The organism is Paraglaciecola sp. G1-13 (assembly GCF_055809255.1).
In genome coordinates this window covers 2,190,088-2,305,430 of the sequence record NZ_CM147903.1, presented here as the reverse complement: position 1 = coordinate 2,305,430, position 115,343 = coordinate 2,190,088, and the positions used below count along the sequence as shown (strand labels likewise).

Here is a 115,343-nt window from a genome sequence, read left to right as displayed (position 1 = left end):
AGCTCAATCAATCGCCCTTGTATTAGGTCTTGCACGATATCCAATTGAGACTTCCTAGCAATACCTTTTCCAGCAATGGCCCATTTACGGGTGATGTCGCCATCTTTACACTGCCGATTACCGGTTACATCAATGCTGGTGTTTTTGTTGTCTTTATTGAATACCCAGCGAGAATGCAAAGTATCATTATGTCCGTGACATAAACAATTGTGTTGCGTGAGTTCTTGCAACGTGTTGGGCGAGCCAAATTGTTCAATATAACTGGGTGAAGCGCACAATACCGGAACATTGTTAGCAGCAACCGGAATGGCAATAAAGCCGGAGTCTTTTGGTTTGCCGTAACGCAAAGCTAAATCGACTGGTTGACTATATAAGTCCGCGGGGCTGTCTGATAGCTGCAGTCGTATTTCCAATTTTTGATGTAGCGTCATGAACTCATCAAGCCATGGCAGTAGTAAATTTCGGCCCAAATCTGAAGGGGCTGAAAGCTGAATAACCCCACTTAACTCTGTATCTTCGCTGTGCATTTGCGTGGTGGCTTCATCTAAAATACTGAGTGCATCAATGCAATGGCGTAAAAATTGTTCGCCTTTCTGGGTTAACCGCAGATTTCGAGTAGACCGAATAAATAATAGAACACCCAGGTCGGCTTCCAAACGTTTCAACGAAGCGCTAACCACAGCAGGAGACAAATCCATCTTCCTAGCGCAAGCTGATAGGCTGCCTTGCTGTGCGGTTTCACAAAATATTCTTAAATCATGCAGATTTTTCAAAGGCTACCCTAACTTTCAATAAGATTTTGAAAGTTTTCCATAACGCGACTTTATTATCAATATAACGATAAGCATTAAACATAACACGAGGTGAGAATATTGATGACGAAAAGCGCTGGATTTGGCGATGCTACGCAGGACTGCGTGAGTGTAAACAGTAAGTAGTTCACTGAGGGTTACCCCCTCAGTGAAACGTCAGGCAAATAATTAACCCTTATTAGGGTTCAATATGTACTTACCGCCAGTTGATTTAGCAAAATATTTAACAACTGTTTGCGGGTCTAAGGCTTCTTCGAAGCCAAGCTCTACGCTTGATTCTATGGCGAATGTGGTATTAATTTCATCTGCCACGCGTTGATGTAATTCAGCTACCTTAGTGGCATCTAACTTGCCTAGGAAGCGCATCAATAACCAACCGCCGACACTCCACGTCATGCCAAATGCACGATTGAGCGTGGTAGGGGAGAAATCAAGGCCACCGTATATGTACACTTGCTTGTTATCAAGCGAGCCATAAGTATTGAAGCCGGTTGCATCTTTGCTACCCACCGCTTCCATCGCGGCTAAAATGTCACTTGCCAGTTCACCGCCGCCAATTGCATCAAATGCAAGCGTTGCACCGGTGGCCTCTATTGCTTTGTACAAATCCTTTTTAAACGTCTCACTAGTAGAATTAACAACGTATTTAGCCCCTAGCTTTGTTAGTAAATCTACTTGTTCTTGTTTGCGTACAATATTTACCAGTTGTACACCTTCTTTTAGGCAAATTTTATTCAGCATTATGCCTAAGCTTGATGCAGCAGCGGTATGCACTAATGCCTTATGGCCTTCCATGCGCATCGTTTCAACCATGCCAAGTGCCGTCAATGGGTTAACGAACGACGAAGCCGCAGCCAAAGGCGTGGTATCGTCATGATGGACAATACACGCCTGAATAGGGACGCAGCAATATTGGGTATAACAAGCGCCCGTTAGCACAGCGACTGTCTTGCCTAATAAAGATTGCGCCTTTTCGCTATCGCCAGCAGCCACAACCACACCTGCTCCTTCATTGCCAATAGGCAAGGTCTGGTCTAATCGTGATTTAATGCGCGGCAACATACCTGGGTGAACAGGGGCGCTGTAAGTCGTTTTGTCATCACTTAGTGTTGCTTTTGATAGATCCGCCGGACCAAACATGGGCCACATATCAGAGGGATTAATGGGCGCTGCGTGCATTTGCACCACTATCTCATGGGGCTTTGGCTTAGGTACGTCGACCTCTTTTAGCGTGATATTGAGTTCGCCTTGTGACGAAATGTGGGTAAATAGTTGTTTGGTTTTATTCATTTTTGTTGATCCTGTCGTGGTTTCTTCGAAAACGACGCACAAAATCGTTGCTCGAAGAGATGATAAATCAATTGGGTGCAAAAAATTAACATGGGGATTGAAGACGTACGAGTCAATAGAAATGTTACATGATCATCACTGTGATAAATTATCCGCTTAGTGGGATTTTTGCGAGGTCAACACGGTTATCTTGTTTGTAGGAGCCGACTCATCAAAATATTGCGTACACAGCTCAATAAGGTCCATTGTCGGTTGGTGAACTTTTTCAATGCCCACCCAGGCGTTACGTCCGCTTTTTTTGGCTTGATATAAGCATCCGTCGGCTAGGGCGATCAAGGTTTTCCAATCCGTTTGCTGGCTGTGTTCTAAAATCGGCGGATAACACACATAACCGATAGAACAGGTGTAGTGAGACAGTGCTTTATCTGAAAGACGAAATGGACTAGCGCTGACTTCATCAAGTAAGCGCTGAGCCAACAGTGGCGCGTCACTACGATCTATAAAACGCGCGATCCCAACAAACTCTTCACCGCCCCAGCGCACTAGATAATCTGACTGCCTAAACACGCGCGCTAGGCGCTTTGTAAGTTGCCGTAACACTTCGTCACCAACATGATGACCGTGTTCATCGTTCACACGCTTGAAGTGATCCATATCAATCATGAAAACGACAATATCCCCTTGGTGAGGTGTGGGTGTTTTACCATCTCGCCAATCATCATAAATTCGTTGGCTTTTTTCTAAATCTGTTTCTATGTGATTCTCTAAAAAGCGCCGGTTGTTAATGCCAGTAAGCTTGTCGGTTAGGCTAATGGCTTCCATTTCCCGATAAGCGGCTTGTAACTCGACATTTTTCTGGCTCAATTCAAGTGTGCGAAGTGCCACTTCTTCGCTAAGTCGCTTGTTTAATCTGCGCTGGGAAATACGACCGTAAACAAGGGCAAATAAAATGGCACTGACGACAATCGACGCTAGCCAAACGTTTCTGCTCCATTGCGCTTGCTTCAATGTGACTTGAGTTAACGCCTGTTCTTTTTCCAATAATTTAATTTGTTGGGCACGGCGCACGAACTCTGTTTGAGATTGCAATGTCGCTATAGTTTTTATTCGAGTGGTGTTGAGTATTTCATCGTCTAACTTTTTTTGATAAAGCAAAGCATCTAAGGCTTGCCTGAGGGCATCTTCCTGCAGATACGCTTGTACCCGTAACGCTTCGAGCAGCGCTTCGTCATGGGATTCATTATTCTTTTTGGCTTGTGTCACACCCGCATCAATGTGCTGCAATGCCAATTCAGTATCTTCATCAAGTAGGGCTAATTGCGCAGATGTGCGATACGCATCAACCAATAAGCTCTTATACTGCTTGTCAATTGCTCGCTCGATAACACCGTCTAACATGGTACGAGAAAGGGGTAAGTTACCCAAGTTCATTTCTAAGGTAGCCATGGACAATATTGCCCAATCTGTGTCTCTTGGCGCTTGAATCTGTTGAAATAGCGTCAAAGCTTCTGTTAAGTGATATCTAGCTTGCTCATAATCGGCGAGTTGAATGAACTGGAAGCCGACTTTATTGTGGCTATAAGCAATGTACTTCTTTTCCTCAGAGGCTAAATCTATTTTGAGAGCGTCTTGAAAATAAGTCAGAGCGAGTTTGTCGTCTCCCATCAGGCGTCGAAGGTCACCAAGGTTGTACAGGGCGCTTGCGATACCATTTTTATCATCCAACTCATGATGCATTTCTAACGCACTTTGATGTGCTTGGGCTGCACCTTCTAGCAGTCCCATCTTCTCCAGCACAAGCCCTATACTGTTGTAGGTAGAAGCAACGGCAGAAGTATCATTTTGCTGCTGACTGATTTGCATAGCTGAATAGATGTATTCTAAAGCCTGAGGATAGTTAGATTGGTAGCGATAGGTTAATCCGCGCTGCCGATATGCCTTAGCGAGTCCGGCCTGATCGCCTTGTTCTTGATACATATTGATGGCTTTATTGAGCAAGTCATGTGCGGGCGCATAATGATTGCGCTCCATGGTATTCCTTGCTTGTTCAAAATACACATCAGCGAGTGCTAAGGCGTCGTTTTTGCTAACCGCTAGCTGCTGAAACTGTTCAGTGAGTGCTTCGGCTTTGTTCATTTCGCCTTGCTTACGGGCAAGCTCAATAGCACGTTTAAGCGGATTGATTTCAGTATAAGTAGGAATGTGGTCTACTTGAAACGGGTTAACGCCGACTTGAGCTATGACATTGCCATGGCACAGCAGTGCGCATAAAAAAACAGCATTTCGTCGTGCTATTGGTTTCCTCCAATCCAAAGTGAACTCCATGTATATAGTGCTAAGCAAAAACTTACGCTTTACACTTGCGCAAATGAGGTACGCAGCATAAATAGTATTCAATTATTACATGGGTAAAAAGTCATAGGTAGCATTAAACGCTCATTTTTCATTCAAATATCAAGGGAGTTCATGAGTCCAATGTTAACGCACTTTGCGCTTCGTACATTATTGGTAACAAATGAACACGATATTATTGGCGCTTAGCTGCAATATTAAGTACTTGCATAGCGATGATAACACGCAGCCGATAGCAGCATGTCTGCTCAGATAAACAATGCTCGAATAAACAAGGGCTTAAGATGATGACAAAATTAACTAAACTGTATAAAGACAACAGAGCGATGGTGTTGTTCATTGCTTTGATGTGCGTGTTTAGAAGTGCTGTGGCCGATTGGAACGAAGTGCCGACAGGCTCTATGTTACCGACCATAGTCGAGGGTGACCGGATCCTCGTGAATAAATTAGCCTATGACGTGAGTACCCCTTTCGTTCACCACTCTTTGTACAAGTTAGCTGATCCGATGCGCGGTGACATTATTGTATTCGACTCTGCAGTATCAGAAAAAAGACTGGTCAAACGTGTGGTAGGGGTGCCCGGGGATACCGTCGCATTAATGGATAATGTGCTGTTTATTAACGGGCAACAAATTGGTTATGCAGATTTAGCCAACATAGATGATTTCACTGAGGTCACGGAGGATCTGCTGGGCATTCAACACCGTATCCGTGTGGCAAATAACGGCTCTGCGTTAGCAAACTTCCGCGCGGTAGATATTCCCTCAAATTACTATTTGGCTATGGGGGATAACCGCGATAACAGTGCTGACTCCCGCGTGATAGGTTTAATACCACGTGATGAAATTATCGGCAGGGCGAAACAGGTCGTGATGTCTTTGGACTATGACAATTACTACCTGCCAAGATCTGACCGGTTTCTACATGATTTGTAGTACTGGAAGCGGTAATCTTATTAGCAGGAGAGCGAGCTAATTAGCAAACGTGAATGCTGTCAAAGTCATTTACATTCTCAGTGCGATTAAAAGCAACTCACTACGCTGCTTTTTATCGCTTCTTATGGCTTTTTTCGATGTTTGAAAACCATGTAAAGCTTTTTGCCACATGCTCATGCCAATATGACCATTGATGTCCCCCAGCATACTCTTGGTATATGTGGTCGATGCCAAAGGCAAGAAATTGGCGATTTAACCACTGGTTAGATGCAAGCAGAGGGTCATCAGTGCCGCAGTCGAAACGAATAGGGGGCAGAGCTGCGGCGTTTTTTCCCGCCCAATATAATATGTTTGTTTCGTTGGCATTGGCGCAATCATAAAAGGATAAAGGGGTATTAACAAACTGCGCCATGTCTTCAATTCGGGTGATAGATGAGTGCGCGGATATTGCACTAAATTGCTCAGGATATTTTACCCCCAAACGCAAAGCGCCGTATCCGCCCATGGATAAGCCACTAATATACCAACGGCTTTTGTCTGTGACATAGGGGGCTTTGACTTGTTTAACCGCCTGAATGACATCGTCGATTATCCACTTCTCATAATCACCTGTTTGTCCAAGGGGCAGATAAGCAGAGCCATCTTTTAAGCCCCCATCCGATGGCATCACCAGCAAGAACTCTTCTAACCCTTGATTTTGCAAAGCGTCATAAACCTGATGTATGCCACCTAGATTCATCCAAACCCAGTGGTTGCCATAGACACCGTGCAAAAACAGTATGACCGGAATATCGGGCTTAGTTGAGTATGCGTTATACAAGCTGATGTCGTGGCGCCCATCTAGAAAGCTAGAGTGGATGGTCACGAATTGTGTCTTTGCTGGGCTATATTCAAGGGCCGATACTTCTAGTCGTTTAATGCTCAAGGGTGTCTCCTGATTAATCAAATATGATAACGCCCTTAGCGATACGCCCGTTGAGCATATCGTCAAAGCCATCAGCCACGTTTTCCAGTGAATAGGTTTTTGTCACGAGTTCATCGAGCTTGAGTTGGCCATTTGAATATAAGTCCAATAAAGCTGGAAAGTCTGTTTGTGGGTTACATTTACCGTATAAGGGGTTCATGTAAATTTTGTCCCACTCGAATAACTCACAGTTAAAATCAATGCGCTGCTCGATACCGCTAACTTGTACCGCTGTGCCCGCATTTCGAATAAGCGCCAAAGGGGCCGAGCCTAACGCGGGAATTGCCGTACATTCAAACGCATAATCAGCTCCTCGTCCTTGCGTGAGTTCTTTCACCAACGCACTCATTTGGGCAAAATCCAGATCGTTTTGAATAGAGATAATTCCGTGGGTGGCGCCAAATGCTTTCGCTTGCTTAAGTCGTTCCTGGTTGATGTCAATTGCGATGATTTTTCGCGCGCCAGATATACGCGCCGCTTGAATCACGTTTAAACCGACCCCGCCACAGCCAATGACGCAGACTGTACTACCGGCTTTCACTTGCGCTGCATTAACTACCGAGCCATAGCCTGTCATAACGCCGCAGCCCACAATAGAGGCCGATGAAAAGGGGATGTCATGCTCGAATTTAACTATCGCCGCTGCTTTGACGACCGTGTATTCACTTAACGTTCCTAAATGAAAAGAACGCTCTATTGCCGTACCCGATTGCGTTGTCGCGCTAGCGTGAGCATGTCCGCAAAGGCCATTGCCGCACACGGGCGAGTTATTTTCACAAATGTGTACATTTCCCTGCTGACAAGCAAAACAGTGCCCACAGGGGATTGACCAATTAAGTATTACTTTATCGCCTACGTTCAATCCGGTGACGTCTTCACCAACAGCGTCTATGACACCTGCACCTTCATGACCAACAACAAAGGTTTTATCCCAATTCTGAATGGAGTCCCAATCGGTGTGGCATAAACCAGAGGCCTGTATTTTGACTCGCACTTCACCTTTCCCTGGGGCCGACACCCGCAGAGTGACCAATTCGTATTGGCCCCTGCCATTTGACACAATAGCTTTAGATTGGCGTTCGACGTGTTGCATAAGGTGATCTCTCAACGTTTTTCTATTCTGTAAAAGTATCAAAATTAGAGCATGAACCCGCGCCAATTTATGTCACATTCCGGTGACAAAGTATCAAAAATGAGGGTAGACTGATTAACATTGATAGTGATTGACTGTTAACAATGAGGTTCCGGTGAAGCAACAAAATGTCTATTGTGAGCCTTTGTGTATCGCCAAAGAATATTTATTCGATATACAAAAAGTAAGTTATCAAGAAGAAGAGCCGTATTCATGTTTGATGCACTTTCATGAAGTACATGAACTGATTATTTTTGAAGATATTCAGGGCAGCTACTTTTCAAGCCAAGGAGACTCTACATTACACAATAGCGACATAGTGCTAACACCCGCGCTAGAAGTACATAACTATGAAATAGGCCCTAAGGCTAAGTCTTGGTACCTGATTCAATTCTTACCTGAAGTGCTCGATTTGCCGCAATTTCAATCTATCAAGCCAATGTTTAACCGCGGCATGCACCTGAGAATGGACAGCAAGAATACGTTGATCGTTCAGCAACAAACCAGGTGGCTGGTGGAGTGTTTCGAACAGCAACCTCGCAGTGAGAAGAGCCTTACGTTACTGTCGTTACTACTTTTGTGGATTGCGGATCAGGCGCAAGCGGTGACGCAAAATAGCGAGCATACCCTAAAACAATCTCACGGATTTTCGCGTTTGCTGCCGGTGATTAATCTATTTAAACACGATAAGTATGTTAATTTGTCGGTGGGGGAGGCTGCTGAAAAATGTCACTTATCGACTTCTCATTTTTCTCGTTTATTCAAAAGTGTCTTTCGTCACACTTACGCCAATTATATTTTGCAACACAAGCTCTATCATGGGGCTCGAATGCTCAGTCAAAGCAAATACTCTGTCACTCAAATAAGTTACGAGATGGAATTTTCCAGCCCATCCCACTTCATTGCTCATTTTAAAAAGTATTACGGCGTAACGCCTTATCAATACCGAAGCGATATAAATCGCAGAATGTTGATCGCAGAAACAGCCTAAAAACACTATTCTCTCACCGGCCTTTGTATACGAATATGTTATTTTTCAGGTGTAAACGCCTATTTTTCACTCATCAGCCCTTAATCAAGGTCGAAATTTGATATTTTTAGTGAGTATCTAGGTATTTATCTTTCTTTTACGCTCTTAAGATAGTCCTCAAGTTGTTAAACAGTTGTTATCAACATCAAGACTGCATGGGGCTCATAATGAAAAATTACCAATCTTCAGATCCGTTTAAAGAAGCTCGCGTGTCAAGTGGGTGTGCGCATATGAACGATCAAGATGATCCTGTGACCATGATTTTACGTCTCAAAGATGTGCGTAAGACAGCGCACAATTGGAAGACCTTTCAATCTGGTGCAGCCCCAGGGCGCATCGTTATTCCCTCTGAAGTGAACATTCGTGACACTCGGCAAATACCTTTTGAAGTGGACCCGCCGTTACACGGCGCATTTCGCTCCTTGCTTGACCCTTGGTTTAAACGCCCCTTAAAGGCGCAGTACCAAGAAACCTTGGCTCAGCAAGTGAATGCCTTGGTGGATGACGTATTAAAGGCCGATAGCATTGACGTGGTAGAAGACTTTGCACTATGCCTGCAATCGCGTGCGCTTACCTTATTACTGAATACCGACGCCGATGAAGCAGATACATGGATTGGCTGGGGTACGCATGTGTTTCGCAGTGAAGATGACCCCCTAGATGGCGACAAAGCGGCCATCCTATATGATTACATTGATGAAAAAATAAAGGCCTCATCCCCCAATCCAGAGGGCGATTTGTACAGTGTATTGTTAGCGGCAGAGGTTGAAGGCAAAAAGCTAACACACGAAGAAATCAAAGGGATCATGATACTCACCTTTGCGGGCGGGCGAGACACCGTTATCAACGCCGTGACGAATACGGTCAGCTACTTTGCGCAGCACCCTGAATCATTGGATAGATTACGCAATGAGCCCGAAATTATTGGCCGTGCGATTGAAGAACTTATTCGTTATTTCACGCCGCTCACCCAGATGGGCCGCGTGGTCACGCAAGACACTCAAGTATGTGAACATGCTATTAAAGCTGATTCTCGCGTGTCCCTTTGTTGGGCATCGGCCAATCGCGACGAAAGTGTTTTCGAATCGCCAAATGACGTCATCTTAGATAGAAAGTTAAACCCGCATGTGAGTTTTGGTTTCAGTCATCACAACTGTTTAGGGGCCACACATGCTAGGCAAATTATGCGGGTATTGATTGAAACCTTGATGGCTAAAGTGGGCTCAATCGACATTATTGATTTCGAAGAAAACATAGAAAATTTGGGCGAATTCGAACGTAAAGTGGGGTTTCATCAACTGCACGTTAATATTCATCCTCGATAAATTTCCGCGTTACTCATCATGTGGGTAGTTCACTTTACCAGCGATCCGCGTGCACGATTGTCACGCATGAAAGCGAAAAATAAAGAAGGTTAGAAAATGGCAAAAATTACATTTATGACACAAGGCAATATTCCTGTTGTGGTCGAGGGCGAGTCCGGTTCAGTGATGGCTCTAGCAGTAGAAAACAACGTTACAGGTATTGATGGGGACTGCGGAGGTGTGTGCTCTTGCGCAACCTGCCACGTGCATGTGGCACAGGAGCAGTTTGCGTTAGTGGGCGAAGCCAGTGAGATTGAAAAAGACATGCTAGAGCTTGACGATGATGCTAATGAATACAGCCGTTTGTGTTGTCAGATTGACATTACGCCAGCGCTAGATGGTTTAGTGTTGACCGTAGCAGGCTAACCAGCAACAACCTACTTTGCACCCAAGTAAAGTATCCACGAATATGTATCGGCATAGAATACAAATGAGCATAAAAGGTGACTTAGTCATGACAAGCACAACGATTTCAAAACAAAGATGCATCATAGTCGGTGCGAGTCATGGCGGTGTTAACCTAGCGTTTGCCCTACGTAAAGAGGGTTACGAGGGGAGTATTACCTTGATTGATGCAGACTGTAATCTGCCATATCACCGGCCGCCTTTATCAAAAACACACTTGATTGCAGATGAACCTGCTGGCCAGTTGCTAAAACCAGAACAAGGTTATCAAAAAGCAGACATTAGCTTGATGCTAGGGGTGAGCGTGGTGGATGTTGAAAGTAAGAACAAACAGGTTTTGCTTGATGATGGTACGCGCCATCCGTATACCCAGCTGGTATTAGCCACTGGGGCAAGCCCGATCATTCCACCCATCCCTGGGATTGACTCTGCTAAGCACCTTTACACTATTCGAACCGCAGATGATGCACATGCCATTGCTACCGCGTTTAAACAAAGTGAGCAAAAACGCGTTGTTGTGATAGGCGGAGGTTATGTGGGACTCGAAACTGCCGCTTCGTTACGAAAATCTGGCGCAGTAGTGACAGTGCTAGAGAGAGAGCCTCGGTTATTGGCGAGGGTGACTGCACCTTTGATGTCTGACTACTTTTATGCCTTGCATCGCCAGCATGGCGTAGAGGTACATAATGGTAAAAATGTTAGTGAGATAAAAACAAACGCAAATGAGAATAGCGTTGTGTGCAGTGATGGTAGCGAATACCCTGCGGATATCATCATAGTGGGCGTGGGTGTGCGAGTGAACACTGCTTTAGCGGATAAAGCCAATTTGGAGATCAACAACGGCATAGTGGTTAATGAAGCTAATCAAACCAGTGCACAGGATATATTTGCTATCGGTGATTGTTGCGCCCAGTTTAACCCGCATTACCAACGATGGTTGCGACTTGAATCAGTGCAAAATGCGTTAGACCAAGGGAAAGTGGCCGCTGCTGCTATCTGCCATAAAGCATTCAAAACTCAGCCTGTGCCTTGGTTTTGGTCGGATCAATATAATGTTAAGTTGCAAATGGTGGGCTTATCACAAGGTTACGATGATGTTGTCATGCGCAAAGAGTTAGATAAACCTGATAGTTTCTCGGTCTGGTATTTTAAAGGGAATGAGTTGTTAGCCGTAGATGCCGTCAATAATGCCAAAGCTTATGTCTTGGGCACAAAATTTATTAACGCCATGGCACAGGTAGATAAAAATAAACTCACGGATAATAGCGCGCCTTTGTCAGCGTCTATCATCAAAGAGTTTGCTTAGCAGCCGCGTACAATATTGTGCAATATCGATATTGAGGGGAGGGCTCTGATCATATATGGCAATAGTCCCAATATGCTAAGCGAGTGTATCTTGAGGCAGTATTATTTCAACAAGCAATCCGCCACCGCCGGGTGTTGACATACGAAGTTCGCCTTGATGTTTGTTGATGGCCTTAAGTGCGATACTCAGCCCTAAACCAAACCCATTGGTGTGCATTTTATTGCCAGCGCGATAAAAGGGTTGCAGTAATTTAGCCATTTCACTTTCATCCACGCCAGGACCATGATCCCGTACGCTGACGACGATACTGTTTTCTCTGTTGTGTACGCTAATGTCTACTGATTGCCCGTCAGATGAATATTTACAGGCATTACCAATGATGTTGTCGAATGCTTGCAATAATGCTTCTGGGTAGCCATTTAACTGTACCTTGTTATCCGCTTTGAATGTGACTGGAATATTAGGATAGGTAACGGCCATGTTTTTAATCACTTGCTCGCACAACGCGTTAATATTACAAGGCTCCTGAGCTGGGTTACCCTGTTCAAGTTTAGAGTAATCGAGGATCTGCTGAATAAGTTGATCAATGCGCAAACAATCATTGTGTATTTGTTTAACGTGACGACTGTCTGGGCTTTTCTGTTCGATAAGTGCAGCCGATACTTGCAAACGGGCCAGTGGAGCACGCAATTCATGGGATACATCATGCAGTAATTGTTGCTGAGCAGTGGCTGCGGCATGAGTTTTATTGATCATAAATTCGATATCTTGGGCTAAATCAGCCACCTCATCGCCTCGGGTGAGCAATGCACGCGGCAGTGGGGCAACTTCTTGCTTGTTGGCGTAGTGACGACTAAACGAACCGAGATAATTTAATGGTCGCGTTATACTCCAGCTGAGCAACGCACTGACCAATGCCGATGCAAAAAAAATGAAAACGAACTGCAGCGATTGGAACCGATACATTAGTTGCGTGTATATTCTAGGCGCTTGCGGTTTTTTGCTGAAAACTAGGTAGCTTCGCCCCGAGGGACCTAACACCGAGTATTCGAGGCGGTTTTCAGGTTTTACTTTGTTAAAGCGGTAATGATAAATACGCTGGTTAGTGTCATCCATTATCAGCATCGACATCAGATGACCGCGGCGGTTCTCTTTTTTATCGATCCAATTTTTTAATTTTATCGACCGGTTTGCATGTGGAATTAACGTCTGCTCATAGCGCCATACGATCCGCTCCGCTTGGGTGAGCACGTCATTGCTGTAGCGTTTGGTGTAGTCTTCTGAAGAGTATTTACTGATGATCACAAAGCTGGTGGCAAACATCACCAACAAGCTGGATAACCAAAACCAAATAAAAACGCGCCAGAACAAGCGTTTGAAGCCTATCTTGTGATACGCAGATGCTAACAAAGTGCTAAATCTTGCCATGCTTAGTCGTCGCTTTGGGTTGGCTGTTGCTCGGTTAACATCTGATAACCGACGCCGCGAATTGACTTGATCACATCGTTTATCCCCTGTGAGGATAGTTTTTGTCGAATTCGGCTAATGTGTACGTCCATGGCGCGATCATAAGCTTCAAGTGGGCGGTTTAGCACTTCTTGCGTCATGTCTTGCTTGGTAATGGTTTGCCCAGCGCGCTCCATCAATAAACTTAACGCATTAAATTCCGCGCTGGTTAATGGCAGGGTGGTGTTATTCACAACCGCGGTACGTGTGCCAGTATCGAGCTCTATGCCATGTAACAGAGTATGCACAATCGTTTTGCCCGCTGCGCCGTTGCCAAGGGAGTTTTCGGTGCGACGAATGATGGCCTTAATCCGTGCACTGAGTTCTCTTGGGTTACAGGGTTTACCTAGATAGTCATCGGCGCCCATTTCAAGACCCACAATTCTGTCAATGTCATCGCCACGTCCCGTTAGCATTAATATAGGAACTTGGCGTTTAGCGCGCACGCTACGTAATACGTCAAGTCCGGACATGCCTGGCATCATTATATCGAGCACTACCGTGTCGAATTCATCACTTTGCAATAAGCGCTCTGTGGCGGCATTACCTGAATGCAGCGTTTCGACCTCAAAGCCTTCTTCTTGCAAAAACTCGCTCAGCAAGGCACAAAGAGTTTCATCGTCGTCTACTAATAGGATTTTGTACTTTTCATTTTTCATAGGCAGAGATTACCCGCTTTACATTCATCTAGGATCAACTTTACTGAACTTTACACTAGCTTAACCCTACTTATCGAACGTAATGTGCATACTGAGCCCCGTTGATTAGATAAACCTTTTACCCACGTCATTTATTTTAATGACCCAAACTAAGTAGGAATATTAAGATGAAAAAATTAATTACTGGCGTTTTATTAAGTGCATGTATTGCAACAACGGCTTTTGCTGGTGCAAAGCATTCTGACGGTCACAGAGGCCAAGGCTTCTTACCCATTCATAAAATGGCACGCGTGCTCGACTTAAGCGATGAGCAAAAAGATCAACTTAAAGCGTTGAAAGAAGAAATGAAAGCGAACCGCCCAGCAAAGGGCACACAAACGTCGCTTAAAGCGCAACTAGCGGCGCTTGATCCCAGCGACGCCAATTATGAGCAAGAGCTTAATCAACTCGCCGATTTAAGTGCGGAACGTGCAAAAGCAAGAGTGTTGAAAATGGCCGATATGCGGGTCAAAGTGCAGCAAATATTAACCGCTGAACAGCTTGAAAAATTTAATGAGATCAGTGAGAAGCGTGCCAAACGTCATCATAAGAAACGTGACGACAAAGCGTAATTAATTAAATCAAGTACATAACGCATGATTTCATTTAACATTACAACAGAGCATCTTGCAAAAGATGCTCTGTTTTTTGTGAAAGCCTACTCAGAACTACTGACCCCTTGTCATTTTCTTCAAGGTTCGGTCATGTTTCAAAAAGTGATGTTAGAAAACCGTAGTTTTGGGCAGTATTTTTGATACTCAAAAGTCTCTCCATGTTGTTAAGGGGGATTAGAAACTAATTTTCTGGTTTGTCTTTTATGGTGGCCCCTCTCTTTAACCAAATAAGTGCATCAGGCTCGTTGCTAAAGCTACGGGCGTTCTGATTCGCCTTTACAAGAATTCGTGCGTCGTTGATTTTTCGAGCGGCACCGGATGGAACAACCAAGGCTTGTTCGCCGGCCTGATTGAAATTATCAGTGAGGGAAATCGTGACGATGTGCTCATCAAGCACGATTGAATAATGTCCATGTAGGAGTTCCATCCTGTACCTCTGTTTAATACTCAGTCATTACTTATAGCGCATTTATGTTGGCTATCTGGGTTTAAAATCAAGGCGGTGGAATCCTATTGAGTTTGTTGCCTTGCAGACAGGTAAACGTCATAAGTGAAGGGCCACAATCAGCAAATCGCCACCTGTTATGTGGCGGCGCGTTTTGTTTGCATCTTTAGCCAAAGTAAAGCGTCATGTATATTTTTAAACGATTTGATATTTTGCTGGGCTTTCGCGGGAATACGCGATTCCTCCATTTTGGATAATATGTCAATTTTGACCACGACCGCTTTGGCAATCATATTTTGAGTATTGAGCCACGCGTTGTACTCATCAATTTCTTTGTAGCCTTCTGGCGTTATCCCTTCCAAGGCAAAGTCGTTTATCAATATACAGAATGGGGCGCCTTCAAACTGCTTAATTGCTTTTCTTATATCGTCAGTAAGTGCTTTGGCACCGAATTCGTTAAAGCTTCCTGCGAGCTCAATTACAATTACATTTTCTTCTATTGTGATTAGATGATTTCCGTGCTCAAGACTCATGTGTTCCCCTTCCTATATGGATAATACTTACAATGAAATATCAAATTTCTAAATATGTAAGTTAATGCTAGCCGAGGCAAATTTTGCATATATTGACGCAATATGAAAGCAGTAGTCGCCTATTGGGCAGAGACACGGCTAACGCATTGTCAAAGCTATGTAAAATATTCATCTATCTGTGTAAATAGACGCTTTTTTTAGACCTTAAGCGGGCTTAGCAACTAGACGACTAAGTAGCGGGGGAGCGCTATTACCCTTGCAATAGACGGCTTGAAGGAGTCTAAGCAAGTATATGTCGCATTGGTGTATTTTATGCTCCCTTGTTTGAGTCGAACACCGATTACCGCATCTCGGCGACTCAGTGACTGCGGTAATTTTAATCGCAAAATTTGGAGGACGTTATGAAGAAGTTTTTATTACCAGTACTAGTGGGATCGATCTCTTTGGCTCTTAGCGCAACAAGCATTGCCGCCCATCATGAAGAGGGTAAAAAAGTAGTGATGAATAACCTGAAAACCGGTGAAAGCATCGGCAACGTGATGGTTAAGGATTATGATGATGATGGCGTGGTGTTTACACCTAACTTAAGTGGTTTAACACCGGGTGTTCATGGTTTTCATATTCATCAAAACGGCGACTGTTCTGCGTCGATGAAAGACGGCGAAAAAGTGTTAGGCGGTGCAGCCGGAGGACACTATGACCCAGAAGATACCGATAAGCACAGCATGCCTTGGTCAGAAGAAGGCCACGAAGGGGATTTACCGACGTTGGTTGTTGATGAAAAAGGTAACGCTACCCAACCAGTATTCGCCCCAGAGTTAGAATTGGATGACATAGAAGGCCGTGCAATCATGATCCACGCGGGTGGCGACAATTATTCTGATTCACCCAAAGCACTAGGTGGCGGCGGCGAACGTGTCGCGTGCGGGGTTATCCCACAATAGCGACTAACGTCTCAGCGTCATGTAAATAATGAACCGCTCATTTGGTTCAAAATAAAAGCGACTAATCAGTCGCTTTTATTGTTTTTGTAGTCTTGATATTCGAGCCACAGCAAAAATTCTTGGTAGGCTGGGCTGTTGTTAGTTTTTGCTACTTTGTACGCTTTAAACTGAGCAAACTCGTCTTTTCGTGCGGTTGCTCCTAACACTGTTGGCTTAGCATCCGCGCCTGTAACTGTTGAGTTATTATTCTGCTCTTTTGCTTTTGCTTTTGCTTGGGCTTGCACTTGGTGTTGTGTGGGAGCTTCTTTGCCAGAGAACATTTTGCTTAAAGAGAATTCGCCCTTTTCTCCAGAGAATACGCCTGGTCCTTCGAGCTCTTCTTGGGCGAGAGGAGCGATACTGACAGCCATTAACCCAGCGAATGTCATGCCTGATGCAGTCTTGGAAAGTGTACACATATTAAAATCCTTACCTAATGGGAAACGCAAAAAGTTCGGCAACATTAACGCGAAATGTGTAACTGAAGCCGGACTTTTTGCTATGCAGATACAGCGAATATTACTAAAAGCGCACCATGCCACCAAGTGCAAATGCGTTGAAGCTTTCTTCTTCGTCAGTATCACCTTTGGTCGCTTGCACCCAGAAACTGACACCGCCCACAGGAGAAAAATGATAAGCGACGGTCGTTCTAGTATGGTCAGGTCCCTCAATACCCGCGGCGTCTTCTGAGGCATAATTACCCATGCTGTAACTAACCGCGTGCTTGCCTTGGGTATAACCCAATTTCCAGTTTAAGAAATCGCGGTCGCCACCGTCCACTTGGTCAGCTACGCCATAAGTTGCGCTGAAGTTAACGCCTGAATCATGAAGGTAGCCGGCGAGAATACCGTAACCGCTTTCAGCTCCGAGAAAACCAGCAGTACTATTACCATCAATGTTTGCTTGCGGGTCTTCGTCGTTGTCTGCATCGCCGAAATCAGTAGACCATGCATTAACGCGCCAACCGTTGGCGGCGTATTTAATCGCCATTTCGTAACTGCTGTCTTCGCCGTATTGGGCGTAGAATTTAGCACCGTCTAAAAACGTTGGAGATTCGTACACGATACGCTCGCTGAAAATAGACTGCGTTTGAACGAATGGCGTTTGGCTTTCACCGACCGGGCCGCGGCGAGTTGAGCCAAAGCGTTGGCTCATGCCTAGTGGGTCTGACCACCAAGTGCCTGATTGATCCACATCAGAAACGATCCAAGTAATACTCGCGCCTGTCCCCATTTTCACTTTACCAAACTTACCTTGTACCCATATTTCTTGAATACGATTGCGTGAGTTGGTGCCGTCATGCAGGATATTAGATACCCCTTCATCTAGGCCAATTTCCACTTGCGCCCCGAAAGTCAGTTCATTGTATTCAACAGAGCCTTTAACACCTATGGTAGATTCAGCGAACTCGTGGCGGCCGAAGTAAAGGTCATCAGAGGTGTCGTCTTTAACGATGTCATATAGCACTCGGCCATAAGCGGTGACTTCTGCTTGTGCAGATTGGCTGGCTACAAGGGGGGATAGCATGGCTAACGCGAGCATAGATTTTTTCATGTGTGTGTCCTATGTGTGTTATTGCAATATAAGGTGTTCAGGAAATAAAACGACCAGCAGCAAGACCAAGACTTGCATCAAAATAAAGGGCACTACGCCTTTATAGATGGTGGTGGTTTTAAGAGATTTAGGTGCCACGCCTTTTAAATAGAACAAACTAAAGCCAAAGGGTGGCGTTAAAAATGAGGTTTGCAGATTCATTGAAATTAAGATGGCGAACCAAATTAAATCGATATCCAGCACCATGGCAACTGGCGTCAGAATGGGAACAATCAGGAACGAAATTTCAATAAAATCGATAAAGAAGCCAAGGAGTAAAATGGTCAGCATGGCCAGTATGATGAAGGTCCATTTGTCTCCTGGTAAGTCTAAGAAGAAGTCCTCCACAAGATATTCGCTACCAGAGTAGCTAAACACCATTGAAAACGCCGTAGCACCGACGAGCACAGCGAAGATCATGGCGGTGACTTTTACCGTTTCGCCTGATATTTCATGTACACCTTTGAATGAAAAGCGCCCATACATAGCTGACAACACTAATGCACCCACAGCGCCAATAGCTGATGACTCCGTGGGGGTCGCAATACCAGTGAAAATCGAACCCAGCACGGTAACAATAAGCAGTAGTGGCGGAAAGATGTCTTTAATGGCTTGTACAATGATGGTTCGCTTATCTTCTGTGACGTCAATCGGCGGGCAAAACTCAGGTTTAACTTTTCCTAAAATTAGGATGTACAGGGTATAAACCACTATCAGTAATACGCCTGGAATAACGGCAGCGCGAAACAAATCGCCAACGGGAACGCCCATTACATCGCCTAAAATAATCAAGATAATAGACGGTGGAATGATCTGCCCGAGCGTGCCGGCGGCGCATATTACACCAGCTGCGGTCGGTTGGTGATAATTATTTTTAAGCATGACGGGCAAGGAAATCACGCCCATGGCAACGACGCTTGCGCCAACGACACCGGTAGAGGCTGCTAATAACGCGCCAACTATAATAGTAGAAACGGCAACGCCCCCCGATATACCGCCGAATAACTTGGCTGACGACTCAAGTAGGCGCTCTGCAAGGCCGGTTTTTTGCAGCACTATGCCCATAAAAACAAACATAGGAATGGCCATCATGGTGGTGTTTTCCATGATGCTCATGATGCGATAAGGCATAAAAGCGAATAGGTCTGCGCCGAGCACAATCACACCAATAAGTACGGATACCCCAGCGAAGGTAAACGCCACGGAATACCCCATGAATAAGCACAGCAGGGCAATGCCAAATAAAACTAAACCTGTCATTAGATGGCGTCCTTATGATCTGTGGAAGGGATGTACATGCCTGTGAGGCGTTGTATTTGTTCGAGCATTACGTACAGAGCGCACAAAATAAGAAATACCGATGAAACGGGGATAACACCGCGAATAATAAAGCGATGGGGCAAGCCACCTGGATCGGCACTGCCTTCGCCCATTTCGTAGGCTTCAAGGGTGTAGTCCCAGCTGTAATAAAGGATCAACAGGGTGACGGGCAGCACAAACAGCAAGGCCCCGAATAAGTTGATGTAGGCTTTCACTCGAGGGCTAAAGTTGTCGTAAAATACATCGACGCGCACGTGGCCGTCGGCTTTAAAGGTATAACCAATGCCGAACATAAACATGGCAGCGAACAAGTGCCATTCTAGTTCTTGCATACCAATACTGACTTCATTGAAGAAGTAACGCATGATGACGTCATAAAACACGTTCAAAATCATTAACATCATCAGCACACTGCATACATGGCCAACGCCATCTATAAATTTGCCTAGTAACTTAACGACTGAATTCATAATAAATCTCTGACACAGGGCCTATGTGCCGTCACCTAAGGAATAAACCGTGACAGGCAGCCAGCCTAAAATTAAAAGTAAGTAAAAGGACAGGAAATGGCTTGAAGACTCACATTAAACTGAGTCTTCACGCCTTTTTGTTACTCGTTTGACTCGAAGCTTTCTAGGTAGGCTTGGTCGGCGAACTGAGTCCAGGCGCGTACCTGCTCTTGGTAAGTCTTGATGGACTGCAAGATTTTGGCTGTTTCTTTATCTTTTGCTGCAAACTCTGCCAATAGCTCGTCATTCGCGTCACGAATGGCATCCATCACTGGTTGCGGGAAGGTCCGAATTTTCACATTCGGGTATTCGCTTTGCAGGGCTTTTAAGTTCACACCATTTTCATGGGTAGACTGTGAATACATATCGTAAGCAGCGGTTTTCATTGCCACAGTGAGTATTTTTTGTAGATCAGCAGGCAAAGAATCATAGGCTTTTTGATTGACCATAAACTGCAACTCTGTTGCAGGCTCTTGCCAGCCGGTGTAGTAGTAAGGCGCTATTTTGTGAAAGCCCATACGTAAATCAAGAGACGGGCCAACCCATTCCAAGGCATCAATGGTATTACGCTCTAATGCTGTGTAAAGCTCGGCAGACGGGATGTTCGTCGGACTTGCTCCAAGCTTAGCCAGTACTTCACCGGCGAAACCAGGAATACGCATCTTAAGTCCTTTCAAATCCTCAACAGTGTTAATTTCTTTTCTGAACCAACCACCCATTTGCACGCCAGTGTTACCGCCAGGAAACGACAATATACCGTATTGATCATAGGTTTCTTTCATCAACTCCATACCGCCACCATAATAGAACCAGGCATATTGCTCAGGAGCGGTCATACCGAACGGCACTGTGGTAAAAAACATGGTGTTAAAGTCTTTGCCCTTCCAATAATAAGATGCCGAGTGACCCATTTGGTATTGGCCGCTTTTTACAAAATCGAAAATGCCTAACGCCGATTTATGTTTGTTGGCTGAATCGATGCGAATGGTTAGACGCCCGTCAGACATCTCCTTGACCATTTTTGCCATGTTTTTGCTAGCATCACCGAATATGGGGAAGTTAGGGCCCCAAGTTTCCGCTAGGCGCCAGCGATACTTTTTGCCATCGGCGGCACTGGTTGGCGCATTGAGGCCTAGAGCCAGTGCTAACGTGAGTAATAAATGTGTTGCTTTCATGGGAATTCCTCATAAATGTTCAAAGGTCACATCGGCGATTTGCTAACGCCAAGTGAAAAACTGTTAGAGGAATGTTAAATGTTTGTGAGTGTGTAACTATTCGTATGAACACCCATTTGTACTAGGTAGTTTTACCTAGGTAGAAGTAGGTTGGCGCCCAAGCGGAAAGACTGAAATAATCTTACTTTAACGTTCACAATAATTTAACACGCTGAATTTGCTCGGCTTCAAGGCGCAATTAATATGACTTTACCCTTAAGACTGCTGTTTATTGCAGTGCTACAGGTAGTATTAACGTCTATCTTGACGTACTTCTTAGTGACCGATGAATACCGAGACCTCTCCAATCAAAGTGTTGATACCCTAGAAAACTTTCTTATTGAACAAAAGCATCAAGAGCTGGAAAACTACACCTTACTTGCTGTATCAGCCATGTCAGACGCTTATGAAAACAGCGCCATAGATGACGATGAAGCGAAAGCCCGCGTTACCGAGATCATTCACGATATGACCTACAGCGGTAATGACGGCTACTTTTTCGTTTATGACGGTGATGGCAATGGCGTGGTTCACCCCAAAGAGCCCTATAGAGTCGGTAAAAATTGGTGGCAGCTTGAAGGGGAAAACGGTGATAAGACGATACAAATTCTGCTGGCTAACGCCAAGGCAGGTGGGGGATTCCACCGTTACCCTTGGCGAAAACCTTCTGCGGATGAAATGTCTGAAAAAATGGGTTACTCAGTGTTTCTTGAGAAATGGAATTGGATGATTGGTACGGGTGTGTACTTAGATGATGTAAACAGTCAACTGAATAAACTGCAGCGAGAAATTGACCAGCACATTAATAAAACTAAGCAGATCATATTGCTCGTGGCCATGTCGTCCATATTTCTTATATTTCTGCTGGGACTGATTCTAAATTTGAGTCAAAAGAAAAAGACCGATCAAAAAATCAGTGAATTGGGACTTAAGATCATCAACATGCAGGAGGAAGAGCGTCGGCACATATCGCGAGAATTACACGATGGTATTGTGCAAGTGTTGGTTTCTATTAAGTACTCATTAGAAGCGACTGGTTTATGGCTGAAAAGAGCCAAGGTCGATAAACCTCAACCGTTGGAGCACGCCCAAAGTAATCTGCAAGATGCTATCAGTGAAATACGCCGAATATCCCATCATTTGCACCCCAGAATATTAGACGAGTTGGGTTTGTCTGCCGCAATGGACGCACTAGCTACCGAATTTAGTGAACAAACAGGGATCGCAGTGAATGTGACTAAGCCAGCAGTACGAAAGTTAGTGCAAAATGGGATCAGTACGACTTTATATCGTGTGGTGCAAGAATCCTTAATTAACGTGCAAAAGCACGCACACGCCAGCGAAGTAAATATCGAGATGACTATCAAAGACAAGTGGCTAACGTTGACGATCAGCGACAATGGATGCGGTTTTGATGCCCACAACACAGATAAACCTGATGACTATGGGATAGGATTACGAAATTTGGCCGAGCGCGTAGAATATCATTTAGGGGAATTTAACGTACGCTCGTCAAACGACGGAACACAGGTTACTGCGCGAATTCCAAAAGCTAGCTACGCTAATACTCACACAGCTACACAAGGCCCATCAGTATGACCGAAACACACAGTGAGCAACCGATACGACTATTGCTGGTAGATGATCACCCTATGGTACAAGGGGGACTTAGCGCCTGTTTGTCGTTTTATGATGACATTGAAATTGTCGGCATGACCCATGATGGCAAAGATGCACTGGAAAAGGCGCTCGATTTAAAACCTGATGTGATCTTAATGGACATCAGTATGCCCTCTATGAACGGCATCGATGCCACTGAAATTATCACTGACAGTCTCGATGACACCAAAGTGCTGATATTTAGCATGCACGACAGCCCAGAGTTTGTGACAAGTTCGATTCAAGCGGGTGCATCTGGTTATATTTTAAAAGACACGACATCGGAAGAGGTGTATTACGCAATTAAGGCCGTCGCTAAGGGACAAACTCACTTTAGCAGTTCAATTGCAAAAATGCTGATTGATAAGCCAATCAAAGACACCAGTCAAAAGCTCACTACCCGGGAGCAACTCATTTTAACCCATGTTGCCCAAGGTAAATCGAGTAAAGAAATCGCGCGCATTCTTAATATCAGTTTTAGAACCGTTGAGGCGCATAGGCGCAATATGAAAAGCAAATTAAATATTGAGTCCCTGGCTGAGCTTATCTGTTACGCGGTGGACCATGGGCTAGTAGAAAAGTGATACCTGGGCTTCATTGATACTTGGGCTTCGCAATGCGCTGCGCATCGCACGTTTGATGAAGCGCTAATAATGGCTTATCTAATTAGAGGCCAACCTAAATAAAGGCTAACCAGGCGCCAACGCCAATTAGCAAGCTACCAGCGATGGCGTTCATCCAGCGGATGTTATTGCCGCGATTTAAAAATAAGCGCAGGCTTTTGCCGCCGGTGGCGTAAATAAGCATGCACAAAAACTCACTGAGCATGATCAAGCTCACCAGCACGACAAGTTGCCCAGTAAGGGATTGGGTTACGCTAATAAAGGGCGGTAAAAGGGTCACCATAAACGCCCAACCTTTGGGATTAGCAATGGCGGTAATAAACCCTTGTGACGCTAGCTTCCCGCGAGAGGTAAAAGTAGGGTTATGATCTGTGGTGACCTTATTATGAGCAAAACACATCTTGAGCCCCAAGTAAGCTAAATATGCGCCGCCCACCCATTTGAACACGTTAAAAACACTTGGGTAGTTGAGCATCACGCTGGCCACACCGATGACGGCGGCAATAGCGACAAGGGCAACACCAACGACTTCACCTATCATCATCCACATTGTGCGGCGCACGCCCACACTCATACCCAAGGTCATGGCTAATGTCATACACATACCAGGTGTAATAGAAACGAAAAAGAAAGTGGGAATAAATACCGCGAGAAGAGCTAAATCTGGCATGAATGCGCATCCAAGTTGGCAAATTAAAACCCGAGCAGTTTACCCATATCAGATTGATTTACTAGGAATACTATTGCCAGTGTCCCCTAAACATATGAACTTGTGTTTTATCGCCTTGCTTTTTATTGTGAACATACCTCCCTAAACAACCCAGCAGAACTCATGTAATGAACCAACGCGGTGTAACATGCCTAAATGGTTTGTTGACAAGATCACGTGCAGCAGTTGTGAACGATTTCGCCTACTGACGAAAAAGGCACTAGATTTGATGTAAACCTAGTGCCTTTACAATAAAAAATTGAGAACGTCTGAAATTATGGCTGTTGAGGTTACTCTTGAGCCTACGATGCGTCGCTGGCAGTTTTATCGCTGGTTAGTTCGCTATCTGCTGCTTCGATGTTCTTTATTTCATCACTCGCTAACTCTTCACTTGCTAACCCTTCACTTGCTAACCCTTCACTTGCTGAGCGTAACGTTAACAACTTACGCAGCGCAGAGACGATAAATAGGGTGGTTTCCATGGGAGAGCGATGATAAAAACTATCCCAGGCTTGGCCTTTATGCTCTGCGTAATTATCCATTCGTTCGGGGTGAACTTCGCTGTAGGCTAGGTGCACAGCATGGCCGATGGTTACATCAACAATCAGCGCCTCATCAATCTGTAAACTTGGGTTTTGTTCAAAGAAGCGACCGAGAGCGCTCATGGTTTCCACCGTAAGCTGGCGATACTCTGGCGCTTGAATGTTGTTTAACATCTGCTCTATCAACAGCGCAAATGCGGCTTCGCCTTGGGTCATGTCACTGAGAACCATATCACTGGCAACCCGGTTACGCTTGTCCATTTTGTTACCAATAACTAACCCAGTGGTGTGCTTAAATATGCTCCAAACTTGCGGGATGAAACCCGCGGGGCGTCTGTCTATTACGCCTTGATGCTGGCGCCATACATACCAGCCCTCAGTTGGCTCAGCGAGTTCTTCAAAGCCTGAGTCTTGATCCCAATCCAATTTACCCGAGACACATTCAGCATGAAGCTCTTCGAGTTTAATCGGCAAGTCAGCTAGATTTTGGTATTCCTCGAGCACCGCCTCGATCTGATCCTGAATTTCAGAAGGCGCCAAGTTCATGATGTGCTCATACGCCTCATCAGGGGTTTTGTTATGTTCCCTAGATATCTGACTCGTGAGCAGTACAATCAGGTAACTTACGCGCACCGTTAACAATTCGCTGAATAGTTTAGGGCGAGACTTCACCAACATGCCAAGGGACAATAACACTTCTTGCGTTAATACTTGGTCGCGCACATCTTCTCGGCAAAATTGATTGATTTTGGCTAGCAGCTCGTCGTCTTGTAAGGGTTTAGAAATAAGTGACTCATCACTGTAAGCACGGCCCACTTGAATAAACTTCTGGGCGACAAGTAACGCGCTCACGGCTAAGCCCAAGTCACCATCTAGTTTGCCCAACAAGCCTGAAGCGTGACGCAGCACAGACCACAGACGCAACCGACCTGCTTGCAAGTAAATTTCTTCGATTAACGACCTAACAGTGTGGTGTTGGCCGTGATAGGTAATGGTGCTATCAAGCGATAAAATCTTGCTCATAGCGGCAAGAAGAGCAATTTGTTGATACAAATTATTAGAGTGTTCAAGACGAGCATGTAACTCATTTGCATCAGTGAGTGAGTCAATCTCTCGCTCTTGGTCTGATGTGAGCGCCAAATGATTGCCTGATAGCGACAGGGCGCAAGAATGGCTGAACAAATCTCGTAGGGGCTCTGATGGCAGCACTAAATCATTTAATTGCTCCACTCGTTCCACTGCAGATGTAGGGGTGAGCTGCGCCATAGCGCCATGCTTAACCGGTATATCATCTACTTCGCCCGTGGCAATCTGCGCCATTAATTCAAAAAACGAACTGCGATCACCATCCAACAAGTTATGCGTTAATAATACCGTGACGGTCGGGCGCCCAACTTCGGTCCAATTTGAGTGCAAATAGCTCAACTCACTCTTAAAGCGGCGCACAAGAAAATCAATGTCGTAACTTAAAAAGTACTCGTGTTGCATGAAAGAGGGGGTTAAACACACGGCGCGCTGCTTGTTGAACATATAAACGCGGCTGGTGGTTAAGCTTTTTAGCATTCTAGGGATACGACCCGTTAACCCTAAACTGTCACATCTGCCGACTTGGCCATGTACCGCAGCAATATCCTCCGGCCGATAAACCTTTACCGGTGCAATATCGCTTAAGGTTTCTGTAGCAACACCGTGCGCGGCTAACTCTTGTTGTAATAGCTCATCTTCTGCTAAAAAAATCAGCTGAACAACAGGCTGCATTTTCGGTTTCCCGTGACGGCGCCCCAAGGGGTCTAAGTCACCCGGCCTAAGCAAACCATCTTCGAGCATGGTACCGAGTAAAAATAAACTTTGGGCCCAAACTAATGGCACATTTTCATTCGGTAATCGATTTTGTGATTGTGGCTTTGCGCGCTCTGCATCAATTGATTCAGCGGGCACAAAGTATAATTCAGGCAGCAATTGAAAGCCGTTTTGTTCAACCAGTACATTATCTAATCTGTCTCGATAATGCTTAATTTGTGGTTTATTGTCGGTGAAAATAGCATCTAAATAAAGATAGGCGTAGAACAACGGCCACTCAGATTCAATGTTTTCAAACTGCTTTAACTCTTTATCTTCGTAATGCAGACGCCCTTCATCTTCAAGCACGGTTTGATGGCCATCACGTAAAAATCTTTTCAAGCCGTAGCGGCCTTCAAGTTTAGTAACGATTTCAGTTCTGACGCGATCTGACAGGGTTTTATCGGGTACGGCAAACGCCGGGAAACCAATGACACTGAGCAATGCAGCATCAATTTCTTTGGTATTAGATTCTCTGGGGAGCATAGCGCTCAAGGTAATGTTCGACTGAGCGATGTTGTCTGGAATAACGTGAATTACTGAGCTCAACGAGCCTTTCGCGCCATAAAGATTAAAACCGGAGAGCGCTTCAAGCGCTGCCTTTGCCATGCCAAGCGAACTGGCGTTTAATTCTACGCTACCACTATTACTTTTAGCGCCACGCTCCCAAATACCGAAGTCTGGTGTGCGATAGGCACGCTCGATGTAATACACCAAATTTTGAATAAAGCACACTTCTTCGTCTGACCAGATAACATCGAGTCCAGATGCAATCATTTGCGTCAGTGTTAGCAGAAACACTGAGGTCGCATCAATTTGTAAGTGCCCCCATTCTGCATCACCTACCACGCTATCACCTGTGATGGTGTCGTATTTGGCATGCAAAGCATCAATAGGATTGCGGGTTTTCTTGAAGACTTCTATTTTTTCGGATTGGGCCATCATGGAGCGTAGCAAGCCACGCATCAACTTCACGGTACGTTGCTGCAATTCATAGCCTCTGCCATCGTCGCTATCGACTTTGCGGTAGGCGAGGGCTAAACCCCAAACGGCTAAAATACTGTAAACATTGTCTCTCACCCACGCATCTTGGTAATTCCCGTGGACCGTGATGGCGGTACTCGCTGGTAATAGGCCACTGACAGGATGTTGTTTGTCTAAAATAACTGACTTTATTTGCTGATAATAAGCATCTAATTGGGTGTTCAATTCTAAGTTGTGCATACAAAATCCTAATAAATTCGTAGGAAGCGATTCAATAGGCTTCCTAAATTGCGCAGCGTACCTTGCCTGTAATACCCAAGTAAGATACCCACGCAGAAAATGAGTAATAACAAGTTGTGAATGCTTATATCATCTAACTTGGTTTGCTAACAGTGAACAATAGGTTAAGGCTGACCTTGCATTGCTATTATGTGCAATTGTAGATAACCAAAACTCCAGCAATGTTTGCGCCACGGTGCGCGATGCATAACACGTCTAAGACTTAACCGCTTTTTACTCTGTCATTTTATTAACGATAGCCTATAACACCAAGAACTTAAACGTTTAAGTTTTTAGTGTCTTATTTAACAAGTGATCCCCATCAAGCAAGTGCTAGGGCGCGATTATGGTGCAAAGTGCTTACTGTTTGCAGTGCTGTTTACATTTGTCGTTACAAATAAATGCAAATAAGAATTATTACTATTGACGTGGTTGTGGGATACTGCTGGAAGTTATTTGAGGAGGAAATTTAAGAATGCGCAATGTGATTAAAGAATGTGTGACTTTTGTTCATCATTGGAATGACACGCTATTTAGTTTTAAAACCACCAGACAGAAATCTTTCACCTTTGAGAGCGGTCAGTTCGTCATGATCGGGTTGGAGCTTGCGGGTAAACCTTTAATGAGGGCTTACAGTATTGCCAGTGCTAATTACGCCGACGAGTTGGAATTTTTCAGTATTAAAGTACCAGATGGTGCGCTGACGTCAGAGTTACAAAAAATCAAAGAGGGCGATGAAGTCATGTTGACGACTCGCGCAACAGGTACGTTAGTAGCGGGTTATCTTCAGCCGGGTAAAAATCTATACTTACTAAGCACTGGCACGGGCTTAGCACCATTTATGAGTATCATTCAAGACCCCAATATCTACGATCAATACGATAAAGTGATATTGGTTCATGGTGTGCGCTGGGCATCTGAGTTGGCGTACCAGCAAGAGATAGAGGTATCGCTACCGAACAATCCATTCTTTGGGGATATAGTGAAAGAAAAACTACTGTATTACCCAACAGTGACACGAGAAGACTACCAATACAACAGTTTGAAAACGGCTGATGGAATGTGTCCTCATCAAGGACGGATAACCGATTTGTTACTGACAAACAAATTGACCGATGACTTAAGCCTACCCAACATCGACCCTGAAAATGATCGGTTTATGTTGTGCGGCAACGATGCCATGTTAAAAGATTTAGCCGCTATCTTAGACGCCAAGGGATTCAGTAAAGCGAATTCACGCTCCCAAGGGCATTATGTTATTGAGCAAGCATTCATCGAAAAGTAAGTCGAATGAGGTTTTGGTGCAGCAACAATGGCAATGCTTAAGAAGCTATTCAGCTCGTGAATTTACTTGTGTGGTGCCTTGTTGCTAACGAACCGTGGCTCAAACAAGATACGAACAGATATAGCACTGCCTGTTTTATATTCATTAGGCCTCAGGTAGCTTTAATTCGCTGTATCGAAAGCCTCATCTGTTTTTCTATTTCAAGAATAACGAACAGGGCGATACCTACACCTATGATCAGTAAACCATCGAATAAAGGGATCGCTTCTGTTGCAAATACGATTTGCAAGGGGGGAAAATAAGTTATGGCAAATTGCGCCACAGTAATAATCGATACAACTAACCAGACTACCTTAGTACCGCATACAGCCTGCCAAGTTAATGATGTAGAGTAGATATTGCGAATGAAAAACAATTGAAAAATTTCCATTACAACTAAGGTATTCAAAGCCATGCTTCGAGCTAGTTCTAGAGAATAGCCGCGATCAACGGCGTACATATGAATACCAAACACACCGCATAGGAATAAAACAGAAACTAAGATTACATACCAGATCATTTCTCTAGACAACAGAGGTTCGTTACGCCCTCGAGGAGGGCGGCGCATCGTGCTTTCTTCGCTCGGTTCGAATGCTAACGCTATGCCAAGTGTTATTGCCGTAATTAAGTTGACCCAGAGGATTTGAATAGGGGTAATGGGCAACGTCATGCCCATTAACAATGCGACAATGATAGTCATGGCTTCACCCGCATTAGTGGGTAGTGTCCAACTGATGACTTTTTTGAGGTTGTCGTAGACGGTTCGTCCTTCGCGCACTGCAGATACGATAGATGCAAAGTTGTCGTCGGCCAGCACTAACTCTGCAGCTTCTTTAGCAGCTTCACTGCCTTTTTGTCCCATCGCAATCCCCGCATCGGCTCGTTTTAACGCGGGAGCGTCATTCACGCCATCTCCGGTCATCGCTACTGTCATACCATGAGATTGCAGCGCCATTACTAATCGTAGTTTGTGCTCTGGGCTGGTGCGGGCAAACATATCGCATCCAAGAACAGCATTCCGTATCGCGCTCTCGTCCATACCATCAAGCTCCACGCCAGTTAGTACTTTATCGGTAATTTGTAAGCCAATTTGCTTACCGATAGCTGCTGCAGTTTTGCTATGGTCACCAGTTATCATCTTAACGCGAATACCGGCTTCGAAACATTGTGCAACTGCGCTAATCGCTTCTGTACGGGGAGGGTCTATCATGCCTAACATACCAATCAGTGTTAACGCGCCTGTGACATCAGCATGCTCTAAAACGGTGTGTGATGGTGTCACTGTTTTGATGGCAAACGCTAATACACGTTGGCCAAGTCCAGCGATAGTCTCAGCTTGGTTGTTCCAGTAGGCTATATCTATTGGCTCTGATTTGTCGTTTAAGCCTTTTTGATGTGTACACATGGCCAAAATTTGTTCTGGGGCACCTTTTACAAATATGCAGGCTTGTTGCTCATGATTGTGATTCAGCGTAGCCATAAATCGATGTTTAGCATCAAACGGTATGGCGTCTGTTCGGGTCCAGGTGGCGTTAATTTCTTTTAGGTTGAGGGCCATTTTTACGCTAAAAGTGAGTAACGCGCCCTCCATAGGATCTCCTTCGACTAGCCAGTTTCCGTCTTGCTCTCGCAGAGCGGCGTCATTACATAGCGCGGCAGCTTGCGCCAATTCATTAGGTATAAAATCAGTAATAGCCACGGCTTTAGTTTCTAGGGTCAACTTACCTTTAGGTTCATAGCCATTGCCTCCTAAGGTGAGTAAGTGTTGCTGCGTGAGTACTGAAGCCACCATCATTTCGTTGCGAGTTAATGTGCCTGTTTTGTCTGAACAAATAACGGATACTGAACCCAAAGTTTCAATCGCGGGTAAATGACGCACAATAGCATTTCGTTGAGCCATGGCTTTAACACCAATGGCTAACGTTATGGTTAGAACCGCCGGTAAACCTTCTGGAATTGCTGCTACCGATAGCCCCACTACTGCTAAAAACATTTCAGTAAAGTCATGGTGTTCTACAAAATACCCAAACACCAGTAACACGGAGGCAACGGCAAGGATCATAATAGTCAACCACTTGGCAAATACTGCCATTTGTTCAACTAGAGGCGTGGTTAACGTTTCTACTTTCGACAACAAGCCGCTAATACGACCTATTTCTGTGTCTTTTCCTGTACCGACCACTACACCCTTGCCTTGACCCGTACTGACTAGTGTTCCTGAATAAGCCATGCAAGTGCGATCACCGAGTGACGCACCGATTTCAACGACCTTATTTTGCTTTTCGACTGGCATTGATTCACCAGTCAAAATCGCTTCTTGAATTGTTAAACCATAAGCGGAGAGCATTCTGAGGTCGGCAGGCACTTTATCGCCAGCTTCAAGTAACACTATGTCACCAGGAACTAAATCTACTCCATCAACGTTGGTGCGCTCTGCGTCACGGATCACGTTGGCACGAGGCGCTAGCATCTGCCTTATGGCGTTCATCGCTTGTTCTGCTTTGCCTTCTTGAATAAAGCCAATCACAGCATTCGCAATAACCACCGCTAAAATAACGCTCATATCAATCCAATGCCCAAGCACAGCGGTGATCACTGCAGAACCGATTAACACGTAAATCAAAATATTATGAAAGTGCATTAAAAAACGTACGAACGGGTTGCTGCGGACAGCTTGTGGCAAACGGTTAGCACCATGAGTTAACAAACGAGCTTCAGCATCAGCTTGTGTTAATCCGTTAGTCGAGCTTTCTACACTTTTAAGCGTTTGCTCAGCCGAGGTACTGTGCCATGTAGATTGTGCAATATCCGTGTCAGTTTTTTGCATGGTGGCCTCGTTTATTTAGGTAATTCAGCTGTATTGGAAATAAGAGTGTGTGAATTTATGGTATCAAGAGCATGCAAATCTAATTTGATATGGGGCAATTTTTTTTCGCTATTGGCGATATTTGATTAGGTTTCTTTGCCTGAAAGGCAACAGCTAGCAGCCTGTTGTCGACCGCTTTGGTAACCAAATTAATTCTATCTTTTTGTCAGCGGTTTATAATCAGCCAATTATTTATTCACTAAGAATGCTGGGAAACACACGATTCACATGCATTACGTCGTTGACTTTATAGGAGAAACAAATCCTTGAGGCTTGATTGCCAATACCGAACTGTTTAGCTGATTGAAAATGGTCTCTGCGGTGTTGCCAATTACCAATCCAGCAATTCCGGTGCGGGCAACCGTTCCCATAACGACTAAGTCTGCATCTATCTTTTTGGCTATTTTTGGGAGCTCTTCACCCGCGGTCCCTTTAACGATATGAGGGATCAATGACAAAAAATTAAAAGAGTCTACTCCGATTTCTTGCTTTACGTTGTCAAACAGTAAATCCATTTTATAGCGACTGTTACGAAACTCTGACTCTAGCATTTCTTCTTCGATTTTCTCCGGGTTATCGGCCCATAAGCTGACAAAGCCTGCATGAGTTGCATTGTAAACAGTAGCCACATGTATTCTCGAAAACTCAGCCACGGCGATAGAGCTGCAAAGACTCATAATCATATGATTCAGTTCATCGTTGCATGTATTGACATCTTCAGAATCAAAATCGACGGCAGCTAAAATATTTTTATAACGGGGCTTTTCGTCTTTCTTAATGAGCCAGATAGGGCAAGGACAATTGCGTAATAACTGCATGTCGTCACTACCGATAAAATGGTCGAGCCAGTTTGCTTTGTCCACTTCTTTTATGAGCATGTCATATTTGTCAGCTAGCACTAGACGCACAATTTCAAGGTATCTTTTGCCAACTTTTAGCTGCACGTTTATGTTTACGTCTGCATCGAGACAGGTTACCAACTGCTTTAACTTTTGCTCTTGTTCAGTGAAGATAACTTGTTCAATTTCTATCGGGTTCAGTCCTTCTGTGTTAAACGAATTCGGAATTGAAAGGGTAGGGAGTACAAGGAGCACCGTCAGGTCGACCTGATTATTTTTTGCTAGCGCAATAGTGCGTAATAATGAAGGTGGGGGTTTTAGACAGTCGTTATTTAATACATATAAGAATTTGTTAAACCTTTCCATATTATCCCTTTTCTTGTTGAGTGGCGTTAATATCAAGACCTTCATAAAGTATGCGAACGGCTCGGTCTGCAGTATCTTGAAAAGGCTCGAGCACCAATTCAACACCGAGTAAGTTTAATTCTTCGGTTTCGGCACGACCTTGTGAAATAACGGCTAACTTCCCTGTGTAGCCCGCTGAACGTGTTAATTGAATAACCGTTTTTCGATTATCTTCAGAGGATAAGCCAGTGTGGAGATGAGGAATAGTCGACACAATCCATTGTGCATGTTTGAGGGGCAGTTCAATGATAAATTCGGCGTCTGTTGCGTCCCCGAAATTACAATCCAACCCTAATTGATGCCAATGTTTAATCGCCGCCGGATTAAAGTCGATACCTAAGACTTTAATCCCTTCATTTTTGAGTTGCATTGAAATAGCCGTTCCCAGTCTTCCTAAACCAAAGATGATAACTGGATATTGGTTGCCTGAGTTCTCATCGGTAGAGGCCTCTCGAGGTATACCCGAGCGCTCGAACCTACCTAACAACGGAGCAAAAAAAGAATAGAGTTGGTGTGAATAAGTAATCATATAGGTTGAAACCCCAATAGTGATAATACCCACCAGCGTCACTAAACCTAAAATGTCCTGCGGTACATGGCCTAACCCTATGCCCATGGCGATAAAGATTAACGAAAACTCACTAATCTGAGCAACCGTTAAGCCGGCTAGGAAACCCGTTCTTTTGCCATATCCCATTAGCCCCATAATCGACATGACAATAAGTGGATTACCAAACAAAACAAACAGTGAGAAAATAATAGCTGCCGGTAAATGAGTGCCAAGCTTTGATAAGTCTAATGTGGCCCCTAGAGCAATGAAAAAAAACAACAGTAAAAAATCACGTAAAGGAGCGAGTCTTGCTGCGATACTTTCCCGATAGGGTGTTGACGCTAACGCCACGCCGGCCAACAAGCCCCCGACTTCCATGCCCAAACCGACTATATCTCCTATGGCTGCAAACAATGCTGCTTGTGCAATGGCATAAATAACTAATAATTCAGGCGCTTTAGCGAGTTTTTCCGTTAAAGGATTCGCAATGTAGCGTACAAATACAATCACAAAACCCAGTAAACTCAATCCTGATATAGCAACGTGCCAAACTGAAGAGTTATTTGCATCACCATGCCCACTAGAGCCAATACCAATAGTTGCTAACACTATCATCGCGACTACCACTACCAAATCTTGCACAATCAAAAAACCTAAAGCAATTTGCCCGTGTAAGGATTCGATTTCTCGTTTATCAGATAAGAGCTTTACAATAATAATGGTAGAAGAAAATGTAAGCGCAACGGCGACATAAAGGCTAGTAATGTAACCAAGTCCAAGCCATAAACCGATCAAATAACCAATCAGGGACGTGAAAATAACTTGGCCTAGCCCCGTTAAAACCGAAACCCCACCAATAGACTTAATTAACTTTACATCTAGCTTAATCCCGACAAGGAAGAGCAAGATCGCTATGCCTAGTTCAGACAAAAGAGTGATTTGATCTTTAGAATGCACGATATCGAGCACTGAAGGCCCGGCAATTAAACCGACTGCAATAAAACTAACAATGAGAGGTTGTCGCAACAGTAAGCCGACAAAACCCAATGAAGCAGCCAGCACTAAAAGCACTGCAATTTCTGTAAAAGAGGACTGACCAATAAGTTCGATTAAATTCATGTCATAACTCATGTCTTAAAAAATAAAATGTATATTCTGCATCTTTAAAGGTAAATATATTGCCAAATAAAACCAAGTCGAATGTGAGCTAGATCAATAATAGGTATAACTTTATTCATTTGTTAACTCTGATGTGTCTGACCAACCCTTCTTGATTTTTTAATACCCCTATTTCTTCTGAAGGAATTTAATGAAGGATATTGAACTAAGGCAATAGAAAATGTAGGCAAGGTTATTTCGAGAGGGCGTATGTTTAAAGTAACTTGAGACGGGCTCGAAAAAATCTATAACTCGAGCCATTCTTCCCAGCCGCTGCTCAAGATGTGCTTAAAGGCATGCATCATTTGCTCAGCGTTTACTGCTTAAAACTAGGGGGCAATACTGTGGCTTAATGACTCATCTACGAGTACTTCAAAACCACCATAAATCATGCGTTTTCCATCAAATGGCATGGGGGCTGTAGCAGGGTCAAAGCGTGGGTCATTCATGCATTTTTGTATGCCTTGGTCCCTGACTTCTTTTGACGGCCAGGTGATCCACGAAAACACAACAGTTTCATCTGCTTTTGCTTGTACGGCCTGAGGAAAAGAAGTCACTTCACCTTCAGGTACGTCCTCGCCCCAACATTCTGTGCAGCTTAATGCGCCGTATTCTTCTCTGAAAATTCTAATGCACTGTTTGGCGTACGCTTTGTATTCTTCTTTATCTGCGCTTGGCACGGCAACAACAAAACCATCGATATAAGACATATGCACCTCTGTAGGTAGGCTGCATCACTTTATTGTGATGTCGTTATGATCGATAGCACAAATTCAAAGATTAAAAAGCAGCAATGTCGTCAAAGCACAAAATTTAGCGATGAAGTAAGCGATGAATCGTAATGCTGATGAGGATCGGAATTAGAAAGTGGAAGAGGAGCTAAGCAGGTACACCTAGGTGTACCTGCTTATGTTAACAATATTCAGTAAATGAGGTTAGCGTGTTCTATGCGCTTTTAGCATGGCTAAACAGGCTGGGCCCGGCTGCAACTAATACTCTACCATTATCGGTATCCGTGAATTTATCAAAATTATCAATAAACAATCCCGCTAAGCTTGTTGCCTTATCGGTCCATTGACTTTCATTTTCATAGGTTTTACGCGGGTCAAGAATGTCTGTGTCTAGCTCACCTAATTTTTGCGGTATCTGTAGATTAAAAATAGGTAGGGTGGTCGTGGCAGCATCATCTAAAGAGCCGTCTAAAATTGCGTCGATAATGGCTCGAGTCGCTTTAATCGAGATGCGCTTGCCGGTGCCATTCCAACCTGTATTGACTAAGTAAGCCTGCGCATCAGCAGCCTGCATACGATTTTTAAGCACATTAGCATATTGCGTAGGATGAAGGCTTAAAAACGCTGCGCCGAAGCAACTAGAAAACGTCGGTGTAGGCTCAGTGATACCACGCTCAGTGCCCGCTAATTTGGCGGTGAAGCCGGATAAGAAATAGTACTGGGCTTGTTCAGGCGTCAATTTTGATACCGCAGGAAGCACACCAAATGCATCGGCCGTTAAGAAAATGACCTTGTTTGCGTGGCCTGCGCGCGAGACGGGCTTCACAATATTGTCGATATGGTGAATAGGATAAGATACTCGGGTATTTTCAGTCTTGCTGTTGTCGTCAAAGTCGATTTTACCATCGGCATCAACCGTCACGTTTTCAAGCAAAGCATCTCGGCGAATCGCGTTATAAATATCAGGTTCGTTTTCTTTACTTAAATTGATGGTTTTGGCGTAGCAGCCGCCTTCAAAATTAAACACGCCATTGTCATCCCAACCGTGCTCGTCATCGCCGATTAATTCGCGATTTGGATCTGTCGATAAAGTGGTCTTTCCGGTACCGGACAGACCGAAGAAGATTGCAACATCGCCGTCTTTTCCTACATTTGCACTGCAATGCATAGAGGCAATGTTTCTAAGGGGGAGCAAGTAGTTCATCATTGAGAACATGCCTTTCTTCATCTCACCGCCATACCAAGTGCCACCAATCAGTTGTACTTTTTCGGTTAGATTAAATGCCACGAAATTTTCAGAGTTAATTCCGTGCTCTTGCCAATTTGGGTTATTGGTTTTCGCGCCATTCATTACCACAAAATCTGGATCGTAGTTAATCAATTCTTCATCAGTTGGGCGTATGAACATGTTTTTGACGAAGTGAGCTTGCCATGCGACCTCTGTAATAAAGCGTACTTTTAAGCGGGTATCTTCATTTGCACCGCAGTAAGTATCGACCACAAACAGGCGTTTACCGCTGAGTTGTTTTGTCACTGTGCTTTTGAGGTCGTCCCACACGGCGGGAGAAATAGGTTTGTTATCGTTTTTACCTTGATCAGACCACCAAACGGTGTCCTTGGTAACATCATCGCGCACTATGTATTTGTCTTTAGGGGAGCGGCCGGTGAATTTGCCTGTGTTAACGTTGACGGCACCTAATTCGGTCACGACACCTTTTTCATAGCCTTCAAGGCTATGGTGTGTCGTTTCCTCAAACAATACGTCATAAGAGGGGTTATGTAGAATTTCAGTGGCATCGGTAATGCCAAACTTGGCTAACTCTGCGGACAATTTGTGTGTATTCATTAACTAACCCTTCAGTTTGCTGTGGCGATAAAACGGTATGTGCGATTCGAATTGACCTAACCTGCAAGAGCCAAGTCATCATCCTTTAAGGCGAAAAATACTGGCGTAACATCAAGCTCGCCTTGTGTACTATTTTAAACACTTTTAGTGAATCTTTGAAAGTAGTCATGTAATGAAACATAGTGAATTTCATAATTTGATAATGTTTTATCATAAAGCGCGGTCAAAACGTTTTATGGTCAGCTTAGAGGGCACCAGAAATGACCAATCAAAAATGTTTTAAGCCTAGGCTACTGGTATTAAAAGATATTTTATAGGTCTTATAACTGACTGATTAATAGTATTAATTTACATTATTTTTACCTTGTTATCATTTTTATCACTATTCAACAGTTACTTTTAAGAGGCTCTGGGCAATATTGAACAACCTACATGCTTCGTTACCTATAGTGAGTATTGATGTTGTATATGTTGAAAGCATACAGATTTTCCGAAATTACTGATCAATTGCCTGATTTATCATGTCAGTTGCTCTGGCGCTCAATACGTCAAAACAAGAATTAGCGACCTTTTTAACAAACCTTCATACTTAAACAGTCAGTGCTTCAATGCCGCCAAGCGCTGATACCAACCACTATGTCCAAGGAGTATATTTCACAAAAGCGTTCATCTGTTGATGAGGTGCTAATCTTAGACATGAAGCTAATAGAGGCGTTTACACTGTGAAAGGCCAGTGCTTAGGATTAGCTTGGACATCCTGAGTAGTCAATCGTGAGATATAACCTTCTTTAGCGGTAATCGTGATTGTCAAATGGGTAGTACCCTGGATAAAATTAATTGCATAAAAGCTGTTATGGTTTGTACTTGATGCCTTACCCACAAGATGCGATTCTTTCCCTTCTTATTCGAGTTAGCATGTTTTGGGCATTATTGTTCTTTGCTCATAAATGCCATTTTCTTCCCAACTCAATCCTTTACTAGATTTATTAGGACAATAAAATGACGCCGTTGCCTGTCAAATACCTGCGTGAAATTGAAACCCTATTACCTCCTGAGGCGATTATTCAAGATATTAGCCGGTGCAGAGCACTCGGAGTAGACGCGAGTTTTTATCAACTCATTCCTCAGCTCGTCCTAAAACTATCAGACCTTCGACAGGTACAATCAGTACTTGCCCTGAGTCATCAATTTGAGGTGGCTGTTACATTTCGAGCAGCAGGTACGAGTTTGTCAGGGCAGGGGGTATCTGATTCAGTGCTCATTACGTTAACTGACGACTGGCGCCAACATGAGATCTTCGATGACGGTCTTCGCATCAAGCTGCAACCTGGCATCATTGGTGCCGATGCTAATCGGATACTGGCACGTTACGGTCGTAAAATCGGGCCCGACCCAGCCTCTATCAATAGCTGTAAAATTGGGGGGATCGCAGCCAATAATGCCTCTGGTATGTGCTGCGGTGTAGCGCACAATAGTTATTACACTGTAAAGGACATGACCATAGTTTTAGCTGACGGCAGTGTGGTCGATACCAGTGACGCTAGCAGTGAGATGCAGTTTCGCGAGGCGCAATCATCGTTACTGAACGAGGTTAAAATGCTGGCCCAAATGTGCCAAGGGAACGAAAGATTACGCGAGTTAATTACCCACAAATACCGCCTTAAAAATACCTGTGGTTATGCCCTCAATGCATTAATCGATTATCAGGAGCCGCTGGACGTGCTGATGCATTTAATGATTGGCTCTGAGGGAACGCTTGGCTTTATCGCCGACATTACTTACCAAACCGTTGTAGAGCATGAACACAAAGCCAGTGGTCTGTATTTATTTGCCAGTGCTCAACATGCCTGTGCTTTAGTAAAGTCGCTTGAAAAGCAAAACGTAGATGCAGTGGAGCTGATGGATCAGCGCGCGCTTAATTCAGTGAAGGGCCAACCAGGGCTGCCTGATGCATTTTGCACGCCTTATGATGGTTACACTGCGCTGCTCATTGAAACCAGTGCCGACAGCCAAGAAGCGTTGGCGGAAAATTGCGCTAATATCGAGCGCTGTATAGTCCCCTATGCGCCAGTGCAATCTATTGCGTTTAGTCGTGATCTTGTACTCAACCAGCAATTGTGGGCGATTCGAAAAGGTACTTTTCCCGCAGTAGGTGCGGTGCGTCAAGCGGGCACAACTGTGATTATTGAAGATGTGTGTTTTCCTATCGAAAATATGGCCGAGGGGATCCAGCGTTTACATCAACTATTTGATCAGTACGGATACTCAGAGGCAATCATATTTGGTCACGCGCTTGCGGGAAATTTACATTTTGTATTCACCCAAGCATTTGATGATCAGAGTGAAATACAGCGCTACGATGATTTTATGCAAGCAGTCGCTCAGCTTGTAGCGGTGGAATTTAAGGGCTCACTTAAAGCAGAGCATGGCACGGGCAGAAACATGGCCCCCTTTGTTGAGTTAGAGTGGGGGAATGAAGCCTACAGTGTGATGAAAAGACTCAAAGAGATTATTGACCCACTGGGAATTTTGAATCCAGGGGTGATACTCAATGAGGACGCACAAAGTCACATCAAAAACCTTAAACTCCTGCCAAAAGCAGATGAAATAGTCGATAAATGTATCGAGTGTGGTTTTTGCGAGGCTGTGTGCCCATCTCAAGCGTTGAGTTATACCCCAAGACAGCGCATTGCGATTTGGCGGCGTATACAACAATTGCGCGAAGCAGAGATTGTAAGCGACAGCGAAACCCAAGAGCTGCAACAGTTAGAGACAGACTTCCAGTATATGGGCATAGATACCTGTGCAGCGACTGGGCTGTGTGCCCAGCGATGCCCCGTGGGAATCAATACAGGTGATTTAATTAGGCAGTTGCGTAGCGAAAAACAAACAAACGTCGGCGAAATAATCGCTAAGTTCAGTGCAGAACACTTCTCGCTGGTGAGTAAATCTGCGGGAGTTGGTTTTGCGCTCTCAAGCAGTGCCACCAAACTGCTAGGAGATCCTTTAACTAACAAGATAGGTGCGAAAATGCACCGATTATCTAGGAAAAATCTGCCTTTGTGGCAAAGTCAGTGGCCCAGTAAAGGGAAAAAAATAACCATTGACTGTGCACTTAAAACCAAGAAAGTCATCTATTTTGCGAGCTGCGCCAGTCGCAACATGGGGGCCGCTGCTTCAGACAATGAGAAACGCTCTACATATGATGCCGCCCGCTCTATTTTCAGCAAGGCAGGTTATCAGGTCATGTTGCCTGAAAAGCTTGATGAATTGTGTTGTGGTATGCCGTTTAGCAGTAAAGGTTTTCCTGATTTGGCCCAGCAAAAGGGCGAACAATTAGCTGAGCAATTAAGGGATATTAGCAGCGATGGAAAAATACCCATTGTGTTTGACACTAGCCCTTGCAAGCAACAAATCCAAGAACTGAAAGATGTAATAGGGCTGCAAATTTTCGAGACTAGCGAGTTTATGGTGAAGCACGTTATCGCCGATTTAAAGATTACCGCGCAAATCGAGCCGGTCGCGCTGCATGTTACCTGTAGCAGCCGTAAAATGGGCCTTGCACCGTATTTACGGACGTTGGCGAGAACCTGTAGTGAAACAGTGATAGAGCCCCAAGGCATTGAATGTTGTGGTTTTGCGGGGGACAAAGGGATGTTTGTTCCTGAGCTAAATGCCAGCGCGTTGCGCCATTTAAAGGATCAAATACCAGCTATTTGCACTGCAGGCTACAGTAATAGTCGCACGTGCGAGATAGGGCTAAGTCAGCACAGCGGAATTCCTTATCACTCGCTATTACTATTACTTGATGATGTGAGTCAGCAAAAGAGCCAAGAAGCCATTGCATAAGTCACCGTTAAAAGGGAGAAAGTCATATGGATATTAGTCAGAGCCAGCTAGCACAAGCGGTGCAAGAGGGTATCCTAAGCCGTGAGCAAGCTGAGCGCTTAAGTCTGTTCGTTGACGGTTTACCGAGTACCACTGCAACGTTTGATTTCACCCATCTGCTTTATTACTTCGGTGGTCTTGTCGCTATCGGCGCAATGACACTTTTTATGACGTTAGGCTGGGAGTCATTTGGGGGTTGGGGCATTGTTACGCTGTGTGTGGTATACGCTATAGCAGGAATAATGTTAGCCAACCGTTTGGCAAAGAAAGGCTTACCTGCTGTGGCAGGCATATGTGCCACCTTTGTCATATGCTTAACACCGTTAGCCGTTTTTGGATTGCAGCACCTATTGGGGGTATGGCCGAGTGAAGACAACTACCGTGATTATCATCGCTACGTTCAGTGGCACTGGCTGTATATGGAGTTGGCTACATTAGCCGTAGGAGCAGTATTAGCGAGAATTTATCGCTATCCATTCTTGCTGATGCCCATTGCACTCACGCTGTGGTACTTATCGATGGATCTCGCGGTTATGTTAACCGCAGATTATCCCGAGTTCGAATTACGTGCATTGGTTTCTATGTATATGGGCCTTCTCATTTTAGGCCTAGCATTTTGGGTCGATATTCGCTCCCGCAATTCACTGGATTATGCGTTTTGGTTGTACCTGTTTGGCGCCATTGCTTTTTGGTGTGGTTTGTCGATGCAGCATTCTCAAAGCGAGTTGTCTAAGTTAGCCTACTGCTGTATCAATCTTCTTATGATGGGGTTTGGCATTGTGTTGGTACGCAGGGTCTTGGTTATTTTTGGTGCACTGGGGGTCTGTGGTTATCTAGGATACTTAGCTTATGACGTGTTTAAAGACAGCTGGCTTTTTCCTATTATGCTCACGTTATTGGGCGCGAGTATTGTTTATCTGGGGATCCTTTGGCAAAAGCACGAACAAAAACTGACTTATCGGCTACGCGGTCGATTACCCAAAGCATTACAAGATCTGCTGAAAAACAAATAACGTTAGGGTAAGAGCAAAAGATAAAGCGAACATTTTATTCTCTAAGCATGTGTCTATGCCTGTGTATTTTTCTCAGTATAAGTACCTGTTCTTTGTGTTGATTGACGCTACAGATTCTTTGCAAATCAGGCGTTCATTGCTGTGTCATTAAGCATGAACTGTGCCTCCACCCTTGCGTTTTTATACGCAAATGCAAAACAATCGGCTTTTTAGCATTGTTTTTTGAGAGACGTTCACTCCTGACACTCTAAATACAAGTCAATATCATTTATTTATAAATCTCTGCTGGTTGCTAGTTTGACATTAGTTATCCCTGTCAATTTGAGCCTGTGTATAACTTGCATGCTGCTTTTATTGATTTCTTTATAACCAAAATAAGAAAAATCGACAATTATCGTTAGATTTAGTTCAATAAACAGTTGTCACAAATCCTATAACGTTGTAAATTGATAATCGTTCTCATTTAGATTGTTATTAGGGTATTGCTGTGATTGATTTGCTTGTAAATGGTGGAGTAGTGGTGTGGCTTTTGATCAGCCTATCCGTGGTTGCGTTAAGTGTCGGTGTATTTAAAGCATGGCAATTTTATAGCACGCGCCGAAAACCCGCTGATGCAATTGAACAAGCATTCGGTTTTTTACAACAAGGTAAACACGCTCAAGCATTGTTGCTAGTGAATGGTCAGCGTAATTATCGCGCAGCACTTGTTAGCAGTACGGTGCAGTTAATCGATAAATCCTCGTTGGCATTAGACGACATCAAAGATGAAATTTATCGCCAAGCACAACTCGCCATCGCACAGCTCAATAGTTACCTACGTGTATTAGAAGTTATCGCCACGTTAGCCCCCCTAATGGGACTTTTTGGTACGGTTATCGGCATGATAGAAGCATTCAAAGCTATGGAATCTGCCGGTGCTCAGGTTAATCCTGCCGTATTATCTGGTGGGATCTGGCAAGCACTTCTTACCACAGCGGTTGGTTTAGCTGTGGCTATTCCCGTTTCCATGCTTAATAGCTACTTCGAACGTAAAGCGGAAGTTGAGTCACAAGCCATTCAAAATGACCTCCAGCGCGTTTTCACCATCTACGCGAGTGCTAACAGCTCTGCAATGAACAATAAAAACGCGTCTAGCTCAAAGCCATCGCCGACTAAGCAGCAACCCACAAGTCATCAAGGCGCTGAGTAGTTACTATGTCTAGCCTGCTACTGCCGCAACGCCGAAAACAAAGTATCAGTCTGACTGCATTAATCGATGTGGTATTTATTCTTCTGATGTTCTTTATGCTGACCTCGTCCTTCACTAAGTTCAGTACTGTGGAAATGCAATCGAGTTTGGCGGCCAGTGTGTTGTCTGACAGCAAACCACAACTATTACGTTTAAGTCCGGACGGGCAGTTATCCGATGCACAACTGTCGGTTGGCAACAGCGCAACGCTGACAGATTCAGCCCTTTCAAGTGCGTTTGAAACGAATTTGCCAACGGTGTTACAGCCAGCGGCTGATACGCAAGTACAAGTCATTGTTGATGCGCTTTCACGCATGAAGGTATTGGGTTTTACGCAAGTTACTTTGGGTAAGTCTCGTCCTCAGGCTAACGCGATAGCGGGGCAACAATGAGCTTATTTAATCAAGCACAGGGCTCAAAACGCAAAGCGAACAGTGACGACAATCTGATCCCATTGATTAACATCGTTTTTCTGTTACTTATTTTTTTTATGATTGCAGGGAAAATCGAGCAGATTCAGGATGCAGGATTAACCTTGCCAGACAATAGCCAAACCAAACCGGCTATCGCACAACCAATAACCCTACAACTATCAAAAGACAATGAGATCCATCTCAATAATGAGGTTGTCAGCGTTAACGAATTACCAGAAGCATTGAGCACACTATTACAGGAGCACCCAGCCAATATTGCTGTGCGCGCCGACAAACAAGTGACGTACCAAGATTTAGACAAAGTGCTAGATATGTTACGCGCTGCAGGGTTTAGCACCATCAACTTATTCACCCTAACGACAGAGGCAAGTTGATGCGTGCTGCTACACAACAAAACACTGAACAACAGCGCATGGCCAATCAATCACAAGGCATCATTGGTTTACTTTCGCCGAGTTTTCATACTAGCGGGCATAAACGCCAGTGGTTGGTAGCGATCGCTGTAGCCGCCGCATTGCACGCCAGCGTATTTGCTGCCCTTTCAATTACCCCCGAAGAAGTACAGGGCAGTGCTATGGGAGAAGGACAAGACGGTATTGAAGTCGGTTTAGGGATGCTCGGAGCGTATCAAGATCAACAGCTTGTTGAGTCTGAACAATTAGAAGAAACCCTTGAGGCCCCTCAAGAGCCAGAGCCTGAACCGTTGCCTGAACCAGAGCCGACAGTTGAGCCAGAACTAGTAGAAAAGCCGCAGTCCATCATTGAGCCTAAAGTAGAGCCAGTCATTGAGAAAACCGACCCTGAGCCAATATTGGATCGCATTGACGTACCTGTAATCGAGCAAGTTTCAGCTGAAAATGCGGTGCAAAAAATAGTCGAACCTAAAGATGAGGTTCCTGAATCGCCAGTAAACAAAACCCAGGTAACAAAGACCGAGACAAACCAGCAAGACGTGCCCAAGACGACTACCGAAGTAGCACAGCAAAATGCACCAGCACCGACTGCACAAAAAGCCACAAATCGTGGTACCGGCAGTGCTAGCTCAGCACGCTCCGGTGGCCGAGCTGGGAATGCGAATGACTTCTTCGCGCAGTTGCAGGCGCATTTGCGAAAGTATAAAACCTACCCAAGAGAATTGAAGAAGCAAAAAATTGAAGGCGTGGTGCAGTTGCAATTCACCATCGATCACGATGGCTATGTATTGGCCTCTAGCATCAAAAAAAGCTCAGGCTCAGCTGAACTGGATAAGGCTGCGCTTGATATGTTGCAAAAGGCCAATCCTTTGCCACTTGTACCCGATTCAATTAAACGAGAAAAGATCACGCTCGTGATCCCCATTGAATATTCATTAATCACCAACTCAGCATTTAAGGATTAGTTACCCATGAGTAGAAAAAAGACGTGTCAAATAGCGCCATTGAGCCTTCGCTCACCTAAGGTTAACACTAATAAAACCTTGTTAGCATTAAGCGTTCCCGGCATGTTAATGAGCCCATTTGCTATGGCTCAAGAAGACGAACCCATTGTATTGGACACCATGCAAATTGAAGAGCGTACCGTTGATACAAACCCTTACGCACAAGCGGGTGCTCCCTACAAAGCGCAAGTTTCAGGCGACTCACGCCATGTAAAAGAGCTGGCCGATACACCGCAAACTATCAGCGTACTGACGCAAACCCAAATTCAAGAATCTGGAAGAACTGACTTAAAAGACATCCTCGCGGCACAACCTGGTATTACCCTAGGTACAGGTGAAAACGGAAATGCGTTTGGTGATCGTTACATTATCCGCGGCCATGAAGCGCGCAGTGACGTGTTTGTTGATGGTTTACGTGATCCAGGCATGACAACCCGTGAAAGTTTTGCAACAGAGCAAGTTGAAATCACGAAAGGCCCAAGCTCTACGTTTGCTGGTCGTGGTTCAACAGGTGGTGCGGTTAACAGCATTACTAAGCAAGCGAGCACGGAATATGACTTCTCTAAGCTCGAAGCAGGTTTAGGCACAGACGATTACCGCCGTATCGCCCTTGATAGCAACAAACGCATCAATGACGACCTAGCAGTACGCGCCAATATTTTGCATTCGTATAAAGAAATTCCAGATCGTGGCCCTGCAGATCAAGAACGAAATGGTCTTGCGCTTTCTGTTGATTACAAAGCAACAGATAAGTTGAAACTTACCGCTGATTATTACTACTTAAAAGCAGAAGATACCCCTGACTTGGGTACTTATATTGTTGCGGGCGGCGGTAAGCCAGTGGCGGATTTGCCTGTTTACTCTCAAGATGGGCAAGACTTTCTTGAGTCCGAAATTAATACCTTTACCTTGCGCGCACAATACGAAATAGACAGTGATACGCGTGTTGAAAACTTAATGCGTTACGGGACGACCGATAACGGTTATGTGACGACAGGCGCCCGCGGCACCAACCGTGACGCTAGCGATCCAGACGCACCAAGCGCAGCAACCGTTAGCCTTAGCACACACCAAGGTTGGCAAGAGGTGGATTACTTCGCGGATCAGTTAAACGTATATTTAACCCGTGATCTTGGCGGTTTAAAGCATAATTTTGTAGTGAGCGCAGAGTATAGTGCTCTTGATGTAGATAATGGCGTTTATAATGTAGACGACACTAGCATAACTAACTGCAAACTGCCTGGACGCGGCAGTAATCCAGCATCTGGCGGTTTCTGTATCGTAGACGCGAACGGGAACTATATTGATAACATCAACAATGTTATGGGTCGCAGCATTGAAAAGGGTGCACAAGACTCTGATTACTCTATTGATACTGTATCAGTCTCAATCATGGACACGGTTGATATTAACGAGTTTTGGTCAGTATTTGCTGGCGTACGTGCTGATAGCTTCGACTACGATAACGTCTTGACTCGCAATGGCGTTGATACGGCTTACGACTATTCTGACACGCTTTGGAATGGACATGTTGGCGTGGTGTACAACATCAACGAAGATGCTAATGTTTACTTGACCTACAGCACATCAAGCAACATCAACGGTGGCGAGTCTGACTTAGGTGGCAACTGTGGTTATGGCGGTATCTGTGGCGACCCTCAACAAGTAACAGACAGTAAACCAGAAGACACCGAAAACTTCGAATTAGGCACGAAATGGAACGTATATAACGATAAGTTGTTGCTAACCGCTGCTATTTTCCAAATCACCAAAGACGACGTAATGGAAAGCATCGATGACGATGACTACGCCAGTACCGGTACGCTAAATACGGGTAAAAACCGCGTTAAAGGTGCTGAATTCTCAGTGGTAGGTAATATCACCGAAGACTTAAGCACCCAGTTTGGTGTGACGTTTATGGATGCCGAAGTGCTTGAGTCATTCGACACCGACAGTGTAGGCCTCACGTTGAGTAATTTTGCTGATAACAGTGCGTTTTGGCAGTTACGTTATCAAGCAAGCGATGCTTTCTCGTTCGGTGGCACTATGACCTACTCAAGCGAGATGTACGCAGGTCAGCCTGACTCTGCAGCTGGTTATAACACTGGTATCGATGATTACTCGTATAAAGTGCCTAGCTACACCTCGTTCGATGTATTCGCGACCTATGCCTTCAGTGAGCAGCTAAATCTTCGTCTTAACGTTGCTAACGTGACAGATAAAGATTACTACTTAGCAGCATACCGTAGTGGTGCATTTACCTATATTGGTGCAGCACGAAACGCCAAGCTAACGTTAACGTACGAGTTTTAATTTTAGCTAAAAACGTTTTATTACAATTTGTGTAATTTAATCAAGGGAGTAGGTTGGTTTACAACGTGCTCCCTTTTTTGTTTTGGGTTAAGATTTAGCCATGAAAAAAGATCATTACGTGTTACCTAAACTAAGTCAAATTCCAGCCGATGTGATTGCTATCAGTGATTATGAACGTTTAGCGAAAGACTATATGCCTCACGGTATTTATGAGTATATTGCTGGCGGAGCAGGGGACGACATTACCCTGAATCGGAATAGGACTGCATTTGATGCTATCGGCATGAATAAACGCGTGTTGCGTAAATTTACCAAAGGCACCACGGAAATTGCCTTGGGCAAAGACCGGTTTAGTTGGCCAATGTTGATTGCCCCTTTAGCGTATCAAAGCTTGTTGCACCCACAAGGTGAATTAGCCACAGTGGAAGCGGCTAACGCGGTTAACATGGGGATGCTAACCAGCACCTTGTCGACCTTTCCACTTGAACAGATCAGCGCTGCGCAACATACAGGTAAATGGTTCCAGCTTTACATGCAGCCGGATCCAGAGCATACACTTGACTTGGTAAGACGAGCAGAAAAAGCGGGTTATACCTCCATAGTGGTGACCGTAGATGCTCCTGTAAGCGGCCTTCGTAATCGCCAGCAAAGAGCTGGTTTTTCATTACCCCCCAGTGTGGTGGCAGCAAATTTGGTGAATTATCCCACCTCAAAGGCACAGTCATTATCGCCTGGACAAAGTGTGTTACTTAACGGTTTGATGGCTGATGCGCCCGATTGGGATGACATTCAATGGCTGCGCACCAATACGCACTTACCTGTTTGGATAAAGGGCATTAGCCATCCACCGGATGCCTTGTTAGCGGTCGAAAGTGGTTGCGCGGGTATTGTGGTTTCGAACCACGGCGGGCGCACGCTAGACGGCCTTGCCCCGAGCATTGATTTGTTACCGCCAGTACGAAGCGCGGTAGGTGAGGCATTTCCCATACTGTTAGACAGTGGCATTCGCCGAGGTACCGATATTTTTAAAGCCATAGCCCTAGGTGCTAACGGTGTATTAATTGGCCGCCCCGTACTAAATGGCCTGGCTGTTGCAGGAGCACTGGGAGTTGCCCATAGTCTGACCTTACTTCAGCAAGAGTTAGAGCTTGCAATGGCATTAACCGGATGTGAAACCATCAGTGATATTACCCTAGATTGCATTTATTAACGTTAATCAGCTGGCTGATTTTGTATTTCGCGCGAAAGTGTAGCGAAGACGAGAACGACGTAAAAACCTTACGAGCAAAGTAAAAAAATGCAAAAACACATAAACGAAAGAGAGGCCCATGTTAACCGTTATTGAAGACCTACTGTCTAAAAAAGAAGTTACCCAATTCACCCAAGCATTAGATAAAGGCCAGTGGCTAGATGGTAAACACACCGCGGGTAGTCAGGCTTCTAAAGTAAAATATAATCAACAACTTGACGATGGCAGTGCATTGGCTATCGAACTTCGAAATACGGTCATTCGTAAATTATCGGGAAATGCGCTGTTCATGTCTTCTGCATTGCCGAATAAAATTTATCCTCCTAAATTTAATCGCTACCAAGGTGGCGAGCATTACGGGTTACACGTAGATGCATCTGTGATGCCTATTCCAAATAGTCATCAGATGCTACGCACAGATTTATCCGCCACGTTGTTTTTATCAGAGCCAAGAACCTACGATGGCGGCGAACTCAGTATCGAAACCCAGTTTGGTTTGCAGCAAATTAAGCTCAATGCGGGTAGCGTGATTCTGTATCCTGCTAATAGCCTTCATCAAGTTAATCCGGTGACAAAAGGGCGCAGAACAGCTTCGTTCTTTTGGATTGAAAGTCTAGTGCGCAGTAATGATCAGCGCAGTATGTTGTTCGATTTGGACCAATCTATTCAAGCGCTTACGGTTGAGCTGGGCAGTAACGATGCTGAAGTAAAACGCTTAACTGGGGTGTACCACAACCTGATGCGCAGTTGGGCGACGTGCTAAGTCGCTTAAATGCTCTGTTACTATGAGTTTATGGCAAGTTAGTCTTTATAATGGCGTTTCTTGAATATTTTTGGCCGCCAATTCCAGTGAAGTGCCCCCATTCGCAAGAAGACAGTGGCAAATAACGAGCCCAAAATACACCATATGTACGGCGCGCCAAAAGAGAAAAGCACCGCATAGACTAAACCGCCCGATACACATGCAGAGGCGTACAGTTCCCCCCGCATAACTGAAGGGACCTCCCTGCAAATTACATCACGGATCAGCCCTCCAAAAATACCTGTAGTGGTGCCCATGGTTATGGCGATAAGCATACCCGTTCCGCCAATTAAAGATTTCTCAATACCGACTATATTGAAAATGGCCATGCCCACGGCATCGAGGAGCAAGAAGTAATAGTTCGAAACATGGGGCAGGTAGCGAATAAATGCGACTGATATGAAGATTGCAGCATAGGTTGAGTACAAATAGTCTGGATCGGCGACCCAAAATACCGGCTCATTCAGCAATAAGTCGCGAAGAGAGCCACCACCTAATGCGGTCACACTTGCCACCACGACCACGCCAAAGCCACCCACTTTTTTTTCGTAGCCGAGCAGCGTGCCTGATACAGCAAAAAAAGCGACACCAATTAGGTTGAGGACATGAAAGTAGTCATCAGTCATCTTCAATACCTGAGGTTGTTAAGGGCTATGGACAAGGTGTTTACCCCTGTGGTTGTAATTATTGGCCAATAGGTATTAGCTGGCGTCACTGCGTAACTTCATAATAAGTTGATCATGAATTTCACTTTTCGGAACGATACTTAATTCGCCGTCAGCCTCAAACACCACTGCCATGACTCGGCTTGAATCACCGAAACCGGCTTTTCGGACACCTGCCTCTACTTCAATGCGGGTCAGGCGAGCATCTTTCATCGCATGCTCTATGTATTCACCGTCGAAAAACACGAGTTGCGGCGAGGTTTTTACCACTTTGTCGAAAGTCGAAAAATGGGCGCTGGCCCAGGTAAGTAAATACTGTAAAAGGAAAAGTAGGCTAACCGCGACTAATACCTCAGCAATGACCACGTCTTTCAACAAGATAGCAGAGCCTAAGATGGAGCCTGCTGCTACGGTGATAATCCAATCAAAGTTGTTCATTTTAGCAAATGAGCGTTTCCCCACTAAATGTGTCGCTAAGATCAAAAAGGGATAAATAATCAAGGTAGTAGTGACAATGCGCGTTATTTCACTCCAAGATTCAAAAAACATATTTCTCTCCATTTTAGGTGTTGAATGAATGAACTGTGGTAGACATTTCAGTGTCCCTGCGAGCGGATATTCGCGCTTTAACGACTCTTCTTGAAATCAACTATTATGCCAATGTCGAATTATCTGCAAAGGTATTGTAAAGATGGATAAAGAACCCGTGCCCCAAGGGGTGATTGAGGTTTGAGGTATACGATACCCTTGTGTTAACACGGGGAAATAGGCGATTCGTAGGTAAATTTTTTCTTACTGCGTATGTAGCATTTGCAAAGGAAGCGTGGGCAGTGCCGAGCAAAAAGCGGTTCAATGTTTTATGTCGCCACGTTTATGCTCACAAGCTTTATCAATGGTCTCGTCGTTAAATTCAAGTTCAAATTCAAGTTCAGGTACATTTTCAAACTTAAACGCTGGTTGAGCAACGACACAATTCGCTGGCATTCTAAGCGCTGTACGTATCTAAAAAGCAGTACCTAGCTAAATAACAGAACTTATTTATAGGGTGCTTTCTATGTAAATAACATTGCGGGTATACCGCCACTGCGTTGCTTAAGAAAGCGAGTCAGCGGGTGAAAAACGCATCTACCTGTCGCTCTGATGCCATAAGTCACGATATGCACAGTTTATCACCGGTTATTGCACGTTGGATACGTTGTGTAATAGGTTTACAGCGAGATATTCGAGCGTTTATGTGGTAGCATAGCTATGCATTTAAAGCGCTAAGGCATTCAAATTTACCGTACCGGGCAACAAGCAGATGGTACGAGATTATGAATAAGCCTAAACAAACTGATGAAGCTTACATACAAACAATATTTATTGTCGGCATGTGCAGATATAAGCAGCGTATGGTAGTCCTGATAATTGAGGGCTCAACGCCTTAAAAAGAACATGTCAGGTTAGTAAGTACCTCAGTTTGTGCATAAATAATAATGAAAATGGAGGTACATAAATGGAACCTGATATCGATGTGGCTAATAGTAAAAAGCAAGAAGTGAATCAAGTATTGCGCTCGTCACTGCTGAAGGTGGGGATTGAGGCAGATTCTACCGAAGAGCTTATCAATACCACCCTTAATCCTGCAATTTCAGTTAGAGCCCCTAAAAAGCCCATCTCAAACGATGAAACAGATCCAAACATCGGCACTAATCAACAAACGGTAGACGCGATTAAACCCGGCAATATAAAGCTTAGTATCAGTACGTTGATTGAGCATATTGAGAGAAGCCAACCCAGTGGATTTCAGCACAAGCAGGAGCCATGGCTGGGGATTTACGCCTTCATTGAGCTGCTGCGCCTGATAAGTGATTTGCAAGAGGTGACCATCAGTGAAAACGACGCCATGGTGATCTGGTGTATGTGGTTTGTCAGAGCCCGCAGGACTAATACGATCAGCGGTAAAGATTTATTGACTAAAATTAACTCTCACTTGATCCGTTATGAGCGCAGCGCTCTAATGGAAGATGAGTTAGAAAGCAGCTTAAAAAATCTGCAAGAAATCAGCGCTATCCGTAAATCCAAAAATGCAGCAGACAGTTGGTATTTGGTAGGCTGGGTGAAAAGAACCTACTAAAAGAGTAATATCAGCTGAGCAACGCCGCCTTTTAGAGCCAAATCCGGTGATGAGATGGCGGCGATATTTTGGTTTATTCTAACTTTGTTTTTATTTAGCCTTTACGTCTGTGCTGTTTACGAGCCATTCATTCAAAGAGCAAGCACTACTGTGCCTCCCGTACTGTTTTCCAGTTTGTTATTTTCTTTTTCAGTTAACTCATCAACAAGTAGGTTTCCTTGCATTCGAATTCCTTACCACCAAGTGCGGACAATCCTCCACATTATGCAATAACGCCCCCATCAGCACGTGACCAAAACCCCGAAGAAGCACGATTCATTAGCCTAAGCTGGTTTGGTCGAATTTTTTCCCCGCTACAAGTAGATCTTAAATTCGATGAGTCCGGTGTGTATTTTCCAGAAGGTGCCAAACTATCAAAAGAATTAAAATCACTTTTAGGTGCTAACCATATAGGAAGCGGTGAAAAGAAATCTGTCACCTTTTTATCTTGGCAACATTTTGATATTCCACCTGTCTTTGAGTGGCGCTGGCTTGGCGCTACGATGATATTCCAGGTAAACGCATTGGCTCATGAACTGCATTTTTTGGGATACCGTAGCAGCAAATTTCAAGCAGGTCAGATTCAGGCTGAGTGGGGGAATTACCACCAAAGCAGATTATTGCAGTTGGTGAATAACATAGAAAACGCGACGCAAGCAAGGTATCTCAGGCATTCACACGTCGTCGCCATAAAGCAGCGCGTAGCGCTTGAGTATCCACGATGGCACACTTGGGCGCAGAATGCTTCATTAGACAGTACCGTAAAAGAGGCTGTTATAAAGTTAAAGGCAATGCATCATTGGGAGCAAGCGGATATTGCGGCAATACGAGAAGGCTACATTCAAAAACAACTTCATTTGCATGCAGATTTTTTTCAGCGAGTTGAGTCAAACCCTTTAACAGACAAACAACGTCGTGCCTGTATTATAGATGATGACAATAATCTACTACTTGCTGGAGCAGGGACCGGAAAAACCAGTGTTATGGTCGGCCGAGCAGGCTACTTGTTAACGAGCGGTCAAGCGAAACCAGACGATATTTTACTACTGGCTTACGGTCAAAAAGCCGCCACTGAAATAGACGAGCGCATTAAGCACAAGCTAGACGGACAAAGCATCAAAGCCAGCACCTTTCACAGCTTGGGACTATCCATTATTACCAGCGTCGAAGGTAAAAAGCCGACCTTATCCCCATGGGTGAATGGCGAGCAAAAGAAAAACCAATGGGTATTGGCAAGCCTAGAAAATCAGCTGCAAAATGTATCCTATCAAAAACAAGTGATTGAATACTTAAGCAACTATTACTATCAATCAATGAGTCCGTTCGATTTTGACGCTTTATCTGATTACTCCCGTTATTTGAATGAAATCAATGTGCGTACGTTGAAAGGGGAGCCGGTAAATTGTTTCGGACACCTGCACATTGCTAACTGGTTGTATCGAAATGGCATTGAATATCGTTACCAAGCTAAATATGCTTTTGACGTTGAAAATAAGCATATCGGTGTGAACAGAGCAGATTTTTATTTACCACACGCTGATGTGTATATCGAATATTACGTGCTAGATGATGAGGGTAATACACCCAGTTATACCGATAATAATCGTTATCAAGCAATGATGAAAAATAAACGACAACTGTATAGCCATCATGATTCAAGATGTATTGAACTATTTTATTATCAATACGTAAACGGAAAATTGAACAGCGTACTGAAACGTTCTGCCAATAAATTACAGGTCAAGAACGTTCCTTTATCAAATGAAAAGATGCTGAACACGTTACAAAAATCTAATTATTTGAGCGAACTTGCAATCTTGTTTTGTCAGTTAATCGGCTTATACAAATCAGCTATTTCTAGTAAGTTCAGTGTAAAAGCTGTGCTGGCCGATATTACCTCAAAGGACAAAGCAATTGATTCTAAGCAAGCACAAATTGCTTTTACTTTGCTGCGGCCTATATTTCAGCACTACCAGAAGCATTTGAGTCAGCATGCTTACATCGATTTTGAAGATATGATCAGCAAAGCGATAACGTATGTGGAAAAAGGGCACTTTACAGCACCATGGCGATACATAATGGTGGATGAGTTTCAGGATATCTCAGAGCCTAGAGCTCGTTTAGTGCGATCACTAAGAGACAGCACGCGTTCTGTTAGCGCGTTACCAAGAAAAAATGCGAGTGTGCCTTCAAGCCGTAAGGTGTTACCGCGCAAACAAAGTCAATCGGCGTCTATATTTTGTGTTGGCGATGATTGGCAAGCCATATATCGATTTAGTGGCGCAGATGTGAGCTTGACTACGCAGTTTACCCAGTACTTCGGCCACAGCAGTGAAAATGTTTTAGACCAGACGTTTCGTTTCAATAATAGAATTGGTGATGTGGCCACTCAATTTATCAGTCGAAATCCGGAGCAGATAAGCAAGAATATTCGCTCTCTCGTTAAAGTAGCGGACCCAAGAATAAGGGTTCTTTACAGTGATACTCGATTAAACAGCGAGACTCAGTCATCAAATACTGAAAAGTTACTGCACCAAGCGTTAGCTACTTTAGCAGGCAAAGTGGATGAAATATCTGAGCAACATAATAAACGCGGTAAGACCGAAAAAATTAGACCAACACAGAGCAGCAAGAAGGATACACTGCGGCAGTGCTCAAAGCCTACAGTCTGCATTTTAGCGCGTTTTTGGTTTCAACTACCGAATAGAGAAGGTCTAGAAGCGCTCAATAAGCAATACACTAAGCTACATATAAAGTGCTTGTCGTTTCACGCAGCGAAGGGAAAGGAATCGGACTACGCCATTATCACCGGCATGACTGCAGGCAAGCATGGCTTTCCGGCAGATAAAGTCACTTCACCTGTGGTAGAGGCACTTTTACCCAAACAAGAAACGTTTACGTACGCAGAAGAAAGACGCTTATTTTATGTAGCGCTTACTCGCGCTAAACATCACGTTTATGTCCTCGCTGACATGACCCAAGCGAGCGCTTTTGTCACTGAGTTAATGAATGGTACGTACGATGTTGAGCTTGCATTGTGTAATGAAAATTAAGATGTAATAAAAACTAAGATGTAATAAAAACCAAGATGTAATAAAAACCAAGATGTAAAAAAAATAAGTGCAAAAAAACATGTTACCCAATTCGTGTGGGTGACATTCGTAAGATACAGAGCATTAGCAGGCAAAAACATACATTCATCACTTAGTTGTTGCTATTATCTCGGCCTTCGTTTTCGTTAATCTTAAAAATCACAGGGGCTATTGTGGCAACAATCGAGCGTAAAGAAATTAAACAACGTATGAGTCGAGTGGTTATTCATCAGGGAACCGTCTACCTCTGCGGCCAAGTGGCAGCCGATGCCAATAAAGGTATCGAAGAGCAAACTCAAACCATGTTGGACAAAGTGGATGCGCTTTTGTTGAGTGCTGACTCTGATCGTGAGCATATTTTGTCAGCTACTATCTATATTAAAGATATGACAGATTTCGCTGCGATGAACACCGTGTGGGACGCCTGGGTGCCAGATGGGCATGCACCAGCAAGGGCGTGCGTCCAAGCCTCTATGGCAAGACCTGAATTATTAGTCGAAATATCGGTGGTTGCAGCTCAAAAATAATCCTAGAGTATAAATACAAAAACAAAGTAAAACTCGGCATCGCTTTTTATTTTGCTCTCAAGTGTGCCAGGTGCATTCCAGCCGAAGATTTAATCTACTAAGGGCGAACACTGGGCTAGTATTAGTTGTGCTCACCCTTATAGTCTTTTTGAATTTTATTCATCATTAGAAGGTGAATCTCCCCTTTGATAGTGTTAATTTGTTGTTAACTTACAACAAATTGAACATTCAATATGCTTAATCAGCCTTTTACACATGAACCCTGGTACTTATTAACGCTAGCACTTGGCGCTGTGCTAGCGTTGTTATTTCTAATTGTGCGTGTTCGTTTGCATGCTTTTATCGCTCTGTCGCTTGTGAGTCTAGTGACTGCATTAGCCGCTGGGATCAGCATCATGGAAGTGGTGCCGACTTTGATGAGCAGCTTCGGTGGTACGCTCGCATCGGTGGCATTACTGGTAGGCTTAGGCGCTATGATAGGCAAGTTGCTCGAAGTTTCGGGCGGGGCGCAAGTATTGGCTGACAACTTAGTCAATCGTTTTGGCGAAGACAAAGCGCCTTTAGCACTGGGTGTCGCTTCGTTGTGCTTTGGGTTTCCAATCTTTTTTGACGCTGGGTTAATAGTGATGATGCCCATTATCTTCAGCGTAGCCCGGCGATTCAATGGCTCGGTATTAACCTATGCCTTGCCGGCAGCTGGCGCATTTGCCGTGATGCATGCTTTCGTACCACCGCACCCAGGGCCTGTTGCAGCAGCAGAATTCTTAGGTGCGAATATTAGTTTGCTGTTGATGGTGGGGTTAGCTATTGCTATTCCTACTTGGTATCTGGGCGCTTACCTATACGGTCAATATGCGGGTAAACGTTTTGATATTCCTTTGCATTCGCTATTCAATCAAGACGAACAGTCATCGAGGGATTTAACCAGTGGCGAATTGCCCAGCTTTTCTAGCGTAATACTGATTTTACTCTTGCCCGTGTGCTTAATTTTTATGGATACTGGCCTTAATACGTTGATTGCTGCGAATGTTATCCAAGGTGAAAGTGCATTTGTGCATACCTTGCGTTTATTGGGCAAAACACCGGTAGCGCTACTTATTACATTATTAGTCAGCATTGCACTTTTTAGCCGTCGCTATGGCATGGGAAAAATTGAGCAGTGGTGCGGGGACTCTTTAGCGCCTATTTGCGGGGTGATTTTAGTGACAGGCGCTGGCGGCATGTTTGGTGGCGTGCTTAGAGCCAGTGGTATTGGCGATGCTTTAGCAGGCTTACTAGCCGATACTGGTATGCCGATTATCGTAGCGGGTTTTATTATCTCTGCCAGTTTACGCGTGGCCCAGGGCTCAGCGACAGTTGCACTGACCACTACGGCTGCGCTATTAACGCCAATGGTTGCCGTTACGCCGGGTTTGTCTGCGATAGATTTGTGTTGCTTGGTTATCGCTATTGCGGGTGGCGCGACGGTGTTGTCTCACTTTAATGACTCTGGCTTTTGGTTGGTCAGTAGACTGTTAAATATGGATGAAAAAACCACCTTGAAAACATGGACAGTAATGGAAACCTTACTCGGTAGCTTGGCATTTATGTTTGCTTGGTGTTTAAGCCAAATTTTTTAGTCTGGCATGTCAGGGGCGCTGATCTTTGCTACTGCGCAGGTCATCGGCATCTTGGTTAAAGTCATTGTTTAACGTTAGGCACTATCTGCTCACACCAGATCGGTTGTCGCTAGGTGTAAAAAGGGCTGGATAGTGAAATGCGCGTAAATGGTCAAGAGATGCAACAAGCAAATATCAACGACATGGTTTTCGACGTGGTATCCACACTTGTACTCATTAGCGAGTGCATGACGTGAAAGCCAGGTGATTATATTGCCACGGGCACGTCTTTAGGGGGGTAACCAAGAAATCCGCCGGTGTTCTTGCAAACGGGAGCTATTGCCGAAGTAGAGGTTCAAAGAGCGGAAATTTTGAAAAACGGTATTGACCTTGAGGAGTAAACTCATTGAGAGCGCAGTGAAATTGTGCTCTCAATGAGACGATACTAGTAAAGTTTGGCTCCGTATATTAAATAAGGTCACTTACACCTGGTGTAGGTCCACAGGAATTAAATGACAAACCAAACCTCAATCCTCTGTTTACCGAAATGTTTAGAATTTTTCAACTTCTGCGAGCATCTGACTGAAGTCTGCCAGTTCTACTTCTAAATATTCACCACCGTCGCGCCACTCGATACCAATAACAACATTATCTTCGGCTAAATCTTCAACCCAAAATTCCAGCCAATCTGATACTGAAATAGCCTTGGGGATATAGTCTTCCCATTCATCTACACAATGCTCTTTGGCGAGCTGCGCATTTGACCATAGTGGCATCACGTCCGTGTCTTCAAAATTAATCGAATCTAATATTACCCAGCCGTCACTGGTTTTATCTTGTAACGCCCATAACTCTTGGGTGTTTTTAATTTGCGCCATAAAATCGGCTGAGTCGATGTGGGTATCTGTCATGGTGAGCTCTAGTTGGCTGATTTGTGGCGCAATGATACGGCCTTAATTAGCGACTCACAATATAAGATTGCTGATAACGTCCACATGTTTTAATCACTATGTTAATTGAAAGCAAACGTGCCGCATTCTTTAAATTCTATTTGATACTTCAATGGCATTGTTCAATGCACTACTGAACCATTGAGCTCAAAATCAGCGTGCTGCCACGCTTTTAAAAATCGCTTGTTAACTTTGCTGGCCTCCGTTGATAGCCCTTGAGCCAGTAGTGCCTGATGTAAGCCATAAAGGGACCAACCATTCTCTGGAAATACGTGTAAATCGGCTTGGTAGACGTGTTGGGCCTTTATTGATTCACCGGCTGCAAGTAGTGCGGCTCCAAGTGACTGGCGTACAGGGGCGTGCCAATCGGAAGGCTCATTATAGTTAAGTGAGTCTTCAAGCGCGCTGGCTTTTGTCAGCGCGTCAATGGCAGCGGAATAATTCTTGGCCTTGGTTTCTATTTCGCCTTCAAGCACTAGCGCAGCAATATTAATGACACTGTACGCATCATTTATTTGCCAGACGGTTATATCTTTGAGTTTTTTGTTCTTCGCTTGTTGTTTCAAGTATTGCAGGTGGGTTCTCGCTTGCAAGATATGTCCATTAGAACTAAGTGCGCTACCCTGGGCGTAATGCCACACCGCTAGCGGATATAAAAGTTTTGTAGCAGGTTTGGGAATGTTCATGATTTTTTCCCATTTACCGAAACGTATATAAGCATACCAAGGTGTTACCCAATAATGCTGGAGGGTCCCAAGACCTTCTTGCGTCATTAGATGCGTGTCTATATGCGCCGCCATGTGCTCAGCCGCTTTGATTGCTTTTTGACTATTGCCTTGCATACTAGCCATCGCCCATAAAAAATGCCGATTATGTGGTACGTAAGCTAATGGATATACCCCTTGTTGGCGGCATTGAGTGATGTAGTTATTATCGACCAAAATGGCGTGCTCGTTACTCAGTACCCCCTGTTGATAACGACCAGTACGAATATAAATATGTGAAGGCATATGCACCAGATGACCCGCCCCTGGCACTGCCGTTTCGAGTATTTTTGCACTGGCGAGCCCGCGCTCAGGCTGTTTTGAAGCTTCTACAGCGTGAATGTAATAATGATTTAGCCCCGCATGAGATGGGCTGAACTTTAGTCCGTCTTCTAACACCGCTAATATTTCATTGGTCCATTCTTTAGGTTGGCCATCGTTTTTCCAGTAATCCCAGCTATGAATAACCATGAGCGCTTCAGCCAATAGGGTGCGAAGGTTGGCATCATCCGGATATTCCATGACTAGTGCTCGCATAGCATCTGCATAGTTTGCATCTAGACGATTACGATCAGATAGAGACTCGTCTAGGGAGTATCTTTGCCTGAGTGCATGAATAAGCGCAGCTTCTTTAGGAGAAGCGTACTCAATTAACGCAAGTGCCTGAGTTATGGCTTCATGAGCGGGCTGCACTGCACTTGGCTCCATTGCTCCATTAATATTTGGGCCTAAGACTAATGCTTGCCCCCAAAAAGCGATAGCGCTTCTTGGATCTAGCGCCGCGACTTGTTTAAACGAGCGATGTGCTTCTAAGTGGTTAAATCCATATGTAAGGGCTATGGCTTGGTTAAAAAAAACGTGTGCGTCTTCATTGCCGGTAGATGGATAAAAACCATGCTCTCCCATACCTGATAGCTTAGGTGCGATTTGCCCAGCAAAAATGTTGTTCTCAATATTCAGTGTATGTTTTGAGGGTTCATTGACGTTGGCGATAGAGTGATTTTGAGCAGATGAGGCATGACGCGCTAAGGGGGCTTCGGCGGTATTTGATGAGCAGCCGATGAACGTCAATGTACAAAATAGTGCAAAAGCTAAAGATTTACTACTTGGGGTAGCTTCGAATTTGACACGTCTGAAGTGAATACGGAAAGCGTTTTTCAGGTCAATTTTTATGCGTAAATGAACAGTAAAAAGCGCAAGAAATAGTTGTTTAACGGCTTTCATGTTTATGTCCTTATCGTTTTGTTTTAAATGGCTATTACTCCACTTTAGGTAAGGGTTAGCATTACAAATGCCCAATCTACTTGGTGAGTTAATTCTTCTAGCAGGATAGAACAAGCGAGTTTCTGAGCCCAAATTATAGTGACATTGTGAAAACTGTCATGGGCATTCCCTCAGATTTTATTAATCTTCAATTTTATACAAATAGACATATTAAAAGGCCGGGTATATTCTACTTATTCCTATAAATGCAAAATATAACTGTTTAAGTTCCTTTTTGTTATAAGTTTGTTAGTGCAATGTAGCGTTGTGCTGAGATTGAATTTGGATTGAGACACATGGATTCTGTTTTACTGATAATTTTTATTTCGTTGGCCATTGCAACTGTCTTGAACATAGTGCTGAAGAAGCTTTCTGTGTCACATATTATCGGCTACATCATGACAGGGACCATTATCAGCAATATTTTCCATTTCGATGATAGCGAAAAGTTGCACTCTCTCGATCTGATAGGCGAATTTGGTATTGTCTTTTTAATGTTCACCATTGGTTTAGAGCTTTCATTTAACAAGCTTAAAAAAATGAAGGAACTGGTGTTTATCAATGGGTTCGTGCAAGTCGTGGGTAGTGCGCTGCTCATTTTTGCTATCGCTTACTATCTATTTTCACAAACAATTACGGCGTCGGTGATTATTGCATTGGCGTTTAGTTTGTCATCGACAGCCATTGTTTTAAGTTACCTGAAGAAATCAAAAGACGTTGTGACCCCTTATGGTGAAAAATCGGTGGCGATCCTGATTTTTCAAGATTTAGCCGTGATCCCCATACTGCTATTAATAAGCTTCTTAGCAAACAGCGAGCTGTCTGTAGGTGACGTGCTTTTAAATACCTTACTGTCAGCCACCTTGGTGATTGTGTTCATGTTTACGCTGGGCAAGAAGATAATTGAATGGCTGCTGCATTTTTCCACAAACGCTAAACTGGAAGAGCTATTTTTGGGCTCTGTGCTGACCATTGTGATCGGCGCCTCATTGCTTGCCCATGAAATGGGATTTACTTACTCATTAGGTGCATTCATAGCAGGTATGATCATCGCGGAAACCAATTTTCATGTAAAAGTTGAGTCAGACATCGCTTCCTATAAAGACATTTTGCTTGGTGCGTTTTTCTTTTCCATCGGCACGAAAATAGATATCGCTTATTTTTATCAAGAGTTCTTCATGGTACTGGGTGTTTTAGCATTAGCTATGCTGACAAAAGCGCTATTTATTTTTGCGCTAATACGCCGCAAGTCAAACAAAAGTGATGCAGTTAAAACTGCCATCGCTTTGTGCCAAATAGGCGAATTTTCATTTGCGATATTTTCGCTGGCTTTGTCAGAAAATATAATTTCTAACGAGTTAGGTAGCTTCCTTATTCTCGTGACCGTGCTGTCGATGATAGTCACGCCTTTTATGGTCAACAATATCTATAAGTTAGCTTCATTTTTCGTGGTTGAATTCTTCGAGTCAGATAAAATCACCCCCATCAATGAACAGCAGCACACCGTCATTTGTGGCTTTGCCATTGTCGGACGTATTGTGGCAAAGGAGCTTAAAGCGAAGGGCATACGTTTCATCATTATTTCCGATAATTTACAACATGTACTACTTGCTCGAGAACGGGGCTACATGGCTTACTTTGGACACTTAGACAAACGACCTGTTCTGGAATCATTGAAAATAGAAGAATCAGCAAGTGTCATTTTAACTGTCACGAATTTAGTCAAAAAGAAAATTATTTGCCAAGCCGTTTTGAACTTTCATCCTCAGGCTAAGGTGATTGTGAAAATTAATAGCCAAGAAGAGAAAAGGGCGCTAATGGGAATGGGGATATGCGCATTTGTGCATGCTGAACACGAAACCGCTCGATTATTAGTTAAAAAAAGTATCTCTAATAGCGTTGAGGTGGACGATACGCTGGCTACCGATTAACAAAGTGACTTATTAAGAAAAGTCAATTAGTCTTTATGTTGATTGAATTATAAGCAATTCGCATAAGCCTCTCAATACGCTTCTATATATGTTCTAGTGGTTGTGGGGGATTTTTCTTTACTTAGGTGTCGTAAAATAGTTACCATTAACAGTCGAATTAATTAACCGCTTTTTTAGGCAAACTAATCATGGATTTACACAGTAGTGAACTGCCGGTCATATTAAGAAACCTCAGAAAAGAGGCGGGTTATACTCAAGGTGATTTAGCGCTGCGCTTGGGGTTGAGTCGTGAAACGGTTTCAGCGATAGAGAATAATAAGCCTGAATCTTTGCGAACATTGCAAATTGAGGTTGTGAAAAAGTGGTGGTCTGTATGCCGTAGTAAGGCCAAAGAAGAAACCCGTAACAATTTCGTCAATCAAATCGTAGGCTACTTTAAATTTATCACGGATAGATTCTAAGCCCCTGTGTTTGTAGGCTCTTCCCGTCTCCCAAAAATCTTTGGTTCGATTCTTTTTGTATGTGCCGGATTTCTCACTTACGGTGATGGATTACTGTTCGAAAAAATTTACCTAGCCCTATTAGGGTTTGTTGCAGTGTTATTTATTCGCGACATTAACCTTGTCAGCATTATTATTATTTCTGCAGCCGCTAATTTGTCTTCAGAATTACTTTATCCTCTTGTTATCAGCGAAAAATTCCAGATCTCTTTAAAACTGGCTACGTATCTAGTGACCTGTTGGACCTTGTATAAAGTTAGTGAAGATAGTCTTCGATGGCCGACAGCGGTTGTGGTTGTGTTATGTCTTGGGGCTGAGGCTTATTGGTATTTGACTTCCCAAGAAGCAGCAATGATCTTTTGGTATGTTCTGTTGCTAACGATAAACTTGTGGGTTAGGCATTTCCTCTTTGCACGTGTGTTTATTATGGCGAAGTACTTTCCTAAGCAATATAGCTCGCTTGATCTGGATCACACCCTATACCAACTGGTTTTCTTTTACATACTCTTACACCAATTTATATTAGTCGAGTACGTTTTACGTCGTGTCTTTGACCTTCCAAGTACCTTTGTTTACTACGCCGCACCCTACATATTCCACGGGTTAACTACTTATTCTGCCCTTTTGGTCCTCATCCAAGGTTACATACTAATATCGAAAAATTGGTTTAAAGCCTAAACTCGTCTCTTCCCAACATACTGTGTATATGTTCATATTTTAACCTTATATGTGACATTGCCGATATAGATCCTTGATAATCATTTTGGTGGAAATTTCTCCGCTGAAAAATATTAATAGGATCTAAGTCATGAAAAAATTCACTCTTACTGCCACCGTTGTTTTATCTATTTTTGCCTCTAGCTCAGCATCTGCGATAGGTACGGGTGGGAAAATGGTTCCTCCAAGCTTGATAGGAACCGGCGGGAAAATGGTGCCACCAGCGCAAATCGGCACAGGCGGTAAGATGGTACCTCCTAGCTTTACTGTCGCTGATATATCAAATAGCGCGTCTAGCCTAATAGGAACCGGTGGGAAAATGGTGCCGCCAGCGCAAATCGGTACAGGCGGAAAGATGGTACCTCCTAGCTTTACTGTCGCCGATTTATCAAATAGCGCGTCTAACCTAATAGGAACTGGTGGGAAAATGGTGCCACCAGCGCAAATCGGTACAGGCGGTAAGATGGTACCTCCTAGCTTTACTGTCGCTGATTTATCAAATAGTACGTCTAGCCTAATAGGAACCGGTGGGAAAATGGTGCCACCAGCGCAAATCGGCACAGGCGGTAAGATGGTACCTCCTAGCTTTACTGTCGCTGATTTATCAAATAGTGCGTTTAGCCTCATAGGAACCGGTGGGAAAATGGTGCCACCAGCGCAAATCGGCACAGGCGGTAAGATGGTACCTCCTAGCTTTACTGTCGCTGATTTATCAAATAGCGCGTCTAGCCTCATAGGAACCGGTGGGAAAATGGTGCCACCAGCGCAAATCGGTACAGGCGGTAAGATGGTACCACCAGCTGCGGTGGCATAATCGGCGTATATTTTTGTAAAGTACACTCAGCAAAAGAATAGAACGCCTAGATCATTACGATCAGGCGTTTTGTTTATGATTACCACTTCCAAAGTGGTAAATAGTAATAATTCTCATTTAATGATTGACTATTATTGCAATCAGTATATAGTTGATATTGTCAACCACTTGAGGAGCTGAGATGAAACCCAAAGCACGTTTAGTTAGCGTTACACGCGCAGAATCATTGTCGCCACATTTACGTCGGATCGTATTTAGTTCAGAAGAACTGACTGGATTCCCCCAAGGAAAAGAAGGTGCTCATGTAAAGGTACTGGTACCTCATCCGGGGGAACAATTTCCTGAACTCGCTTTTGATGCACCCAAACCAGCATTTAAGCGCTCTTATACCATTCGCAGCTTTGATGCAGGATCGTCAGAGTTAACCATTGATTTTGTAGTCAATCGACACGCAGGTCCAGCGACGAATTGGGCTAGTGCGGCCAAAGTAGGGGACTTCGCAGCAATTGCCGGCCTTGGAGCCCCTAAGTTAAGCAACTACAATGAAGACAACTACTTACTTATTGGTGATTTAACCTCTATAAACGCAGTTAATGGTTTTGCTAGATACATACCGAAACAGGCAAACTTAAAATCGATTATTACTGTACCCACACGCGCTGATGTGATCGCCATGGATGCGGGGGAGCACATCAATGTAGAGTGGCATATCGAAGATGAATCAAGCCATACACTCGAACAACACGTTGAAAGGGTCGCTAAAATAATGCCCTGTGACAACACTCAGGTATTTTTCGGCCTAGAAGCGCGTAGCGTGCGAACAATAAAAGGCATATTGTTGGATGACTTAGGTTATGAGCGCATGAATCTATTCGCTACTGGGTATTGGAAGAAAGGTGTGGATGCAGATAAATTTAATCGCCAGAAGCAGCAGAGCCCGCTTTAATTTTTACTAAAGCAAAACAATACTGCTCAATGGCGTTGGCCCATCTGATGTCTTTAACGACTAAAAAGCGTAATTTGCGCCTAAATATATCGCGCGAGGCTGTCCACCGAAATACCGGTAGGAGCCAAACGCGTAATCCGCTCGGCTGGCATATTCTTCATCGAAGACATTTTCTAGCTTGGCATTAAGGCGTATCTGCTTATTGATTTGCCATTGGGCCCGTATATTGAACAAGTCGTGTCCGGCATATTCATGTTCATTTGCTGGATCAAGAAAGTAACTGCCAATGTGTTGCCACTCTAATGCTAGGGATGTGGCATTCGTGGGCTGCCATTCTAAGCGGGCGTTGCCTTGTTGACGAGGGGCAGTATCGATTTCGTTGCCATTTACAACGCCACTGCTTAAACGATCAAAGTCATACTCATGTTTTGCGTACGCATAGTTGGCCAAAAAACGTAAGTTATCTAAAACGTTTATGCTAACTGTTACTTCAACACCGCTATGGTTTGTTTCGCCATCAGTTACATTTAAACCATCGTCATCACGAAAGAAAAAGTTATCCTTCTGCATTCGATATATGACCCCTTGGAACGTTAACACTTGATAGGCACCTCTTATGCCAGCTTCAATACTGTTAATTTCTTCGGAATCAATAGTGCCTATGGTTTGTTGGTTTTGGAGCCGATATAAATCCGTCGTTTGAGGCGCTCGAAACCCGTTAGACCAATTCGCAAACAAAGAGATATTATCACTTACACGGTAATTAGCGCCTATTTTGGCACTGGTGTTATTGAAACGGTCAGTGCGATCTTCTGGGCGTTGATACAAGCAACTCACAGCTTGACCGCCATTGTTGATACAAGATGTGCCATCCGCCTTGGTTGTGCCATTCGCGATTAAATTATCATAGTCATATTCTGTGCTATCGAATCTAACATTGGTGGTAAAGACAAGCGCCTCGTTATATTGCCAATTGACTTGGATATATGGTGCAAGGGTCGATGAATCGACCTCATAGTCAAAATGCACACCTTGTTGTCTTGCTTTTCCGAAGCTAAAGCGGTCTGTTTGCTCTTGGGTTTCGGTCAGTTCACCTTGCGTCCAGTCTATATCGATGCCAACCACAAGGGAGACGGATTGGTTTACTTGCCATTGGTAATCAGAATTGACACCCAGGCTAAAGTGACTGTTTTCTTCGATAGCGCGTGAGGGGAGGTAGTGCTGGCGAAATTCCATACTGTTACTTCGAAAATACGGTGTAACGTTAATCAATTCATCGTTGTTAACTTGATAAGCAATATGCGTTGCGCCTCGAATAGAAGACCATTGCCGATACGCATCGGGATCACAGTTTTTCTCCATTGCTGAGCGATCTTTATATAATTTATCGGGCGCGAAGTTAGAGCTAAAGCAACCCTCACCGTTATCACCAGAGGCGATAAAACCTGCAGTGTCTTGGTCAAGATCAAAACCAGACAGTGAGCTTTGGATAGTCAGTTGGTCTCGCTGATAATCATGACGTAAGCCTAATTTACTCGAGGTAAAACCGCTGTCGTTTTGATAACCGCCATCGTCAACAACCTGCATATTTAGGCCGATGCCTTGGGTTGCAGGTCCTTGATCGTCAATGTGACCCAATGCACCGTTAAACTGAACTCTATCATTAGGGCCAAATGTGATGCCTACGTCTGCGCCATTGCTCGGCGTGAGACTCAATACATTGATAACACCGTGCACTGCGTTAGAACCATATACTGCGCTATTTGGGCCTTGGATAACTTCGATGCCATCCGCTTGGGCCAAATTTAACTCGGCTAAACCATTGTTATTGGCAAACCCAGCAGCACGTGTCGCCACGCCATCTTGCATAAATAGAAAAGCCCCACCAGCGCCCGGGCCTGTGAGAATAGGCGAGCGTAGCGAAGGCAAGTTTTCAACACCATTGTTAGCTTGCACGTATACGCCGCTGGCTCGATTGAGTATATCGCTGGCAAGGGCAGCATTGACTCGCTCAATCTCTTGCTCGTCAATAAGATTAATATTGCTGCTAAGTGCCATTATGTCAGTGTTTTGATGGGAGCCGCTAACAACGATGACTTCAACAGGTGATTGTTGCGCAACGACGAAGGAACTTTGTAGTACAAGAGAAAGCGTCGCGAAAGGGGCTACTGATTTTTGCAAGAGCATGAATACCTTAAATTAAACTGCAACTTAGGGCGGCATTCTACCTGTATTCGTATGCTGGTTGAAAGCAGCAATCTTATTCACCTAGAGTTATTTTCAGTGAAGCGATTAACCAACCTTGAGCGAAATAGGCTAAGGGCCTGTTTTACAGTTTGGGTTTCAAAGCTCGGGTTTGACAGCGCGATTCTTACATTAAGACATTTAATCAAATAGCGTGCTAGGGCATAGCGGGTTTGTCAGAATGCACATTCACATCGATGGCATCTGACACGTTTAAATGAACATCTTGTTGGGGATACGCAATCTCAATACCCGCCTGTTTAAACGCTTTTTCAATGTGCATGTGTAACTCATGGGTCACCATGGCTCTGTCGACAACGGCACGGGCAAAAACACGCAACTCAAAATCTAGGCTGCTCGCCCCGAATGCTAAAAACAAAGCGGCGGGAGCGGGATCGTCAAATACATTGTGACTATCAGTCGCAACTTGAAGGAGTAACGATACGACTTTGTCAGTGTCACTGCCATAGGCAACACCCACAGGTATTACGATACGGGTGACAGGGTCTGATAATGTCCAGTTAATAAAATCTTGGGTAATAAAGGTTTTATTAGGGATGATAAGCTCTTTTCTGTCCCAGTCACTGACGGTGGTCGCACGGATACGGATCCGCGTTACGGTGCCGCTGTGACCGGCAATAGTGATGGTATCGCCTAAGCGTATAGGGCGCTCAAACAAGATAACAATACCGGATACAAAATTAGCCACAATTTCTTGCAAACCAAAACCCAAACCCACGCCCAGCGCAGCAATAAGCCATTGTAGTTTAGACCACTGGGCTCCAAGTATATTCACCGATACAATAATCCCGATGATCACTATGCTGTATTTGAGCATAGTGGTAATAGCGTAACTCGTGCCAGGGGACAAATTTAACCTCCCCAAGATAGTCATTTCTAATAAACCTGGTAAGTTTCGAACACCGACAAAACTGATAACAAGAATGGCCAAGCTTAACAAGCAGCTCCATAGCGTGATGCGTTGTGCTGGGGAATTTGGGTCGTCGCTGCTAATTTCCCACATGACGATATCGTCTAACGAATAGGCGATGGGTGATATGTCTTGCCAGACCATAGATAAAGCGGCTAGCAGCATCAACCAAATAATTAGACGGATAACGGCTTTGGTTTGAGCCGTTATTGTATGTCTGTCGAGTTCTTGGGTATCGATGATTTCGGGTACGCCTTCACCGGATTGTTCAGCGGCTTCTTGTTGCGCATTGGCGACAATCGAAGCTGCCCGTTTACTGCGTATTTTTTCAAGTGCGATACGTCGTGCATTAACCGAAACGGCGCGCTCTGCCGTGTAGTAGCAAAGCAGGGCGAGGGTACACAACCACGCAGATTCGAGTAGCAAAGCGAGGATGCGCTGAGCGCTGTATTGATAGCCAATGGCCGACAGTATGATCAAGAATACGGGGACTAGTATTAACAACGAATACAAAAAGTAGGAAAAACGCTTAGCGCTGTGCTGTGAGGTGCGGTAACGCTGGTAGGCGTTACGCGTAACCCTGGTGCCCGCAATAGCTAAAGAAAAGCTCAATATAATCAACGCAAATTGCCCTAAGTCCTCCCGGATCTCCACGCTGGCTTGATTGTTCAACAGGGTCATAATGATGACGACAGGGATAAAGACAATAATCAGTAAACGATTATTTTTACGTAGCAAAGCCAGATTCGATTCACTCCATTTGAAGTGGATTTCCCCCAGTCCATTCTTACGCACAATTTGCAGCATAAATTCCAAGTAGAGCATCACTAATCCACCGACAAAAAAAGCATTACTCAGGCTATTGGCGAAGCCTGATTGCGCATCGCAAAGTAATGCGGCTGCGAAGAGTAATAGCGCAGGCGGCAAAGATAACCCAAAGGTAATGGCTAACCCCAGTAGGGTATATTGAAAGGCATCAGTTTGTACCTTACCAACTAATGGGGCTATTTGTGTGAGACGTTGTTTAATCCGCTTTCTGAACAATAGGGTAAGAATGAAGGCGACGAATATACTTACTACGCCGATTTGATTGTGTTGTAAGTTTGCATTGATTGCCTGAGAAACATTTTGCCAGTGCTCAGCACGAAAGAGCCAACTGGCTGACGTGCCCGCAGCCGTAATCGTTCCTAAATCAAACGGTGTGGCGCTAGGGATCCAAAATAAGTTGCTTTCAAGTAAGTCGCTATAGGTTTCGGTGCGTTCGTTTAAATAGCGCAATTTATCGAGCAACACGGATAACACATCAACGTGTTGGGTATAAATTGAACTTAGCTGAGATATTAACTCTCTGCGCTGGTCAACTAAGCTTTTTACCTCGTCTTTCCAGCGGGCATTAACTTGTCCTATTTGATTCATTAACGCGTTAATTTCCAAGGTATCAAAGGGTGCCCGGCGCTGATTAATGCTGAACATGGCAACGCGATTCTCTACCAATGAGCCCTCCGTTTTCTTGATCCACTCGCCACCATCAACGAAGCGTGAAGCTAATTCCCATTCTTGTCGCAGCGCATTACCAAATATTGCTGAGGATTCGTACACCTCAAGCTCAAGGAGTCTGTTTAAGGAGGAAAATTTGTTATTCAGTTCATTTATTTGCGTTTGGATCTCGTTAAGCTTTTGACTCGTGGCGTCTTGTTGTTCCGTTAATGATGCGGCTTTTTTCGCTAATGCTTCATTTTGCTTGGCTATGTCCTGTAGTGTGCTTGGCGCGCTGATTAAAGAGGCAGTAGTTGCTTCAAGCTGAGCCAACATAGAGGCATTTTCTTTCTCATCCAATTGATTTTGTAATCTGGTCAATGCGTCAAGTAACTCAAGGTGAGCGCTCAGTTTTTTTTGTTCAAACGAGATTTCTGCGTCAAGAATGGCGAGGTGATCCGGACGATAAGCGAGGCGCTGCTTCAGTGAATCTATCTTGGCTTGCAGCATTTTACGCTGGGTGGCTTGTGCTACGCTTGTCGCCAATTGGCTAGGGTTAGCACTTTCATCGGCCCCTAAATTAGCATTGGTAGTATCGATTGCAGTTTGTGTATCACTGATGATTTGGCGCAGCAGTAAACGCCGCTCATCATCTAGTGCCGCTTTTAATTCAGATACCTTTGCTCGACCACTGGTGACCTCACCCTCGGTATCTGTTGACAAAGTAACCAAGGTTTGAAGTGAAAGAGGCTTATTGGGTAATGTGGGCGGAGTAAAGTTAATGTGGGCTTGCTTAATGTTCGTTAGTGTTTTTGGCGCATCTTTAATGGCTTGCTTGTACTTTTCGCTTTGCTGTTCAAATTGTTGTGTTGCACGGATGTTTTCAATCGCTTGCTGGTACGAGGTTTCAATTTCGACTTTTTGTTGTTCAGAAATCTGTGCTGCATCTGAGGCAGTTTTTAAACGTTGTTGAATTTCTTCAATGCTGGGTATTAACTCATCGTCTGCATAACTAAATGCACTTGTGATAAAGCACAACAGGAAAATAAAGCGAAACAAAAGGGAAAACGTTGACGTACGCATAGGGATCCTAACAAGAGTGAGATTCCATCATACCTTAGAAGCAGTGCGTGCGTCTTGTGCTGGAGGAACTGAAAAAAGCCGACGGTATTCACGACTAAATTGAGACGCGCTGGTATAGCCAACTTCAAAGGCAGCGGAGGTGGCATTGTGCTGTTCAAACATCATTTTTCGTTTAGCAGCATGTAAGCGCACCATTTTGATGTATTGAATGGGTGAAGTGTTTGTCGCTGCTTTGAAGTGATGATAAAACGACGATTCACTCATATTGGCTTTACTGGCCAGTGTTGCAATATCCATGCTTGAGGCATAGTGACGATTAATAAATTGCAGTACATTTGCTATGTGATATTGCTGTCTGTCTTGGCATGCAAACGCCCGTAGCAATGAGCCGTGTTCTGCGTTCAGTATGTGGTAAATTAACTCTTTAAGTGCGAGTTGACCTAGTACATGCGCTTTTGTTGTTGAGTGGGCACAATCTAGTAACCTCGATAAGGTGTGTTGAATGTCAGTGTTCATTTTACTGACATAAATTCCCCTAGATGACGTACCGTCGTTACTCTGTCTGTCAATTGCTGTGACGGGGGCTTCTGGTTCATCTGGCATCTGCATCAATAACTCATTGATCATGTGGGTTTCAAGGCTAATGCGTGCGGCGAGATAGGGACGTTGCTCGCTGGCTTGTAATATTTGCCCCTCCAATGGCAAAGGCACGCAACTGACTAAATAATGCATGGGATCGTATTGATAGCGTTCTTTACCGAGGTAGGCCGCTTTAGAGCCAAGTAACACCATGTATATGCTAGGTTGGTATATGACAGGCATAGGGCTAGTCGTTGGCATGTCTCTGCGAAATAGGCTTAAATGTGGAACGCTAGTATTAAAGTCTCCCTCATGTGGCGCCAGTTCAAATACTTTTTTAATTAACTCTGTCATAACCGACACCTAGGTTTTAGCTTATTGATTGTGATTTAGTATGCCACCTACGCGAAAATGAAAAAGAGGCTTTGTTCTAGATTGTAGGATTAGGCAATGTTTTTCGAGGATCACCCAATCATAAAAATATCTGGCACCGCTATTATTGTATCTGCCCATTACATATTTATTTTGAAGGAGTCAGCGCAATGCACAAGCGACAATTAGGTCAACAAGGGTTAACGGTGTCCAGTATCGGTTTAGGGTGTATGGGAATGTCAGATTTTTACGGCACCCATGATCGCGAGCGTTCATTTGCAACTTTAGAGCAAGCCGTCAACAGTGGAGTCACTTTCTGGGATACATCCGATATTTACGGCCCAAAAACGAATGAGCAACTTATTGGAACGTTCTTTAAACAGCACAAAGGCGCGCGAAGCGAGATCACATTAGCTACTAAGTTTGGCATTATGCGCGATGATGCGGGCGGTTTTCTAGGATTTAATGGCCATCCTGACTATGTGAAACAGGCTTGTGAAGCAAGCTTAAAACGATTGGGTACAGATTGTATTGATTTGTACTACCAGCATCGTATGGATCCTAACGTCCCGATCGAAGATACCGTTGGTGCGATGTCTGATTTGGTTACTCAAGGAAAAGTGAGGTTTCTGGGGTTATCAGAGGCGGGCAGTGATACGCTAAAGCGTGCTCATGCTGTGCATCCTATCAGCGCATTGCAGAGCGAATATTCATTATGGAGCCGAGACATTGAAACGAACATCTTACCAACTTGTGATGAGCTTGGAATAGGATTAGTCGCATACAGCCCGTTAGGCCGCGGTTTTCTAACTGGAGCCATCACGTCACGTGATGACTTGGAGGCGGGTGACTGGCGCCTAACGAATCCTCGTTTTTCAGAACAAAACTTCGCCAATAATTTGGCTCTTGTGGATGCGATACATCATATTGCACAGTCGTTAAATTGTACGCCGGCGCAATTAGCCTTAGCGTGGATAGCTGAGCAAAGCCCACATTATGTGTCTATACCTGGTACCCGAAACCCCTCAAGAATTGTCGAAAACGCTTCAGCCGCAGAATTAATCATTAGCCAGCAACAATGGGTAGACATCAATCTTAAAATTGAACGCTGCCAAGTATTTGGGCAGCGATATACAGACGAAGCAATGGCAGCGCTGGGGCAGTAGGTGCTCCGCGCTAGAGTGTATCTTCACGCGCTAAATTGTCGGCTATTTTATGAGCAATAGTCTCAAAAAGGTCAATTTCTTGAGGACTTAACCCTTGGGTCATTTTTGACTGTATTGTTTTTTTCGCAGCTTTGAGTTGTGTCATCAATGTTTTGCCAGCGCTACTCAACGTTAAAATTTGGCTGCGCTTATCTTCCGGATGAGCGTCTTTATTTATCAAGTCGGCTGCAAGTAGTTCTTTTACTAATCTTGCAACTTGTGCCTTGTCACGGCTCAGTCGAGTAACGATATGATTTGCAGTACAGTCTGGCGTTTCTGCTATTACCGTCAAGCTTCTTACGTGCATAGCACCTATGCCCAACTCATTCGCATCTATGGCGGCCCTGATCGTGACTCGATAACGTTCTGAAATAGCAAAGATATGCTCTATAAAGTGCGAATGCATTAATATGACGCCTGTAAGCTGGTTTAGTTGATTCTATCAACAAATAGCGCACGCTATCCAGTAGCGATGGGATCTATAAACACGGCTCAAGGGACTTGGATGGGATGACGCAATTTTAGGTTGCTTTATGCTGCTGCAATAACGCATTAAAAGCTTGGTGCTCAAGGGGTTTAGCGAATAAATACCCTTGGCCATAATCACACCCCATTTTCTGCAAAATATGATATTGCTCCTGCGTTTCTATGCCCTCAGCAACGACCTTTATGCCTAATTTCTTGGCCATAACGATAATGGCTTCGCACAGGACTTTGTCGTTACTGACCTCTGTCATGGAATGAACAAACGATTTATCTATCTTAAGAAAGTCGGTGGGGTATCGTTTTAAGTAAGAAATTGACGAATACCCTGTGCCAAAATCATCTAATGCGATATCAACGCCGGCTTGCCTGAATTGAAACAGTTTAGTGGAAATACTTTTGTTCGCGTCCATCAGCAGGCTTTCGGTGATTTCCAAGAGCACGGCTTGTGGTGGGGTGCGATTTATCAACATTTTTTCTAGCCACAGGGTAATACAATGCTCGGGGTCAGTGTAATGCACGGGGGAAGTATTAATACTGATTTGCAATGTTGGGCACAGTGCTTGGCGCCAACGACATACATCTCGACATACCTGTTCAAACACCCAATCACTGATATCTATGATTAAGCCCGTTTCTTCAGCAACGGGAATAAAGTCATCAGGCCCCACAAGTCCGCGAATAGGATGTCGCCATCTTATTAGCGCTTCTGCTTTAGTGATGCTCTGATCCAGTAAATTGATGATGGGCTGATAAACAATGAAAAATTCATCGTTATCAATAGCATGTCGCAAATCTGTTATTAGCGCCATTCGTTTCACAGCGGCGTCTCGCATGTTTTTGGTGTAATAGTGATAGTTGTTCTTACCTATTGCTTTCGCACCATACATTGCTTGATCAGCATTTTTTAATAAGCTAGACACATCATCAGCGTCGTCAGGATAAATAGTGATGCCTATGCTCGCACTAGTATGCACAATTTCACTCTGTAAATGGTAAGGCCTAGATAGGCCTTTGAGTATTTTTTGCGCGGTTTTTTCAAGGCCATTGAAATCTACAATATCATTAATGATGACAACAAATTCATCGCCACCTAACCTGGCTACTATATCCTTATGACGAATACAGTCTTTGATGCGCTGGGCGCAATCAACGAGCAGGTCATCACCCACGCTATGCCCAAGCGTATCATTGATGTCTTTAAAATTGTCGAGATCTAAGAACAACACAGCAACTTGAGTTTGGTTACGCTTCGCCACATTTAGGGCTTGTTTTAAATGCTCCCCCATAATATTGCGATTAGGTAGCTGCGTTAGCTCATCAAAATTGGCTTGGTGCCATATCAAATCGCTGTTGTTCTGGCGTTCTATTGCGATGCTTGTAATGTAAGCAAATTGTTCAATTCGTTGTAATTCTTCCGTGCTGGGCGCTGCTGGATAAGCGTGGTAAATGGCGAAAGTGCCCAATACGGTGCCGTCAGATGCTTTGACCGGCTCAGACCAACAGGCGCCCAGTTCAGCTTTTTCAGCGAGTTCTGTCCATGCAGACCAGTAAGGATGGCTACTGATATCTTCGACCACGGTGCGCACCCCAGTAAAGGCGGTTGTTCCGCATGAGCCTTGTCCTATGCCAATATCAATACCATTGATCGCGTCATTATAAAAACTGGGCAAAGAAGGTGCGGCTCCACATAACAACTTTTTATCTTTGAGCAACAAAATACTGCATTTTTGGTTCAGATATTCAAGCTCTACCGATTTGACGATCTCATGTAGCACGGATGTAAGGGATACAGAGTGAACAATTTTTTCTAGAATAGTGTTTCTAACGCGAGTGAGCTTTTGGGTTTCGTCTAATTTGTTCTGATATTGCCGTAACGTTTGTGCTGCATGAGTCAGTTGTTCTTTTTGCAGCTCACTTTCAACCATATTGGCTAAATCTTGTAGTATCAATTCATCAGAGCAAGTAAATGACTTGGGCTGTGTATCAAAGACACATAAAGAGCCCACGTGGTAACCATCCATGGTGATTTTTATTCCTGCATAAAAGCGTAAGAATGGGTTACTGATGACGTATGGGTGGTCTTTAAAACATACATTAAGGTGAGCGTCTTTGACGACCAGTGCTTTATCCTGAGTAATGGTATGCGCGCAAAAGGAGATATTTCGGTCTAAGTCAGTGGCTGGAAAATTAACCACAGATTTATACCATTGACGGTCTTCATCAATAAATGAAATTGACGCGAACTGACAACCAAAAGAATGAGCAGCTAAGCGGGTGATGCGGTCAAAACGCTCCTCGGCCACTGTGTCCAATATGTTTAGCTCATGTAAAGCGCTAACGCGTTGTTTATCGTTTGAAGGTCTCGGCGCGGCTTTCAATTTGTACCCCTATACATCACACCTTTAAGTTACTTAAACGGTAACCCCATGTAAACATGATCTTTAGTATGACCTAGAAATACAAATTTCTCCTACTTGGCAGCTTGAAAATCGACTTTGACCTGGTAACAACCTGGTTGATCGGTCACCTCATATTGCCAACCGTGTCTATGGATGATTTTTTCGCTTAATTGTAAACCCAGTCCATAACCCAGAGAATTAGTCGATTTTCCTAGATTCGGTATGTTTTCCGTGTTCTCGTCTTGTGCAGCGGTATTGATAATAATGACGCTACTCCCTTTTTGAATTACATCAACAGTACCTTGCTGCGTGTGCTGGTAGGCGTTTCGAATTAGATTGCTCAATACAATGTGACAGGCCGTCTGGGCGGTATTAAACGCAAATTTCTCCACTTGGACGTTTACATCTACTTCCTTGCTATTTAACAGATATACCAACTCAGATGACAACTGCTGCACTTTTTCGTCGAGTTGCATCCGCTCCATTGGCACGGGTTGTTCATCATTGTGGCTCAACCATAATAGGGTATCGGTTAAGTCACTCATGGTCAGGCCTGCACGCTCGATACGTGCCAAGGTTATCTGTTGTTTCTCTGTCATCTGGGTCTGGCCACATAGTCGCCGCAATAAATCAACATTACTGCGAATAACAGAAATGGGCGTGCGCAATTCATGACTGGCGTAACTTAAAAAAGTCTTCTCCCTGGCTAAACTTTCATTGACTGAATTAAGGCTACTTTGGATGATAATGGCGAGGGTGTTAAGTTCGTTATAAGTAAAATCGGGCGGGGGAAGCTGCACGTTTTCATGGTTTAGTGCTTTTGCCCAATCTCTAAGTGACTCCACGGGTTTAGCCACTTTGCGCATCAGAATTATGAGCAAGCATGCAAACATAGTAATGACTAAGACTGCTGTGATAATGATCCAGTAAAACCTTGATAGTAGTGGCTTAGCTTTATGCTGAGGTTTAAATTTATCCAACATAATTTTAGAAATGTAGCGCGGTTCGCCAGCTTGATTGCGGATCATAGCGATAAAATACAGATTATTGGGTAAGGAAAAGAACGATTTTTGGTCTTTCGATTTTAATAGTTCGTTTTCCTCTATGGGGGGGGAATCAAAACGCTGCTGAATTATAGCGGGAGTATCCTGCCAACGACTCGCAATCTGAAAGTCTGCGAAATTCGCAGGTTGGCCATCCTGTACATCTGTGGTCATAACCAATTCGCGCATAACGCCATTTAATCCGCGGTCCAACCCATCGATAAAATAATTGACGGTAAGCATCGATAGACCGATTGTCATGACGGACCCGAGTAACACCATAGTGATAAAAAAATACAGTTTTAAGCTTGGGCGGATCTTCATCGCGTTTTTCATTATGCTTTCTTTTTTATTGCAAAGCCGGCACTGGCGACAGTATCTAACGTAATCGATGCTTCATAAGCATCGAGCTGTTTACGCAAGTGATAAATGTGGACTTTTAAGCTATTGCTGTCTGGTTGATCGTCCCCCCAAACGCTTTGAATAATCTTTTGCCGAGTAACGGTTTGCGGGCTGGCACGCATGAGGACCTCGAGAATTTTAAGCGCAGTGGGGGAGAGTTTGAGAGGGTGTTGCTTGAATGAAGCAATACGCTGGGTTAAATCAAAATTAAGGTCGCCCACCGATAAGCGCTTTACTTCACCGCTACGTCTACGCCCAAGCACTTGAATGCGAGCTATCAGCTCCTGCATCGCAAATGGTTTAACCAAATAATCATCGCTACCAGCTTGAAACCCTTCTAACTTATTATCCAGCGTATCCCTAGCGGTTAGCATGAGTACGGGAGTATCAATACCTAATTCGCGCATGCGTTTACACAAAGTAATACCATCCATCTTGGGCATATTGATATCCAATATAATGACTTGATATGATTGGCGTTCAATCAAATGTAAACCCATGAGCCCATTGCTGGCATGGTCACATTGCATAGACTCAAGTTCAAGGTAGTCGACAACTGTGCTGGCTAAATCGATGTCATCTTCAACCAGTAATACATTAATCATGTTGGTGGCTCTTTTGTGACACATTAAACAAAGTTTTACGAATGTTAGCACAGCCAACCCTCGGGATTATTCGAGGGGATCGTTTAACAAATGACCTCAATTGACTGGCTTACTCACAAAAACATATTGATGTGATGAGTAAAATACACCGATAGTTTAAGACGTCTAAGGTTAAGGCAGGGTTAACAGCTTATAGCTTGCAATCAAGTAGGTCATTAAGCAGCGTTTTAATTGGCTCGATAGGGAAGTTACTGTGGATCAATATGCTTTGCCCACTGTGCAATATAATTTGGATCGCCTCACGGGTAGAGCCAGACTTTACTAAGCGTATGCTGTGCATCTTATCGAAATACACTATCTCGTGAACGTCACCGTCTTTTAAACACAAATGTGTATCCTCAATTGTTAACGAAGGAAAGTCGGTTTGGCGCCACTGGTTTATCCAATAATGAAAGGTGAAAAGTGCAATGACAAGTAGTCCAATTGGACCTAACACCACCAACGCACTGCGTGCAATGAGCCAAAGTTCTTGTGATGAAAACTGCGTTAACGTCCAGGCGATGTAAAAACCTGCTAATGACAGCAATGCCAAAGGAATGTAAAGCCGTTTGAGTATCTGAAGTTTGTGTTTGTTTTGTTGGTATTCGAAATGTTGCATAGTGTTCCGGTAATTTGGGAGATAAAATACGCCTGCTTTATTTACGGCTCATGGTAAATTTCTAAGCAGCAGATTTTAAATACTTTTCATCTAGAAAGTGGGAAATTTTATCATCTTTCTCACTGTCATTGTGTAAAGATATGGTTTTTCATACCATTATCAAAATTAAAGCTGGTGTTACAGGGTTAAAAGTCGATACCTTAAGCATCTATTCTGTCCTTTTTATCTGTCCGATATTTATGTATGAAGCTGTAAAAACAATGTTTGCGCCCGTAGACGACAATTTACTGATCGTAGGCGAATTTGACCTGATGTTGGTTATTGTATCAGTCGGTTTGGCGATTTTTGCGTCATTCATGGCAATGCTCGTCGCATCTCAAAGTGCTTACATGGAAAATGTTATTAAAAGAAGGATCTTGTCCCTCGTAGCCAGTGTAGCCTTAGGCGGGGGAGTTTGGGCGATGCACTTCGTCGGTATGTTGGCGTTTTCTTTGTGCACACCTATTGCCTACAGTGCTGGCCTCACGGCTACCTCAACTCTACCAAGTATTTTAGCGTCTTGGGTTGCGCTGACGACCATCACCCGTAAAACAGTTTCTGTGAATCGTTTGCTGGTAAGCGGCATTCTGATGGGGGCAGGTATCGGTACTATGCACTATGTAGGCATGAGTGCGATGGAAATGGCACCAAAACTGCGTTACGACCTGGGTACGTTCGCGCTCTCTATAGTTTTTGCCGTGGTATTTTCAATGCTCTCGCTATGGATCCGCTTCGGGCTGACCTTCATGGATACTATGCGTTACGGTAAAGTTTACCGTAACGTCATTTCCGCAATCGTTATGGGGTTAGCTATCTCAGGCATGCATTATATAGGCATGGCAGCCGCACGATTTGTTCGCCCCCCAGGTTTCGAATTTTCAAGTCAAAGCGCGTACATTTCTCAATATTTAGGTTTCACTGTGGCGCTTATTACCATTGGGATTATCGTGCTCGTACTGGCCTCAAACATGGTGCTTAAATATAAAGAGTTGACTGAGAAAGCACGAATAAATGAAGCACGGTTGCGTGCAACCATAAACACGTCAGTGGATGGGGTGTTAGGGTTTGACAGTAACGGCATTGTAGATAGCGCCAATGACGCATTCTGCCAGTTAGTCGGTTGTCGTTCTGACGACATCATTGGACAAGATGTACGCGTGTTAATAAGAAAGGAGAATATCAACGAATTTAATCAGTACCTTATCGATCGTACTCAGGACAATGGCCATGCTTTAGGTCGAGGAAGAGACGCTCTTATTAAGCACTTCGATGGCAGTTTGATCCCGATACGTTTAGCAATAGGTCATGTTCGGTTAAATAAAGAAAGTCATTTCGTGGCATTTATGTCCGACTTGCGGTATCGCATCGAAATGGAGCGAGCACTGCGCGAACGCGAAGCACAATTTCGCTCTTTGATCAGCAATATTCCAGGTATTGCTTATCGCTGCAAGAATATGGAAAACTGGCCCATGGTGTTTATCAGTGACGCGGTTGAATCAATAACAGGTTATCCAGCGGAAGATTACATCTCGCCTGATCCCACGCGCCATTTTTATGAACATGTTCACCCAGACGATATTGCGGATATTACGCAAAAAGTACTTCCCCATGGGGAATTTCAACTGGAATACCGTATATACAATGCAAAGGGCGATATTCGTTGGTTGCTTGGTTATGGTACACATGTTGATGACGAGGAGTCGGGGCAACGATGGCTAGATGGCTTTATCATGGATATCACCGAACGTAAGGAAATGGAACAATCATTACTCTTAGCCAAGGACAAAGCTGAACAAGCTGCTTCTGCGAGGGCTGCTTTTCTAGCCAATATGAGCCACGAGATCCGCACCCCGATGAATGCGATCATCGGTTTCAGTGACATCTTGTTAGATGATGCAATTGAGCCTGAGCAGAAAAAGCACCTTACTACAATAAATAAATCTGCAAAGTCCTTGCTGCACCTCTTGAACGATATTTTAGACAGCGCCAAACTAGACAAAGGGAAATTTGATTTAGAGATGCGCGACTTCTCATTAATAGAAGAAGTTGACTCGGTTGTTTCAACGCTTTGGCTTGGTGCAAGCAACAAAAATTTGTATCTGAATGTCAATATTGATCCAACCGTGGAGAATCAATTTCACGGCGCTCCGGACAGGATCCGCCAGGTTCTGACCAATATTGTTGGCAACGCAATCAAGTTTACCTTAGAGGGCGGAATTGATATCAACATAGGCGTAAAACCGAGCGGCTGTATTGACTTCTCGGTAAGTGATACTGGTATAGGGATGACGCCAGAGCAGCTAGCCTTGGTATTTGATGCCTTTGGACAAGCCGATGCCAGTATGAGTAGGCGTTTTGGAGGCACTGGCCTTGGAACGACGATCAGCAAACAACTTGTTGAACTCATGGGCGGTAAAATATCGGCAACCAGTGAGTTTGGTAAAGGAAGCTGTTTCTCGTTTTCTTTGCCTCTCGCGCCGCCTAAATCTGATGAGTCAATGGACGTGATTTATCAGCGCTGTACTTTACCCCCTTTAACTATGTTAATTGTTGATGATATTCAACAAAATATCGACCTGCTGTCACTGTTAATGAAGCGTCAAGGACATACGGTTGTGACGGCTCGCGATGGTAAACAGGCACTGCTTAGGATGCGTAGCGAAAAGGTTGACCTTGTATTGATGGATATTCAGATGCCCATCATGGATGGCCTCACATCTGCAAAAGAGCGGCGTAAACAAGAGCAGACTGAAAGTTTGCCCTATTTGCCGATCATTGCCCTTACCGCCAGCGTTTTAGCCGAGGACAAGCAAGCTGCTTTAGACGCAGGGATGGATGGATTTGCCAATAAGCCCGTGGATATAGAGCTTCTAAATGTAGAAATTGCCCAAGCTTTGGGAGTCGATTTAAGCTGTGAAATTGAAGAACCTACTAAGGTCAATTCTAACGATTCACATGTAATAAATGAACGCCAGGGGATCAGTTTGTGGGGCGATAAAAGCGTTTGGCTCAAAGAAGTTAGCGCGTTCATGGAAAACAACCAAAGTAATATTGTTGAACTAGGGCGCATGCAAGTGGTTCCTAATTGGCAGGAAATACAAACCAAGCTGCATACTTTTAAAGGGCTGAGTGGCAATCTAGCGCTAACCCAGCTGAGCGATTTAATCAGTGATGCAGAGCGCTGCGCAATGATAAAAAACACACAAGATCTTGGTAGTGTGTTTAAAGATATCGATAGCGCCTTCGATGCAATAAATAGCTACCTGGCCACCCAGCAAGTTGGAGCGGATACAGACTCTCAGCTAGACAACCATGAAACACTCAGTAAAAAAGAACTTGTCGATATTATTGAAACGCTTATAACTTCAGCGCAAAACAATGAATACGACGAAGAGACAGCACAAGCCCTGGTTGACGGTGCAAATAAGACTATATTGGATAGATGCAAAAGCATACAAAACGCATTAGATGATTTTGAATTTGAACGAGCTGTTCATCAATTACAACAGCTTAGTATGTCGAGTCTGTCGTAACAAACGTCCAAAGAATTAAGAGAATGAATTTACACCATGTTAAGTGAGCATAATACCAAGCAAAAAGTACTTATCGTCGATGATGAGCCGGCTAACCTAAGAGTACTAAAGAGGATCCTTGGCGATCTATACCGATTAACGTTTGCCAAAAGTGGTGAAGAAGCGCTGCGCTTAGTAGAGCGGGATTTACCCGATTTAATTCTATTAGACGTCATGATGCCCGGTATGACAGGGTTCGAAGTGTGCAAAAGTCTCAAAGATAACCGACACACAAGAGCAATTCCGGTCATGTTCGTTACTGCGCTAAATGACGAAGTTGATGAAGCCAAAGGATTCGAAGTCGGTGCAGTTGATTACATCACTAAGCCGGTTTCACCAGCGGTTGTTAAGGCGCGAGTACGTACGCATTTATCTTTAGTACAAGCTGATGAGTTAAGGCGAACCCGTTTACAAGTGATCCAACGTTTGGGTAGGGCGTCAGAATACAAAGATAATGAAACAGGCACCCACATTTTGCGCATGAGCCATTATTCTAAAATTATGGCGTTGGCCTATGGTTTGACCGAAACCGCTGCCGACAATTTACTGCACGCAGCGCCCATGCATGACATAGGTAAAATCGGCATTCCGGATAGCATCATGCTCAAGCCGGGAAAATTAACCGATGAAGAGTTCACCATTATGAAAACGCACCCGGAAATCGGTGCTGAAATACTGGGTGATTCAGACTCAGATCTGATTGCGCTGGCGAAAACGGTATCACTAACACATCATGAGAAATGGGATGGCACAGGTTATCCGAATGGGTTAAAGGGAGAAAATATTCCTCTGGAGGGCCGTATCGTCGCCATAGCTGATGTGTTCGATGCACTCACAAGCAAACGACCTTACAAAGATGCGTGGCCCGTACAAGAGGCAGTGGATTTCATTCATGCACAAAGTGGTAAGCATTTTGATCCCGCTCTTGTTGCCTTATTTAAAGGTTGCTTGCCTGAAATTTTAGAAATTAAGCACCGCTGGCAAGACGAATAAACCACTACGTCAGTAAATGACCGGTTAAATGTTTTAGTAATATTTGTACTGACTTTTAATATGATTAAATTTTTGTTTTTAATGACTTAACGAAACGTCACTTTATTTTCCATTTAGACATCTTTCCTATTGATAACCTTTAAAATAACATAGACTTTAGTATAGTTTTTGAGTCGCTTGTCGATACCCACTATAAATGCAGATAGAAACAAAGAGATGAGTGTGAGTGTATGAATTCCTATCAATCCTTAGGCACTGATTATCACTAGACGCTACAGCAAGGAGCTAACATGAGTAAAGTGCAGAACGATAGTATTGAGCGTGAAGTATCTGTAGCAATTGGGGAAGAATTAGTATCAACGACTGACACTAAAGGCATTATTCAATATGTGAATGACCACTTTTGTCACGTTTCAGGTTTTTCTCGCGAAGAGTTGATTGGTCAACACCACAACATAGTTAGACATCCAGACATGCCCAAAGCGGCATTTGCTGACATGTGGGGAAAACTCAAGGCAAAACAAGCATGGAGAGGAGCGGTAAAAAACCGGTGCAAAGGAGGTGGATATTATTGGGTCGATGCGTTCGTTACGCCTGTTTTTGAAGAAGGTGAGCTGAAGGGATACCAGTCCGTAAGAACCCACCTTATCGGGCCTTACAAAAAGAAAGCGCAGCAACTGTATGCCAAATTGAATAAAGGGGGCAATGCATTTGGTTGGTTCGATGATAAATGGAGCGCCAAAGACATGCTCTATAGTATTTTAGCAACAGTGTTCATTGCATTAACTTTTGTGTCTCCTTTTTTTGCTCTGTTCCTTTTTCCTCTACCTTATGTCATTTTTAAGGGGGAGTTGCTTTATGTGCGGCGCCACGCAAAATCTCTACGAGCTCAATATGACAGTGTCTCCCGTGCCATTTTCGCATCAGATGGGATCGCAGGGGTTAGTATTTTTGCATTGAAAATGCAAGAAGGGAAAGTGAGCACCATTCTCGGACGAGTGGTTGATAGCACTTCATCCTTAGATGCGGGTGTAAAGTTTTTACAGCAAGCCGTAATGAGAACGAAGAAAAGCGTAGAAGATGAAGCATATGAATTAACTCAAGTCGCCACTGCGGTTGAGGAAATGGTGGCATCCATCAACGAAGTGACTCGTAATATTAGCCACACATCAGAAAAAGTGACCAGTGTTCACCAAGATTGCCGCCAAGCAACAGATGCTATGTCTAACACCATGAACAAAGTCGGCGATTTAGCCACTGATGTGGCTAAATCTGCTGGCTCTGCGGCATCGTTAGCAGAAGAAGCTGATCGCATTAATGATGTTATGCAAGAGATTCAAGGGATTGCCGACCAAACTAATTTGCTTGCCTTAAATGCCGCCATAGAAGCAGCTAGAGCAGGGGAGCACGGAAGAGGGTTTTCAGTTGTAGCAGATGAGGTGCGTGCTTTGTCTAGCAGAACGCATAATGCGACGACTCAAATTCAGACATCGGTCTCAGAAATACAAAGCACTTTATTAACGTGGTCACAGACGCTAGATGAAGGGAAGAACGCGGCAGAGTCATGCGTTGAAGAAACAAGACAAACTCAAGACTTGGTGAACAAAGTATATGACGATGTGAGTGATATTGCACAATCAGCTAGTCAAATGAGCATAGCCGCTGACGAACAAAGTTCAACCGCAGCCAGTATCAGTTCGAACATTACTAATATCAGTGATGCCTCTAAACATAATCTTGAACAAGTGGAAAGGGTAGAGCAGGAGGCACAATCCATATCAATGCGTTCTAAAGCACTCGCCGCAATGGGCCTAACATTCGGTTAATTGTCCGTGTAATCATTCCTATGAGCATTGAACGCTGTTCGATAGGAATGATTTAATCACAGTTGGACCAGCGTACTGGATTAAGCAAAAACTTGAGTAAGTGGCATGAATGCACTTGTTTTAATTATTCTGAATTGGGCAGGTTAGCTTTCACTAAATGTAATTGCCCCAACAACGTTACCTTTTTAAAGCATAGGATTAATTGTTGATCATATTTTTACGTTGTAATGGCAGCTTTACGTTTGGCATTTGCGTCTTGTCTATCAATTTTGCGATGTTCTGTCTGCTCATTGGTCGTGCGAAAGCGAAACCTTGAAAACTTTTACATCCCATTTCTAATAGGCAGTCTACTTCTCGTAGATCTTCAACGCCTTCAGCTAATACATCAATCTTAAACACCTTACACATAGCCACAATAGCTTCGACAACTTGCGCATTTTTAGCATCACTTTGAATATTAGTAATAAACTGGCGGTCGATTTTTACTCTTTGTACTGGGAAGTTGGTTAGTTTAGATAAGCCAGAGTAGCCCACACCAAAGTCATCTAAGGTGATACAGAATCCAAAGCTTGCTAAATACTGCACTGTGGCTATGGCGTCGGGGATATTTCGGGTTTTGGCCGACTCAGTCAATTCAAGCTCGATGAAGTGAGGTTTGATGTTCTGTTCAACCACACAATTAATTAGGTACTTTTTAAAATCAGGCTGATCTAGGTCGGGGCCCGAAATATTAATTGCAACAGGCACAATATCCAGCCCTTCGTCTTCCCATTGCCTTATCTGCATGCATACGTGGTTGACTAACCAACGGGTGAGTCGCAACACTAAGCCAGACTGCTCAGCGATAGGAATAAATACCCCTGGGGATACGCCACCAATGATGGGGGAATTCCACCTAAGCAGCGCTTCCATACCAATGATGGTGCCATCGCCGCGCACTTTAGGCTGGTAATCCACGTATAATTCGTCGTTCGATAGCGCTTCATTAAGTAAAATACTGATTTCCTGATGTTCAATGAAGCGCTGTTGGCTGCCAGTTTCATAATAGTTTATCACCGCGTCATTATCTGTCACCGCATGCAGCGCGTTATTGATTAACTGGCTTACATCTTCGTCTATTTGATGAGTAGCTACACCAGCCTTACAATCAACGTGTATGGTGATTTCATCAAACACTATACTTCTAGGGAGTGTTGAAACCACTTGTTGCATTGCACTTTTGATGATTGCATCATCCAAAATGGAAATCGCGAAACCTAAACTGTGTTTATCAAGCACTGCAATACAACTACGATCACCTATTTGCTCACTTAATATCGTTGATAGTCTTTTAAGCACTTTTGGCAAATATAAGAAACCGTATTTTTGTTCAATAAAGTGAGCATTGTTTATTCTAATCGCACATAACGATATGACAGTATTGAATTGCGCCGCATTGGCTGAAAGTTTATTTTCTAACCATTGTCGGTTCGGCAAGCCAATGTTCTCGTCATATAGCTTTTGGCGTTGTCTTGCTTGGGTTTGCACCGCCAAAGTCTTGTGAAGTAATGCTTTAGCACTTACATCTTGAATCGTTATCAAGGTGTGTAACTCATCGTTTATCGACTGAGCACTCAATTCGAGTACTTTCATTTTTGCGCCTAAAGTACGATTAACAACTAGTTTGTCATTTTGTTCTGATAATTCCGGAAAAATGCTGTCGACTCGTTCTCCTATAAACTGTTTAGGCAAATTGTTGCGCAAAAGAGAGATAGCAGCGTCGTTGGCTTCAATAATATTTCTTTTATTATCAACGATGATTTTCGCCGTCTGAGCATCAACAAAAAGAGCGTGATATAACTGGTTTTGGCTAGTGAGTATTTGATTACGCTCAATGTTAAATTGGTTACCTCGCTTTGCTGCGATACTCGCTCGAGCGATGGCCAACGGAATACAAATATTGGTAAAAACGAACAAGATGACATGCAAGTAATAATTAGCATGTTTTAGTACTGGGAAAGGGGTGAAATAATCTGCTAATGAAATCTGGTTTATTAAAATATACAGTGGTAAAAAGTTTAGAAAAATACAAAACAATCCCGCCTTCCAGCCTAATAAAATAAAAGCAACAAATGGCGTAGAGTACATGACGACAGGGCCGAGCATAGATAAGGTTTGATTGTTCTGGGTGGCGTTGAAACTGATTGCTGCCAACACTATTAAGCCAATCAAACCACAAGAACTTAAGTAATAGTGACGGCGGGAGATGAAAAGCATAGCGGTCAATGCAATATAAAAGGTGAGGGACATGGGGATAACATAGGCTATTTTTTCTGTCACACTTTGCCAGGCGCTTTGAATTACAAACACAGAACACAAGAGTAAAATCGAAACGAGCATGATGCGGAGCGAGCTTATGCGCCAAGCTTCGACTCTGGCTAAGGGGGAATAGTCATCTTGTAGATAGAAATAATCTTTAAGTTGTAACTTAAGGCGAGCGATGAAAGACATATAAATCCTGACCAACTATACGTAGTACTTGGTTACAACACTGAATTTTCGACTATGTTACTGATTATCATTCACATTTTATAGAGGTGATGGTAAATAAAACGCTCGATTAAAAAGGTAATTTGTAACAAAATGAAAATTTTGTAATGAGTTGTAATCGCATCTAGTACAGCATATGAGCACACGAGTAATTGTTGTATCTCTACAGAAATTAAGTACGTAACTTCATGGGCTATTTTTAATAGGCGCGACTGGCACAAGAAAGCATTCAAAAAATGTATACGAACCGTCTGAATTTATATATTGCTTTAAAAAATGTTCCGTTTGTATGATTAGTGACCATTTAAACAGATCGTTGTTGATTGTACTTGCAATAGCCAATCAAGATATATAAAGTGCGCCACATCGGACGCGGGATGGAGCAGTCTGGTAGCTCGTCGGGCTCATAACCCGAAGGTCGTAGGTTCAAATCCTGCTCCCGCAACCAACCGATACCTCTAGATTTATTCTCAAAAAAATTAAAAAAAGCACATTCGCCCTCGGGCTCGCTCTTCGTACCCGCGAAAGGTCGTATGATCACATCCTGCTCCCGCAACCAACCGATACCTCTAGATTTATTCTCAAAAAAGTTAAAAAAAAGCACATTCGCCCTCGGGCTCGCTCTTCGTACCCGCGAAAGGTCGTAGGTTCAAATCCTGCTCCCGCAACCAACCGATACCTCTAGATTTATTCTCAAAAAAGTTAAAAAAAAGCATATTCGCCCTCGGGCTCGATCTTCGTCTCCGCGAAAGGTCTTAGGTTCAAATCCTGCTCCCGCAACCAACCGATACCGCTAGATTTATTCTCAAAAAAGTTAAAAAAAAGCATATTTGCCCTCGGGCTCGCTCTTCGCATCCGCGAAAGGTTGTATGATCACATCCTGCTCTCGCAACCAACCGATACTTCAGAATTAATTCTTACTATTTCAAAAAGTAAAAAGCCAAAATTAAATCGCCCTTGGGCTCGTTCTTTGTATCCACCAAAGACCAATGTTTCAAATCCTGCTTACACAGACAACAAAACCTTGGGGGGAAATTGTGTAGAGCCCTGGAGTTGTTAGAACGTAATTCACATTCCAAACTAATCGATATAAAGGCATATCGTTAAACACATCAAATACCTTATGTGCGATCCTCACTTAAATATGGGTATAAACAGCATAAGAGTTGATTGAAAGGTGTTTTATATTGATGTGGGTGATAGGTGTGAGAGCTCTTTGGTAATGATTAACTTTTAGTAGCAGCAGGCGTGGTCTTTATCAACGGAGTTATTTTCTGCTAAACGCTTAAAATAAGCACGAACTGCGGGATAAATCAGCAGTCAGTATTAATAAGTAAAACTTCTCTTGTATTGCGCTGAACGTCTCTATATATTGCACCACATCGGACGCGGGATGGAGCAGTCTGGTAGCTCGTCGGGCTCATAACCCGAAGGTCGTAGGTTCAAATCCTGCTCCCGCAACCAACCGATACTTCAGTATTAATTCTTACTAATTCAAAAAGTAAAAAGTCAAAACTAAATCGCCCTCGGGCTCGCTTTTCGTATCCGCGAAAGGTCGTAGGTTAAAATCCTGCTCCCGCAACCAACCGATACTTCAGTTTTATTTCTTATAGTTCCAAAATCAAAAGCTAATTCGCCTCTGGGCTAGCTCTTTGTATCCGCGAAAGGTCGTAGGTTTAAATCCTACTCCCGCAACCAACCGATATTTCAGAATTATTTCTTATATTTCCAAAATCAAAAGCTAATTCGCCTCTGGGCTAGCTCTTCTTATCCGCGAAAGGTCGTAGGTTCAAATCCTGCTCCGCAACCAACCGATATTTCAGTTTTATTTCTTATATATCCAAAAATATCAAAAACAAAAAAGTAAAATCGCCCTTGGGATCGGTCTTTGTCCTCGTGAAAGGTCATAGGAACTGCAAGCTTGAGACGAATAAAGCGCTAACGGTTCACACCTAGCGTGCTTTGACACATTAAAGCAGTCGTTATTTGCACAGATAAGCGCACTTGTTAGAACCCGAATTTTTATCCGCACTGTCTATAACCCTATCCGTTAATCACTAAGCTTTGTTAATCCACTCATATTCAAGGTATTCAAGCGGCATAAATCTAGGTAAAATTTAGGGTTACGAAGTTAGCCAATGTGTTTGGCTTATGTTTTCTACCCCTGAGTAAAGGACGTCTATGCCTGGGTTACACCGCATCATTCTAATTAATTGTCACCTTCCTGGTTTTGTTGAACTTGACGTATCTGGTCACAGTAACATCTGTGGCACCAATGCATCGGGTAAAACCACTTTGCAACGCCTGATCCCCGTTTTTTATGGCGAGCTGCCCAGTAAAGTGGTGCCCAAGACCCGTAAAAAATTCGATGAATTCTATTTGCCCCACGCCAATAGCTATTTAATTTACGAATATCAGCGCGAAGACGGTCAAGAATGTCAGGTGGTGTTAACGCGCAAAGGCAGTGATGGGGTGCAGTATCGTCTTATTGATGCGCCTTATAACAGCGAGCAGATTCTTGTTGAAATGGAAAACGGCGAAGCACAAGCGATGCTGCCAGATCAATGGATCAAGCAGCTCAGGCAACTACAAATAGACTTCTCTCATAAAATTCAAGCCACCAGTGAATTTCGCGGCATTATTCAAAACGATGCCAGTGTGGGTGGAACAGGGCGTGAAAACACCAAGTTAAGACAACTGGCAAGCCGATACAGCTTGGTGTCTAGTGCGCATCGTATACGCCACATGGAAAAGCTAGTCAGTGCGGTACATGCTAAAGAAGGCAAGATGGATACTCTGCGTACTATGCTGGCTGCCATTTTCGAAGAAGATGGTTTAGTACAACCCACCACGACAGTAAAAAACACCAAAGCCCGTGAGTGGATCACCCAAATGCGCCAAACCATGCGTTTGCAAAGCATGCAGGGTGATTACGAAAAAATTCAGGAGCAAACAGAGCAGCTCAATGTCATTGAACAGCAATTGTTATTACTAAAGCCGTTACTAGAACAAGACTTACAGCACCTAACCACAGAAAAAGCCGATGGGCAGGAACAGAAGAACAGCTATAAAACCCAGCAACGCGCTGAAAAAGATATCTTCGAGCAAGCAGAAGGCGAACTGAACAGCCGGCTCAGTGAAACCAACGAGCAATTAACCGCCAAATCCTCTCGTTTAGATCACCTGCAGCAGCAGTACGAAAAGTACCAAGACTCAGATATAGAACAGCTGCAAAAAGACATGGATGCATTACCCCTAACGCGGGAAGAATACGAGCAAACGTTAGAGCAATACAACTTACTCATAGAGCAACACAAAGATCTGCAAAGCCAACTTGAGCAGCAGAAATTTAAATTATCTGAGTCATTGGAGCGTCTATCTCGTAAGAATCAAGCAAGCGTGAAGGTCATCAGGCAGCAAAAAGAAACTGTTCGTCAAACCCATCATGAAAAAGAAAGCGCTCTGCGCAGCCAATTCGAGCAGCGTAAAGAGCAGCAAGGGTCAGAGTTTGAACAACAGCTGATGGACGTTGAGCGCAGTATTGTGCGCCAAGAGCACCAAGCGAAGCACGCTTCTGCCACAGATGAAGAAATGGAAAATGGTGCGCTGGCCGATAAGCGTTTAGAGCTCGCCCAGCGAGCATGGCAACAAAGCTCTGGTGCTAAAAAACAAGCTGAAGCTTTGCATCAGCAGTACCAGCACAAACGTGATGAAGCAGACAAAACGCTACACAGAGCCCGTCTTGCTACTCGCCAAAGTAAAGATCATCTACAACAATTGCATAAGCAGCTTTCCCCTGAGCAAGACAGCCTGCGTCAATTTTTACGAGACAATAAACCCGGTTGGGAGCAATCCATAGGGAAATTGATTGTTGAGCCTTTGCTTGAGCGAAAAGATCTTTCCCCAAAGTTAGTAGAGACCTCAGACGAACAACATTTATTGGGAGTGCAATTAGATACCTCAGTGATTGATGCCCCCGCTTATGCCCAAGATGAAACCGCATTGCGCCTGGCGCTTGAGCAAGCAACAAAACACTTATTAGCAGCCGAAAAAGAACAAAAAAGCGCTGAAGCAGAGCTTGATCAATCACATCAAGAAGCTGAAATGCAGCGCGAAGTAGTCGCAGAGCGCAATCGTGCCTTTGAACAAGCTGAACAAGAAGTCAGTTACGCCCAAAGCGCTAAGCAGCGTTACTCAGACGAGCTCAAAATAGCGCTACAAAAACGTCGTCAACAAGCACAAGCGGCCCTAGACACGTTACTGCAAGAGAAAAAGCAAATACTTGAGCAAAAAGCTGACGCCATTGCCTTGCTTAAATCCGATTACGACGAGCAGCTGCTTGAATTTAAATCTGGTTGGCAGGATGAAGTGGCTGTGCTTGATGAGCAAATAGATGAATTAGAAAAGCAAGTTGAGCAAAAACGTCAGCAAAATCGTGAGCAAATTAAACAGCTTGAAGAGGCATTTAACCAAGAGCTTGCTAACAAAGATATCGACCCAAATACCCTCAAGGCACTCAAACAGAAAACCGAAAGCCTAAAAAGCTTAATTCAAACGGTGACCAGTCGCCGGGAAGAGCTAAACGAATATAAAGCATTTATGCAGTCAGATTGGCTGAAACAACGCCCAATGTTACTTGAGCAAGAAGCCGAGCTTAAAGCATCTGCACAGCAACTGACTCAGCAACAAAGTACGCTGCAACGTCAATACCAAAACAAACGCACTGAGTTAAGCCAAGCCTTGTCAGCGATTGAAAAACGCTTATCGGCCTGCAGTGCATTGATCACCGAAATTGAACCTATGGTGCGCCAATTAGCCAATATTGCCTTTTCATTTAAAGCGAATGATGAAAGCGATATTAATTTAGGCGATCAAGCCGAGCGTATTAGTCGCTGTACCGAGGCGCTTGAGAGTCGCAGCCGCGGTGAGAAAAAACTTAAAGAGGCTTTGTCAGAGTTTGAAGCGAATCTCGGCAAAGATGCCGGCAAAGACTTTTTAGATACCATGCTACAAGCGTTTAGCGTGCTTGATGAAGATGCCAACGTGCGTGACCGCCTACCTATTTTGCAGCGTTTGTTGAGTATTTTAGCCTCTCGTCAGCGACAAATCGTTGAGCAGGGTGAAACCATAGGCGGGGATTTAAATAAATTCTTTACTGTGTTTAGCGATATTAACCGTAAGATCTCACTGCAGAGTAAACGCCTCACCGACGAAGTATCAGATGATTTGACCCTAGATGGGATCGCCCGCTCAGAGGTAAAGATTATCTCCACCGTGGATGAACTGAATTTCTGGACTCCTCTTAAACGCTTTGCCGAGCAGTATGATAACTGGAATAAATCCGATGCCTTTTTGCCCAGTGAAACCTACTTAGATACTTTAGCCGATGTGGTTGAAGTGCTGCCAAACGATGCCAATTACAGCATTGAGTCTTTGCTGCGATTAGAGCTGCACCTAAATGAAGGCGGCTCAGATTTAGTGATTAAAAATGACAGGCAATTACTGGAGTCATCCAGTCATGGTATGGCGTATTTGATTTTGTGTAAGTTCTTACTGGCCTTTACGCGCTTGCTAAGAAACCAAGCGAATATTGATATCCATTGGCCTATCGATGAAATTGGTACGCTTGCCTATCACAATGTTGAAAAGCTGTTCGCTGCCTGTGATACCAATCACATCAATATTTTAGGGGCGTTTCCTAACCCTGAGTCTGATGTATTGATGTTGTTTAAACACAGATACTTAATCGATAAGCAGCGCCAACGCCTTGAGAAGATAGAGCCTAAGCTCAGTCGTATTGCTGCACGCTTGCAACAAAATAGCCTATCTAGCAGTAATGCTAACCACACAGCAGATAACGAAAAACCACAGGTGACAGCATGATAGAAAATGGCCCATTACTCGAGCGTTTACTAGAAGGCGAGTTTATTTGTGCGGTGACTGACGAGCACAGTTTTCATAAACTGCAAAACGAACAACTGGTTGAAGATCTGAATCATTTTTTGCGCCCTCTCAATCGCCGCGTGGCAAAAAGTGAAGACGGCGCCGTGTACTTTTTGGCCTATTGCGATCTTAATCAACAAGCGCGGCAGCAACTCAGTCAGCAATTTAATGCGACGGTGCAATCATTGTTACCCATGCTCGAATGGATGCAATTGGTGCAAGAAGCCATGGGACGCGATGGTGCTCTAAGTGCAGGTGACACCATCAAATTGCAAGACTTTGAATCAAAAGTGGTAGATAACCAATCCCTTATTCAGCGGTTAGGGCAGTTATCTAACGACAAGCTTTTTAAGTCCACCAGTGACAAAGCTGATATGCAGATCAAGCAAGTGTTTAAGCGCATCAAAGAATTGGGCTACATCTATCAGCCCCATAAAGACCGCTTGTTTTATATTGTGACCGGTAAAGTCGAGCAACTCATCGAATTAGTGCGCTTTATAAAAGACGAAGAAAATGTGCCCATTGACGAAGATGCCCCTGAGCAAGAGGCCATGTTTTGAGCAACATCAACGAAGGCAAAAGTAATGCCCAGAGCAATCCGTTATTTCAACTGGGCAAAGAGCGCCTAGAGCTGATTGGCAAACATGCAGATGCCCTTATGCAAGGTTATTTGCAAGGCCATGTGGATGAAAGCAGCTTTAGCCAACAGGCGCTTGAAAAGTTAATCAATGGGCGTATTTTATGGCGCCCAGATGAGCAGCAACCCCTGAGTTTACGCCCTAATGTTAATGAGCTCATCGCTGGGTTAACCCAAGATGAGCGCAAACGCCAGATCAACTCTGATGTGGGCGAACATTTAGACTTAATTCATACCCGAGTGCAGTCGTTGCAAGCAGCTAGGCAAAAAGGCGACTACGCAGCAAGTGAGCATCATATGCAACTGCTGACTGAGCGGGTACATGACATGACTGGGCAGTTTGGCGATGCCATTGAAAGCCTCTGGCATAGGCTTAATACCGAGTTTGGTTTTGTCAGCAGTCTAGATGATAAAATTCTTGAAATTGAACTAGCACAGCGTCAATTAAGACGTATTCTCGATGGATTCAAAATCATTAGCTTTGATGATTTAATTCAACTTGCTGGCAGTGACGGCGGCCTACGAAAACTCCTCGTGAGTCAGCTACAAGCGCGTATATCCGAGCATTCGGGCTCTTTGCTGGAAGTACAAAAACGTTTGGTGTTGTTAATGGCGCGTTTCCGTCATCAACAAGAGCGCGCTTTGTTGGTCAATCGAATGAGTGCGTTTTTACGTCAACACCCAAATTTCAAAGTGGGGGATTACCCAAACCGCAGTCAAGTACCCGCTGTGATCAATCAAGCGCACGGTATCATTGCGCAAGCATTTGTTGCCCTTGATAGGCCACAAGACAGTTATGCACTGGCTGAAATTGCACGAGCTACCCCACGAGATTTAGTGCCTGAGTCGCATTCAGAAAAGCAAACTCAAGGCTTTGCCACGTCAGTACAAGATTTGGTGGCCACAGAGCAAAAGCAGTTGGCCAAAGATGTTGAAGATTTCTTCTTGCAAGTCATTGAGAGCAGCGCGGCGATCAGCGGGGTCGATTACCTCGCCGAGAATGAGCTGCCGTGGGAGCCTGAAATGTGGCTGTTTCAGATTGTGGCTGAATACGAAGGCCTACCGCAACAAAATAAGCAAAGCTTCATGCTGGAAAAAGACAGCGCGCGCAAGAGTCCGTTTAACCACCTGCACATTATCCAAGATGTTAAATTAGGCATGCGTTTCTTCGGTGATTTTCAGGCCGCGAGCTAGCATTTATGACTGACTCATTGATGCCTAAGGCCAAGCTGCTGCTCAAAGAACAGTACTTTGCTTTATTGCATGATGAGCAGACCCGCACCAGCAAAATAGCCACAGTCAGCCATATTATGGCCTGGTGCGAGCAAGAATTTATTCAGCCTGGGCAATGGTTAAATAAGCAAAAGCACTTCCGTTTTACTCGTCATGGCATTGAGGCCATACGCGACAATTATTTGCTGAGTGTGGGTGAGGATATTTTTGCTGATTTTAGCGAGGATACACATCAAAGTGCAGCCTTAAAAAGCACTGATGAAAAGCAAGGGCGAATAAAACCCACGCAATCGTTAGTGCTGTGTGCGCTTTCTCATCAAGCGCCTTTGTTATCAAATGACATGCAAACACTCAACGCGTTTAATCAGCAGTTTTACCCGTGTGAGCAGGTTAATGTAGAACTGGATTTAGCTAGGGTGAATTTAGCGGATTTCGACAACCTTCTGGTCATCGAAAACCGCGATAGTTTTAATGATTGGCATCGCTTTCAAGGGCAGGTGACGCAAGAACTAACTAAGCTTTTGGTTATTTACCGTGGTGACAGTGAACACAGCAGCAGTACTAAGGCGTTACTCGAACAATGGCAACACGCGCGTCCCCGTTGCCCAAGGATTTATTTTGGCGATTTTGATTTAGCAGGCATACGCATTGCGGTATCGGGCCAATATTCCCATCTTTTATTGCCAAAAGTGGATTGGCTAACATCACATTTAGTTAAACAACATTACCCAGATGTACAACTCAAATTTCTAGCAAATTTATCGCTGCACTGCCCACAACAATGGCAACATTTGTTGTCGGTTATGCAGCAGCAGCGTGCAGGCCTGCGCCAGCAAATGATGTATCAAACGGCATTGGTGCTTTATCCGTGTTGAGTAATATCCATTGATCAGCCAATAAATTATATACTTCTGGTCGCCATGGCGGGTGATACGCTCATTGCGCGCACTGCGGGTCTAATCACCGCTAATTGACTGATCACAAAGATGATAAATATGCCTAGCGGTAAATAGAAAATAGGCAAGGGGGTAAGTGCGTACTGTGAAACAAGAAAGATGTTTAACACCAAGGTGAGTACAACGCCAAGAGCAGCGCCAATAGCGCAAAGCAATGCATTCTCAAGCATAAAATGCTGCAAAATTTGTCGTTTACTAGCCCCCAGGGCTCTGCGTATACCAATTTGCTGGCGACGCTTATCAATATTAAAACTGGCCAAGCCTGCTACGCCCATGGCGGTCACAAACGCTAATACAACAATCACGACTAATAGAATGCTCACAGTCGCAATGTCTGCGGCATAAATTTCGTTTTTAGCTTGTTGAATACTCTTTATTTTACGTATGACGCGCTGAGTGTTTTCTTTAGCGAGTGTTGCTGACAGACTTTGCATTAGATCATCTAGTCTATTGGCATGGGTACGGATCACATAGCGTGCTGAGTTATGGGTCACTCGGGCAGGGGAGATAATGCTATTTTCAACGTGCTGCCATTCAACCCAAGGCGCATGCAGTTGTTCGACTATGCCTTTGACCACAATAGGCGTGCTTTGATTGACATATATTGTTTCGCCTACCGCACTTTGCCAATCTGACTCACCGAATAATGCCGTCGCTGTGGCTTTACTGATCAATACGTGACTTGGCCATTTACTGTCCGCCTCGTTAAGCCATAGGGTATCTTGCTCATTGAAATTTTCGCCGGCCACTAGTGTTAAAGCAAAGGTGTTAATACCATGCTCATCAAACTTGTAACTAGCTGCAGGGATGAGCGCAGCGTCTTTATCGGTGCTGGTTTGTAATTCATACCAGTTACCGCTATCAGACAGAGGAAACGAATTGGTCTGCACTGCGTCAATCACACCATCAGTGGCGCGAATAAGCCTCAAGTCATTTTCAATTGTCGCTCTAGGGTTAAAGTCTCGCGTAAAACCAGAGCTGGTCAAAAAGAAGGTGTGCTGTTCATCAATACCAGTATGGCGTTCAATATGACTGAAACGATCCCAAGTTATTGCTAAACCATTAGTGATGATAGCCATGGTAATCGCTATTTGAAAGACAACTAATATAGCGCTGAAACGCTGCCGGGTTAAGGCGCGAAAGATTGGACCTACATTAAGAAATACGTTCATCTACATGATCTGCTTATTGCTTGATTTGCATGGCGGGCATCGGCCTGCACGCTGTGTACACGGGCACAAGGCCGGCTACGATAGTGCCTAACACTGCTAATGCAATCACACCGCTGGCGATGGTGATATTCAAGTGAACTAAATGGCCGTATCCGGCATAAAGTGCAGCAACACCTTGCAAGCCAACTACTGCTAAAAAGATACCCAATACGCCGCCACAAAAACCTATTAATATAATTTCTAGTGAATACTGCATAACAATTTGGCCAAAATTAGCGCCAAGGGCTCGGCGCAGGCCTATTTCACTGTGCTTGGCATGTAGCTTTGCACTGAGTAAACTTGCAGCATTGATTAGGCAAACCAGCAAAAACATTAATGACAGCCAAAACATGACTTGCACATCTTGTTTAACCACTTGTTTGTAATCAAGCCACTGCTCTACGTTTAACAAGCGATTGTTAATCGGGCGCGGAAAGCGGCCCAGAGACTTTTGTTGTTCGACGTAGTTTGTCAAAAAGAGACTGAATTTAGACAGCTCTTTAGGATCATCAAGCTCCACCCAAAGTTGAAAATTGACGCATTCCGAATTCAAAAATGCATCGTAGCGCTCACTTTCCACTGCCTTCCAACAACTGGTTATGCCGCCGTGGGGCAATTCGAATTCCGCTTTTAAACCCAGCGGGAGATACATCTCTTCAGAGTCGCTAAATGCACCGTAAGACATATCGTAAAATTTCGGTGAAAGATGCCAGTCGTCTAAAACGCCAACAACCGTAAAGGTGGCACCAAGCATGGTCAAGGTTTGCCCCACGGAGTTAGCGCCATCAAACACCCGTTGGTTAGTCTCTTTACTCAGTACAACCACGTAATCATTATTGTGCTCGGCACTTTCATCCCACCCCGCACCGTAAATAAACGGCACATCGAACATAGGGAAAAAGTCTTTACTGGTCACGCGCATCACCGCCAAAAAAGGTGTTAAACCTTGCTGTGCAGGGTTCACCATACCCCAAGTAATGGCACTGGCGCTTTGCCGCTTAGCGTATTTTGCCTGTACGATATTATTGGCATCTGTCCAGGTCACAAGTTCGGGGGGAAGGTTGGGCGCCACAGCGGCTTGATTCGGATCCCAGTTATCCAGTTGAACGCGAAATAATTGCGCACTTTTATGGGCTATTGGGTTTGCTGACATACTAGTAACAAGGGTTAATGTAATGGTGCAAGCTGCGATCCCCAAGGCAATGGTTAGCATGGTTAACGCGCTATGTACTTTAGAGCGAAAAATACTGTTTATTGCCAAGCGGCAGTAATAGCTAAACACGTTGTACGCTGTCTGCTTGGAGCGAAGTGCTTGATGTACTTGAGTCACACACACGGCCATCGCGCACCACTATTTGTCGCTGAGCCTGCTGGGCTAAACTTTGGTCGTGAGTGACCATGATGATAGTCGTGCCACTTTGGTTGATTTCTTGTAGCAACGCCATCACACTTTTTGCCATCTCACTGTCTAGGTTACCTGTTGGCTCATCGGCCAGTAAAAATCGTGGTGAGCCTGCTAGCGCCCGTGCGATAGCGACTCGCTGTTGCTGACCACCTGATAACTGAGCAGGGAAATGTTTTAAACGCTTGCCTAAGCCAACTCGCTCTAAGCTATTCAATATTCGCTCCTTACGCTGGGCAGTATTAAAGCCACGGTAGCGCAGAGGCACGTCTACATTATCAAATAAATTTAAATCGGGAATTAGATTAAAGCTTTGAAAAATAAAGCCTATCTTTTCATTGCGTAATTGACTGCGCTGGCGGTCGGTCAAGCCCTGAATATCTTGCCCATCAAGAGTGTATTCGCCGCTATCGAACGTTTCTAGCAAACCTGCCACGTTTAAGAACGTGGTTTTACCTGAGCCTGAAGTACCGGTTACGGCCAGAAAATCCCCTTCGTTGACCTGTAAAGTAAAATCTTTGAGTGCATGGGTTTGCACTACATCAGTAGTAAAGACCTTACCAATATTATTCATTGCTAACATACTTCACCTTGTTGTTGTTGTTTATAGCATAGAGACAGTGGTGTTAACGCACTGTCGAACCTAGCGTGCTAACAGCACTGATTCAGCTCCATCAAGGGCGTCGGTTGAAGAGATAATAACCTGGTCACCCTCGGTCAAACCTGCCAGTATTTCCACTTCACTTAAGCTGCGCGCACCTATCGTAATAGGCTGGCGTAATGCCATATTGTCTTTAATGACATAGGCAAAGCGACCATTGTCACTTTGTAAAAATTGACCACGGGGTAGGGTTAACACAGATGACTTGTTTTCCATGAGTATTCTTGTGCTCAGTCGCTGATTCTGCCTTAGGCCTTCTGGTTGCTTTAGGGCTTCGCCTTGATGGTTTTCTTTGGCGAAACGCACACGCCCGGCCACTTGGTTATTCTCAATTTCGGGGGAAATAGTCACTAAAACAGCGGCGTATTGTTGAGAGTTTAAACTGACTTGTGCATCCATACCGATCGCTAAGTCGTCTGCGTAACTTTCGGGGATATCAACGTCTAATTCAAATTCGGATAAATCCACCACACTTAAAATCGGTTGATTCTTACTAACCTGATTTTTCTGTTGCACCGCAAGGTTGCCAACGATGCCATCCACAGGAGAGCGCACTTGAAGCTGATCAACTTGGCGCTTAGTTTCTGATACCTGTAACGCTTGGCGTTGTACCAATAACTGCTGGGTTTTTAACTCAAAGTCGAGGCTTTCTTGATCTAAGCTGGCGTCTTGCAATGCATGCTTGAGCACCAACTGCGCATTTTTTAAATCGTCTTGGGCTTTTTCAAAATCAATTTGACTTATGGCATGGGTGGCATAGGCATTATCGGCGCGGCGCTTTTCACGCTCTGCTGCTACGGTGGCAACCTTAGCCAAATCCGCGGCTTTTTGTTTCTCAAGGGCGAGTTTTTTGCCTTGGATCCGTTGTCTGTCTAATTCCAGCTTATTACGTTGTAAGCTAGATTCTTCTTGCTTGAGCTGATTAGTTAATTCTGGACTTTCAATCGTTGCCAATAATTGGCCTTTCTTTACTTTGTCCCCGGCATCAACTTCAAAGGTGATCGTGCCTTGCGCTGGGCTATAAAGGCGAGGGCTAACGGCGGCCACAACACGACCTTGGACGGATAAATCTCGTACAAAGTCTTTTACGGTCACTGTGGCTACCCGCACATTTTGCATCGACAGACTGGTATCCGCAGACGACCAGTTACGTACCGTACTCCAAAATACATAAATAAGCGCTGCGCACAGAAAAAGAACAGCGACGACAACCCATAGGCTTTTCTTAGAAGAAGGTTTTTCGAGCACGGTATCCTGTGCACTTGTATCGGTTATATTCAATTATGTTCCTTGAGACATTCGCCATAGACGAGTACATTTACACCTTGACCCAAGCCTTTTAACGTCTTGTTTCACAAGGGTAAATTAATTGCGCCTGAGTGTCTATACAACTTGATAACAATTACTTACATTTTGAAAAAAGGATGAGAATAAACATTATGTTAGCCCTACGTCCTACGTGCGAGCACTGCAACAAAGCATTACCACCTGATGCCAAAGATGCCATGATTTGTTCATTCGAATGCACCTTTTGTGCAGTGTGTGTTGAACAGATATTGTCAAATGTATGCCCTAATTGTGCAGGCGGTTTAACCCATCGGCCGATCCGCCCTAGCCGTAACTTCGTTAATCATAATTGTTTAGAGCAATACCCCGCGAGTAGCGAGATAATTCATAAACCTGTTGATCTGAAGAAACACAAATTACTGTTAAGTATGCTCAAAGGACTCGGCCCCGAGTTTAGATGAGAACCTCATACAGCAAGGCCTGAAGGACTGTTTAATAAATTTCGATGATGCTTGTGTATAAGATGTTAAATCTATAACGTTCTGTTTACGTAAATTAAAGGATAACGTTGTGATGCAAGCACAGCCGCAAAAACACTTTTCAACCTGTACCCTATGCGAAGCCATGTGTGGCATTGAAGTGACCACAGTGGAACGTGAAATTATCTCCATTGCTGGGGACAAAAAGAACCCCTTTAGCGAAGGTCACGTATGCCCTAAAGCGGCTGCCCTTAAAGATTTATACGACGATCCACAACGTTTACGCCAACCTATGCGTAAAACAGCCTCAGGCTTTGAACCTATTGGCTGGGAAGAAGCACTAGATACGGTCGCCGAAAAATTACATGGCATTCAACATAAGCACGGTAAAGATGCAGTTGGGGTCTACTTAGGTAACCCAAATGCCCACAATATGGGCAGCATCTTATTTGGTCCGTATTTCTATCGCGCCTTGAACACCCATAATCGCTATTCCGCGACCTCTGTTGATCAATTGCCTCATCATATTGTGAGTCGACAGATGTTTGGGCATCAGCTGCAAATTCCAATTGGTGACATTGATCACACCGATTATTTCATGATCATAGGTGGTAATCCTCTAGCTTCAAACGGCAGTATCATGACAGTGCCGCACATTAAACGTCGCTTGAAAGCGATCCAAAAACGTGGCGGCAAGGTGGTGGTGATCGATCCTAAAAAATCAGAAACAGCAGATATAAGCTGCGACCATCACTTTATTAAACCAGGTAGTGATGTATTGCTGATGTTAGCCATGTTGCATACGTTATTTGCAAAAGGCTTAGTGGATGCAGGAGAGCTACTAGAGCACGCTCCGGATTTACTGCAAGTTGAAGCATATGTAAAACCGTACTCACCAGAGCGAGTGGCAAAGAGAGTAGGGATAAGCAGCGAAGAAATAGAGACAATGGTGAGCGAGTTTTGCGCAGCAAAGTCGGCTTTTTGTTACGGCAGAATGGGCGCGAGTGTGCAAGTCTTTGGCACATTGACCCAGTACCTTATTATGTTGTTCAACATGCTTTCTGGTAACTTCAACCGCCGAGGCGGCATGATGTTCACCCAACCTGCGGCAGATACCTTACCCCACTCTGGGCGTGGCACCATGGGTAAGTACAGCTCGCGTGTACGTAAGTTGCCAGCCTTTGCGGGTGAGTATCCTGTCGCTGCATTGTCAGAAGAAATCACCACCCCAGGGGATGGGCAAATTAAAGCCATGGTGATAGGTGGGGGCAACCCGGTACTCACCACATCAAATGGCAAACAGCTAGATAAGGCCTTTGAGCAACTAGAGTTTGTGGTGGCGGTAGATTTCTACATTACCGAAACCAGTCGCCACGCGGATATTATTTTGCCACCCGTCACCGCTCTAGAGCGGGATCATTACGACGTGGTATTTCATAATTTCGCGGTGCGTAACAGTGCGAAATTTTCACCTGCATTATTTAGCCAACCAGCGGATACCAAAACAGATTGGCAAATATACCTTGGCCTAGCAGAGCGCATCGATCAGCTAAATGGTAAAGCCACTGAGCATTATGCCAAATTGTGGGATAAAGAGCCTACTGGGGTGGTGGACGACATGCTCAAATCCGGTCGTTACGCCAATGGCGAGCACGATATTAGTATTCAAACCTTGCGCGATCAGCCTCACGGCATCGACTTAGGCCCTTTACAACCTGAGTTACCCGGGGCTATTTATCACACAGACAAAAAAATCAGCATGGCATTTGATTACTTCATGGCTGATTTGCCTAGAGTTGAGCACCATTTTTTCAGTGATTTGTCTCCCTTGAACGCTCGTTCAGCAGCTACGTTAGATTTGATTGGTCGCCGTCACTTGAAATCAAATAACTCTTGGCTACATAACAGCCCAAGAATGATGAAAGGCGTGAAGAGCAATCAAAAAGGCCAAAACCCCCGTTGCAGTGCGCAAATACATCCAGATGATGCAGCACGGTTTAGTATTAAAGATGGGCAGTTTATTACTGTTACATCTAGGGTAGGCCAAGTGGAAATTGCCGCTGAGCTAACTGAAAAGATCATGCCTGGCGTGATTTCTATCCCTCATGGCTGGGGTCACAATAAAGCGGGTAGTAGCTGGTCGTTAGCTGAGCAAAACAGTGGGGTGAGTGTCAACGATTTGACCGATGAAATGTGCCTCGATGAATTGTCTGGCAATGCAGTGCTTAACGGCGTGCCAGTGACCATTGCTGCGCTTGAAAGCCCACCAGAATAATTGCTAGATATAAAAAGACCGGCTCACGTTATTCTGGTACGTGAGCCGGTTTTTTTGTTCAAATTAAGCATTCCTCTTACTTTTATACCTATGAGGGACCTGTTTAATCGGCGCTGGCCGACTCTTCACGGGAGACCCTGAAAAATCCAGCGTACAACACAGGTACCGCGCCTAACGTCAGCACCGTGCCCACAGCGAGACCAAAAGCAATCACACACGCCATGCCATAAAAAAGTGGGTCGTGGCTGAGTATCAATGGCAGTAGGCCCGCCACGGTAGTAATGGTGGTCATCGCAATAGGCCGGACCCGAGTAATACAGGCGTTCACTATGGCATCGTAATCAGATGCACCGTCACGTCGCTCAATATCAATTCTATCAATCAACACAATTGCGTTATTGATGATAATCCCCGCTAAGCTGTACAAGCCCAAGGTCACCATAAAACCAAACGGTGCAAACATAACGCTTAAGCCCAGTACCGCTCCGATAAAGGACAGAGGCATGGTTAATACAATAATGCCTGCACGCCTAAATGAGTTAAATTGCGCCACTAACAAAATCAGAATCAAGCCTAATACCATTGGCATGCTTGCGCTAAGCGCCTGTTGCGCTTCTTGTGATTGCACAATCACACCGTCGTATTCGATGTGATGATTTAGCGGCAGCTCAGCGGCTAATTTTTGAATATCTGCATCGATTATTGCTTTTAAATCTTCTGCAGCCATACGGCTATTTCTGGCCTCAACACTGACAGTGGTAAACATGTCTTCGCGCTGAATAATCGAGTATTGGTTTACCGGTGAAAACTCAGCTACCTGAAACAGCGGGATAGCCTTGCCCGTGGCTTGAGAGAACACATTCAATGAGCGTAAACGGTCTAGGTTGTGCCTCTCGGCGTCACTGGCCCTGAACATGATAGGGATAATGTCATCTTCTTCTCGAAACTCTGTGACCGATGCACCAGAGAAATACGCTTGCAAAGAATTGGCGATGTCTTGTGAAGTAACTGATGCGCGGCGGGCACGTTGCTGGTCAACCCGCACTTCAATCTTAGCGATCATACTTTCCCAGTCATTGCGGATGTCCCGGGTATCTGGCACATCATAGAGCAGGTCCATGACCTCCTGAGCTTTTTGATAAATGACGTCTTTGTCTGGGCCCTTAACTTGGATTTTAATCGTTTTTGAGTCAGACGGGCCCAAGAACATCTTTTTAGCCCGCACAGAGATGTTGACGAAATGCTTTTCGAGATCTTCATCAAGCTTAATAGCTAACGCGGCGATGTCGTTCTCTGGTTTGATATTGAGCACCATAAAGGCTTTATTCTCGGCGGGATCCTCAGGACTCAGAGACAATACAAAGCGTGGCCCACTGAAACCAACATAAGCAGAATGGCTTTCAATAAAGTCATAACCTGAATCATTATCAAGCCAATCCATAATATTGCGCATTTGGGTGTTAGTTTGCCGCTCAGATGTGCCGCTGGGTAAATCGATGTTAACGATCAATTGGTTGCGATCAGATTCAGGAAAAAACTGTTTTGGTATCATTTTCATGGCGAATACCGACGCGATTAATAGTGCGAACAGCGTGCCCATAAAGAGCAATTTATAGCGCAGGATCACGTGCAAGAACGATTCGTAACGCCCTGTAACTTTCTTTGAAGCCAGTGCATCAGCGCCACCCTGGGGCTCATCCACTTTGATAAAGTGATAACACAACAGTGGTGTAACGCATAGCGCCAGCACCCAGCTGGTCAATAAAGTGATCAAGATAACCAAGGATACCGAACGCGTGTACTCTCCGGCAACGTGCTCAGCGAGCATCAGGGGTAAGAAGAACAAAATAGTCGTGGCGGATGAACTGAGTAAAGGTACGGCAAGTTCTTTACCGCCTTGGGTCATGGCCTTGAAACGCTCTTCGCCATCTTCTAAACGTCGCTTAAAATCCTCAGCGATAACGATGCCATTATCCACCAGCAAACCTAAGGCGATGATGAGCGTGGCCAGACTCATGCGCTCTAAACGAATGTCAAAAACTTGCATAATAGTTAAAGTCGAGAGCATGACAAATGGCACTATCGTGCCAACGATTAGACCAGTGCGCATGCCTAAGAAGAGCACCACCACAATCAACACGATAATGAGCGTTTGTAATACGTTCATAGACACACCTTGAACGGTTTTTTCCACTTGCTCGGCTTGGTACGTGGCGATATGCAGCTGATACCCAACAGGCAGGGAACTTTCAAGTTGTTCAATGGCGGCTTTGAGGCGAGGGGCATACTCCAATATATTGTATTCAGGCAACATAGAAATGGCGAAGACAATAGCTTGCTCGCCATTGAAGTAGGCTAAGTCATCTGGCGGGTCAACATAGCCTCGATTAAGTGTGGCAATATCGCTAAGCGCAATTGACTCTTGGGTCCCTGGAATGGTTATGTACGTTTCGGCTAAGTCTTCTAGACTGCTAAAGTTGCCCGTAGGCTCAATGATAAAAGACAATAAGCCTGTGTCGATTTGTCCGCCCGAACTAATGATATTCTGGGTTTGAAGTGCGCTCATTAATGCATTGGGAGAAATGCCTAGCTGAGAGAGTTTCGCGTTAGAGGTTTCTAAATAAATGCGCTCATCTTGTACCCCTAGTAATTCAATTTTTTTCGTACCTTTTACCGCATACAAGGTATCCCGGGTGTGCTTTGAAATGTCGAACATCTTGCTTAAGTCAAAACCATCTGCGGTGAGTGCCAATGTCAGTACTGATACATCGCCAAACTCATCATTCACATAAGGAGCGCTGGTTCCTTCTGGAAGTGAGGCTTGTGCTTGCGCCACCTTGTTGCGCACGTCTTGCCATATTGCATCTAAGTTGAAGTAACGGTCGTATATTTCTACGTGAATAACGGATAAACCGGTAGAGGAAGACGAGCGTAGTTTTTCCACTTCGGGTATTTTGCGGATTTCTTCCTCTAGTGTTTTGGTGATCAATAGCTCGACACGATCAGGCGACATACCAGGGTAGGCAGTACTCACAATTGCTTCACGAATAGTGATGCTTGGATCTTCACGTGCAGGCAGGGTGAAGTAGGAGATGACGCCATTGATGAGTAAAATAGCAACGATCATCAGTACCAATTTCTGATGTTTAAAAGAAAATTCCGTAAGATTCATAGTGCTCAGCCGTTAGTTGAAGCGTTTTACATTGGCATCGAGCAAGGTCACTTTCTGACCATCTCGCAGAAAGGACACGCCCGCGATAGCGATAATTTCCTGCGCTTTGAGGCCCTTTGCGATAAAGACCTCATTACCCAAAATGTTGCTGGCCACTACGTCTCGTTTTGACACGGTTTGCGTAGCGTCGTCATAAACAAATACGTACTTAGTTTGATTCAAGCCCGCACCTAACGCAGACACAGGAATGATCATGGTTTCTTTCGCCGCTACATTTGCGCCATTCATCTGACCGCCAAGGTTCTTGCCTTTAGCACTCTGGTCATCGGCAGATTGGCCCTCAGTGCTTTGACCATCTCCTACTTGGGACAAGGCGTTTTCATATGTCTCATTGATATAAGTGATGTCTACTTCAGCCGTCATTCCAGCGCGCAGTTGCGGTGAACTGCCGTTTAAGACCATAGTGATAGGGAATGCATTTGCGGTTTCAGCTCGAGTACCCACTTCGGTGATAACACCCGTTAGTTCAACATTTGGCGCAGCAGGGAAACGCACAGGAACAATCATGCCGTTGGATAATTGTTGAATTAAACTCTCAGGTACTGACACATGAACTTCAAGACCACCGTGACCTTCAACTTCAAATACGCTTTGTCCCGGAGAAATTTGCTGTGATGGCTCGATCATACGTTTAGTAATAACGCCATCGTAGGGTGCTTGAAGGGTACTGTCTTGTCGGTCTTTGGTGGCTAGTTCAAGCTGACTTTTAGCGACTTCAACGTTACTTAGGGCTGATTTATACGCTGCTTCTGCGTTGTCAAAACCAGACTTTGATACCAACCCTTGTTCAACAAGTTCTTTATAGCGCTGATACTCATTTTCAGCTTCGTTCAATGCGGAGCTAGCTTGGGCATATTTCGCTTGAGCGGATTGATAGTTAAGATTAAAACTGCGTTGGTCGAGTGTGGCTAGCACTTGACCCTTAGTGATTTTCTGGCCTAGATTAACCGATACACCATCGACTTTACCGCCAACCAAAAAGCTCAGTGACGCTTTTTCAATTGCGGCAGTGGCACCGGCTAATCTGCGCACTTGGGTCAAGTCATGCGTTTTTACTTTTGCCCAAGCAATGGGCCGAATGACTTCGTGCTTAACCTCTGATTGTTCAGAACAAGCGGTGAGCACAAAGAGTATGCTCAGTACTAGGCTGCTAAATAAATATGTAGTTTTGTTCACGTGTTCATCCTAGAAAATGAAATTATTACGGTTAACTTATTCTTAAATACACTACTTTATGTTACGCGTAACCTACGCGGGCCTTTAAAATAAATATCTGTCTAATATGCCTTCACTATGTATAACTCCACGTAATCGCCAGCTTGATGTGTACAGAAGAGCGGAAAACGCGGTGTGCGACTCGCGGTGTCCGACACCCGCTGTGCGTAAACCATCACCACTGTTGTGCACATAAAATGCGCTATTTGTCGGCGCTTACTGATCCTGTGATTGTGCTTTATTTAGCACACTGGTCCTATTATTGGTGTCTCGACTCGCAACAATCACTTGGTCACCGTATTGGGTGTTGTTCGATTTGGCGAGACGGTCATAAAGCAATACGTTCACCGTCGCTGCTAAGTTCATGCAGCCTTTAGTCGGTACATACACCACATGTTGGCATCTATCTAAAATGCTTTGTTCAATAGAGCCATCTTCTGGACCAAATACATAGTATGCATGTTTAGGGTGACTAAAGTGAGGTAAGGGCGTAGCGCCCTCTACTAATTCGACAGCCACCATGGCTATGCCGGGCGCTGGCTCAGGTGTGGTGACCTGTTCAACTGGAATGTTTAAACCGACATTTTTAGTATCGGTATTGAACGCTCGAGCGCGCGCATAACGTTCCCCTGTGTAGTAGATGGTATCAGCGCCATAACATCCGGCTGCACGCAGAATACTGCCCATGTTTTGTGGGCTTTTAGGATTAATGATGCACAGGGTGACGCTGTCCATTTTAATTTCGCTGCCGTCTGCAGTTTGACCATCATCGGTGTCTTGGTTTTTGCTATCAGTATCAATATTATTTTGCATTTCTGTCGATATTCCCATTAACCCGCCAATATCTGATTAATGTTGGCAAGTTGTTCTGGGCTAAATTGTAGGTTGTTCAAAGCGGCTACGCAGTCTTCAATTTGTTCCACTCGGCTAGCGCCGATAATTGCAGAGGTCACAGCCTGGGGTTGAAGTACCCAAGCCAATGCAAGCTGCGCTAAACTCTGATTGCGCTCAATGGCTACTTCGTTGAGCTTTTGCACCTTTGCTATTTTGTCTTGAGTGATATGGTCAGCGCTCAGATGGATTTGCTCAGTGCGTGCAGCGCGTGAACCTTCAGGGATACCCCTAAGATACTTATTGGTTAGGAAGCCCTGGGCTAATGGGGAAAACACCACTGAGCCAACGCCGTTGTCCGCAAGCACATCTGTCAAACCCTCTTCAATCCAACGGTCAAACATATTATAGCGGGGCTGATGCACCAACAATGGCGTGCCTAAATCATTAAGAATAGCGATAGCCTGTAGAGTTTGCTCGGCGCTGTAATTTGAAATGCCCACATACAAAGCACGTCCCGAGCGCACGATATAATCTAAGGCTTGCATCGTTTCTTCCAGCGGCGTGTCCGGGTCAAAGCGATGGGAATAAAACACGTCAAAGTATTCAAGTCCTGTGCGCTTTAAGCTTTGGTCACAGCTGGCAAGCAAATACTTGCGTGAGCCACCAATGCCAAACGGGCCTGGCCACATGTCGTAACCGGCTTTACTGGATATCAGTAACTCGTCGCGATAGGGCGCTAAGCTCTTTGTCATTATCTTGCCAAAGGTTGATTCAGCAGAGCCGTAGGGAGGGCCATAATTGTTGGCTAAATCAAAATGATTGATCCCCAAGTCAAACGCTTTGTGCACCATCGCTTGAGCATTGCTGTATGTATCGACTTCGCCAAAATTTTGCCATAAACCTAAGGATAAACGGGGTAGTTGAATACCGCTTTTACCACAACGTTTGTAGGGCATATTTTGGTAGCGGGCTTCGCTTGGTAAATAGGTAGGGTTTGGCTGATGGGTGATCATAGCAACTCGACTGGCAAAATTTTCGATAGCCTAAACCAAAGCCTTTGAATTCTCAATTTATGTATGACAATTCAAAGGCTTCAACGGCACGCTAAATCTCAACGACTTTATTCGCCCATTGTTTCGAGGTCTCTATTAAGTGTGCGGTTTTCGCTCGCATGCGCAGCAGTAATACATACGCCAGAGGAACCAGCACCAAGCTAGTCGCGGTAGAAAAGGTTAAACCACCAATAATCGCTATCGCCATAGGGGAATAGGCCGGGCCATCACCGCCAATAGAGGTGTTACCCAGTGCTAATGGCACTAAGCCAACAATAGTGGTCGCGACTGTCATCAAAATAGGTCTCACCCGGGTTAAACATGCTTCAATGACAGCGGCATTGATTGCTATACCCTGACCAATCAACTGATTTATCCGGTCGACCAGCACAATGCCGTTATTCACCACAATTCCCATCAATATCAGCATGCCTATCATGCTCATGACTGACATAGCGGTGCCTGTGACAAACAACGCCCAAAATACACCGGTCAGTGAGAATAATAATGAGGTGATGACTGCGGTGGGTAACAGTAATGATTCAAACAGTGCAGCCATCACGACGTAAATCATGCAAATGGCCAATAACATGTTGGTTTGCATGACAGCTTCATTCTGGTTTTGTCTATCGATACTGCCATCAAAGGTCCAACTATAGCCATCGGGTAGGGTGAGGTACTGCATCACGTTTTCGATACGCTCTTTGGCTTGCTGCAGCGTAACGTCCTCTTCCATATTGGCACCTATGGTCAAGGAGGTTTGACGGTAACTACGGCGGATTTCTGCTAAGCGCGGTACGATTTCGGTTTCGCTGACCATATCTAGCGTAATAGTCCGCTGACCAATGCGAGAAATGGTGAGGTTTTTAAGTTCTGTAATAGACTCCTGCAGTGCTTCATCGAACAGCATACGTATCCCAATCTCACCACTTTCAGCGTCTCTAAAGGTACGAAGGTTAGTACCGCGTAAACCACTGGCAATAGTGTTGGCCACATCGCTGGCGGATAAGCCATAACGATACGCTTTATTTCGATCGACAATCACTTGCAGTTCGAATTTCTGATTATTGCCCTCAATTCCCACGTCAGTCAGGCCATCAATTCGCTTAATTGCTGGTAATACACGTTCAGCGACGTCACTTAAGGATGCAGATGAGTCACCTAATAAGGTTAGCTGCAGACCACCGCCATTACCTTCTTCCCACTTAAAGGATGGCCGAGCGCGGGCAAACTTAGGCATATCTTTGAGGATCCGCTCTTTTAGTTCGCCTTTGGAGATTGGCATATCATTTTTTAGGGTCAGCGCTGACGTCGCTTCACCCGCTGTAAAATAGGTGTAGACCTGCTCAATTTGAAACGCATCTTGATTGGCGTACAAGTAAGCTTCCATTTTGTCGACTGACTTTTCGACCTCAGCTAAACTGTAATTGCCTTGTATGTCATAGTTAAGCCATAACCGACTGTTGTTGTCGTCATCATCATCCCCAGTGACAAACTGCATAGGAATAGCCGTGCTGACGAGTATCAGTAGAGCAATAACACACGTTAGGCCACGGTGCGTTAGAGACCAGCTAAGGACGCGTTGGTATTGTTCGGCGAGTTTGCCCATGCCAGGTGCTTGAGCAGTTGCATTCACGGTTTTACTCGATAGGCCGCTGGATAATCGGCTAGTAAGCAGGGGGATCAAGGTTTGGGCGATAAGCAAAGACGCAAACAATGAAATACAAATCGCAATGGCCACATGCTCAAGAAATATGGTGAGATTCACTTTTACGCCAATTATGTTAGGTAAAAATACTATTGCTGTGGTGGTCGTCCCTGCAATCACCGCCAAGCTGACTTTACCCACACCGGCTTTTGTCGCGTCAATTGGGTTAGGGTAATGATTGCGTTCTTGTTGAATACTCTCGGTGACTACCACGGCGTTATCCACTAACATGCCCACCGCAAGCATCAAACCCATCATGGACAGTATGTTGATGGTGTACCCCATAAAGTACATACACCCTAACGTGATGCAAATAGAAAAGGGCACAGATAAAACAACGATTAATGTTGTGGTTAAGTTTCGTAGAAACGTATACAGCACCATAACGGATAGCAGTGCACCGAGTAAGCCTGCATTGAGTAAATCGCCCAGGGACTCGGTCACACTGGCAGCTTCATCATCCATCACGAAAAGTGTGATGCCTGTAAAGGCAGGACTCTCATCGGCGTGGTTAATGACTTTCATGACTGCATCGGACACCGCGACCAAGTTACTGTTTGACTCCCTATAGATATTAAAGCCAACGGCGTAGGTTCTATCTAAATGTCTGCCCTCGGTGCGCTTAGGGCTTTCATAGCCGATTCGGGCGATGTCACTTAACAGTACGCCCTTTTTGATGATCAACGCGTTAATGTCTTCTATATTGCTAAATTCGCCCTGGGGATTGATGGTTATCTTTTGTTCTAGGTCGTAAAAAGAGCCTGCGGTCATAGCAAAGTTTGCTTGGCGCAGCGCACTGAGCAGTTGCTTATTGGTAATACCCAAACTGGCTTGTTTTTGGGTATCTATACGAATAGCGATCTGTTTTTTAAGCACGCCGTACAACTCAACTTTTGACACACCTGCAACCCGTTCAATGGGTATTTTAAGGTTGCGCTCAAGTAAGTCATAGGCATCAGACAAGTCACGCTCACTGGATACCCTCAACTGGAAAATAGGTAAATCACTGGTATTGAATTGATAAACCAAAATTCGCTCTACATCTGCAGGTAAGTCATTGCGAATGGCGTCTATCTTTTCTCTGGCTTCAATGCCCTTGGCTTTGAGGTTTTCGTCCCAGGCAAATTGTAGCTGTATTTCAGCCGCGTCTTCGGTTGATTTCGAACGTAAGCGCTTGATGCCTGACATGGTGGCCAGTACTTCTTCCACTGGGCGAGTGATCATTTTCTCTATTTCAGCCGGTGTGGCATTTTCATAAGGAATTCGAATGGCTATTTCAGGGATATCAATACTGGGGAATTTCTCCAGCGGTAATAGTTGCGAGGCCAAGATGCCAAATAACAACATGGACAAGAACAACATTCCTATTGTCACGGGGCGTCGCATAGCAAAGGCCGCTAAGCTGGCGCCTGCAGCGGCGAATTTTGCTTGCTCTTGTTGATTTTGTTGCATGTCGGGCTTATTCATAACCTAGCGCCTTGTTTGTCATGCTCGTCGGTTGCGCATTTTGCGCCATTAATGCATCTGATTTGCGATCAAACAGGGCATATAAACACGGAATAAAGAACAAGGTGAGCAGCGTTGCGAACAGCAAGCCAAATATCACGGTGACTGCCATAGGAATGCGCATCTCAGCACCTTCGCCAAGCCCAAGCGCCATCGGCAGTAACCCTAGGGAAGTGGTTAAGGTTGTCATCAATATAGGGCGAAGTCGATTGTGGGCGGCTTCGATAATAGCCTGTGTCTTTATTACGCCCTCTGTCCTCAACTGATTAATGCGGTCAATAAGCACAATCGCATTATTCACCACAATACCTGCCAACATGATAAGACCAATAAACACCACCACGCTGATGTTCGTTTGAGTGATAAACAAGCCGAATATGGAGCCTGCACATGCCAGCGGCACAGTGAGCAATATCAATAGTGGATGCAACAGCGACTCAAATTGAGATGCCATGACCAGATACACTAAGAAGACAGCCAGTGCCAGAGCAAACTTCAAAGACGCGAAACTGGTTTTCATCTCTTCGCTTTGCCCGGCCACTCGTGCTTGCAGCGAATACGGTAAGTTCATGTCTTTAATATGTTGATTAGCCATCTCAACAGCTTGGGCTAAATCACCATAGGCGAGATTGGCAGATATCACCGCGACGCGTTCTTGCCCGATACGAGTAATTTCACTTGGTCCAATAGACATGCTCAAGTCCGCTACGGCATTTAAAGCAATGGCTCGCTGTGCCCCAGGATTCACTATAATGCGCCCTATATCCTCAATTGAATCACGCTGCGTGATGAGGCTGCGCACCAGAATATCAATTTTGCGATCATCTAAATTGAACTGGCTTGCCACTTCACCACCGACTTTGGCGTTTATCAGTGTGGACACCTGGGGTGCACTTAAGCCTAGTTGAGCAAGTTTTGCGTGATCAAAGGTGATTTTAAGCTCTGGTGTGCCTCGCTGCAGGGAGCTGGTGACATCGCTAAAACGCGAGTCTTGTTGTAGAGCGTCTACTAAGATTGTGCTGTATTTAGCCAAGCTAGTGAGGTTGTAGCCAACTAAATCGATAGATAACGGAGCTGCAAAGCTAAACAATTCGGGTTGGCCAAACTCTGCCTGCACCCCAGCTTGTCTTTGTAAGTAGTCTCGCATTTTCTGTTGTAGACTTTTTAGTTGCTCACTTGTTGCATTGCTTTGCATCACAACATTTAATTTACCCCAGTTTTCGCCGCCCTGGCTGGCTGACGCGTTCATTAAACTGCCAGTGCCGGCCAATGAATAAGTGCGTTTTACGCCGTCCTGCGCCTCGGTAAAGGCGGACAATGCGGATAAGGTATTATCGGTATGGCTGAGCAATGTGCCGCTTGGTAAGGTGACTTCAACGTAGAATTCCCCCTGAGACATACTCGGGATGAGCTCCATACCGAGCCGCGGAATAAACATTAATGAGCTGGCGGCCATTGCCACTATGCCAACCAGCAGCAACGCGGGTGCCCGCAGTGCAAGTTTTAGTAAGCGTGCATAGTAAATAGACACGAAGTTGAGGCCTTTATCAAATAGCCATAGCAGCGGTTTGAAAATAATGCCCATTAGCTTAGCTAACGCTCTAAAAACGATGAGTACTGCTGTAGATAAAATAAGGGGTAGGTA

82 protein-coding genes and 2 tRNA genes (2 of these 84 only partly in view) are annotated in these 115,343 nt (G+C 44.4%); 39 read left to right on the top strand and 45 right to left on the bottom strand.

From position 1 onward, the window contains the following. The 3 genes from AC0L6N_RS09595 to AC0L6N_RS09585 all read right to left on the bottom strand — a co-directional run. Positions 1-773 carry the 5' portion of a LysR family transcriptional regulator gene (locus tag AC0L6N_RS09595; protein WP_473480871.1) on the bottom strand. Its footprint begins 136 nt before the window's first position, so 773 of the gene's 909 nt are visible here — the first part of the coding sequence; it begins with the start codon at positions 771-773; its stop codon lies beyond the left edge, outside the window. Positions 774-980: 207 nt separating this feature from the next. Further along, complete coding sequence (locus AC0L6N_RS09590; protein ID WP_473480869.1) at positions 981-2,102, bottom strand: zinc-binding dehydrogenase; 1,122 nt, start codon at positions 2,100-2,102, stop codon at positions 981-983. 156 nt (positions 2,103-2,258) lie between these two features. Further along, positions 2,259-4,415 carry a tetratricopeptide repeat-containing diguanylate cyclase gene (locus AC0L6N_RS09585; RefSeq protein ID WP_473480867.1) on the bottom strand — a complete coding sequence of 719 codons (2,157 nt, stop codon included), beginning with the start codon at positions 4,413-4,415 and terminating at the stop codon, positions 2,259-2,261. 323 nt (positions 4,416-4,738) lie between these two features. On the opposite strand from AC0L6N_RS09585, the gene lepB reads away from it, so the two are divergent. Further along, a complete protein-coding gene (lepB, locus tag AC0L6N_RS09580; protein WP_473480865.1) occupies positions 4,739-5,389 on the top strand; it encodes a signal peptidase I in 651 nt (216 codons plus the stop codon). Positions 5,390-5,501: 112 nt separating this feature from the next. Here lepB and AC0L6N_RS09575 read toward each other — a convergent pair whose 3' ends face one another. Together AC0L6N_RS09575 and AC0L6N_RS09570 are read right to left on the bottom strand one after the other, a co-directional pair. After that, positions 5,502-6,314, bottom strand: coding sequence for an alpha/beta hydrolase (locus AC0L6N_RS09575; protein ID WP_473480863.1), 813 nt, complete (start codon positions 6,312-6,314; stop codon positions 5,502-5,504). A gap of 13 nt (positions 6,315-6,327) precedes the next feature. Then, positions 6,328-7,446 carry a Zn-dependent alcohol dehydrogenase gene (locus tag AC0L6N_RS09570; RefSeq protein ID WP_473480861.1) on the bottom strand — a complete coding sequence of 373 codons (1,119 nt, stop codon included), beginning with the start codon at positions 7,444-7,446 and terminating at the stop codon, positions 6,328-6,330. Positions 7,447-7,600: 154 nt separating this feature from the next. On the opposite strand from AC0L6N_RS09570, the gene AC0L6N_RS09565 reads away from it, so the two are divergent. From AC0L6N_RS09565 to AC0L6N_RS09550, 4 genes are all read left to right on the top strand, one after another. After that, positions 7,601-8,476 (top strand): helix-turn-helix transcriptional regulator, encoded by an 876-nt coding sequence (locus tag AC0L6N_RS09565; protein WP_011575104.1) that lies wholly within the window; start codon positions 7,601-7,603, stop codon positions 8,474-8,476. A gap of 206 nt (positions 8,477-8,682) precedes the next feature. Continuing rightward, positions 8,683-9,840: a cytochrome P450 gene (locus AC0L6N_RS09560; RefSeq protein WP_473480859.1), complete on the top strand. Its 1,158-nt coding sequence runs from the start codon at positions 8,683-8,685 to the stop codon at positions 9,838-9,840. Between the two features lie 96 nt (positions 9,841-9,936). Next, positions 9,937-10,245 (top strand): 2Fe-2S iron-sulfur cluster-binding protein, encoded by a 309-nt coding sequence (locus tag AC0L6N_RS09555; RefSeq protein ID WP_473480858.1) that lies wholly within the window; start codon positions 9,937-9,939, stop codon positions 10,243-10,245. 88 nt (positions 10,246-10,333) lie between these two features. Beyond that, complete coding sequence (locus tag AC0L6N_RS09550) at positions 10,334-11,590, top strand: NAD(P)/FAD-dependent oxidoreductase (RefSeq protein WP_473480856.1); 1,257 nt, start codon at positions 10,334-10,336, stop codon at positions 11,588-11,590. A gap of 75 nt (positions 11,591-11,665) precedes the next feature. Here the strand turns inward: AC0L6N_RS09550 and AC0L6N_RS09545 are convergent, their stop codons facing one another. Then, the gene (locus AC0L6N_RS09545; RefSeq protein ID WP_473480854.1) at positions 11,666-13,018 is read right to left on the bottom strand and encodes a sensor histidine kinase; all 1,353 of its coding nucleotides are present in this window, start codon (positions 13,016-13,018) and stop codon (positions 11,666-11,668) included. A gap of 2 nt (positions 13,019-13,020) precedes the next feature. After that, the gene (locus AC0L6N_RS09540; protein ID WP_473480852.1) at positions 13,021-13,755 is read right to left on the bottom strand and encodes a response regulator transcription factor; all 735 of its coding nucleotides are present in this window, start codon (positions 13,753-13,755) and stop codon (positions 13,021-13,023) included. Positions 13,756-13,922: 167 nt separating this feature from the next. On the opposite strand from AC0L6N_RS09540, the gene AC0L6N_RS09535 reads away from it, so the two are divergent. After that, positions 13,923-14,366 carry a Spy/CpxP family protein refolding chaperone gene (locus tag AC0L6N_RS09535; RefSeq protein ID WP_473480850.1) on the top strand — a complete coding sequence of 148 codons (444 nt, stop codon included), beginning with the start codon at positions 13,923-13,925 and terminating at the stop codon, positions 14,364-14,366. A gap of 223 nt (positions 14,367-14,589) precedes the next feature. Here the strand turns inward: AC0L6N_RS09535 and AC0L6N_RS09530 are convergent, their stop codons facing one another. Then, positions 14,590-14,835, bottom strand: coding sequence for a hypothetical protein (locus tag AC0L6N_RS09530; RefSeq protein WP_473480848.1), 246 nt, complete (start codon positions 14,833-14,835; stop codon positions 14,590-14,592). 155 nt (positions 14,836-14,990) lie between these two features. Next, a complete protein-coding gene (locus tag AC0L6N_RS09525; RefSeq protein ID WP_473480846.1) occupies positions 14,991-15,386 on the bottom strand; it encodes a hypothetical protein in 396 nt (131 codons plus the stop codon). Between the two features lie 401 nt (positions 15,387-15,787). Between AC0L6N_RS09525 and sodC the strand changes: the two genes are divergently transcribed. Continuing rightward, positions 15,788-16,330, top strand: a complete 543-nt coding sequence (gene sodC, locus AC0L6N_RS09520; RefSeq protein ID WP_473480845.1) for a superoxide dismutase [Cu-Zn] SodC — start codon at positions 15,788-15,790, stop codon at positions 16,328-16,330. Between the two features lie 65 nt (positions 16,331-16,395). Here sodC and AC0L6N_RS09515 read toward each other — a convergent pair whose 3' ends face one another. The 5 genes from AC0L6N_RS09515 to AC0L6N_RS09495 all read right to left on the bottom strand — a co-directional run bounded on the left by AC0L6N_RS09515 (position 16,396) and on the right by AC0L6N_RS09495 (position 20,966). Next, the gene (locus tag AC0L6N_RS09515; RefSeq protein ID WP_473480843.1) at positions 16,396-16,788 is read right to left on the bottom strand and encodes a hypothetical protein; all 393 of its coding nucleotides are present in this window, start codon (positions 16,786-16,788) and stop codon (positions 16,396-16,398) included. 103 nt (positions 16,789-16,891) lie between these two features. After that, positions 16,892-17,923, bottom strand: coding sequence for a porin (locus AC0L6N_RS09510; protein WP_011575093.1), 1,032 nt, complete (start codon positions 17,921-17,923; stop codon positions 16,892-16,894). A gap of 18 nt (positions 17,924-17,941) precedes the next feature. Further along, on the bottom strand, positions 17,942-19,222 hold the full coding sequence (locus AC0L6N_RS09505) for a TRAP transporter large permease (protein WP_011575092.1): 1,281 nt from the start codon (positions 19,220-19,222) through the stop codon (positions 17,942-17,944). Then, positions 19,222-19,752 (bottom strand): TRAP transporter small permease subunit, encoded by a 531-nt coding sequence (locus AC0L6N_RS09500; protein WP_473480841.1) that lies wholly within the window; start codon positions 19,750-19,752, stop codon positions 19,222-19,224. Before AC0L6N_RS09500 ends, AC0L6N_RS09505 begins: the two co-directional genes overlap by 1 nt. A gap of 140 nt (positions 19,753-19,892) precedes the next feature. Continuing rightward, the gene (locus AC0L6N_RS09495) at positions 19,893-20,966 is read right to left on the bottom strand and encodes a TRAP transporter substrate-binding protein (RefSeq protein WP_473480839.1); all 1,074 of its coding nucleotides are present in this window, start codon (positions 20,964-20,966) and stop codon (positions 19,893-19,895) included. Between the two features lie 243 nt (positions 20,967-21,209). On the opposite strand from AC0L6N_RS09495, the gene AC0L6N_RS09490 reads away from it, so the two are divergent. Further along, on the top strand, positions 21,210-22,604 hold the full coding sequence (locus AC0L6N_RS09490) for a cache domain-containing protein (protein WP_473480837.1): 1,395 nt from the start codon (positions 21,210-21,212) through the stop codon (positions 22,602-22,604). Then, positions 22,601-23,248, top strand: coding sequence for a response regulator (locus AC0L6N_RS09485; RefSeq protein WP_011575088.1), 648 nt, complete (start codon positions 22,601-22,603; stop codon positions 23,246-23,248). The genes AC0L6N_RS09490 and AC0L6N_RS09485 overlap by 4 nt, the downstream gene beginning before the upstream one ends. 94 nt (positions 23,249-23,342) lie before the next feature. Here the strand turns inward: AC0L6N_RS09485 and AC0L6N_RS09480 are convergent, their stop codons facing one another. After that, positions 23,343-23,957 (bottom strand): LysE family translocator, encoded by a 615-nt coding sequence (locus AC0L6N_RS09480; RefSeq protein WP_011575087.1) that lies wholly within the window; start codon positions 23,955-23,957, stop codon positions 23,343-23,345. Positions 23,958-24,298: 341 nt separating this feature from the next. After that, positions 24,299-27,601: a phosphorylase b kinase regulatory subunit alpha/beta gene (locus AC0L6N_RS09475; RefSeq protein WP_473480836.1), complete on the bottom strand. Its 3,303-nt coding sequence runs from the start codon at positions 27,599-27,601 to the stop codon at positions 24,299-24,301. Positions 27,602-28,115: 514 nt separating this feature from the next. On the opposite strand from AC0L6N_RS09475, the gene AC0L6N_RS09470 reads away from it, so the two are divergent. Next, entirely contained in the window at positions 28,116-28,925 is an 810-nt protein-coding gene (locus AC0L6N_RS09470) for a ferredoxin--NADP reductase (RefSeq protein ID WP_473480834.1), read from the top strand. A 151-nt stretch (positions 28,926-29,076) separates the two neighbouring features. Here the strand turns inward: AC0L6N_RS09470 and AC0L6N_RS09465 are convergent, their stop codons facing one another. The 5 genes from AC0L6N_RS09465 to pckA all read right to left on the bottom strand — a co-directional run bounded on the left by AC0L6N_RS09465 (position 29,077) and on the right by pckA (position 37,359). Then, positions 29,077-31,791, bottom strand: coding sequence for a cation-transporting P-type ATPase (locus AC0L6N_RS09465; RefSeq protein WP_473480832.1), 2,715 nt, complete (start codon positions 31,789-31,791; stop codon positions 29,077-29,079). A gap of 272 nt (positions 31,792-32,063) precedes the next feature. Then, positions 32,064-33,035, bottom strand: coding sequence for a universal stress protein (locus AC0L6N_RS09460; protein ID WP_473480830.1), 972 nt, complete (start codon positions 33,033-33,035; stop codon positions 32,064-32,066). Position 33,036: 1 nt separating this feature from the next. Continuing rightward, complete coding sequence (locus AC0L6N_RS09455; protein WP_473480828.1) at positions 33,037-34,743, bottom strand: cation:proton antiporter; 1,707 nt, start codon at positions 34,741-34,743, stop codon at positions 33,037-33,039. A gap of 368 nt (positions 34,744-35,111) precedes the next feature. Next, entirely contained in the window at positions 35,112-35,492 is a 381-nt protein-coding gene (locus tag AC0L6N_RS09450; RefSeq protein ID WP_473480825.1) for a DUF1428 domain-containing protein, read from the bottom strand. Positions 35,493-35,727: 235 nt separating this feature from the next. Then, a complete protein-coding gene (gene pckA / locus AC0L6N_RS09445) occupies positions 35,728-37,359 on the bottom strand; it encodes a phosphoenolpyruvate carboxykinase (ATP) (RefSeq protein WP_473480822.1) in 1,632 nt (543 codons plus the stop codon). Positions 37,360-38,358: 999 nt separating this feature from the next. Here pckA and AC0L6N_RS09440 point away from each other — a divergent pair. The 9 genes from AC0L6N_RS09440 (at position 38,359) to AC0L6N_RS09400 (ending at position 49,664) form a co-directional block, all read left to right on the top strand. Then, on the top strand, positions 38,359-41,208 hold the full coding sequence (locus AC0L6N_RS09440) for an FAD-binding and (Fe-S)-binding domain-containing protein (RefSeq protein ID WP_473480819.1): 2,850 nt from the start codon (positions 38,359-38,361) through the stop codon (positions 41,206-41,208). Positions 41,209-41,234: 26 nt separating this feature from the next. Continuing rightward, a complete protein-coding gene (locus AC0L6N_RS09435) occupies positions 41,235-42,260 on the top strand; it encodes a DUF2157 domain-containing protein (RefSeq protein WP_473480815.1) in 1,026 nt (341 codons plus the stop codon). A gap of 487 nt (positions 42,261-42,747) precedes the next feature. Continuing rightward, complete coding sequence (locus AC0L6N_RS09430) at positions 42,748-43,449, top strand: MotA/TolQ/ExbB proton channel family protein (RefSeq protein WP_473480812.1); 702 nt, start codon at positions 42,748-42,750, stop codon at positions 43,447-43,449. Between the two features lie 5 nt (positions 43,450-43,454). Next, entirely contained in the window at positions 43,455-43,880 is a 426-nt protein-coding gene (locus AC0L6N_RS09425) for an ExbD/TolR family protein (protein ID WP_473480809.1), read from the top strand. Beyond that, entirely contained in the window at positions 43,877-44,296 is a 420-nt protein-coding gene (locus AC0L6N_RS09420; RefSeq protein WP_473480807.1) for an ExbD/TolR family protein, read from the top strand. Before AC0L6N_RS09425 ends, AC0L6N_RS09420 begins: the two co-directional genes overlap by 4 nt. Then, complete coding sequence (locus AC0L6N_RS09415; RefSeq protein ID WP_473480804.1) at positions 44,296-45,300, top strand: TonB family protein; 1,005 nt, start codon at positions 44,296-44,298, stop codon at positions 45,298-45,300. The genes AC0L6N_RS09420 and AC0L6N_RS09415 overlap by 1 nt, the downstream gene beginning before the upstream one ends. 6 nt (positions 45,301-45,306) lie before the next feature. Further along, positions 45,307-47,652, top strand: coding sequence for a TonB-dependent receptor (locus tag AC0L6N_RS09410; protein ID WP_473480802.1), 2,346 nt, complete (start codon positions 45,307-45,309; stop codon positions 47,650-47,652). Positions 47,653-47,752: 100 nt separating this feature from the next. After that, positions 47,753-48,862 (top strand): alpha-hydroxy acid oxidase, encoded by a 1,110-nt coding sequence (locus AC0L6N_RS09405; protein ID WP_473480800.1) that lies wholly within the window; start codon positions 47,753-47,755, stop codon positions 48,860-48,862. A gap of 118 nt (positions 48,863-48,980) precedes the next feature. Next, a complete protein-coding gene (locus AC0L6N_RS09400; RefSeq protein WP_473480798.1) occupies positions 48,981-49,664 on the top strand; it encodes a Fe2+-dependent dioxygenase in 684 nt (227 codons plus the stop codon). Between the two features lie 38 nt (positions 49,665-49,702). Here the strand turns inward: AC0L6N_RS09400 and AC0L6N_RS09395 are convergent, their stop codons facing one another. The 3 genes from AC0L6N_RS09395 to AC0L6N_RS09385 form a co-directional block, all read right to left on the bottom strand. Next, positions 49,703-50,329, bottom strand: coding sequence for a trimeric intracellular cation channel family protein (locus AC0L6N_RS09395; protein ID WP_011575070.1), 627 nt, complete (start codon positions 50,327-50,329; stop codon positions 49,703-49,705). Between the two features lie 75 nt (positions 50,330-50,404). Next, positions 50,405-50,917, bottom strand: a complete 513-nt coding sequence (locus AC0L6N_RS09390) for a DUF421 domain-containing protein (protein ID WP_473480795.1) — start codon at positions 50,915-50,917, stop codon at positions 50,405-50,407. Positions 50,918-51,217: 300 nt separating this feature from the next. Further along, complete coding sequence (locus AC0L6N_RS09385; RefSeq protein ID WP_473480793.1) at positions 51,218-51,352, bottom strand: hypothetical protein; 135 nt, start codon at positions 51,350-51,352, stop codon at positions 51,218-51,220. Positions 51,353-51,863: 511 nt separating this feature from the next. Here AC0L6N_RS09385 and AC0L6N_RS09380 point away from each other — a divergent pair. From AC0L6N_RS09380 to AC0L6N_RS09365, 4 genes are all read left to right on the top strand, one after another. Beyond that, positions 51,864-52,484, top strand: a complete 621-nt coding sequence (locus tag AC0L6N_RS09380; RefSeq protein WP_473480790.1) for a hypothetical protein — start codon at positions 51,864-51,866, stop codon at positions 52,482-52,484. 218 nt (positions 52,485-52,702) lie between these two features. Then, a complete protein-coding gene (locus tag AC0L6N_RS09375; protein WP_473480788.1) occupies positions 52,703-55,576 on the top strand; it encodes a UvrD-helicase domain-containing protein in 2,874 nt (957 codons plus the stop codon). Between the two features lie 212 nt (positions 55,577-55,788). Continuing rightward, positions 55,789-56,142: a RidA family protein gene (locus AC0L6N_RS09370; RefSeq protein ID WP_473480785.1), complete on the top strand. Its 354-nt coding sequence runs from the start codon at positions 55,789-55,791 to the stop codon at positions 56,140-56,142. 233 nt (positions 56,143-56,375) lie between these two features. After that, the gene (locus AC0L6N_RS09365) at positions 56,376-57,761 is read left to right on the top strand and encodes a GntP family permease (RefSeq protein WP_011575065.1); all 1,386 of its coding nucleotides are present in this window, start codon (positions 56,376-56,378) and stop codon (positions 57,759-57,761) included. A 530-nt stretch (positions 57,762-58,291) separates the two neighbouring features. Here the strand turns inward: AC0L6N_RS09365 and AC0L6N_RS09360 are convergent. Both AC0L6N_RS09360 and AC0L6N_RS09355 read right to left on the bottom strand, forming a co-directional pair. Then, the gene (locus tag AC0L6N_RS09360; RefSeq protein ID WP_011575064.1) at positions 58,292-58,651 is read right to left on the bottom strand and encodes a DUF2750 domain-containing protein; all 360 of its coding nucleotides are present in this window, start codon (positions 58,649-58,651) and stop codon (positions 58,292-58,294) included. Positions 58,652-58,812: 161 nt separating this feature from the next. Continuing rightward, positions 58,813-60,678: a tetratricopeptide repeat protein gene (locus tag AC0L6N_RS09355; protein WP_473480782.1), complete on the bottom strand. Its 1,866-nt coding sequence runs from the start codon at positions 60,676-60,678 to the stop codon at positions 58,813-58,815. A gap of 335 nt (positions 60,679-61,013) precedes the next feature. Between AC0L6N_RS09355 and AC0L6N_RS09350 the strand changes: the two genes are divergently transcribed. From AC0L6N_RS09350 to AC0L6N_RS09335, 4 genes are all read left to right on the top strand, one after another. Then, a complete protein-coding gene (locus AC0L6N_RS09350) occupies positions 61,014-62,648 on the top strand; it encodes a cation:proton antiporter domain-containing protein (RefSeq protein WP_011575062.1) in 1,635 nt (544 codons plus the stop codon). Between the two features lie 188 nt (positions 62,649-62,836). Beyond that, a complete protein-coding gene (locus tag AC0L6N_RS09345; RefSeq protein WP_006992215.1) occupies positions 62,837-63,109 on the top strand; it encodes a helix-turn-helix transcriptional regulator in 273 nt (90 codons plus the stop codon). An 847-nt stretch (positions 63,110-63,956) separates the two neighbouring features. Then, positions 63,957-64,679: a hypothetical protein gene (locus AC0L6N_RS09340; RefSeq protein ID WP_473480778.1), complete on the top strand. Its 723-nt coding sequence runs from the start codon at positions 63,957-63,959 to the stop codon at positions 64,677-64,679. A gap of 181 nt (positions 64,680-64,860) precedes the next feature. Then, positions 64,861-65,625: a siderophore-interacting protein gene (locus tag AC0L6N_RS09335; protein WP_473480776.1), complete on the top strand. Its 765-nt coding sequence runs from the start codon at positions 64,861-64,863 to the stop codon at positions 65,623-65,625. A 60-nt stretch (positions 65,626-65,685) separates the two neighbouring features. Here AC0L6N_RS09335 and AC0L6N_RS09330 read toward each other — a convergent pair whose 3' ends face one another. From AC0L6N_RS09330 to AC0L6N_RS09320, 3 genes are all read right to left on the bottom strand, one after another. After that, complete coding sequence (locus tag AC0L6N_RS09330) at positions 65,686-67,812, bottom strand: TonB-dependent receptor (protein ID WP_473480773.1); 2,127 nt, start codon at positions 67,810-67,812, stop codon at positions 65,686-65,688. 214 nt (positions 67,813-68,026) lie between these two features. After that, positions 68,027-71,359 (bottom strand): mechanosensitive ion channel domain-containing protein, encoded by a 3,333-nt coding sequence (locus AC0L6N_RS09325; protein WP_473480770.1) that lies wholly within the window; start codon positions 71,357-71,359, stop codon positions 68,027-68,029. A 27-nt stretch (positions 71,360-71,386) separates the two neighbouring features. Continuing rightward, positions 71,387-72,292: an AraC family transcriptional regulator gene (locus AC0L6N_RS09320; protein WP_473480767.1), complete on the bottom strand. Its 906-nt coding sequence runs from the start codon at positions 72,290-72,292 to the stop codon at positions 71,387-71,389. 188 nt (positions 72,293-72,480) lie between these two features. On the opposite strand from AC0L6N_RS09320, the gene AC0L6N_RS09315 reads away from it, so the two are divergent. After that, positions 72,481-73,476, top strand: a complete 996-nt coding sequence (locus tag AC0L6N_RS09315; protein WP_473480764.1) for an aldo/keto reductase — start codon at positions 72,481-72,483, stop codon at positions 73,474-73,476. 10 nt (positions 73,477-73,486) lie between these two features. Here the strand turns inward: AC0L6N_RS09315 and AC0L6N_RS09310 are convergent, their stop codons facing one another. The 5 genes from AC0L6N_RS09310 to AC0L6N_RS09290 all read right to left on the bottom strand — a co-directional run bounded on the left by AC0L6N_RS09310 (position 73,487) and on the right by AC0L6N_RS09290 (position 79,108). After that, positions 73,487-73,921: a MarR family winged helix-turn-helix transcriptional regulator gene (locus AC0L6N_RS09310; protein ID WP_473480762.1), complete on the bottom strand. Its 435-nt coding sequence runs from the start codon at positions 73,919-73,921 to the stop codon at positions 73,487-73,489. 115 nt (positions 73,922-74,036) lie between these two features. Then, positions 74,037-76,379, bottom strand: a complete 2,343-nt coding sequence (locus AC0L6N_RS09305; RefSeq protein ID WP_473480760.1) for a bifunctional diguanylate cyclase/phosphodiesterase — start codon at positions 76,377-76,379, stop codon at positions 74,037-74,039. A 92-nt stretch (positions 76,380-76,471) separates the two neighbouring features. Further along, entirely contained in the window at positions 76,472-77,779 is a 1,308-nt protein-coding gene (locus AC0L6N_RS09300; protein WP_473480758.1) for a sensor histidine kinase, read from the bottom strand. Then, entirely contained in the window at positions 77,779-78,450 is a 672-nt protein-coding gene (locus AC0L6N_RS09295; protein WP_473480755.1) for a response regulator transcription factor, read from the bottom strand. Before AC0L6N_RS09295 ends, AC0L6N_RS09300 begins: the two co-directional genes overlap by 1 nt. A 190-nt stretch (positions 78,451-78,640) precedes the next feature. Next, positions 78,641-79,108, bottom strand: a complete 468-nt coding sequence (locus tag AC0L6N_RS09290; protein WP_011575050.1) for a hypothetical protein — start codon at positions 79,106-79,108, stop codon at positions 78,641-78,643. Between the two features lie 239 nt (positions 79,109-79,347). On the opposite strand from AC0L6N_RS09290, the gene AC0L6N_RS09285 reads away from it, so the two are divergent. From AC0L6N_RS09285 to AC0L6N_RS09275, 3 genes are all read left to right on the top strand, one after another. Then, on the top strand, positions 79,348-82,680 hold the full coding sequence (locus AC0L6N_RS09285; RefSeq protein ID WP_473481304.1) for an MHYT domain-containing protein: 3,333 nt from the start codon (positions 79,348-79,350) through the stop codon (positions 82,678-82,680). Positions 82,681-82,716: 36 nt separating this feature from the next. After that, entirely contained in the window at positions 82,717-83,712 is a 996-nt protein-coding gene (locus AC0L6N_RS09280; protein WP_473480752.1) for a response regulator, read from the top strand. Positions 83,713-84,002: 290 nt separating this feature from the next. Further along, positions 84,003-85,538, top strand: a complete 1,536-nt coding sequence (locus tag AC0L6N_RS09275; protein ID WP_473480749.1) for a methyl-accepting chemotaxis protein — start codon at positions 84,003-84,005, stop codon at positions 85,536-85,538. A gap of 198 nt (positions 85,539-85,736) precedes the next feature. Here AC0L6N_RS09275 and AC0L6N_RS09270 read toward each other — a convergent pair whose 3' ends face one another. Further along, positions 85,737-88,028 (bottom strand): putative bifunctional diguanylate cyclase/phosphodiesterase, encoded by a 2,292-nt coding sequence (locus AC0L6N_RS09270; protein WP_473480746.1) that lies wholly within the window; start codon positions 88,026-88,028, stop codon positions 85,737-85,739. Positions 88,029-88,438: 410 nt separating this feature from the next. Between AC0L6N_RS09270 and AC0L6N_RS09265 the strand changes: the two genes are divergently transcribed. From AC0L6N_RS09265 to AC0L6N_RS09240, 6 genes are all read left to right on the top strand, one after another. Beyond that, positions 88,439-88,515, top strand: a tRNA-Met gene (locus AC0L6N_RS09265). Positions 88,516-89,454: 939 nt separating this feature from the next. Beyond that, positions 89,455-89,531, top strand: a tRNA-Met gene (locus AC0L6N_RS09260). Between the two features lie 717 nt (positions 89,532-90,248). Beyond that, complete coding sequence (locus AC0L6N_RS09255) at positions 90,249-93,950, top strand: ATP-binding protein (RefSeq protein WP_473480743.1); 3,702 nt, start codon at positions 90,249-90,251, stop codon at positions 93,948-93,950. Beyond that, a complete protein-coding gene (locus AC0L6N_RS09250) occupies positions 93,947-94,570 on the top strand; it encodes a condensin complex protein MksE (protein ID WP_006991898.1) in 624 nt (207 codons plus the stop codon). Before AC0L6N_RS09255 ends, AC0L6N_RS09250 begins: the two co-directional genes overlap by 4 nt. Then, positions 94,567-95,841 (top strand): hypothetical protein, encoded by a 1,275-nt coding sequence (locus AC0L6N_RS09245; RefSeq protein ID WP_473480740.1) that lies wholly within the window; start codon positions 94,567-94,569, stop codon positions 95,839-95,841. Before AC0L6N_RS09250 ends, AC0L6N_RS09245 begins: the two co-directional genes overlap by 4 nt. A 5-nt stretch (positions 95,842-95,846) precedes the next feature. Further along, positions 95,847-96,755 (top strand): DUF7281 domain-containing protein, encoded by a 909-nt coding sequence (locus AC0L6N_RS09240; RefSeq protein ID WP_473480738.1) that lies wholly within the window; start codon positions 95,847-95,849, stop codon positions 96,753-96,755. Positions 96,756-96,781: 26 nt separating this feature from the next. Here AC0L6N_RS09240 and AC0L6N_RS09235 read toward each other — a convergent pair whose 3' ends face one another. The 4 genes from AC0L6N_RS09235 to AC0L6N_RS09220 form a co-directional block, all read right to left on the bottom strand. Then, entirely contained in the window at positions 96,782-97,915 is a 1,134-nt protein-coding gene (locus AC0L6N_RS09235) for an ABC transporter permease (protein ID WP_473480735.1), read from the bottom strand. 106 nt (positions 97,916-98,021) lie between these two features. Further along, entirely contained in the window at positions 98,022-99,329 is a 1,308-nt protein-coding gene (locus AC0L6N_RS09230; protein ID WP_473481302.1) for an ABC transporter permease, read from the bottom strand. Next, a complete protein-coding gene (locus AC0L6N_RS09225; RefSeq protein WP_473480732.1) occupies positions 99,322-100,032 on the bottom strand; it encodes an ABC transporter ATP-binding protein in 711 nt (236 codons plus the stop codon). The genes AC0L6N_RS09230 and AC0L6N_RS09225 overlap by 8 nt, the downstream gene beginning before the upstream one ends. 60 nt (positions 100,033-100,092) lie before the next feature. After that, entirely contained in the window at positions 100,093-101,391 is a 1,299-nt protein-coding gene (locus AC0L6N_RS09220; RefSeq protein WP_473480729.1) for an efflux RND transporter periplasmic adaptor subunit, read from the bottom strand. Between the two features lie 158 nt (positions 101,392-101,549). On the opposite strand from AC0L6N_RS09220, the gene AC0L6N_RS09215 reads away from it, so the two are divergent. Together AC0L6N_RS09215 and AC0L6N_RS09210 are read left to right on the top strand one after the other, a co-directional pair. Next, positions 101,550-101,858 carry a DUF1272 domain-containing protein gene (locus AC0L6N_RS09215; RefSeq protein WP_081429934.1) on the top strand — a complete coding sequence of 103 codons (309 nt, stop codon included), beginning with the start codon at positions 101,550-101,552 and terminating at the stop codon, positions 101,856-101,858. A gap of 112 nt (positions 101,859-101,970) precedes the next feature. Further along, positions 101,971-104,151, top strand: a complete 2,181-nt coding sequence (locus AC0L6N_RS09210; protein ID WP_473481301.1) for a molybdopterin-dependent oxidoreductase — start codon at positions 101,971-101,973, stop codon at positions 104,149-104,151. Positions 104,152-104,254: 103 nt separating this feature from the next. Here the strand turns inward: AC0L6N_RS09210 and AC0L6N_RS09205 are convergent, their stop codons facing one another. The 6 genes from AC0L6N_RS09205 to AC0L6N_RS09180 form a co-directional block, all read right to left on the bottom strand. Further along, positions 104,255-107,323 carry an efflux RND transporter permease subunit gene (locus AC0L6N_RS09205; RefSeq protein ID WP_473480726.1) on the bottom strand — a complete coding sequence of 1,023 codons (3,069 nt, stop codon included), beginning with the start codon at positions 107,321-107,323 and terminating at the stop codon, positions 104,255-104,257. 12 nt (positions 107,324-107,335) lie between these two features. Then, entirely contained in the window at positions 107,336-108,559 is a 1,224-nt protein-coding gene (locus tag AC0L6N_RS09200; RefSeq protein WP_473480723.1) for an efflux RND transporter periplasmic adaptor subunit, read from the bottom strand. Between the two features lie 255 nt (positions 108,560-108,814). After that, positions 108,815-109,411 (bottom strand): RNA methyltransferase, encoded by a 597-nt coding sequence (locus AC0L6N_RS09195; RefSeq protein ID WP_473480719.1) that lies wholly within the window; start codon positions 109,409-109,411, stop codon positions 108,815-108,817. 17 nt (positions 109,412-109,428) lie between these two features. Then, complete coding sequence (locus AC0L6N_RS09190; protein WP_473480717.1) at positions 109,429-110,445, bottom strand: aldo/keto reductase; 1,017 nt, start codon at positions 110,443-110,445, stop codon at positions 109,429-109,431. Positions 110,446-110,536: 91 nt separating this feature from the next. Then, on the bottom strand, positions 110,537-113,659 hold the full coding sequence (locus tag AC0L6N_RS09185; RefSeq protein ID WP_473480714.1) for an efflux RND transporter permease subunit: 3,123 nt from the start codon (positions 113,657-113,659) through the stop codon (positions 110,537-110,539). Further along, positions 113,652-115,343: the final stretch of an efflux RND transporter permease subunit gene (locus AC0L6N_RS09180; RefSeq protein ID WP_473480711.1), read on the bottom strand. 1,779 nt of this gene lie beyond the right edge of the window; 1,692 of the gene's 3,471 nt are visible here — the last part of the coding sequence; its start codon lies off the right edge, out of view — the gene reads right to left on this strand; it ends in the stop codon at positions 113,652-113,654. The genes AC0L6N_RS09185 and AC0L6N_RS09180 overlap by 8 nt, the downstream gene beginning before the upstream one ends.

Bases quoted from the DNA above. Each gene is read 5' to 3' on its own strand.
- AC0L6N_RS09465 (WP_473480832.1), bottom strand. From the start codon at position 31,791: ATGCAAAAAACTGACACGGATATTGCACAATCTACATGGCACAGTACC.
- AC0L6N_RS09185 (WP_473480714.1), bottom strand. From the start codon at position 113,659: ATGAATAAGCCCGACATGCAACAAAATCAACAAGAGCAAGCAAAATTC.
- AC0L6N_RS09440 (WP_473480819.1), top strand. From the start codon at position 38,359: ATGACGCCGTTGCCTGTCAAATACCTGCGTGAAATTGAAACCCTATTA.
- AC0L6N_RS09195 (WP_473480719.1), bottom strand. From the start codon at position 109,411: ATGCAAAATAATATTGATACTGATAGCAAAAACCAAGACACCGATGAT.
- AC0L6N_RS09285 (WP_473481304.1), top strand. From the start codon at position 79,348: ATGTATGAAGCTGTAAAAACAATGTTTGCGCCCGTAGACGACAATTTA.
- AC0L6N_RS09250 (WP_006991898.1), top strand. From the start codon at position 93,947: ATGATAGAAAATGGCCCATTACTCGAGCGTTTACTAGAAGGCGAGTTT.
- AC0L6N_RS09390 (WP_473480795.1), bottom strand. From the start codon at position 50,917: ATGTTTTTTGAATCTTGGAGTGAAATAACGCGCATTGTCACTACTACC.
- AC0L6N_RS09365 (WP_011575065.1), top strand. From the start codon at position 56,376: ATGCTTAATCAGCCTTTTACACATGAACCCTGGTACTTATTAACGCTA.
- AC0L6N_RS09215 (WP_081429934.1), top strand. From the start codon at position 101,550: ATGTTAGCCCTACGTCCTACGTGCGAGCACTGCAACAAAGCATTACCA.
- AC0L6N_RS09475 (WP_473480836.1), bottom strand. From the start codon at position 27,601: ATGCACAACTTAGAATTGAACACCCAATTAGATGCTTATTATCAGCAA.
- AC0L6N_RS09350 (WP_011575062.1), top strand. From the start codon at position 61,014: ATGGATTCTGTTTTACTGATAATTTTTATTTCGTTGGCCATTGCAACT.
- AC0L6N_RS09555 (WP_473480858.1), top strand. From the start codon at position 9,937: ATGGCAAAAATTACATTTATGACACAAGGCAATATTCCTGTTGTGGTC.
- AC0L6N_RS09240 (WP_473480738.1), top strand. From the start codon at position 95,847: ATGACTGACTCATTGATGCCTAAGGCCAAGCTGCTGCTCAAAGAACAG.
- AC0L6N_RS09455 (WP_473480828.1), bottom strand. From the start codon at position 34,743: ATGAATTTAATCGAACTTATTGGTCAGTCCTCTTTTACAGAAATTGCA.
- AC0L6N_RS09540 (WP_473480852.1), bottom strand. From the start codon at position 13,755: ATGAAAAATGAAAAGTACAAAATCCTATTAGTAGACGACGATGAAACT.
- AC0L6N_RS09510 (WP_011575093.1), bottom strand. From the start codon at position 17,923: ATGAAAAAATCTATGCTCGCGTTAGCCATGCTATCCCCCCTTGTAGCC.
- AC0L6N_RS09385 (WP_473480793.1), bottom strand. From the start codon at position 51,352: ATGCCAGCGAATTGTGTCGTTGCTCAACCAGCGTTTAAGTTTGAAAAT.
- AC0L6N_RS09355 (WP_473480782.1), bottom strand. From the start codon at position 60,678: ATGAAAGCCGTTAAACAACTATTTCTTGCGCTTTTTACTGTTCATTTA.
- AC0L6N_RS09450 (WP_473480825.1), bottom strand. From the start codon at position 35,492: ATGTCTTATATCGATGGTTTTGTTGTTGCCGTGCCAAGCGCAGATAAA.
- AC0L6N_RS09210 (WP_473481301.1), top strand. From the start codon at position 101,971: ATGCAAGCACAGCCGCAAAAACACTTTTCAACCTGTACCCTATGCGAA.
- AC0L6N_RS09590 (WP_473480869.1), bottom strand. From the start codon at position 2,102: ATGAATAAAACCAAACAACTATTTACCCACATTTCGTCACAAGGCGAA.
- AC0L6N_RS09505 (WP_011575092.1), bottom strand. From the start codon at position 19,222: ATGACAGGTTTAGTTTTATTTGGCATTGCCCTGCTGTGCTTATTCATG.
- AC0L6N_RS09420 (WP_473480807.1), top strand. From the start codon at position 43,877: ATGAGCTTATTTAATCAAGCACAGGGCTCAAAACGCAAAGCGAACAGT.
- AC0L6N_RS09205 (WP_473480726.1), bottom strand. From the start codon at position 107,323: ATGAATCTTACGGAATTTTCTTTTAAACATCAGAAATTGGTACTGATG.
- AC0L6N_RS09330 (WP_473480773.1), bottom strand. From the start codon at position 67,812: ATGCTCTTGCAAAAATCAGTAGCCCCTTTCGCGACGCTTTCTCTTGTA.
- AC0L6N_RS09335 (WP_473480776.1), top strand. From the start codon at position 64,861: ATGAAACCCAAAGCACGTTTAGTTAGCGTTACACGCGCAGAATCATTG.
- AC0L6N_RS09435 (WP_473480815.1), top strand. From the start codon at position 41,235: ATGGATATTAGTCAGAGCCAGCTAGCACAAGCGGTGCAAGAGGGTATC.
- AC0L6N_RS09340 (WP_473480778.1), top strand. From the start codon at position 63,957: ATGAAAAAATTCACTCTTACTGCCACCGTTGTTTTATCTATTTTTGCC.
- AC0L6N_RS09300 (WP_473480758.1), bottom strand. From the start codon at position 77,779: ATGAAAAACGCGATGAAGATCCGCCCAAGCTTAAAACTGTATTTTTTT.
- AC0L6N_RS09190 (WP_473480717.1), bottom strand. From the start codon at position 110,445: ATGATCACCCATCAGCCAAACCCTACCTATTTACCAAGCGAAGCCCGC.
- AC0L6N_RS09415 (WP_473480804.1), top strand. From the start codon at position 44,296: ATGCGTGCTGCTACACAACAAAACACTGAACAACAGCGCATGGCCAAT.
- AC0L6N_RS09490 (WP_473480837.1), top strand. From the start codon at position 21,210: ATGACTTTACCCTTAAGACTGCTGTTTATTGCAGTGCTACAGGTAGTA.
- AC0L6N_RS09235 (WP_473480735.1), bottom strand. From the start codon at position 97,915: ATGGCTATCATCACTAATGGTTTAGCAATAACTTGGGATCGTTTCAGT.
- AC0L6N_RS09410 (WP_473480802.1), top strand. From the start codon at position 45,307: ATGAGTAGAAAAAAGACGTGTCAAATAGCGCCATTGAGCCTTCGCTCA.
- AC0L6N_RS09535 (WP_473480850.1), top strand. From the start codon at position 13,923: ATGAAAAAATTAATTACTGGCGTTTTATTAAGTGCATGTATTGCAACA.
- AC0L6N_RS09320 (WP_473480767.1), bottom strand. From the start codon at position 72,292: ATGACAGAGTTAATTAAAAAAGTATTTGAACTGGCGCCACATGAGGGA.
- AC0L6N_RS09460 (WP_473480830.1), bottom strand. From the start codon at position 33,035: ATGGAAAGGTTTAACAAATTCTTATATGTATTAAATAACGACTGTCTA.
- AC0L6N_RS09325 (WP_473480770.1), bottom strand. From the start codon at position 71,359: ATGCGTACGTCAACGTTTTCCCTTTTGTTTCGCTTTATTTTCCTGTTG.
- AC0L6N_RS09530 (WP_473480848.1), bottom strand. From the start codon at position 14,835: ATGGAACTCCTACATGGACATTATTCAATCGTGCTTGATGAGCACATC.
- AC0L6N_RS09255 (WP_473480743.1), top strand. From the start codon at position 90,249: ATGCCTGGGTTACACCGCATCATTCTAATTAATTGTCACCTTCCTGGT.
- AC0L6N_RS09470 (WP_473480834.1), top strand. From the start codon at position 28,116: ATGCGCAATGTGATTAAAGAATGTGTGACTTTTGTTCATCATTGGAAT.
- AC0L6N_RS09485 (WP_011575088.1), top strand. From the start codon at position 22,601: ATGACCGAAACACACAGTGAGCAACCGATACGACTATTGCTGGTAGAT.
- AC0L6N_RS09295 (WP_473480755.1), bottom strand. From the start codon at position 78,450: ATGATTAATGTATTACTGGTTGAAGATGACATCGATTTAGCCAGCACA.
- AC0L6N_RS09270 (WP_473480746.1), bottom strand. From the start codon at position 88,028: ATGTCTTTCATCGCTCGCCTTAAGTTACAACTTAAAGATTATTTCTAT.
- AC0L6N_RS09550 (WP_473480856.1), top strand. From the start codon at position 10,334: ATGACAAGCACAACGATTTCAAAACAAAGATGCATCATAGTCGGTGCG.
- AC0L6N_RS09525 (WP_473480846.1), bottom strand. From the start codon at position 15,386: ATGAGTCTTGAGCACGGAAATCATCTAATCACAATAGAAGAAAATGTA.
- AC0L6N_RS09515 (WP_473480843.1), bottom strand. From the start codon at position 16,788: ATGTGTACACTTTCCAAGACTGCATCAGGCATGACATTCGCTGGGTTA.
- AC0L6N_RS09280 (WP_473480752.1), top strand. From the start codon at position 82,717: ATGTTAAGTGAGCATAATACCAAGCAAAAAGTACTTATCGTCGATGAT.
- AC0L6N_RS09545 (WP_473480854.1), bottom strand. From the start codon at position 13,018: ATGGCAAGATTTAGCACTTTGTTAGCATCTGCGTATCACAAGATAGGC.
- AC0L6N_RS09425 (WP_473480809.1), top strand. From the start codon at position 43,455: ATGTCTAGCCTGCTACTGCCGCAACGCCGAAAACAAAGTATCAGTCTG.
- AC0L6N_RS09225 (WP_473480732.1), bottom strand. From the start codon at position 100,032: ATGTTAGCAATGAATAATATTGGTAAGGTCTTTACTACTGATGTAGTG.
- AC0L6N_RS09495 (WP_473480839.1), bottom strand. From the start codon at position 20,966: ATGAAAGCAACACATTTATTACTCACGTTAGCACTGGCTCTAGGCCTC.
- AC0L6N_RS09360 (WP_011575064.1), bottom strand. From the start codon at position 58,651: ATGACAGATACCCACATCGACTCAGCCGATTTTATGGCGCAAATTAAA.
- lepB (WP_473480865.1), top strand. From the start codon at position 4,739: ATGATGACAAAATTAACTAAACTGTATAAAGACAACAGAGCGATGGTG.
- AC0L6N_RS09310 (WP_473480762.1), bottom strand. From the start codon at position 73,921: ATGCATTCGCACTTTATAGAGCATATCTTTGCTATTTCAGAACGTTAT.
- AC0L6N_RS09570 (WP_473480861.1), bottom strand. From the start codon at position 7,446: ATGCAACACGTCGAACGCCAATCTAAAGCTATTGTGTCAAATGGCAGG.
- AC0L6N_RS09405 (WP_473480800.1), top strand. From the start codon at position 47,753: ATGAAAAAAGATCATTACGTGTTACCTAAACTAAGTCAAATTCCAGCC.
- AC0L6N_RS09560 (WP_473480859.1), top strand. From the start codon at position 8,683: ATGAAAAATTACCAATCTTCAGATCCGTTTAAAGAAGCTCGCGTGTCA.
- pckA (WP_473480822.1), bottom strand. From the start codon at position 37,359: ATGAATACACACAAATTGTCCGCAGAGTTAGCCAAGTTTGGCATTACC.
- AC0L6N_RS09315 (WP_473480764.1), top strand. From the start codon at position 72,481: ATGCACAAGCGACAATTAGGTCAACAAGGGTTAACGGTGTCCAGTATC.
- AC0L6N_RS09400 (WP_473480798.1), top strand. From the start codon at position 48,981: ATGTTAACCGTTATTGAAGACCTACTGTCTAAAAAAGAAGTTACCCAA.
- sodC (WP_473480845.1), top strand. From the start codon at position 15,788: ATGAAGAAGTTTTTATTACCAGTACTAGTGGGATCGATCTCTTTGGCT.
- AC0L6N_RS09380 (WP_473480790.1), top strand. From the start codon at position 51,864: ATGGAACCTGATATCGATGTGGCTAATAGTAAAAAGCAAGAAGTGAAT.
- AC0L6N_RS09275 (WP_473480749.1), top strand. From the start codon at position 84,003: ATGAGTAAAGTGCAGAACGATAGTATTGAGCGTGAAGTATCTGTAGCA.
- AC0L6N_RS09290 (WP_011575050.1), bottom strand. From the start codon at position 79,108: ATGCAACATTTCGAATACCAACAAAACAAACACAAACTTCAGATACTC.
- AC0L6N_RS09500 (WP_473480841.1), bottom strand. From the start codon at position 19,752: ATGAATTCAGTCGTTAAGTTACTAGGCAAATTTATAGATGGCGTTGGC.
- AC0L6N_RS09395 (WP_011575070.1), bottom strand. From the start codon at position 50,329: ATGACTGATGACTACTTTCATGTCCTCAACCTAATTGGTGTCGCTTTT.
- AC0L6N_RS09480 (WP_011575087.1), bottom strand. From the start codon at position 23,957: ATGCCAGATTTAGCTCTTCTCGCGGTATTTATTCCCACTTTCTTTTTC.
- AC0L6N_RS09345 (WP_006992215.1), top strand. From the start codon at position 62,837: ATGGATTTACACAGTAGTGAACTGCCGGTCATATTAAGAAACCTCAGA.